Annotated in this window: 109 protein-coding genes, 6 tRNA genes and 3 rRNA genes (1 of these 118 only partly in view); 33 read left to right on the plus strand and 85 right to left on the minus strand. The window is 60.7% G+C overall.

Going from position 1 to position 114,363, the window contains the following annotated elements:
- Positions 1-16 precede the first annotated feature (16 nt).
- From BUS06_RS01390 to BUS06_RS01400, 3 genes are all read left to right on the plus strand, one after another.
- Positions 17-514: a hypothetical protein gene (locus BUS06_RS01390; RefSeq protein ID WP_074262658.1), complete on the plus strand. Its 498-nt coding sequence runs from the start codon at positions 17-19 to the stop codon at positions 512-514.
- 148 nt (positions 515-662) lie between these two features.
- Positions 663-1,193: a hypothetical protein gene (locus tag BUS06_RS01395; RefSeq protein WP_143787436.1), complete on the plus strand. Its 531-nt coding sequence runs from the start codon at positions 663-665 to the stop codon at positions 1,191-1,193.
- A gap of 160 nt (positions 1,194-1,353) precedes the next feature.
- Positions 1,354-2,100, plus strand: coding sequence for a response regulator (locus tag BUS06_RS01400; protein WP_074262659.1), 747 nt, complete (start codon positions 1,354-1,356; stop codon positions 2,098-2,100).
- A gap of 100 nt (positions 2,101-2,200) precedes the next feature.
- Here the strand turns inward: BUS06_RS01400 and BUS06_RS01405 are convergent, their stop codons facing one another.
- The 4 genes from BUS06_RS01405 to BUS06_RS37710 are packed head-to-tail and all read right to left on the minus strand — an operon-like array spanning position 2,201 to position 4,086.
- Entirely contained in the window at positions 2,201-2,869 is a 669-nt protein-coding gene (locus BUS06_RS01405; protein WP_074262660.1) for a flagellar basal body L-ring protein FlgH, read from the minus strand.
- Positions 2,870-2,927: 58 nt separating this feature from the next.
- Positions 2,928-3,701, minus strand: a complete 774-nt coding sequence (locus BUS06_RS01410) for a hypothetical protein (protein ID WP_074262661.1) — start codon at positions 3,699-3,701, stop codon at positions 2,928-2,930.
- Positions 3,702-3,704: 3 nt separating this feature from the next.
- Positions 3,705-3,902, minus strand: a complete 198-nt coding sequence (locus tag BUS06_RS01415; protein ID WP_074262662.1) for a DUF6726 family protein — start codon at positions 3,900-3,902, stop codon at positions 3,705-3,707.
- Between the two features lie 16 nt (positions 3,903-3,918).
- Positions 3,919-4,086 carry a hypothetical protein gene (locus BUS06_RS37710; RefSeq protein WP_167379359.1) on the minus strand — a complete coding sequence of 56 codons (168 nt, stop codon included), beginning with the start codon at positions 4,084-4,086 and terminating at the stop codon, positions 3,919-3,921.
- A 139-nt stretch (positions 4,087-4,225) separates the two neighbouring features.
- Here BUS06_RS37710 and BUS06_RS01420 point away from each other — a divergent pair, with 139 nt between their 5' ends.
- From BUS06_RS01420 to BUS06_RS01430, 3 genes are read left to right on the plus strand one after another with little or no spacing between them, the layout of a single operon-like run.
- Complete coding sequence (locus tag BUS06_RS01420; protein ID WP_074262663.1) at positions 4,226-4,498, plus strand: hypothetical protein; 273 nt, start codon at positions 4,226-4,228, stop codon at positions 4,496-4,498.
- A gap of 9 nt (positions 4,499-4,507) precedes the next feature.
- The gene (locus tag BUS06_RS01425) at positions 4,508-5,248 is read left to right on the plus strand and encodes a response regulator (RefSeq protein WP_074262664.1); all 741 of its coding nucleotides are present in this window, start codon (positions 4,508-4,510) and stop codon (positions 5,246-5,248) included.
- Complete coding sequence (locus BUS06_RS01430; protein WP_074262665.1) at positions 5,245-6,612, plus strand: ATP-binding protein; 1,368 nt, start codon at positions 5,245-5,247, stop codon at positions 6,610-6,612. The genes BUS06_RS01425 and BUS06_RS01430 overlap by 4 nt, the downstream gene beginning before the upstream one ends.
- A gap of 198 nt (positions 6,613-6,810) precedes the next feature.
- On the opposite strand, the gene BUS06_RS01435 is transcribed toward BUS06_RS01430, so the two are convergent.
- Positions 6,811-7,755: a tyrosine-protein phosphatase gene (locus BUS06_RS01435; protein WP_074262666.1), complete on the minus strand. Its 945-nt coding sequence runs from the start codon at positions 7,753-7,755 to the stop codon at positions 6,811-6,813.
- Positions 7,756-8,048: 293 nt separating this feature from the next.
- On the opposite strand from BUS06_RS01435, the gene BUS06_RS01440 reads away from it, so the two are divergent.
- On the plus strand, positions 8,049-9,320 hold the full coding sequence (locus BUS06_RS01440; protein ID WP_074262667.1) for an MFS transporter: 1,272 nt from the start codon (positions 8,049-8,051) through the stop codon (positions 9,318-9,320).
- 16 nt (positions 9,321-9,336) lie between these two features.
- Positions 9,337-10,602 (plus strand): D-amino acid dehydrogenase, encoded by a 1,266-nt coding sequence (locus BUS06_RS01445; RefSeq protein WP_074262668.1) that lies wholly within the window; start codon positions 9,337-9,339, stop codon positions 10,600-10,602.
- A 129-nt stretch (positions 10,603-10,731) separates the two neighbouring features.
- Here BUS06_RS01445 and BUS06_RS01450 read toward each other — a convergent pair whose 3' ends face one another.
- The 3 genes from BUS06_RS01450 to BUS06_RS01460 form a co-directional block, all read right to left on the minus strand.
- The gene (locus BUS06_RS01450; RefSeq protein ID WP_074262669.1) at positions 10,732-12,198 is read right to left on the minus strand and encodes a glutamate synthase subunit beta; all 1,467 of its coding nucleotides are present in this window, start codon (positions 12,196-12,198) and stop codon (positions 10,732-10,734) included.
- A 100-nt stretch (positions 12,199-12,298) separates the two neighbouring features.
- Entirely contained in the window at positions 12,299-17,002 is a 4,704-nt protein-coding gene (locus BUS06_RS01455; RefSeq protein WP_074262670.1) for a glutamate synthase-related protein, read from the minus strand.
- A gap of 287 nt (positions 17,003-17,289) precedes the next feature.
- Positions 17,290-17,997, minus strand: coding sequence for a transposase (locus BUS06_RS01460; protein ID WP_074262671.1), 708 nt, complete (start codon positions 17,995-17,997; stop codon positions 17,290-17,292).
- A gap of 190 nt (positions 17,998-18,187) precedes the next feature.
- Here BUS06_RS01460 and BUS06_RS01465 point away from each other — a divergent pair, with 190 nt between their 5' ends.
- Positions 18,188-18,910 (plus strand): OmpW/AlkL family protein, encoded by a 723-nt coding sequence (locus BUS06_RS01465; protein ID WP_074262672.1) that lies wholly within the window; start codon positions 18,188-18,190, stop codon positions 18,908-18,910.
- Positions 18,911-19,198: 288 nt separating this feature from the next.
- Positions 19,199-19,576, plus strand: a complete 378-nt coding sequence (locus BUS06_RS01470) for an ElaB/YgaM/YqjD family protein (RefSeq protein ID WP_074262673.1) — start codon at positions 19,199-19,201, stop codon at positions 19,574-19,576.
- 79 nt (positions 19,577-19,655) lie between these two features.
- Here BUS06_RS01470 and BUS06_RS01475 read toward each other — a convergent pair whose 3' ends face one another.
- The 7 genes from BUS06_RS01475 to pilM all read right to left on the minus strand — a co-directional run bounded on the left by BUS06_RS01475 (position 19,656) and on the right by pilM (position 26,894).
- Complete coding sequence (locus BUS06_RS01475) at positions 19,656-20,798, minus strand: deoxyguanosinetriphosphate triphosphohydrolase (protein WP_254368883.1); 1,143 nt, start codon at positions 20,796-20,798, stop codon at positions 19,656-19,658.
- A 126-nt stretch (positions 20,799-20,924) separates the two neighbouring features.
- Complete coding sequence (aroB, locus tag BUS06_RS01480) at positions 20,925-22,001, minus strand: 3-dehydroquinate synthase (RefSeq protein ID WP_074262675.1); 1,077 nt, start codon at positions 21,999-22,001, stop codon at positions 20,925-20,927.
- 7 nt (positions 22,002-22,008) lie between these two features.
- Positions 22,009-22,560, minus strand: coding sequence for a shikimate kinase (locus tag BUS06_RS01485; RefSeq protein ID WP_074262676.1), 552 nt, complete (start codon positions 22,558-22,560; stop codon positions 22,009-22,011).
- A 95-nt stretch (positions 22,561-22,655) separates the two neighbouring features.
- A complete protein-coding gene (locus BUS06_RS01490) occupies positions 22,656-24,317 on the minus strand; it encodes a type IV pilus secretin PilQ (protein WP_254368716.1) in 1,662 nt (553 codons plus the stop codon).
- A gap of 8 nt (positions 24,318-24,325) precedes the next feature.
- A complete protein-coding gene (locus tag BUS06_RS01495; RefSeq protein ID WP_074262678.1) occupies positions 24,326-25,234 on the minus strand; it encodes a hypothetical protein in 909 nt (302 codons plus the stop codon).
- The gene (locus BUS06_RS01500) at positions 25,231-25,908 is read right to left on the minus strand and encodes a fimbrial assembly protein (RefSeq protein ID WP_143787437.1); all 678 of its coding nucleotides are present in this window, start codon (positions 25,906-25,908) and stop codon (positions 25,231-25,233) included. Before BUS06_RS01500 ends, BUS06_RS01495 begins: the two co-directional genes overlap by 4 nt.
- Positions 25,909-25,913: 5 nt before the next feature.
- On the minus strand, positions 25,914-26,894 hold the full coding sequence (gene pilM / locus BUS06_RS01505; protein WP_074262680.1) for a type IV pilus biogenesis protein PilM: 981 nt from the start codon (positions 26,892-26,894) through the stop codon (positions 25,914-25,916).
- 256 nt (positions 26,895-27,150) lie between these two features.
- On the opposite strand from pilM, the gene BUS06_RS01510 reads away from it, so the two are divergent.
- Positions 27,151-29,574, plus strand: a complete 2,424-nt coding sequence (locus BUS06_RS01510) for a penicillin-binding protein 1A (RefSeq protein ID WP_074262681.1) — start codon at positions 27,151-27,153, stop codon at positions 29,572-29,574.
- A gap of 96 nt (positions 29,575-29,670) precedes the next feature.
- Here the strand turns inward: BUS06_RS01510 and cyaY are convergent, their stop codons facing one another.
- A complete protein-coding gene (gene cyaY, locus BUS06_RS01515) occupies positions 29,671-29,988 on the minus strand; it encodes an iron donor protein CyaY (protein WP_074262682.1) in 318 nt (105 codons plus the stop codon).
- A gap of 35 nt (positions 29,989-30,023) precedes the next feature.
- On the opposite strand from cyaY, the gene lptM reads away from it, so the two are divergent.
- Together lptM and lysA are read left to right on the plus strand one after the other, a co-directional pair.
- Positions 30,024-30,428, plus strand: a complete 405-nt coding sequence (lptM, locus tag BUS06_RS01520) for an LPS translocon maturation chaperone LptM (protein WP_429441041.1) — start codon at positions 30,024-30,026, stop codon at positions 30,426-30,428.
- 9 nt (positions 30,429-30,437) lie between these two features.
- Entirely contained in the window at positions 30,438-31,700 is a 1,263-nt protein-coding gene (gene lysA, locus BUS06_RS01525; protein ID WP_074262683.1) for a diaminopimelate decarboxylase, read from the plus strand.
- Positions 31,701-31,812: 112 nt separating this feature from the next.
- Here lysA and msrQ read toward each other — a convergent pair whose 3' ends face one another.
- The 5 genes from msrQ to BUS06_RS01550 form a co-directional block, all read right to left on the minus strand.
- Positions 31,813-32,508 carry a protein-methionine-sulfoxide reductase heme-binding subunit MsrQ gene (gene msrQ, locus BUS06_RS01530; protein WP_074262684.1) on the minus strand — a complete coding sequence of 232 codons (696 nt, stop codon included), beginning with the start codon at positions 32,506-32,508 and terminating at the stop codon, positions 31,813-31,815.
- Positions 32,509-32,520: 12 nt separating this feature from the next.
- Positions 32,521-33,528 (minus strand): protein-methionine-sulfoxide reductase catalytic subunit MsrP, encoded by a 1,008-nt coding sequence (gene msrP, locus BUS06_RS01535; RefSeq protein ID WP_074262685.1) that lies wholly within the window; start codon positions 33,526-33,528, stop codon positions 32,521-32,523.
- Positions 33,529-33,694: 166 nt separating this feature from the next.
- Positions 33,695-34,909 (minus strand): c-type cytochrome biogenesis protein CcsB, encoded by a 1,215-nt coding sequence (gene ccsB / locus BUS06_RS01540; protein ID WP_074262686.1) that lies wholly within the window; start codon positions 34,907-34,909, stop codon positions 33,695-33,697.
- A 4-nt stretch (positions 34,910-34,913) separates the two neighbouring features.
- The gene (locus BUS06_RS01545) at positions 34,914-37,118 is read right to left on the minus strand and encodes a cytochrome c biogenesis protein ResB (RefSeq protein WP_074262687.1); all 2,205 of its coding nucleotides are present in this window, start codon (positions 37,116-37,118) and stop codon (positions 34,914-34,916) included.
- A 128-nt stretch (positions 37,119-37,246) separates the two neighbouring features.
- Positions 37,247-37,900, minus strand: coding sequence for a c-type cytochrome (locus tag BUS06_RS01550; RefSeq protein ID WP_074262688.1), 654 nt, complete (start codon positions 37,898-37,900; stop codon positions 37,247-37,249).
- A gap of 214 nt (positions 37,901-38,114) precedes the next feature.
- Here BUS06_RS01550 and yihA point away from each other — a divergent pair, with 214 nt between their 5' ends.
- Positions 38,115-38,777 (plus strand): ribosome biogenesis GTP-binding protein YihA/YsxC, encoded by a 663-nt coding sequence (gene yihA / locus BUS06_RS01555; RefSeq protein WP_074262689.1) that lies wholly within the window; start codon positions 38,115-38,117, stop codon positions 38,775-38,777.
- Between the two features lie 257 nt (positions 38,778-39,034).
- The gene (gene hemB, locus BUS06_RS01560; RefSeq protein WP_074262690.1) at positions 39,035-40,033 is read left to right on the plus strand and encodes a porphobilinogen synthase; all 999 of its coding nucleotides are present in this window, start codon (positions 39,035-39,037) and stop codon (positions 40,031-40,033) included.
- 179 nt (positions 40,034-40,212) lie between these two features.
- Here the strand turns inward: hemB and dsbD are convergent, their stop codons facing one another.
- From dsbD to BUS06_RS01830, 54 genes are all read right to left on the minus strand, one after another.
- Entirely contained in the window at positions 40,213-42,114 is a 1,902-nt protein-coding gene (gene dsbD / locus BUS06_RS01565) for a protein-disulfide reductase DsbD (protein WP_074262691.1), read from the minus strand.
- Positions 42,107-42,439 carry a divalent-cation tolerance protein CutA gene (cutA, locus tag BUS06_RS01570; protein ID WP_074262692.1) on the minus strand — a complete coding sequence of 111 codons (333 nt, stop codon included), beginning with the start codon at positions 42,437-42,439 and terminating at the stop codon, positions 42,107-42,109. The genes dsbD and cutA overlap by 8 nt, the downstream gene beginning before the upstream one ends.
- 171 nt (positions 42,440-42,610) lie before the next feature.
- Positions 42,611-43,003, minus strand: coding sequence for a 50S ribosomal protein L17 (rplQ, locus tag BUS06_RS01575; protein WP_074262693.1), 393 nt, complete (start codon positions 43,001-43,003; stop codon positions 42,611-42,613).
- Positions 43,004-43,187: 184 nt separating this feature from the next.
- The gene (locus BUS06_RS01580; protein ID WP_027199071.1) at positions 43,188-44,165 is read right to left on the minus strand and encodes a DNA-directed RNA polymerase subunit alpha; all 978 of its coding nucleotides are present in this window, start codon (positions 44,163-44,165) and stop codon (positions 43,188-43,190) included.
- Positions 44,166-44,289: 124 nt separating this feature from the next.
- Positions 44,290-44,913: a 30S ribosomal protein S4 gene (rpsD, locus tag BUS06_RS01585; protein ID WP_074262694.1), complete on the minus strand. Its 624-nt coding sequence runs from the start codon at positions 44,911-44,913 to the stop codon at positions 44,290-44,292.
- A gap of 154 nt (positions 44,914-45,067) precedes the next feature.
- Positions 45,068-45,472, minus strand: coding sequence for a 30S ribosomal protein S11 (gene rpsK / locus BUS06_RS01590; RefSeq protein ID WP_006052224.1), 405 nt, complete (start codon positions 45,470-45,472; stop codon positions 45,068-45,070).
- Between the two features lie 28 nt (positions 45,473-45,500).
- Positions 45,501-45,866, minus strand: coding sequence for a 30S ribosomal protein S13 (gene rpsM / locus BUS06_RS01595; RefSeq protein ID WP_006052223.1), 366 nt, complete (start codon positions 45,864-45,866; stop codon positions 45,501-45,503).
- Between the two features lie 41 nt (positions 45,867-45,907).
- Positions 45,908-46,024, minus strand: coding sequence for a 50S ribosomal protein L36 (gene rpmJ, locus BUS06_RS01600; protein WP_004199844.1), 117 nt, complete (start codon positions 46,022-46,024; stop codon positions 45,908-45,910).
- A 20-nt stretch (positions 46,025-46,044) separates the two neighbouring features.
- A complete protein-coding gene (gene infA / locus BUS06_RS01605) occupies positions 46,045-46,263 on the minus strand; it encodes a translation initiation factor IF-1 (protein ID WP_004521905.1) in 219 nt (72 codons plus the stop codon).
- An 8-nt stretch (positions 46,264-46,271) separates the two neighbouring features.
- Entirely contained in the window at positions 46,272-47,618 is a 1,347-nt protein-coding gene (gene secY / locus BUS06_RS01610; RefSeq protein ID WP_074262695.1) for a preprotein translocase subunit SecY, read from the minus strand.
- A gap of 46 nt (positions 47,619-47,664) precedes the next feature.
- On the minus strand, positions 47,665-48,099 hold the full coding sequence (gene rplO, locus BUS06_RS01615; RefSeq protein ID WP_074262696.1) for a 50S ribosomal protein L15: 435 nt from the start codon (positions 48,097-48,099) through the stop codon (positions 47,665-47,667).
- Between the two features lie 29 nt (positions 48,100-48,128).
- Positions 48,129-48,311 (minus strand): 50S ribosomal protein L30, encoded by a 183-nt coding sequence (rpmD, locus tag BUS06_RS01620; RefSeq protein WP_007180126.1) that lies wholly within the window; start codon positions 48,309-48,311, stop codon positions 48,129-48,131.
- 11 nt (positions 48,312-48,322) lie between these two features.
- Positions 48,323-48,841, minus strand: a complete 519-nt coding sequence (gene rpsE / locus BUS06_RS01625; RefSeq protein WP_074262697.1) for a 30S ribosomal protein S5 — start codon at positions 48,839-48,841, stop codon at positions 48,323-48,325.
- A 14-nt stretch (positions 48,842-48,855) separates the two neighbouring features.
- On the minus strand, positions 48,856-49,221 hold the full coding sequence (gene rplR / locus BUS06_RS01630) for a 50S ribosomal protein L18 (RefSeq protein ID WP_006052218.1): 366 nt from the start codon (positions 49,219-49,221) through the stop codon (positions 48,856-48,858).
- A 12-nt stretch (positions 49,222-49,233) separates the two neighbouring features.
- The gene (gene rplF / locus BUS06_RS01635; RefSeq protein WP_074262698.1) at positions 49,234-49,764 is read right to left on the minus strand and encodes a 50S ribosomal protein L6; all 531 of its coding nucleotides are present in this window, start codon (positions 49,762-49,764) and stop codon (positions 49,234-49,236) included.
- An 18-nt stretch (positions 49,765-49,782) separates the two neighbouring features.
- Positions 49,783-50,178 carry a 30S ribosomal protein S8 gene (gene rpsH / locus BUS06_RS01640; RefSeq protein WP_074262699.1) on the minus strand — a complete coding sequence of 132 codons (396 nt, stop codon included), beginning with the start codon at positions 50,176-50,178 and terminating at the stop codon, positions 49,783-49,785.
- Positions 50,179-50,192: 14 nt separating this feature from the next.
- Positions 50,193-50,498, minus strand: coding sequence for a 30S ribosomal protein S14 (gene rpsN / locus BUS06_RS01645; protein ID WP_074262700.1), 306 nt, complete (start codon positions 50,496-50,498; stop codon positions 50,193-50,195).
- A 7-nt stretch (positions 50,499-50,505) separates the two neighbouring features.
- On the minus strand, positions 50,506-51,045 hold the full coding sequence (rplE, locus tag BUS06_RS01650; protein ID WP_006052214.1) for a 50S ribosomal protein L5: 540 nt from the start codon (positions 51,043-51,045) through the stop codon (positions 50,506-50,508).
- Positions 51,046-51,062: 17 nt separating this feature from the next.
- Complete coding sequence (rplX, locus tag BUS06_RS01655; protein ID WP_074262701.1) at positions 51,063-51,371, minus strand: 50S ribosomal protein L24; 309 nt, start codon at positions 51,369-51,371, stop codon at positions 51,063-51,065.
- Positions 51,372-51,380: 9 nt separating this feature from the next.
- The gene (gene rplN, locus BUS06_RS01660) at positions 51,381-51,749 is read right to left on the minus strand and encodes a 50S ribosomal protein L14 (RefSeq protein WP_006052212.1); all 369 of its coding nucleotides are present in this window, start codon (positions 51,747-51,749) and stop codon (positions 51,381-51,383) included.
- Positions 51,750-52,037: 288 nt separating this feature from the next.
- A complete protein-coding gene (gene rpsQ, locus BUS06_RS01665) occupies positions 52,038-52,310 on the minus strand; it encodes a 30S ribosomal protein S17 (protein ID WP_007180129.1) in 273 nt (90 codons plus the stop codon).
- A complete protein-coding gene (rpmC, locus tag BUS06_RS01670; protein ID WP_007180130.1) occupies positions 52,307-52,501 on the minus strand; it encodes a 50S ribosomal protein L29 in 195 nt (64 codons plus the stop codon). The genes rpsQ and rpmC overlap by 4 nt, the downstream gene beginning before the upstream one ends.
- A gap of 10 nt (positions 52,502-52,511) precedes the next feature.
- Positions 52,512-52,928 carry a 50S ribosomal protein L16 gene (rplP, locus tag BUS06_RS01675; RefSeq protein WP_074262702.1) on the minus strand — a complete coding sequence of 139 codons (417 nt, stop codon included), beginning with the start codon at positions 52,926-52,928 and terminating at the stop codon, positions 52,512-52,514.
- Positions 52,929-52,930: 2 nt separating this feature from the next.
- Positions 52,931-53,737, minus strand: a complete 807-nt coding sequence (gene rpsC / locus BUS06_RS01680; protein ID WP_074262703.1) for a 30S ribosomal protein S3 — start codon at positions 53,735-53,737, stop codon at positions 52,931-52,933.
- An 11-nt stretch (positions 53,738-53,748) separates the two neighbouring features.
- On the minus strand, positions 53,749-54,081 hold the full coding sequence (gene rplV, locus BUS06_RS01685) for a 50S ribosomal protein L22 (RefSeq protein ID WP_007180133.1): 333 nt from the start codon (positions 54,079-54,081) through the stop codon (positions 53,749-53,751).
- A gap of 7 nt (positions 54,082-54,088) precedes the next feature.
- Positions 54,089-54,364, minus strand: a complete 276-nt coding sequence (gene rpsS / locus BUS06_RS01690) for a 30S ribosomal protein S19 (RefSeq protein ID WP_004199273.1) — start codon at positions 54,362-54,364, stop codon at positions 54,089-54,091.
- A gap of 10 nt (positions 54,365-54,374) precedes the next feature.
- Positions 54,375-55,202 carry a 50S ribosomal protein L2 gene (gene rplB / locus BUS06_RS01695; protein WP_074262704.1) on the minus strand — a complete coding sequence of 276 codons (828 nt, stop codon included), beginning with the start codon at positions 55,200-55,202 and terminating at the stop codon, positions 54,375-54,377.
- A gap of 2 nt (positions 55,203-55,204) precedes the next feature.
- Entirely contained in the window at positions 55,205-55,519 is a 315-nt protein-coding gene (gene rplW / locus BUS06_RS01700; protein WP_074262705.1) for a 50S ribosomal protein L23, read from the minus strand.
- Positions 55,516-56,136 carry a 50S ribosomal protein L4 gene (gene rplD / locus BUS06_RS01705; protein WP_074262706.1) on the minus strand — a complete coding sequence of 207 codons (621 nt, stop codon included), beginning with the start codon at positions 56,134-56,136 and terminating at the stop codon, positions 55,516-55,518. The genes rplW and rplD overlap by 4 nt, the downstream gene beginning before the upstream one ends.
- Entirely contained in the window at positions 56,136-56,795 is a 660-nt protein-coding gene (rplC, locus tag BUS06_RS01710; RefSeq protein ID WP_074262707.1) for a 50S ribosomal protein L3, read from the minus strand. The genes rplD and rplC overlap by 1 nt, the downstream gene beginning before the upstream one ends.
- Positions 56,796-56,983: 188 nt before the next feature.
- Positions 56,984-57,295 (minus strand): 30S ribosomal protein S10, encoded by a 312-nt coding sequence (gene rpsJ, locus BUS06_RS01715; RefSeq protein WP_006998489.1) that lies wholly within the window; start codon positions 57,293-57,295, stop codon positions 56,984-56,986.
- A gap of 136 nt (positions 57,296-57,431) precedes the next feature.
- Complete coding sequence (gene tuf / locus BUS06_RS01720) at positions 57,432-58,622, minus strand: elongation factor Tu (RefSeq protein ID WP_074262708.1); 1,191 nt, start codon at positions 58,620-58,622, stop codon at positions 57,432-57,434.
- A 47-nt stretch (positions 58,623-58,669) separates the two neighbouring features.
- Positions 58,670-60,772, minus strand: coding sequence for an elongation factor G (fusA, locus tag BUS06_RS01725; RefSeq protein WP_074262709.1), 2,103 nt, complete (start codon positions 60,770-60,772; stop codon positions 58,670-58,672).
- Between the two features lie 133 nt (positions 60,773-60,905).
- Positions 60,906-61,376, minus strand: coding sequence for a 30S ribosomal protein S7 (rpsG, locus tag BUS06_RS01730; protein WP_006053291.1), 471 nt, complete (start codon positions 61,374-61,376; stop codon positions 60,906-60,908).
- A 180-nt stretch (positions 61,377-61,556) separates the two neighbouring features.
- The gene (gene rpsL / locus BUS06_RS01735; protein WP_035935550.1) at positions 61,557-61,937 is read right to left on the minus strand and encodes a 30S ribosomal protein S12; all 381 of its coding nucleotides are present in this window, start codon (positions 61,935-61,937) and stop codon (positions 61,557-61,559) included.
- 220 nt (positions 61,938-62,157) lie between these two features.
- Positions 62,158-64,005, minus strand: coding sequence for a DNA helicase RecQ (gene recQ, locus BUS06_RS01740; protein WP_074262710.1), 1,848 nt, complete (start codon positions 64,003-64,005; stop codon positions 62,158-62,160).
- Between the two features lie 248 nt (positions 64,006-64,253).
- On the minus strand, positions 64,254-68,492 hold the full coding sequence (gene rpoC / locus BUS06_RS01745; protein ID WP_074262711.1) for a DNA-directed RNA polymerase subunit beta': 4,239 nt from the start codon (positions 68,490-68,492) through the stop codon (positions 64,254-64,256).
- A 21-nt stretch (positions 68,493-68,513) separates the two neighbouring features.
- Complete coding sequence (rpoB, locus tag BUS06_RS01750) at positions 68,514-72,620, minus strand: DNA-directed RNA polymerase subunit beta (RefSeq protein ID WP_074262712.1); 4,107 nt, start codon at positions 72,618-72,620, stop codon at positions 68,514-68,516.
- Positions 72,621-72,989: 369 nt separating this feature from the next.
- On the minus strand, positions 72,990-73,364 hold the full coding sequence (rplL, locus tag BUS06_RS01755; RefSeq protein ID WP_062129471.1) for a 50S ribosomal protein L7/L12: 375 nt from the start codon (positions 73,362-73,364) through the stop codon (positions 72,990-72,992).
- A 63-nt stretch (positions 73,365-73,427) separates the two neighbouring features.
- Positions 73,428-73,931, minus strand: coding sequence for a 50S ribosomal protein L10 (rplJ, locus tag BUS06_RS01760; RefSeq protein WP_074262713.1), 504 nt, complete (start codon positions 73,929-73,931; stop codon positions 73,428-73,430).
- Positions 73,932-74,233: 302 nt separating this feature from the next.
- Entirely contained in the window at positions 74,234-74,932 is a 699-nt protein-coding gene (gene rplA, locus BUS06_RS01765) for a 50S ribosomal protein L1 (RefSeq protein WP_074262714.1), read from the minus strand.
- The gene (rplK, locus tag BUS06_RS01770; RefSeq protein ID WP_074262715.1) at positions 74,933-75,364 is read right to left on the minus strand and encodes a 50S ribosomal protein L11; all 432 of its coding nucleotides are present in this window, start codon (positions 75,362-75,364) and stop codon (positions 74,933-74,935) included.
- Between the two features lie 163 nt (positions 75,365-75,527).
- The gene (gene nusG / locus BUS06_RS01775; protein WP_007180147.1) at positions 75,528-76,085 is read right to left on the minus strand and encodes a transcription termination/antitermination protein NusG; all 558 of its coding nucleotides are present in this window, start codon (positions 76,083-76,085) and stop codon (positions 75,528-75,530) included.
- A gap of 1 nt (position 76,086) precedes the next feature.
- Entirely contained in the window at positions 76,087-76,467 is a 381-nt protein-coding gene (gene secE / locus BUS06_RS01780; RefSeq protein WP_074262716.1) for a preprotein translocase subunit SecE, read from the minus strand.
- A 35-nt stretch (positions 76,468-76,502) separates the two neighbouring features.
- A tRNA-Trp gene (locus BUS06_RS01785) sits at positions 76,503-76,578 on the minus strand.
- A 64-nt stretch (positions 76,579-76,642) separates the two neighbouring features.
- A complete protein-coding gene (tuf, locus tag BUS06_RS01790; protein ID WP_074262708.1) occupies positions 76,643-77,833 on the minus strand; it encodes an elongation factor Tu in 1,191 nt (396 codons plus the stop codon).
- A gap of 62 nt (positions 77,834-77,895) precedes the next feature.
- Positions 77,896-77,970: transfer RNA gene (locus tag BUS06_RS01795), tRNA-Thr, on the minus strand.
- A gap of 16 nt (positions 77,971-77,986) precedes the next feature.
- A tRNA-Gly gene (locus BUS06_RS01800) sits at positions 77,987-78,060 on the minus strand.
- A gap of 42 nt (positions 78,061-78,102) precedes the next feature.
- Positions 78,103-78,188: transfer RNA gene (locus BUS06_RS01805), tRNA-Tyr, on the minus strand.
- 147 nt (positions 78,189-78,335) lie between these two features.
- Positions 78,336-78,449, minus strand: a 5S ribosomal RNA gene (gene rrf / locus BUS06_RS01810).
- Between the two features lie 230 nt (positions 78,450-78,679).
- Positions 78,680-81,561: ribosomal RNA gene (locus BUS06_RS01815) — 23S ribosomal RNA — on the minus strand.
- Positions 81,562-81,880: 319 nt separating this feature from the next.
- Positions 81,881-81,956, minus strand: a tRNA-Ala gene (locus BUS06_RS01820).
- Positions 81,957-82,040: 84 nt separating this feature from the next.
- Positions 82,041-82,117: transfer RNA gene (locus BUS06_RS01825), tRNA-Ile, on the minus strand.
- Positions 82,118-82,197: 80 nt separating this feature from the next.
- Positions 82,198-83,728: ribosomal RNA gene (locus BUS06_RS01830) — 16S ribosomal RNA — on the minus strand.
- The 16S, 23S and 5S rRNA genes sit together here with 5 tRNA genes alongside, the layout of an rRNA operon.
- A 77-nt stretch (positions 83,729-83,805) precedes the next feature.
- Between BUS06_RS01830 and BUS06_RS37275 the strand changes: the two genes are divergently transcribed.
- Positions 83,806-84,153 (plus strand): hypothetical protein, encoded by a 348-nt coding sequence (locus BUS06_RS37275; RefSeq protein ID WP_143787438.1) that lies wholly within the window; start codon positions 83,806-83,808, stop codon positions 84,151-84,153.
- Positions 84,154-84,207: 54 nt separating this feature from the next.
- Here the strand turns inward: BUS06_RS37275 and BUS06_RS01835 are convergent, their stop codons facing one another.
- The 3 genes from BUS06_RS01835 to BUS06_RS01845 all read right to left on the minus strand — a co-directional run bounded on the left by BUS06_RS01835 (position 84,208) and on the right by BUS06_RS01845 (position 87,727).
- Positions 84,208-85,476, minus strand: a complete 1,269-nt coding sequence (locus tag BUS06_RS01835; RefSeq protein ID WP_074262717.1) for an SGNH/GDSL hydrolase family protein — start codon at positions 85,474-85,476, stop codon at positions 84,208-84,210.
- Positions 85,477-85,594: 118 nt separating this feature from the next.
- Entirely contained in the window at positions 85,595-87,217 is a 1,623-nt protein-coding gene (locus BUS06_RS01840) for an NAD(P)/FAD-dependent oxidoreductase (protein WP_074262718.1), read from the minus strand.
- A gap of 126 nt (positions 87,218-87,343) precedes the next feature.
- The gene (locus BUS06_RS01845; RefSeq protein WP_254368717.1) at positions 87,344-87,727 is read right to left on the minus strand and encodes a DUF2628 domain-containing protein; all 384 of its coding nucleotides are present in this window, start codon (positions 87,725-87,727) and stop codon (positions 87,344-87,346) included.
- Between the two features lie 116 nt (positions 87,728-87,843).
- Here BUS06_RS01845 and paaA point away from each other — a divergent pair, with 116 nt between their 5' ends.
- The 8 genes from paaA (at position 87,844) to BUS06_RS01885 (ending at position 94,246) form a co-directional block, all read left to right on the plus strand.
- A complete protein-coding gene (gene paaA, locus BUS06_RS01850; protein WP_074262719.1) occupies positions 87,844-88,842 on the plus strand; it encodes a 1,2-phenylacetyl-CoA epoxidase subunit PaaA in 999 nt (332 codons plus the stop codon).
- A gap of 136 nt (positions 88,843-88,978) precedes the next feature.
- A complete protein-coding gene (paaB, locus tag BUS06_RS01855; RefSeq protein ID WP_074262720.1) occupies positions 88,979-89,275 on the plus strand; it encodes a 1,2-phenylacetyl-CoA epoxidase subunit PaaB in 297 nt (98 codons plus the stop codon).
- A 7-nt stretch (positions 89,276-89,282) separates the two neighbouring features.
- Entirely contained in the window at positions 89,283-90,086 is an 804-nt protein-coding gene (paaC, locus tag BUS06_RS01860) for a 1,2-phenylacetyl-CoA epoxidase subunit PaaC (protein ID WP_074262721.1), read from the plus strand.
- Between the two features lie 22 nt (positions 90,087-90,108).
- Entirely contained in the window at positions 90,109-90,648 is a 540-nt protein-coding gene (paaD, locus tag BUS06_RS01865; protein ID WP_074262722.1) for a 1,2-phenylacetyl-CoA epoxidase subunit PaaD, read from the plus strand.
- 1 nt (position 90,649) lies between these two features.
- Entirely contained in the window at positions 90,650-91,738 is a 1,089-nt protein-coding gene (gene paaE / locus BUS06_RS01870) for a 1,2-phenylacetyl-CoA epoxidase subunit PaaE (RefSeq protein WP_074262723.1), read from the plus strand.
- A gap of 150 nt (positions 91,739-91,888) precedes the next feature.
- Entirely contained in the window at positions 91,889-92,716 is an 828-nt protein-coding gene (locus BUS06_RS01875; RefSeq protein WP_074262724.1) for a DUF1835 domain-containing protein, read from the plus strand.
- Between the two features lie 14 nt (positions 92,717-92,730).
- Positions 92,731-93,336, plus strand: a complete 606-nt coding sequence (locus tag BUS06_RS01880; RefSeq protein ID WP_074262725.1) for a TetR/AcrR family transcriptional regulator — start codon at positions 92,731-92,733, stop codon at positions 93,334-93,336.
- 241 nt (positions 93,337-93,577) lie between these two features.
- The gene (locus BUS06_RS01885) at positions 93,578-94,246 is read left to right on the plus strand and encodes a GNAT family N-acetyltransferase (protein WP_074262726.1); all 669 of its coding nucleotides are present in this window, start codon (positions 93,578-93,580) and stop codon (positions 94,244-94,246) included.
- 137 nt (positions 94,247-94,383) lie between these two features.
- On the opposite strand, the gene BUS06_RS01890 is transcribed toward BUS06_RS01885, so the two are convergent.
- Positions 94,384-94,902, minus strand: coding sequence for an Lrp/AsnC family transcriptional regulator (locus BUS06_RS01890; RefSeq protein WP_074262727.1), 519 nt, complete (start codon positions 94,900-94,902; stop codon positions 94,384-94,386).
- A 125-nt stretch (positions 94,903-95,027) separates the two neighbouring features.
- On the opposite strand from BUS06_RS01890, the gene hppD reads away from it, so the two are divergent.
- Positions 95,028-96,125 carry a 4-hydroxyphenylpyruvate dioxygenase gene (gene hppD, locus BUS06_RS01895; RefSeq protein ID WP_074262728.1) on the plus strand — a complete coding sequence of 366 codons (1,098 nt, stop codon included), beginning with the start codon at positions 95,028-95,030 and terminating at the stop codon, positions 96,123-96,125.
- Positions 96,126-96,255: 130 nt separating this feature from the next.
- Here the strand turns inward: hppD and BUS06_RS01900 are convergent, their stop codons facing one another.
- Positions 96,256-96,450: a hypothetical protein gene (locus tag BUS06_RS01900; protein ID WP_074262729.1), complete on the minus strand. Its 195-nt coding sequence runs from the start codon at positions 96,448-96,450 to the stop codon at positions 96,256-96,258.
- 366 nt (positions 96,451-96,816) lie between these two features.
- On the opposite strand from BUS06_RS01900, the gene BUS06_RS01905 reads away from it, so the two are divergent.
- Positions 96,817-100,416 carry an indolepyruvate ferredoxin oxidoreductase family protein gene (locus BUS06_RS01905; protein ID WP_074262730.1) on the plus strand — a complete coding sequence of 1,200 codons (3,600 nt, stop codon included), beginning with the start codon at positions 96,817-96,819 and terminating at the stop codon, positions 100,414-100,416.
- Positions 100,417-100,500: 84 nt separating this feature from the next.
- On the opposite strand, the gene BUS06_RS01910 is transcribed toward BUS06_RS01905, so the two are convergent.
- Positions 100,501-102,783, minus strand: a complete 2,283-nt coding sequence (locus BUS06_RS01910) for an NADP-dependent malic enzyme (protein ID WP_074262731.1) — start codon at positions 102,781-102,783, stop codon at positions 100,501-100,503.
- A gap of 312 nt (positions 102,784-103,095) precedes the next feature.
- A complete protein-coding gene (locus BUS06_RS01915) occupies positions 103,096-104,361 on the minus strand; it encodes an MFS transporter (RefSeq protein ID WP_074262732.1) in 1,266 nt (421 codons plus the stop codon).
- Between the two features lie 401 nt (positions 104,362-104,762).
- Here BUS06_RS01915 and BUS06_RS01920 point away from each other — a divergent pair, with 401 nt between their 5' ends.
- On the plus strand, positions 104,763-105,449 hold the full coding sequence (locus BUS06_RS01920; RefSeq protein WP_074262733.1) for an orotate phosphoribosyltransferase: 687 nt from the start codon (positions 104,763-104,765) through the stop codon (positions 105,447-105,449).
- A 152-nt stretch (positions 105,450-105,601) separates the two neighbouring features.
- Here the strand turns inward: BUS06_RS01920 and BUS06_RS01925 are convergent, their stop codons facing one another.
- A complete protein-coding gene (locus BUS06_RS01925) occupies positions 105,602-106,288 on the minus strand; it encodes a response regulator (protein ID WP_074262734.1) in 687 nt (228 codons plus the stop codon).
- A gap of 371 nt (positions 106,289-106,659) precedes the next feature.
- Here BUS06_RS01925 and BUS06_RS01930 point away from each other — a divergent pair, with 371 nt between their 5' ends.
- The 6 genes from BUS06_RS01930 (at position 106,660) to BUS06_RS01955 (ending at position 113,268) form a co-directional block, all read left to right on the plus strand.
- On the plus strand, positions 106,660-107,262 hold the full coding sequence (locus BUS06_RS01930; protein ID WP_074262735.1) for a YbhB/YbcL family Raf kinase inhibitor-like protein: 603 nt from the start codon (positions 106,660-106,662) through the stop codon (positions 107,260-107,262).
- Positions 107,263-107,398: 136 nt separating this feature from the next.
- Positions 107,399-107,968, plus strand: coding sequence for a flavodoxin family protein (locus tag BUS06_RS01935; RefSeq protein WP_074262736.1), 570 nt, complete (start codon positions 107,399-107,401; stop codon positions 107,966-107,968).
- Positions 107,969-108,179: 211 nt separating this feature from the next.
- Entirely contained in the window at positions 108,180-109,127 is a 948-nt protein-coding gene (gene argC, locus BUS06_RS01940) for an N-acetyl-gamma-glutamyl-phosphate reductase (RefSeq protein WP_074262737.1), read from the plus strand.
- A 488-nt stretch (positions 109,128-109,615) separates the two neighbouring features.
- Positions 109,616-111,004, plus strand: a complete 1,389-nt coding sequence (locus BUS06_RS01945; protein WP_074262738.1) for a DUF2957 domain-containing protein — start codon at positions 109,616-109,618, stop codon at positions 111,002-111,004.
- Positions 111,005-111,079: 75 nt separating this feature from the next.
- Positions 111,080-112,297 carry a DUF2957 domain-containing protein gene (locus tag BUS06_RS01950; RefSeq protein ID WP_074262739.1) on the plus strand — a complete coding sequence of 406 codons (1,218 nt, stop codon included), beginning with the start codon at positions 111,080-111,082 and terminating at the stop codon, positions 112,295-112,297.
- A gap of 146 nt (positions 112,298-112,443) precedes the next feature.
- Entirely contained in the window at positions 112,444-113,268 is an 825-nt protein-coding gene (locus BUS06_RS01955) for an OmpW/AlkL family protein (RefSeq protein WP_074262740.1), read from the plus strand.
- A gap of 245 nt (positions 113,269-113,513) precedes the next feature.
- Here the strand turns inward: BUS06_RS01955 and BUS06_RS01960 are convergent, their stop codons facing one another.
- The gene (locus BUS06_RS01960) at positions 113,514-114,149 is read right to left on the minus strand and encodes a LysE family translocator (RefSeq protein ID WP_074262741.1); all 636 of its coding nucleotides are present in this window, start codon (positions 114,147-114,149) and stop codon (positions 113,514-113,516) included.
- A 111-nt stretch (positions 114,150-114,260) separates the two neighbouring features.
- Positions 114,261-114,363 carry the 3' end of an NAD(P)-dependent oxidoreductase gene (locus tag BUS06_RS01965; protein WP_074262742.1) on the minus strand. 767 nt of this gene lie beyond the right edge of the window, so only the last 103 of its 870 coding nucleotides appear in the window; its start codon lies off the right edge, out of view; the stop codon is at positions 114,261-114,263.

The raw sequence follows: 114,363 nt of genomic DNA on the forward strand, positions 1-114,363 counted from the left end.
ATCGGACTTCCCGCTCATGTCATTCGATCGCCGTCTTCGTCACCTGACCCAACGATTCACGCGGATGAGCCGTTCGCCGCTCGCCCGTCCCGCCATCCCGGTCGGTGCGGCAGCCCTGTTGCTGTCGCTCGGCGCTCAGGCCGCGCAGTTGACCCAGGTCGCCGAGCCGGCCAACGTCTGTCCGGCGCTGACGCACATCGTCGCCGCCACCGACTTCCGGCAACTCCACGACCAACCCGCCGCACAACTGCCGGGTGTGGACAGCGCCGGCGACTGCCACGCCAGCGGCCACAGCTACGATTGCCACTGGCGCGCGCACTGGCAAGCCGACGGCGTGGTCACGGACCCGCTCGAAGAACTCGGCGCGGACATCGCCGCGTGCTTTCCCAACGTCGTGCACGACCTCAACACACCGACTCGCCAGCATTTCGTCGTGACAGCCGGCCTGCGCCGCATCGACGTGACGGCTAGCGTGCAGGGGTCCAACGAGTTGCGCCTGCGGGTCGCACGCTAAGCGTGCCGCCCCCGCGTTTCAACCCGACACGTCAAGGTATCGCATCGTGAACGGCTCGCGCCCACCGCTATTTCCGCTTCCTCGCCGGACCGCCAGACTGTCATGGTCCACTGGGCGGCGGTCATGCGTATGGGCGGCGACCGCCGCCGTGTTATGCGTCGGGCTGAACGGCTGCGCCTGGACGCTGATCACAGCGGCCGACGCCACCGGTTCCGTGATTCAGGCAGGCTATGCCATCGCTTCGAACTACTCGTCGCCGACCTTCGTCAACGGTCACCCCGCGGCCATCAGCACAGTCTGCATCGAAGTGAACCAGCTGGTGTCCGTTGGCGATTTCGTCCCGGCCTTGCAACTCGCGCTGAACCGGCGCGGCATCCGCTCGGCCGTCTACAACCCGGGCACCGCCCCGGCGAGCTGCGAGGCGCGGCTCGTCTATAACGCCTCGGTCGATTACGGCAAGCGCTCGTTTAACGACAATCCGGTGCAGTATCTTTCTGTGATCGATCTGACGCTGCTGCAGCAAGGCCAGATTCTGGTCACCGCGCGCTACCAGACCGGCGAACTCGGCATGGACCGCTTCTCGAACGCATCCGTCAAGCTCAACGGCATGATCGAAAAGATGGTGGTCGATCGCACCGAGTTGCGTCCGCGGACCATTCAGACGTCGCAAGTCAACTGAGTTCCCTCGCGCCCTGCAGAACGCACGCTGCATCTGCAAAACCCGCAAGACGCTCGCCGCGCCCGCAAAATCACGCAGACGATTGCTTCCAATTACCCGGGAAAGGTTTTGAAAGCATTGCGCGCTATCAGCCCTCCGGCGTATCTCTTAAGATTGCCGAATGAACCAATCCATTCTGGTCGTTGACGACGACCCCGTCGTGCGCGACATCGTGCGCGAATATCTGCAAGGGCGCGGCTTCTCGGTAACCGTGCTCGAGCATGGCATCGCCTTGCAACGCGCGCTCGAGAACGAGCGGCCCGCGCTGGTCGTGCTCGACATCATGATGCCGGAGATGGACGGTATTAGCGCGCTACGCGCGTTGCGCCTGGCCGGCGACGATATTCCTGTGATCCTGCTGACCGCGCGCGCCGACGTGATCGACCGGGTGATCGGACTCGAGCTCGGCGCGGACGATTATCTCGGCAAGCCGTTCGAGCCGAGCGAGCTGGTCGCGCGTATCCGTACCGTGTTACGCCGCCGCGGCACGATCGCGCCCGGCGCACCGGAAAACCGCGCGCCGTATCGCTTTGGCCGTTTCGAGGTGAATTTTCCGGCGCGCGAGTTACGCCGCGACGGCGAGCGCATTCCGCTGCGCTCGAGCGAATTTGCGATGCTCAAGGTGTTCGTCACCCATGCGATGACGGTGCTCACCCGTGCGCAATTGCTGGAAAAGCTGCATGGCAACACCGAGGCGCATCGTAACCGCAGCCTCGATGTCTCGATCTGGCGGCTGCGACGTCTGATCGAAGTCGATCCGTCCGAGCCGCGCTATGTGCAGACGGTGTGGGGTCGCGGCTACGTGTTCGTGCCGGATGGAGAAATCGGCGCGGCGGAGCGGGCCGCGCAGCCGTTCGTCGACGCGTAACACTGCGACAGGCAAGTCCCAAAGAAGCGCTGCATGGACTCACGCTTGCGGCTCTCCTGGACCGTTTGGCGCAAATCGCCAAACGGTCTCACGAAATTACTCAGAACGTCAGCACGCTCAGGAACATCCGCTGCAGCCAGCCCACGGTCGTCGAATCGCTCACAATGCCCTGGCCTGCCTGTTCGATCTTCGCATTCGCCACCTTGCCTGACGACACATAATTGCCGGCTTCGATGTCCTTCGGATTGACGATACCGGACAGCCTCAGGCGGTCGTGATTGCCGTTCATCGCAATCAGTTTCTCACCGGACACCATCAGATTGCCGGTCGGCATCGTTGCGATCACCGTCACAGCCAGCGTACCGGTCATCCCATTGGTGTCGGTCATGGCGCCTGCTCCCTTGAAGTCCGTCGACGCCGAGCCGATATTGAACAGGCGCGCGAGCCGTGCAGCCGCGCTGGTCGATTGATCGGCGGCAGTCGCAGTAATGTCGCTGGTTCGGCTTGCCGTTGTATTGGCGCTGCTGTTGCCGTTATAAGACTCGGACAGACGAATCGTCAGCACATCGCCCACGTGCTGCGCACGCGGCGTTTCGTAGAGCAAGAGCGACGAGCCAGCCTGATAAATCGCGCCTTGCGTGTTGATGTTAAGCGGCGCACTGACGAGCGGCGGTAACATCGGCGTGTCGACGATCGAATCCTGGTGGCTCGCACAGGCGGCCATACCCAGCGCTGCGGTCAGCGCGGCGATGAGGCGTAGGGTGGTCATAGAGGTTCCTCCACCGGAGAAAAATGAATCAACTCGGTCTCGACACGCATGCCGCGCCTCAACCCGCTTCGGGACTGCTCGCCTGCCATTGGCGTACGAGCGACTTCACCCACGCATCGGGATCTTTCAGCAGATAGGTGAGCGTGCCGTTGTGCGTGGACGGCAAAAAGCACAAGGTGATCGAGCTCACGGCGTTTTCCCATAGGTACACAGGAACCGCACCGCCGGCTGCCGACGTGTTCTTCGTGACGAGCTGCGGCGCTCCGTAGCGGCTCGCCAGCGCCTCACGCAGATCGCTGGCCGTGACCTCGTCGACGACGAACGAAATCTCGTACAGACGCAGCGCTGTCTGGCCGTTGACACGCGCGAACCGCAGCACATGATCCTGAGCCAGCGCGCCATCCACCACGGCCTGCGAGACCTGCCAGTGGTCGGCCGTCCGGTGCGCCCAGCGACACGCCACCGTGAGGCTCTCGCTCGTCTTCAGACTCATGCCGAGCGCTTCGGCCAGCATGTCTGTCTCGCAAACGGGCACGCTGCCGACGGGTGTCGCGCGCACGGTCGAACCCGCGCGGAATTCGTCGAGCGTGATGCCAAGCGGAATGCCGCGAAACGCGAACGGCGCATCCATGGACCGCTTGCGCTCGTCCCCGCCGCTGTGCCTCGACGCGGAGGCTGAAGTTGACGCTGTCGCTACCGCTGCCGTCGACGAAGCCACACCGCGCGCCGCGGGATCCGCATGCGCAGCAGGTGCCGCCTGGCCCAGCAGCATCGAAACCGCCAACGGCGCCAGCGTACCGAGCCATTGACGGGTAGACAGTCGGGCGCTCATGGCTCAGTCAATCGCCGCTGCGCATGCGTTGAACGGCTCGGCCGCGGCATGCCCCACCGCCGGCAGGATATCCAGCGTTGCGGCCGTCAGGCGGCACGGCAGCGCAGCGACACCACAACCGTCGAGCGGCAGCAGCATCGCACCCAGCGCCAGCCAGCTTGCGGCACGCACACACCGCTTGAAAACAGTGAGAGTCGGCACGGTGAGCCTCGTCAGGTCAGGCTGTCGTGTTGACGTTGTTGCCGATCAGGCCGCCCGGCAGAGCCGGCGACGTAGGTTCGGCCGGCAGCCCTTCGGGTTTGGCTGCGCCCTCCGAGGTCGGCGTCGGCCGCTCGCGCTGCACGGGCGGAAAGGTGGTGGGGCGGAGATTGTTCTGGACGGTCATGATGTACCTCGCGTATCACTTGGGTGCGGATTCGGTTACCGCACATCGGGGACACTGAGGGGAGAACTGACCTTCAGGCCAACGAAGCACGGCGGCGATGGACTACAGACCGAATCATCACGCTGCGAAGGAACTCACGATGCACGAAGGAACGCGCGCTTTTCCACGGTTCTTACGAGGGGTTCCGAATGCGCGCCAATTCTTTCCACTCAGGAAATACGGTAAGCAAAACCGGCTTGATGCGTCCCTCGATCCGCCATTAATATTGCCGGTGCCAGCGCTGTATTTCGACCGTCTTGCCTTGCTGGACAAGGCTTTCCAAGAGGGCCGGAAGGACTTCTCTAGCGCCGCGCGCCGGCAGGTAAGTGTTGGTAAGAAAACAGTGATCCGTTTGCCACACGCGTCGGTCTAAAATTTCGAAATGAATCCACAGGTCCTTATCGTCGACGACGACCCGGTCGTACGCGATCTGCTTTGCCGCTTTCTGCAATCGAACGGGTTCGACGCTTCCGTGCTCCACGACGGCACGCATTTGCAACGCCGCCTCGAAAGAGAGCGGCCATCGGTCGTTGTGCTCGACATCATGATGCCGAACACCGACGGTCTGCGCGCGCTCACTGCGTTGCGCGCAGCCGGCGACGACATTCCGGTGATCTTCGTCACAGCGCGCGGCACCGTGGCGGACCGCATCGTGGGTCTGTCGCTCGGTGCGGACGACTATCTGACGAAGCCGTTCGATCCGCGTGAACTGCTGGCCCGCATCCAGACGGTGTTGCGCCGGCGCGGACCTTCGACCACCAGCGCGCCCGAAGCCCGCAAGCCGTATCACTTCGGGCCGTTCGAACTCGACTTCGCGACCCGTACCCTGTCGCGCGAGGGCACACGGCTCGCGCTGCGCGACAGTGAATTCGCGCTGCTGAAGATCTTCGTCAACAATCCGTACAAGGTGCTCTCGCGCGTGCTGATCCACGATCTGGTCCATCGCGACAACCTCGCGTTTCGCGATCGCAGCCTCGACGTGCCGATCTGGCGCTTGCGCCGCGTGATCGAAGACGACCCGTCGAGCCCGTGCTATGTCCAGACGGTGCGCGGCAAGGGTTATGTGTTCGTGCCGGATGCGGACGGAACCCCCTTCTCGATCGAGGGTGCGGCGGCTTCATGAAAAACCCGTTGAACACGCTATTCGGCAGAATGGCGTTGCTCTCGACGGCGGTATTGTTGGCAATTCAGGCCAGCTGGTTCGTACTGATCGTAATGCAGCCGCCTCACCACGAGGTGGACGGATTCGCACGCGGCATTCTCTTGATGCTGCAGGCGGCCAACGGCGAGCCCGTGCAGGGCGCCGATCTCGCACCGGCGATGCGCGTGCATCTGGTGCCGACGTGGAACATGCCTTCCACGATCCATTTGCAGCCGCCGACCGCGCGGCAGTTCGTCGAACTCAGCCAGCATTTGCGAGCCCGCTTGCCGGTCGGCACGCAGATCGAGGTCGACGATGCGACGCCACAGCGTCTGTGGATTCGCTATCCTGGCAAGTCGATGTGGGTGGTCGTGCCAGTCGACATTCCGGCGCGCCCGCGCTTTATCGTCGAAACGGTGTCGATGCTGGTTGCCGCGCTGATCCTGTCGCTGCTCGCCGTGTGGCAGATGCAGCGGCCACTATCGCGGGTCGCGCTCGCCGCGCGTGCGTTCGGTGCAGGCGGGCGCCCCGAGCCGGTGAATGTGCAGGGGCCACGCGAACTGCGCGACCTGATCGGTTCATTCAACGACATGATGCGGCGCCTCAACGAGGCCGGCGACGATCAGGCGGTGATGCTGGCCGGTGTCGCGCACGACCTGAAGGCGCCGCTAACGCGGCTCAAGCTGCGGGCGAGCGTGCTCGTCGCGGAAAGCGAACGGGCTGGGTTGATCCGCGATGTCGACTCGCTGACCAATATCGTCCAGCAGTTTCTCGAATTCGCCGGCCAGTCTGCGGATGCCGGTCAGCCCGTCGAAGTCGAAGCCTTCCTGCGCGAGCAGTTTTCGAGCGTGGATATCGCGGAGACCGCCAGCGCCGCCGAGATGAGCGGCGTCACAGGCCACGGGGACCATGCGAGCCACGGAGATCCAACGGAAGACGCCGACGCCTATCCCGCCGAAGCCCCGCTGTTCAATCTCGACTTGCGCGCCGGCCCGCAGTTCACGCTGCCGCGCACCCTGCTCGACCGGCTCGTGACGAACCTCGTCGACAACGCACTCGAACACGGCGCGCCCCCTGTCGATATTTCGACGGCACGCGATAACGGGCACTGGGTGGTGAGTGTGCGCGATCACGGGGAGGGGATTCCCGACGATCGGATCGCCGCTGCAATGAAGCCGTTTGTGCGGCTCGATGCCGCGCGCGGAGGCGAAGGACACTGTGGCCTGGGGCTGGCGATCGTCGCGCGGCTCGCACACGATCGCGGTGGACGCTGCGACGTCTATAACCATCCGCAGGGCGGTTTGTGCGTGCGGATCGCGTTGCCGATTAGCCAAGGCGAAGTCTGAGGCCAATGTCACCGCTGTCATTAGTACGGTCGGGGCGATAAAAGCTGCATCTGCGGCGGCCGTACGTACTTACACGAACTTACCAGGTGGTCCCGACGGTAAGCCGCGCACGTATAGTCAGCGCGGGCTTCCTCGATAGCCCCCTGTTCGGTCCGCCCAGCTGTTGCCCGGGCGGGCCGCTTTTTTTGTGCCTTCGGTTTAGATGACCAGCCGGTCGTGCAACGTCTCGATGGTCGTCTGAGACAGTCCGAGTCCGACGGTCAGATAGCTCGACATCGTGCCGTAGCTCGCCTGCACCTGATTGAAGCCCGCCTGTAAAAAGCTCTCCTGCACGCTGAACAGTGGCGCGTCGAGCGCGGCCGTCGCCGCGCCGCTTTGCGCCTGAACCGCAGCGATTTGCGCGTTGATCGAGACGGCCGAGTAAGTATTCGTCAGAAGATAATCCTGCACGATCACGTCGAGCGGCACATTCGCAATGCTCAGCAGAAGCGCTGCAACCCAACCGGCGCGGTCCTTACCCGCTGTGGAATGGAACAGTTGTGCGCCCGGATTATTCGCCAGTTGCGTGAGCAGTGCGCCATACGCGGCCCGCTGAGCCGTGCCGGTGACATACGCACGCTCTGCGCTCTGCATCACGGCGATGGCGCCCCCCGACAGGTCTGCCGGTGGGACGACCGCATCGGCCTCGCCCGTCACATTGATGTTCTGATAAGCCGCGCCGGCAGGCATCACGTCCTGAGCCCGGGCAACCTCGCCGGGCGTGCGCAGATCGTAGACGTTCGCAATCCTGAGCGTGTCGATCACGGCCTTGTCCGCCGTGCTCAGGGTCAACGTGTTCGAGCGGTAAAACACACCAAGGCGCACCTGGCGACCGTCCACCGTTTGATAGCCGCCGGCTGCACCGCCGACATCGCGAAAGTTGTCCGCCGACGCCAGCCGCGGCGCATCCGCCGCATCCGACGACAGACCGCCGCCACCGCACGCCGACAGCAATGCGCTTCCGAATCCTGACATCAGCAGCACGCTCGCCGAGCCTTTCAGGAAGCCACGGCGCGTCGCGAACTCACCATCCGGTACACATTGGGGCGGACGAGGCTTGCTCGGGCCGGTCGCACGTAAGCGAACTTTCGCAGTGAAATCCATTGAGTGTATTGGTAAGGGGCGCTTTCGCCGTTGGACGGATGGACGGCGTAAAACCAACAGCGCCGGGGCGCAGTGTACCGGGGGGAAATACCCGGTGGGTTACAAAGTAGGAACCAGTAAGGATCTGAAATTCACTCCTGACCAGTTGAAACAACGTCAGCCCAGATGCCTGCGCCCGCCGTGCGGGTTTTTTGTCCGGACTGGTCCGCTCGCCTTTGTGCACCGTAAAATACGGGCGCACCAGCGTGCAACCGCGAACCGCAGGCAACAGAATCAGGGGCTCAGGAGACGGGATGGCGTCATTTCAGTGGTTCACGGAGTTGACGACGCGCGAGCGCCGCACGCTCTACGCAGGCTTCGGCGGTTATGCCGTCGATGCGTTTGACTTCATGATCTACTCGTTCCTGATCCCGACGCTGATCGTCACCTGGGGTATGACCAAGAGCGAAGCGGGGATGATCGCGACCAGCTCGCTCATCTCCTCGGCGATCGGCGGCTGGCTCGCCGGCATTCTCTCCGATCGCTACGGACGCGTACGTGTGCTGCAATGGACCATCGCCACATTCGCGCTCTTCACCTGCCTGTCGGGTTTCACCCATTCGTTCTGGCAACTGCTGACCACGCGCACGCTGCAGGGCATCGGCTTCGGCGGGGAATGGTCGGTGGTTACCGTCATGATGGCCGAGACGATCCGCTCGCCGCAGCATCGTGCGAAGGCGGTCGGCACCGTGCAGAGCAGCTGGTCGTTCGGCTGGGCCGCAGCGGCAATCGTCTACTGGGTATCGTTCGCCGTGTTACCCGAGCAAACGGCCTGGCGCGCCTGCTTCTGGGTTGGCATCCTGCCGGCGCTGTGGATCGTCTATGTACGCCGTAACGTGAGCGACCCGGAGATCTTTCTCGCTACCCGTCGTGCCCGCGACACCGGTGTCGACACGTCTCACTTCCTGCAGATCTTTTACTTTCCGCATCTGAAGACCACGTTGCTCGGCAGCGCGCTATGCAGCGGCATGCTGGGCGGCTACTACGCGATCACCACCTGGCTGCCGACCTATCTGAAGACCGTGCGGCATCTGTCCGTGTTCAATACCAGCGGCTATCTGATCGTGCTGATCGTCGGCTCGTTCACCGGGTATATCGTCGGGGCGATCCTGTGCGACAGGATCGGCCGGCGCGCGTCGTTCATCCTGTTTGCGATCGGCTCGTTCGTGCTCGGCATGGTCTACACCATGTTGCCCATCACCAATAGCACGATGCTGCTGCTCGGCTTTCCGCTCGGCGTGGTGGTGCAAGGGATTTTTGCCGGCGTGGGCGCGTATCTGTCCGAGCTGTATCCGAATGAGATTCGTGGCTCGGGTCAGGGCTTTTGCTACAACCTCGGACGCGGTGTAGGCTCGTTCTTTCCGATTCTCGTCGGCATGCTTTCGCAATCGATGACGCTCGTCAATGCGATGGGCCTTGTTGCCGGCTCAGGCTATCTGCTCGTGATTGCAGCGGCCCTGTGTCTGCCTGAGACGAAGGGTAAGGCGCTCGCCGCTGCAGCCGCAGATCCGGGCGCGGCATCCTGATGCGCATTCCACAAACATGAAAACGATTGTTCTTGGCGGAGGCGTGATCGGCGTCGCCACTGCTTTTTATCTCGCAGGCCGTGGGTGCAAGGTCACGGTGATCGAGCGCGAACCCGATGTGGCGCTCGAGACAAGTTTCGGCAATGCCGGCGTGATTGCGCCGGGTTATGTGACGCCGTGGGCGGCGCCGGGGATGCCGGCGAAGATGCTCAAATACCTGTTCAAGCCGACCTCGCCGCTGATCTTCAGGCCGACGTTCGACCCTGCGCAATGGCGTTGGATTGCGCGCTGGTTGCGTGAGTGCGACCTCGAGCGGTTTCGCGTGAACAAGCAGCGCATGCAGAGGATTGCTTATTACAGCCGCTCCTGTCTGCAGGAGTTTCGTGGGCGCTATCCGTTTGATTACGGGCGCAGTCAGGGGTATCTGCAGCTATTTCGCAGCGAGTATGACGTCGAGTTGGCGCAGCCCGCGCTGGCGGTGCTACGTGATGCTGGGATCGCGTATCGGGAGATTAGTGCGGCGCAGTACGTCGAGATCGAGCCAGGATTGCGGTGGGCGCGCGAGACGCCGTTGTCCGGGCTTTATCTGCCGGATGACGAGGCTGGCGATTGTGCCCGGTTTACGCGGGAGTTGCGGTCGATCTGCGAGAACCATGGCGTACGGTTCCGGCTCGATACTCGGGTGACTGGACTTGATGTTCAGGGTGGTGCGGTGCGGGGGGTGCGGGTCGATAGTGAAATTGGTGAAGAAGTGCTTCGGGCGGACGCCGTTGTGGTGGCGTTAGGCGCGGATAGTGTGCAGTTGCTTGCGCCACTGGGCGTCAAGGTGACGCTTTATCCTGTGAAAGGGTATTCGGCTACGTTGCCCGTTATCGACGATGAGAAGGCGCCGCGGGGCGCTTTGATGGACGAAGCTTTTAAAACTGCTATCACGCGGTTTGGCAGGAATTTGCGGGTAGCGGGGACGGCTGAGCTTGGGGATCGGCGGTCGACTCTTAGGGAGCAGGCGTTGCAGACCTTGCTCAAGGTTCTCGACGACTGGTTTCCTCACGCAAGCAAACCCAGCTCCGCGCATTTCTGGGTGGGGAGGAGACCCATGATGCCGGATGGGGCGCCTCTTCTTGGCCCCTCCGGGATTGATGGGCTCTGGATCAATCTCGGCCACGGGTCCACCGGCTGGGCTATGGCGATGGGATCCGGGAAGGTTGTTGCGGATCTGGTTACGCTGCGTGAGCCGGAGATTGACGTTGAAGGGCTCACTTTGGGCAGGTATCGGAGATAGCTCCCATCCCCCAATTGAAAAGCCGGGTCGTCCTTGCGGGCGCCCGGCTTTGGGCACAGCTTGTCGTCTCCACCTCTTCCTGCAAATCGTTGCCGGCTCCACGTCTGGTCGCGCGGAACCGGTGAAGATTTAGCGCGGCAGCTCCGAATGCCCCATCAGGAATGCGTCCACCGAACGCGCGCATTGACGGCCTTCGCGGATCGCCCACACCACCAGCGATTGACCACGCCGCATATCGCCGGCCGTGAACACCTTGTCCACCGACGTGTAATACGCCTTGTCACCTTCCGTCGACGACCGCACGTTGCCGCGCGCATCCTTGTCGACGCCGAATGCTTCCAGCACCGGCGAGACCGGCTGCGTAAAGCCCATCGCCAGCAGCACCAGGTCGGCCTTCATTTCGAATTCGGAACCCGGCACTTCCTGCATCTTGCCGTCCTTCCATTCGACTCGCACGGCAATCAGCTTTTCAACCTTGCCGTTCTTGCCTTCGAAACGCTTGGTCGCCACTGCCCAATCGCGCTCGCAACCTTCCTCGTGCGAGGACGATGTGCGCAGCTTGATCGGCCAGTACGGCCACACGAGCGGCTTGTTCTCTTCTTCCGGCGGCTGCGGCAGCAGTTCGAACTGCGTGACATCCTTCGCGCCGTGACGGTTCGAGGTGCCGACGCAGTCGGACCCTGTATCGCCGCCACCGATCACCACCACGTGCTTGCCCTTGGCGACCAGTTGGCTCGTGAGCTTGTCGCCCGCATTGACCTTGTTCTGCTGCGGCAGAAACTCCATGGCGTAATGGATGCCTTCCAGTTCGCGGCCCGGCACCGGCAGATCGCGCGGCGTTTCCGAACCACCCGACAGCACTACCGCGTCGAACTGCTCTTTCAGCTCGGCCGGCGTGATCGTTTCCTTCGCCGTATTGTTGATATGCGAAGCCAAAGGATCCTTGCCGATGAACACGTTGGCGCGGAACGTCACCCCTTCGGCCTCCATCTGACGCATGCGGCGGTCGATCAACCACTTTTCCAGCTTGAAATCGGGAATGCCGTAACGCAGCAGGCCACCGATGCGGTCGTTCTTTTCGAACACCGTCACATCGTGCCCCGCGCGCGCGAGTTGCTGCGCGACGGCGAGACCGGCGGGGCCAGAGCCAACCACGGCGACCTTCTTGCCTGTCTTGTGCTTTGACGGCAACGGCGCGACCCAGCCTTCGGCCCACGCCTTGTCGATGATCGCGTGTTCGATCGACTTGATGCCGACCGGATCGTCATTGATGCCGAGCGTGCACGCCGCTTCGCACGGCGCCGGGCAGATGCGGCCCGTGAACTCCGGGAAGTTGTTGGTAGAGTGCAGCACGTCGATCGCGTTCTTCCAGTCCTGATGAAACACCAGGTCGTTGAAGTCCGGGATGATGTTGTTCACTGGGCAGCCGTTATTGCAGAACGGAATGCCGCAGTCCATGCAACGTGCGCCTTGAATTTTTGCTTCGTCGTCGGACAGCGCCGCGACGAATTCCTTGTAGTGCTTCACACGCGTGAGCGGAGCTTCGTACGTCTCATGGCGACGTTCGAACTCGAGAAAACCGGTTGCCTTGCCCATGTGGTTCTCTTATCTATCTGTACAGGTGGGGGAATCGGCACCCGCCGCACACGAGGGCGGCGGGCACAACTATTGGGTATCTACCGTCTTGGGCTGCAAATTACGCGGCGAGGACTTCCTTGTTCGCTTTCTTCGCAGCCATCTCGCCCAGTGCGCGCTTGTATTCCGTCGGGAACACCTTCACGAACTGACGGCGTGACGCGTCCCAGTTTTCGAGCAATGCCTTCGCACGCGGCGAGCCGGTGAACTGGAAGTGACGCTCGATAAGCCCCTTGAGCAGCACTTCGTCGGTTTCGTTCGCGTGCCACAGGCCCTTGTCGACCGTGCGTTCCTGTTCGGCCTGTTGCAGCACCGGATCGAGCGCGACCATCGACTTGTTGCACTTGCCGGCAAACGTGCTGTCCGGGTCATACACATAAGCGAGGCCGCCCGACATGCCGGCCGCGAAGTTACGGCCGGTTTCGCCGAGCACGACCACCGTGCCACCGGTCATGTATTCGCAACCATGGTCGCCCGTGCCTTCGACAACCGCCGTCGCACCCGAGTTACGCACGCAGAAACGCTCGCCTGCCACACCGCGGAAGAACGCTTCGCCTTCGATCGCACCGTACATCACCGTGTTGCCGCAGATGATGTTTTCTTCCGACTTGCCGCGGAAATCGTTAGTCGGACGAATGATGATGCGTCCGCCCGACAGGCCCTTGCCGACGTAGTCGTTACCGTCGCCGACCAGATCGAGCGTGATGCCCCTGGCGAGGAACGCGCCGAAGCTCTGGCCAGCCGTGCCCTTGAGCTGAATGTGAATCGAGTCGTCGGGCAAACCGTCATGGCCATACTTCCTGGCGACCATGCCTGACAACATCGCACCGACGGTGCGATTCACGTTGCGCACCGGCTGGATGAACGAGACATGCTCGCCCTTCTCGATCGCTGCCTTCGCCTTCTCGATCAGCGTGTGATCGAGCGCCTTGTCGAGACCGTGGTCCTGCACGTCGACGTGCTTGCGCGCAACTTCCGCCGGGACTGACGGCTGATAAAACACGCGCGAGAAGTCCAGACCCTTCGCCTTCCAGTGCTCGATGCCCTTCTTCGTGTCGAGCAGTTCGGCATGGCCGATCAGGTCGTCGAACTTGCGGATGCCCAGTTGCGCCATGATTTCGCGCGCTTCTTCCGCAACGAAGAAGAAGAAGTTGACGACGTGTTCCGGCTGGCCCTTGAACTTCGCGCGCAGCACTGGATCCTGCGTCGCAACGCCAACCGGGCAGGTATTCAGGTGGCACTTGCGCATCATGATGCAGCCCTGGACTACGAGCGGCGCCGTCGCAAAGCCGAATTCATCCGCGCCGAGCAGTGCGCCGATCACGACGTCGCGGCCGGTCTTCATCTGACCGTCGGCCTGCACACGGATACGGCCACGCAACTGATTCAGCACCAGGGTCTGCTGCGTTTCAGCGAGACCGAGTTCCCACGGCGTGCCGGCGTGCTTGAGCGACGACAGGGGCGAGGCGCCCGTGCCGCCATCATGACCCGCGATCACGACGTGATCGGCCTTCGCCTTTGCCACACCTGCAGCAACCGTACCGACACCCGATTCGGACACAAGCTTCACCGAGATGCTGGCTGCCGAGTTCGCGTTCTTCAGATCGTGGATCAGCTGCGCCAGATCTTCGATCGAGTAAATGTCATGGTGCGGCGGCGGGGAGATCAGGCCAACGCCCGGCACCGAGTAACGCAGCTTGCCGATGTAGTCGGACACCTTGTGACCCGGCAGCTGGCCGCCTTCGCCCGGCTTCGCGCCCTGCGCCATCTTGATCTGGATCTGGTCGGCCGACGACAGATACTCCGCCGTCACGCCGAAACGGCCCGACGCCACCTGTTTGATCTTCGAGCGCAGCGAATCGCCGTCCTTCAACGGAATGTCGACGATGACTTCTTCGCCGATCACCGACTTCATCGTGTCGCCGTTCTTGATCGGAATGCCGCGCAGTTCGTTGCGATAGCGGTTCGCATCCTCGCCGCCCTCACCGGTGTTCGACTTGCCGCCGATGCGGTTCATCGCCACCGCCAACGTAGCGTGGGCTTCGGTCGAGATCGAGCCCAACGACATCGCACCCGTTGCGAAGCGCTTGACGATTTCCTTAGCCGGTTCGACTTCGTCGAGCGGAATCGCCTTGCTCGGATCGAACTTGAACTCGAACAGGCCGCGGAACGTCATGTGACGACGGGTCTGATCGTTGATCAGGTGCGCGTATTCCTTGTACGTCTGATATGAGTTGCTGCGCGCCGAGTGTTGCAGCTTGGCGATCGCATCCGGCGTCCACATATGTTCTTCGCCGCGCACGCGGTAGGCGTACTCGCCGCCTGCGTCGAGCATCGTGGCCAGCACGGGGTTGTCGCCGAATGCTTCGCGATGCAGACGAATGGCTTCTTCCGCTACGTCAAACAGGCCAATGCCGCCCACCTTTGACGAGGTGCCCTTGAAGTACTTCGACACTAGGTCTTCGGCAAGGCCGACCGCTTCGAAGATCTGCGCACCGGTGTACGACATGTACGTCGAAATGCCCATCTTCGACATGACCTTCTGCAGGCCCTTGCCGACTGCCTTGGTGAAGTTGTAGACCGCCTTGTCCGCCGACAGGTCGCCCTTCAGGCCGGCCGCCATCTGCGCGAGCGTTTCCATCGCGAGGTACGGGTGCACGGCTTCCGCGCCGTAGCCCGCGAGCAACGCGAAGTGATGCGTCTCACGCGCCGAGCCGGTTTCGACAACCAGCCCCGCGCTCGTGCGCAGACCGTGCTGCACGAGATGCGTGTGGATCGCGGCGGTGGCGAGCAACGCCGGGATCGCGACGTTGTCGCGATCGGTCTTGCGGTCCGACACGATCAGCATGTTGTAGCCGGACTTCACCGCATCGACGGCTTCCGCGCACAGCGACGCCAGGCGCGCTTCGATGCCTTCCTTGCCCCAGGACACCGGATAGCAGATGTTCAGCTCATACGAACTGAACTTGCCGCCCGTGTATTGATCGATCGCGCGGATCTTGGCGATGTCACGGAAGTCGAGCACCGGCTGCGACACTTCGAGACGCATCGGCGGGTTGATGTTGTTCGTATCCAACAGGTTCGGCTTCGGACCGACGAACGACACCAGCGACATCACCATGTTTTCACGGATCGGGTCGATCGGCGGGTTCGTGACTTGCGCGAACAGCTGCTTGAAGTAGTGATAGAGCGTCTTGTTCTTGTTGGACATGACCGCCAGCGGCGAGTCGTTGCCCATCGAACCGACGGCCTCTTCGCCGGCTTGCGCCATCGGCGCCATCAGGAACTTGAGGTCTTCCTGGGTGTAGCCGAAGGCCTGCTGACGATCCAGCAAGGCTGCGGGCTCGCGACGCTCCGTCACGACGTCTTCCGCGCTCGGCTCGATTTCGTCGAGCTTGATGCGCACCGCGTCGATCCAGCTCTTGTACGGCTTCGCGTTGGCGAGGTTGTCCTTGAGTTCCTTGTCGTCGATGATGCGGCCGTGTTCCATGTCGATCAGGAACATCTTGCCCGGCTGCAGACGCCACTTCTTGACGATCTTCGATTCGGGAATCGGCAGCGTGCCCGCTTCCGACGCCATGATGACGAGGTCGTCGTCCGTCACGATGTAGCGCGCCGGACGCAGGCCGTTACGGTCGAGCGTGGCGCCAATCTGACGGCCGTCGGTGAACGCGATCGCGGCGGGGCCGTCCCACGGCTCCATCATGGCGGCGTGGTATTCGTAGAACGCGCGGCGGTTGTCGTCCATCAGCGTGTGCTGTTCCCAGGCTTCCGGGATCATCATCATCATCGCGTGGACGAGCGGATAGCCGGCCATCACCAGCAGTTCGAGGCAGTTGTCGAACGAAGCGGTGTCCGATTGGCCCGGGTAGATCAGCGGCCACAGCTTCGGCAGGTCGTCACCAAGCACGTGCGAGGCGATTGCGCCCGTACGCGCATTCAGCCAGTTGACGTTGCCCTTCACCGTGTTGATTTCGCCGTTGTGGGCAATCATCCGGTACGGGTGAGCCAGTTCCCACGCCGGGAACGTGTTCGTGGAGAAGCGTTGGTGCACCAGCGCCAGCGCCGACACGGTGCGGTCGTCCTGCAGGTCGCGGTAGTACACGCCGACCTGGCCGGCCAGCAGCAGGCCCTTGTAGACCACCGTGCGCGCCGACATGGACGGCACGAAGTACTCCTTGCCGTGCTTGAGCTTGAGCGCCTGGATGCGGTGGCTCGCGGTCTTGCGGATGACGTACAGCTTCCGTTCGAGCGCGTCGGTCACCATGATGTCCTTGCCGCGGCCGATAAAGATCTGACGGATCAGCGGCTCGCTCGCCTTGACGGTGGGCGAAATCGGCATGGAATGGTCGACCGGCACATCACGCCAGCCCAGCACCACCTGGCCCTCGGCCTTTACCGTGCGCTCGAGCTCCTGTTCGCAGGCGAGACGCGAGGCGTGTTCCTTGGGCAGGAATATCATGCCGACGCCGTATTCGCCGTTCGGCGGCAACGTCACGCCCTGCTTGGCCATTTCCTCGCGATAGAAGCCGTCCGGGATCTGGATGAGGATACCGGCGCCGTCGCCCATCAGCGGATCTGCGCCGACGGCGCCCCGGTGATCGAGGTTCTCGAGAATCTTCAGACCCTGCTCGATGATCTCGTGGCTTTTCTTGCCTTTGATGTGCGCGACGAAGCCGACACCACAGGCGTCGTGCTCGTTTTGCGGGTCATAGAGACCTTGCGCGGCGGGAACCGAAGAGACCGGTTGCTGGTGATCGTTCATGGGGACACCGTCTGAAAGGGGGCCGGGGAAGGCCGTTGAACCGTTTTTTTATTGCCCACAGTCGCGCTGCAACTGCGCAGGCAGCTTCGACGCGGCGCGCATCGAAACAGCCGGAATTCGGAATATACGCGACGAATCAAGGGAATAGCAAATAAAATGTGATGATGTGGCACCTATTATCAGATTGGTGCATCGCACAGCATTTTTATTGGTTCCACATCAATTCGGTGCAAATAAAACGGCATCCGAAGATGCCGTCTCGGGTGTTGCCCCTTGAAGCGAAACGCTTATTGGGTCTGCGGCGTTTCCCGAACCTTGCGCGGTCGCCCGCGCGGCAGCGGCGACACCCGGCGGTTGGCTGCTCGCGCCGCCCATTCGCGATACGTGTCGCTTCCCAGGACCCAGCCTTTTAGCGTGGCCTGTTGCAACTGGCTGGCTTCGCGCTCATCCAGCGGCTGCTCGCAAAGTTCGCGGTAGGCGCGCTGGCGCTCGAACGGCGTATTGCCGAGCGACCAGTACAACGGGTGATCCGTAATCAGGCTGTCGAGTGTCAGCCCAATATGGTGCCGGTAGCTCGACCACCGGTAATCTTCTGGTGCACTAACGAGTTGCCCTCGCACCGGACACATTTCCACCACCCGGCTTGCCAGCAGGAAGTAACGCTCGCCTTCGATGACGGTTGCCCGGTAGCGTCCCTCCCACAAGGTGCCGCGCCGCGAATAGCGCCGGTTGAAGTGGGCGACGTAGCGGCGACCAACCGCTTGCATTGCCTTGGGCAAGCTCGACTCCTCTGTAGGAGTGACGAGCAGTTGCACCGCACCTGGCATCAACGCGTACGCGTGGATAGACAGATGATGGTCGCGGGAAGCCGCCTTCAGACAATCGATGAAGAGCTCGTAATCCTGTTCGTCGACAAATGCGGGCTGCTGATCAAGCCCGCGCAGGATGACGTGTTGCGGCTGGTCGGGGACATAGAGACGTGCGAGCCGTGCCATGCTGGAGTATCCAATAGTCGCGTTGGTATATACCCGAAGGTCCAAAGTAGCCGAACGCCCGTACGATTCGGTGCGGCGCGGCTAAGCCGAAAACCACGCGGGGCTTAGGGAGAAAGCTCTAACCGCCGCGTATGGTTTGTTTCAAACGTTCTGGTCATAATGAGCGGGCCTTTTCTGGAGGAGCACACATATGAAATTAAAACAGGCCATGACGGGGATCGCGGCGCTTGCCTGCATGACGGCAGCCCACGCTCAATCGGCCGGAACCTTTTACGTCACGACAGGCTGGTTGCATCTTGCACCTCAGTCTTCTAGCCAACCGTTGAAGGAGACAAGCGTTGGCGGCTCACCCGTCAATGTCACACTACCTAATACAGGAGCCAGCCTCGATAGCGCCGACACCCTCGGCTTTACCGCTGGCTACTTCGTCACCGACCACATCGCGACCGAATTCGTGATTGGCGTCCCGCCGAAATTCAATCTGGATGGCTCGGGTGCCTTCTCGTCATACGGCAAGCTCGGTGATGCCAAACAGTGGAGCCCGACTCTGCTGTTCAAGTACTACTTCAGAGACGCACAAGCGCGCTTCCGTCCGTATCTTGGCGTGGGCGTCACCCACGTTTCGTTCACCGACGCGGAAATCACCAACAGCGTCTTCGAACAGCAGGTGTTGCATGGTCCGACCACCGTATCCACGGATAGTTCGTGGGAGCCGGTGTTTAATGGGGGCTTCACCTTCGCAATCGACCAGCATTGGTTTGCCGGTTTCTCGCTCTCATATCTGCCGCTCAGCACCACTGCGAAGCTGAACACTGCGGCCGCCACGCCGGTCGGCACGCTCAATGTCCAGTCGCAGACAAAAATCAAGCTGAACCCGATCGTCAGTTACATCAGCATAGGTTATCGCTTCTGACACCAAGCCTAAGGTTAGACGAGTTTTCGGGGCTTGAACAATGCCGCCATGCATTCATGGCGGCATTTTCATTTGTATGGCGCACAACGGCCCCTTCGCATGACGTCGGTACACGTTATTTTGTAAGTTTGACCAGCGTGGGTACGTCTGCGCTGCAAATTGTGCAGTCGCAAAGCGCGGATCAGGTGGGTTGGACAGCGTCAGGCGTATGGCACCGAAGTTGCGTGGCATGGAGTTTCCCGCGCGGTTTATGCGGGACCTCTTTGACCAACCAACGACGGAGCGACCATGACTGCACTACCGAATACGCGAGACGCCCTTGGCGAATCCTGGACGACGACGAGCCGCCGCGCGCGCCGGATCGCGCGCCACAGCCGCCATGCGGCTGAAGACATCGCTACTGAACTGCGCTCACTGATGTCGGAACTCGAAGATACGCTGGCTGACGGCACTCAAGCCGATGCGGTGGCGTTGCGCGCCCAGTTGCGCAAGCGTCTGGACGTTGCGCGCGAGCGCCTGAACGAAACCCGCGATGCCGTGCGCCAACGCGCCGAAACTGCAATTTCGGATGCCGACGACTACGTCCACGAGAACCCGTGGCAAACCATTGCGATCGTGGGCGGCATTGCCCTGATTGCCGGCGCGCTGGTTGCGCGGTCGCGCTAAGGGACTCGCTCAACGCACGGTTGATCGCCCGCCGCGCCTCTCCTGATAGAGGCGCCGGCGAGTGCGACGCTCGAGCGCCCTAATTATCCGCGATGACGAACAGCCGCTGATATTCCTTGAGCGCGTACCGGTCGGTCATGCCCGCGATGTAGTGGGCAACCAGGCGAGGCTGGATCGCCGGATCCGGCGATTGATAGGACGGCGGCAGCAGGCGCGGATCGTCGGTGAACGCGTCGAACAGACCGATCACTACGCGGCGCGCCTTATTTGCCATGCGCATGACGCGATAGTGCCGATACAGGTTCTTGAACAGAAAGCGCTTGAGTACAGTCGCCTGCGCGGCCACCGTTTCACTATGCGCGACGAGCGGCGGAGCGGCACGCACGGCGTCAAGCGAAGCCGGAGCATGCCGGTTCAGGTTGCCGGTAGTGGTTTCGATGAGGTCGACGATCAGCGTATTGATGATCCGCCGCACGGTTTCGTGGATCAGCCTGCGTCCCTCGATCTGCGGATAGTCCCGCAGCGCCGCCTCATAGTGCGTCTGCCACAACTCGACCTCGGCCAGTTGCCCGACGGTGATCAGCCCTGAACGCAAGCCATCGTCGACATCGTGGTTGTTGTACGCGATCTCATCTGCGACGTTCGCAATCTGCGCCTCGATGGAAGGCTGCCGGCCTTCGAGGAAGCGCTCGCCTAAAGCGCCAAGACGCCGCGCATTTTCTCGTGAGCAGTGCTTGAGGATGCCCTCGCGCGTTTCAAAGCATAGATTGAGGCCGTTAAAGGCTCCGTAGTGCTCTTCGAGATCGTCGACCACGGCGAGGCTCTGCAGATTGTGCTCGAAGCCGCCATGCTCGCGCATGCACTCGTTGAGCGCGTCCTGGCCGGCGTGGCCGAACGGCGTGTGGCCGAGATCGTGAGCGAGGGAAATGGCTTCCACCAGATCTTCATTTACGCGCAGGTTGCGAGCCACCGAACGCGCGATCTGCGCCACTTCCAGACTATGCGTGAGACGGGTGCGAAACAGATCGCCCTCGTGGTTCACAAACACCTGCGTCTTGTATTCGAGGCGGCGGAACGCGGTTGAGTGCACGATACGATCGCGGTCGCGCTGGAATTCGGTTCGCGCGCTAGGCGGCGCTTCGGTGTAGCGGCGGCCGCGCGATTGCGACGCATGCGCCGCGTACGGCGCCAGATGCGCTTCCAGCGCAGCGAGGGGCGGCATAACAGCGGCGTGTGCCGGGGCTGCGCCTGCAGGCGCAGCCCCGGTTGATTCCGTCAAGGTTTCGCGATGCGTGTCACTCACCGGCTTCTCCGAATCGTGGACGATACCCGGGCCGCATCGCCACGTTCAGACGGCGGCCGCTAGCGTGGCATGCACGGCGGAATCGGGCGCGGGGCCGATCAGCGTCTCACCGAAACGCTTCAGCAGGATGAACTTGATCTCGCCTGCCTCGGCTTTCTTGTCGACCCGCATCAGGTCGACATAGCGCGATTCACCGAGTGCCGGCGCGCGGATGGGCAGATGCGCGGCGGTGATCACGTCGACCAGGCGCTTGCGCGCGGCTTCGTCGAGATGTCCAAGGCGCACCGACAGATCCGCTGCCATGACCATTCCACAGCCTACGGCCTCGCCATGTAGCCATTCGCCGTAGCCGAGTCCGGCTTCGATTGCATGGCCGAACGTGTGGCCGAAGTTGAGGATTGCGCGCAAACCGCCTTCGCGCTCATCTTTCGCCACCACCGATGCCTTGATCTCGCACGAACGCTTGACCGCTTCAGCCAGCGCCTGCGGCTCACAGCGGTTCAAGGCGTCGATATTCGCTTCGATCCATTCGAAGAACGCCGCGTCCGCGATGGCGCCCGTCTTGATGACTTCGGCGATGCCTGCAGCCAGTTCGCGCGCCGGCAGCGTACGCAACGCACCGATATCGGCGATCACCGCTTGCGGCTGATAGAACGCGCCGATCATGTTCTTGCCGAGCGGATGGTTGATCCCGGTCTTGCCACCCACCGAGGAATCGACCTGCGACAGCAAGGTGGTCGGCACCTGGATGAAGGGCACGCCGCGCATATAGCAGGCGGCTGCAAAACCCGTCATGTCACCGATCACCCCGCCGCCCAGCGCAATCAGCGTGGTCTTGCGGTCGGCCCGCGCGCCGAGCAGCGCGTCGAAGATCAGATTGAGCGTTTCCCAGTTCTTGTAGACCTCGCCGTCCGGCAGCACGACCGTGGACACCTGCTTGCCGAGCGGCGCCAGTGCCTGCCGCAGCGCGTCGCCGTAAAGCGGATCGACGGTGGTGTTGGTGACGATGGTGACGGACGAACCGGCGATATGCGGCGCAAACAGCGCGGTCTGGCCGATCAGGTCGGCGCCGATATGAATGGGATAGGCGCGGTCGCCCAGTTCGACATTGACGGTAATCATGCTTGCATTATGACGCAGGAGGTTTGGCGATGCCGGCCATCTCGAGCTGCATCAGGACCATGTTAACGAGGCCGTTGACCGACGGCCGGCCGGTTTCGATGACGAAATGTGCGCACTCGCGATAAAGCGGGTCGCGCACCGCGAACAGTTCTTCCAGACGCGCTTTGGGGTCTTCGGTCTGCAGCAGCGGCCGATTCTTGTCGCGCCGCGTGCGCAGCCAAAGATCGTGCGGATTGGCGCGCAAATAGACGACAAGGCCGTTATTTTGCAGCGCCTGACGGTTTTCCGGCCGCAAGATGGCTCCGCCGCCGGTGGCCAGCACGATATCCCGCTGACTGGTGAAGTCGCTGATGACCTGCGCTTCGCGGTCGCGAAAACCCGCTTCGCCTTCGAGTTCGAAGATGACGGGAATGCGCGCGCCGGTGCGCGCCACGATCTCGTGGTCGGAATCGAAGAACGGACGATCCAGCCGGCGCGCCACAGCGCGGCCCACGGTGGTCTTGCCTGCCCCCATGAGCCCTACAAAAAATACATTGGCGTGTGCGTCCCGCGCTTGCAACGGTGTCCTCTGGCTAATCCGGTATGGTTCGTGCCGCAGCTTACTGGCAAAGCGACTGCCTTGTCGAGCCTGCGGGCCGCGGTTGCGGCAGGCACTCAATTCGTCTGCACAACGCGCGGCGTGATGAAAACGACCAGCTCGCTGCGCTGGTCACGGTGTGCCCGATGACGAAATAAAGCGCCCAAAAGGGGTATTTTGCCCAGGAGTGGCACGCGCGTCACATCATCCCGGTCATCCGTGGCATAGATGCCGCCAATCGACACCGTGCCGCCGTCTTCCACCTCGACCCGCGTGCGCACGTGTTTGGTGTTGATGGCAGGCCCCGCGGCGGTCTGCTCGCCGACGCCGTCCTTGGCGATATCGAGGTCCAGCACGACTCGTCCGTCCGGCGTGATCTGCGGCTCGACCTCCAGTTTCAGGCTCGCGCGGCGAAACTGCACGCCGGAGACACCTTGACCAACCTTGGCCTGATAAGGCAGTTCGGTGCCCTGCTCGACGATCGCCTTCATGCGGTCGGCGGTCACGACCCGCGGGCTGGACACCGTTTCCCCCTGTCCTTCGGCTTCCAGCGCGCTCAACTGGACGTTGAGGAGCCGCGTGGCCTGTGCAGCAAATAACGTGAGGCCCACGGTGGCGGCGTCAAAACCGGACAGCGGACCTGCCGACAGATCGTAGACCGTACCGCCGCCGTCCGCGCCCCCGCTGAGCCCACGCGCCGCGCCACCGTCAGCAGCCGCTGCCGCCGCAAGTGAAAGTTTGACGCCAAGGTTGCGCGAAAAGCCCTGATCCCCTTCGACAATCCGCGCTTCGATCAACACCTGACGTGACGGCCGGTCGATCGACGCCAGCAGTTCGGCAATCTGCGCCAGACGTGCCTCCAGATCGGTCACGAACAGCAGGTTGGTGCGCGCATCCGCCATCGCCGCGCCACGCTTTGACAACACCCGCTGAGTGCCCGAACCGGTCAACAGGCGCCTCACGTCTTCGGCATGGGCGTAATGCAGTTCGAACGTCCGGCTGGCGAGCGGCTCCAGATCGGCCAGCCGCGCGTGCGCCTCGAAGCGTTGCCGCTCGCGCGCCGCCAGATCGGCAAGTGGCGCGACCCAGATCACGTTGCCGTGACGCTCCATTGCCAGACCATTGACATCGAGCAAGGTGTCGAACGCAGTGCGCCACGGCACCTTGTCGAGCCGCAACGACACCGTGCCTCGAACCCGGTCGCTGGCGACGATGTTCAGGCCGGTGAACTGCGCGAATGCATTCAGTACCGCGCCCAGTTCGGCACGCTGGAAGTTCAGCGAGATCGGCTTATCGGGCGACAAACCGTCGTACGCCGCCGCGGTCGACGAGTCGCCGAGGCGCTGCGTCGGGGCAAGCGGCACGGGCGGACCTTCGAGCGCGTGAGCCGATGTTTCCGCGCGCGGCGCCGCACTGCGTGAGGCTGGGAGTGGTTTGCCCTCGAGTTGCGCGTCGTCAAGCGGCACACCGTCGCCCGGTGGACCGTCGACCTCGTCCCCGGCAGCGCTTTCCCGATTAAGTACACCAACCGGTCGGTCAGCCATTGGCTCCTCGTCCGCCGCATCCTGGCGCAGGAACGGATTCGGCACGTCAACCGCCAGCTTGCGCGGCAACGGCGGCGCGTCGTACGGCTCAACCGTGTCGTCCGACGGCATCATTGGCGGCAACGGCGGCAACGATGCGTGCGCCGCACCGACAAACAGGAAGGCGCTGCCGAGCGCCAGCCTGATTCTCTTCATCCCCGTCCTCATGAAGCCTCCGCCAGTGCCAGCGTGCGCGTGCCGACGCGATTCGTCAGCGTGATGCTGAGCGCGTCCATGCCTGTGACCCGGTCGCCGCCGACGAACTGACCTTGCTCGACGGTCGCAGCGCCGTCCGTTGTTTCGAGCAGCGCGAGACCGCGCGTCCGGTCGCGTAGCAGACCGGCAAGGCGCAGCAGGCCCGCTTGCGCCAGGTCCCCATCCAGTTGCGGCGGGGACGAGAACGGATCGTCGAAGACCACGTCCTCGTCGTCCGCCTCCAGGTCGTCATCGACCAGAATCGCGGGACTAGCGGACGCCGGGCTCAACGCGTTGAACACATGCAGCGTGGCGCTGACGAGCAATGCCCCAGCACCGCGTTTCACGGAGAGATCCTCGGGTACCACTAGCACCGGCAGGTCCGACAGGCCGCGCAGGAACATCATCAAATGCAGGAAATCCGTCTGGGCGGTGAGTTGCATGGGTCGCACCGCGTCGAGGCCCGCGCCGCTTCCGGCGGCCGGCGCCAACGTAAGCAACGTGACGCCACAGCGGGCTGCGAGCAGCGAGATCAGGCGCACATCGTCAGCAGGCGTGGACGGCTCCGGAGATTTTCCGAGCGAGGCAAGCGCGGCGCTTCGGTGTTGCTCAGGCAACTGGGCAACCGACCGCCTTGCTTGAGCGACACGTTGCTGCGCTTCGGAAAGGGCCGAACGGCTTGCCTGAACGCCAGCCAGATCGGCCGCAATCCAGGCATTCGCGCCAACACCAAACACCGTCGCCGCGATGAGAGCCCCCGCCACATGGCGTCGACGCGCGCTCCACGCTTCAAGCGGCAAACGGATCTGATTCATCCAGTTCGTGGCTTGCGTAGTCTGATTCAAAACGCCGGTGCGATCTGCAAACAACGTACTCATCGCGCACCTCGCTTCTGATCGACCTCATGCGATCCCCCGTTCGCGGGTGCTGCCGGATGCCCCGCGCTTTTGGCGGGCTCATCCCATCGCAACCGCGCGGCAAACTCGACCGCGCTGCTGTTACCTGCCGGAGTATCGTGTCCGGTGCGCGGCAAAGGATGCAGGTCGGTGACCTCGGAACTCTTCACGCCACGCACGCTGCCCAACTCTTCGAGCCAGACAGTGGACGCCAAAGGGTCCTTCGATATCGCAAGCAACTCCGTCTCGTGCATACGTTGTCGAAGCTGCTGCAGTACGACGTCATCTGCAGACACATGGCTTAACGTATCGAGCAGATCAAGTAGACGTACTAATGGTCCGGATAGCGCTACCGCACGCGCAGCCCGTTTGCTCCGCTCATCGGCGTCGCGCTGGAGCCGTGCGTGCTCCGCAAGCGGCACGGCAAGGCCGATCAGCTCGTTCTCGCTGGAAGCACGTTGTGCCTCCAGCCGTGCGCGTTCGAACGTCTGCCAGCCACCCGCCGCCAGCACGGCCGCACAGCCGACGAGCGCCGCGCCCAACCATTCGAGCAGACAGCGTCGCCGCGCGCAGCGCGCCTCGCGTTGCCGGTAAGGCAGCAGATTGAAGCCGCCGATCCACACCGGATGTCCGGCTGGCCCTATGCGCGAGTTCATCCACATCATTCCATCACTCCGCGCAATGCGAGGCCGAATGCCACCGCATAGTTCGACTCGTGCAATAACTTCGCAGGCAACGGGCCCGTGCAGTCGCCCAACGCAATGCATTCGAACGGCACCACCGTGCAGCCCAGTACGTCGGCGAGATCTGCTTCGGAAAAACCCACGCCATCGAGTAGTTCCACGTCGCCGCCCAGGAACGCATAGCCGAGGGCAACGCCGCCCGCAAGATCGCGCAACGCGTCGGCCAGATCGGAGTGCTCGGGCGACGGATAGTGCATCTCGCCGACGACCGCGTCGTCGACAATGCGCCACCCGTACACACCCTCTGCGCCGATCCAGATCGCCGCGTAAGGTTCGTGTTGCTCCAGTTCCATAGCGGCTGCGTGCACCAGTGCGCGCAAAGCCGCGTGCGGTTCGCCGTCGATCGCCGTTAGCGTGACACCCGCCGCTGCGGCACACTCGATGCGCGTCTCCAGATGCTGGCGGGCGGCGGTCGCAATCGTCACCGCACTGGCGCCATGCGGCGAGCGTTCAATGAACCAGTCGACCGCGAGCGCGTGACGCTCGATTCCCGCAATACGCTCCGCTTCGCTCCACACGGCTAACTCCAGCGCCGCGAGCGAAGGTCCGTCCGCTGCTTCGACGTCGCCAGCATGGCTCAAGCGCGCGAGCGGCAAACTCGACATCAGCGTTGCCGAGGCCGGCAACGCCATCGCACAGCGCAGCGTGCGCGACGCACAGGCACGCGGCAACTCCGCGAACACGTCGCGCAGCGCACGCGTCACGGCGCCCCGGTCCACGATCTCGACACCCGCCATCGCACCCGTAGGAAGCGGCACGGCCGCTAGATATTCGACACGCAGCGGACCGTCCACAGGCAAACGCTGACTCAACACCACCAGCCTCACCGCCTGCGGACTCACATCGATGCCGGCAGCAAAACGCCGCACCTTCACCTGAAACGAACTCTTAAATGTCATCCCGCCTCCCTTTAGACACATGCCAGATACGTGGCACACGCGTCGAAACATTCGAGCGCGAGTACCGGAGGCAATTGTGCGCAGCGGCGGCGATGCGCGATATTCAGCCGAATGGCTAACGTGAGGTTCACGGCTCCCTGGGCGACCTCAAAGCGTCTACAGTAAGGTCATCCCCTGCGCGGCATGTCCAATGTAAGCATGTCGAAAGCTGACGAGCCAGGCGGCTATAATCGCGGGACTGTTTTTTGGTATTCATATGCAATCGTCTTCACCTACATCCCCGCCGCCCTCGCCACCCGCTCGACAGAAGCGCAAACGTCCGCTGTGGCTGAAGCTCGTCCTGGGGCTGGTAGGTCTGATATTCGCCGGCATCGCATGCGCCGGACTCGTGACCGGTTATGCGCTGGTGGTTGCTACGCCGAACCTGCCTTCAATCGACGCGCTTACCGACTATCGTCCGAAGGTTCCGCTGCGCATCTACACGGCAGACCATGTGCTGATCGGCGAATTCGGCGAAGAGCGGCGCGACATCGTGCACATTCAGGATGTCCCCGACAATCTCAAGAAGGCGGTGCTCGCCATTGAAGACGCACGCTTCTACGATCACGGCGGCGTCGATCTGACGGGTATCGCGCGGGCCGGCTACGTCGCGCTCACCAACGGCCACGCTACGCAAGGCGCCAGCACGATCACCATGCAGGTGGCCCGCAACTTCTTTCTTTCAAGCGAAAAGACCTACACGCGCAAGATCTACGAGATGTTGCTCGCGTACAAGATCGAGTCGAAGCTGACGAAAGATCAGATTCTCGAGGTGTACATGAATCAGATCTATCTCGGTCAGCACGCGTATGGCTTCGCCAGCGCAGCACGGGTGTATTTCGGCAAGGACATGAAGGACCTCACGCTCGCCGAAGCGGCGATGCTCGCGGGTCTGCCCAAGGCCCCTTCGGCCTATAACCCGGTCGTCAATCCGAAGCGCGCCAGGATTCGTCAGGAGTACATCCTGCAGCGCATGCTGGAGTTGCGCTACATCACGCAGGAGCAGTACGACGAGGCGAGCAGGCAACCGCTCGCCGTCAAGAGCGCGGTCAAGGAATTCAGCGTGCACGCGGAATACGTGGCGGAGATGGTGCGTCAGATGATGTATGCCCAATACCATGAAGAGGCCTACACCCGCGGGCTGAATGTCGTGACCACGATCGACTCCGCCGACCAGGATGTCGCCTACCACGCGTTGCGCAAAGGTCTGATGGACTACGAACGACGTCATGGCTATCGCGGTCCCGAAGCGTTCATCGATCTGCCGACTGACGAGGACGAGCGCCAACAGGCCATCGACGACGCGCTGCTCGAACATCTGGACGACGGCGAGTTCGTCGCGGCGGTGGTCACCTCCGCAAATCCGAAGCAGGTCGAGGCGACGCTCGCCGACGGCAATGTCGCGACGCTGCAGGGCGATGGCCTGCGCTTCGCGTCGCTCGCACTCGGGCCGCGCGCGCAAGCGAATCAGCGTATCCGTCCCGGCGCCATCATCCGGATCGTCAAGGGTGATGACGGTAGCTGGTCGATCACGCAGTTGCCGCAGGTGGAAGGGGCTTTCGTGTCCGTGGTGCCGCAGGACGGCGCGATCCGCGCGCTGGTGGGCGGCTTCGACTTCAACAAGAACAAGTTCAACCACGTCACCCAGGCGTGGCGGCAACCGGGCTCGAGTTTCAAGCCGTTTATCTATTCGGCTTCGCTCGAAAAAGGCTTGGGGCCGGCCACGGTGATCAACGACGCGCCGCTGTTCTTCACTGCCGCGGAAACCGGCGGCCAAGCGTGGGAACCCAAGAACTACGGCGGCGGCTTCGACGGTCCAATGACGATGCGCACCGCGCTGCAGAAATCGAAGAACCTCGTGTCGATCCGCATCCTCAACCAGATCGGCCCCAAATACGCGCAGCAGTACATCACGCGTTTCGGCTTCGATGCGGACCGTCATCCTGCCTATCTGCCTATGGCGCTCGGTGCCGGGCTCGTCACGCCGCTGCAGATGGCCGGAGGTTTTTCGGTGTTCGCCAATGGCGGCTATCGGATCAACCCGTATCTGATCGCGGAAGTGACTGACCAGCGTAGCTCCATCGTTGCGCAAGCCAGGCCGCTCGTCGCAGGGCAGAGCGCGCCGCACGCAATCAACGTGCGCAATGCTTATGTGATGAACGGCCTGCTGCAAAGCGTCGCTCAACGCGGCACCGGGGCAAAGAGCAATGTCCTCAAACGCACCGATCTCGCCGGCAAAACCGGGACGACCAACGACTCGCGCGATGCGTGGTTCGCCGGGTATCAGCACACGCTTACTGCGATCGCATGGATCGGCTACGACAATCCGCGCAGCCTCGGCGACAAGGAAACGGGCGGCGGCCTCGCGTTACCGGTCTGGATCGAGTACATGGCCAAGGCACTGAAGGGCGTGCCGGAATACAGGATGCCGGTGCCTGGCGGCATAGTCATGCTAGGCGACGAGCCGTATTTTGACAACTTCACGCCAGGCAATGGTTTCGTGGCGACCGTCGGCGTGAGCCAGGCCGATCTGGACGCGAACTCGAGCGATGCGGTATCCGGCGCGGCGGAGGCAGCGACCCCGCAACAGGTCGGTGATGAGGAAAAGCAGAACATCATGAACCTGTTCCGCGGGCACTAACCCGGACTTGCAGCCGGGTTCGCCGGCGTACGCTTGATGCCCAGTACTCCGCGCGGCGTCGACACTTAATGCAAGACGCCCGCCAAAGCACCTCGCTTACGCTTCGAACCGAACCGGCTCGCCGGCCTGTTGTGTCGCGTAGTCAGACAGCGCGGCGAAAAACTCAGTGCCGTTGCGGGTGTCGCGCCATGCGCCGTCGGCATAACGGAAATGAAAACCGCCCGACTTCGCGGCGATCCAGATTTCTTGCATCGGCGGCTGCAGGTTCACGATGATCTTCGTGCCATTCTCGAATTCGAGCGTCAAAACGTTGCCGCTGCGCTCGAATTCGATATCGGCTTCGGTATCGTCGAGTGTGCGTTCAATGGCTGCAAGCGCGGCCTCGGCACGGGTCAGGTATTCGCTATCGGACATGCTAAACTCCAACGATCATTTTTTCAGGGACAGTCATGCGAGTCGTTTCCCGGATGCGCTCAATGGTGCCCGGTGTAAGGCAGCCCCGCGCTGCGGCGCCCGGCGTAAGTCAGCCTGGCACAACGGCGCGCGGCGCGACGACGCCCGGCGCGATTGTAGCCGCTTTGGTCATTGTCGCAGGTTGCGCTCTTGGCGGCTGCGGACAACGCGGACCGCTTTACTTGCCGACCGTGCCGCCGCTACCCGCCAAACCCGTTGACGAAACCCAGGTGCCGTCCACTGACGCAGTGAAACCCGACTCGCAGGCAGCCTCCGGTACCGTACCCGACACAACGGGCACACCGCTCACGCTGTCACCGGAAACCGAACTGCGCACCGTACCCGATTCGGCTGCGTCGGCACCGCAACTGCCGGCCTCCGATAGCACTCCCGTTCAATAAGACTTTCGCATGACTCGATCCGCATTTGCCTACGTCGACGGTGTATTGCACACCGAAGGCGTTTCCGCCGTTTCCCTTGCCGAGCAGTTCGGCACGCCGCTGTACGTCTATTCGCGCGCGGCGTTGACCGACGCATGGCAGGCCTACGCCGGCGCATGTGCGGGCCGCCGCGCCACCGTGCACGTCGCCGTCAAGGCAAATAGCAATCTCGCCGTGTTGAACGTGTTTGCAAGACTTGGCGCGAGCTTCGATATCGTCTCGGGCGGCGAACTCGCACGCGTGCTTGCCGCCGGTGGCAAAGCGGAAAACGTGGTGTTTTCGGGCGTCGGCAAGAGCGCTGACGAAATGCGCGAAGCGCTGAAGGCGGGTGTCAAATGCTTCAACGTCGAGTCGATTCCGGAGCTCGACCGCCTGAATGCAGTTGCCGCCTCGGTGGGAAAGACAGCCCCCGTCTCGCTGCGCGTGAATCCCGACGTCGACGCAAAAACGCATCCGTATATTTCCACCGGACTGAAGTCGAACAAGTTCGGTGTGGCGTTCGACGAGGCGCGCGCCACCTATCGCGCGGCTGCAGCGATGACGCACCTCGAGGTGGTGGGGATCGACTGCCATATCGGCTCGCAGATTACCGAAATCGCGCCGTATCTGGACGCAGTGGACAAGTTGCTGGAGCTGGTCGGACAGATCGAGGCGGACGGTTTATCGATCCGTCACATCGACGTGGGCGGCGGTCTTGGCATCACCTACGACGACGAAACGCCGCCGGATATCGGCGAGTTCGTGCGTACGGTACTCGATCACATCGAAGCACGCGGTCACGGGCATCGTGAAGTGTATTTCGAGCCGGGGCGCTCGCTGGTCGGCAATGCCGGTGTGCTGCTCACGCGTGTCGAGTTTCTGAAGCCCGGTGCGGAAAAGAACTTTGCCATCGTCGACGCCGCGATGAACGATCTCGCGCGCCCGGCAATGTACGAGGCGTACCACGGCATCGAACCGGTGGTGAAGCGCGACTCCCCGGCGCATGTGTATGACGTGGTCGGCCCAGTTTGCGAAAGCGGCGACTGGCTGGGCCGCGAGCGCCTGCTCGCAATCGAGCCGGGCGATCTGCTCGCCTTGCGTTCGGCCGGTGCGTACGGTTTCGTGATGAGCTCGAACTACAACACGCGTCCGCGGGCGGCCGAAGTCATGGTCGACGGCGAGAAAGCGTATGTGGTCCGCACGCGCGAAGAGGTCAAGCAGCTGTTTTCCGGCGAAACCGTCCTGCCGGATTAAACGCGCAAAGGCAGACGCTCCATAAGCTGAAAACAAGAAGGCGATGCCGCTGCGGCATCGCCTTCTTTATTGAAAGCTGGCTGAGACTACGAGCATCGTCAGCGAAACATCGTCACCTCTTCCCAGCCGACGTCGCTCCACGCGCGCGCAACCACACAAGCAGCCGCCAGCCCAGCAACGCAACCATTACCGCGCCGTAAATCTTCGGCAGCAGCAAATCGTGCTTGCCGGATTTCATCCACCAGAAATGCAGGATCGCGAGTACCCCGATCGCATAGATCGCGCGGTGCAGCGTCTGCCAGCGGCGGCCAAGCTTTCTCACCATCGCGCGCGGCGAGGTCACAGCCAGCGCGAGGAGCAGAAGAAACGCCGCGAAGCCGACCATGATGAAGGGCCGCTTGCCGATATCCTTCAGGATCGCCGCCACATCGAACCATTTGTCGAACCACACATAGGTCGTGAAATGCAGCGTGGCGTAGAAGAACGTGTACAGACCCAGCATGCGCCGGAAACGCAGCACTGCAGCCACTCCCGTCAAGCGGCGCAGCGGCGTCACGGCGAGCGTGATGCACAGGAACACCAGCGTCCACAGACCGGTTGACCGGGTGATGAACTCGATCGGGTTGGCCCCGAGCCGGTCGGTCAAGCCGAAGAACACGATTCGCGCGAGCGGATACCACGCCGCCACGAATACAGCGATCTTCGCCGGCACCACCCAGCGGCCGCCCGCTGCGGCGGAGCGCTTTGCAGCGGGTGGCTGCCGACGCGAAGCGGGTTCAGACACGGTTGGTGTTTCAGAGGAGGCCATCGCAATTCCCGCCTAGAAGTTCTTCTTCAGGTCCATGCCCTGATACAGCGATGCGACCTGATCGCCGTAGCCGTTGAACATCAGCGTCTTTCTCTTCGGCGTGAAGAACCCATCTTCGCCAATCCGCCGCTCGGTGGCCTGGCTCCAGCGCGGATGATCGACATTCGGATTCACGTTCGAGTAGAAGCCGTATTCGTTCGGCGCGTAGGTATTCCAGCTCGTGGCCGGCTGCTTGTCGACGAAGCGGATCTTCACGAGCGACTTGCCGCTCTTGAAGCCGTATTTCCACGGCACGATGATCCGCAGCGGCGCACCGTTCTGATTGGGCAGCACTTCGCCGTACAGACCCACCGTCAGCAAGGTCAGCGGGTTCATCGCTTCGTCCATCCGCAAGCCTTCCGAGTACGGCCAGTCCAGAATTGGCGTGGACAGGCCGGGCATTTGCGACGGATCAGCAAGCGTGATGAACTGCACGTATTTGGCATTGCCGTTCGGCTGGGCTCGCTTGATGAGTTCCGCAAGCGGAAATCCGATCCACGGCATCACCATCGACCAGCCCTCCACGCAACGATGCCGGTATACCCGCTCCTCGAGCGGCGCCATCTTCAGGAGATCGTCAATGTCAAACACCTTGGCATTCTTCACTTCGCCTTCAACGCTCACCCGCCACGGATGCGGGCGCAATGTGCCGGCATTCTGCGCGGGGTCGCTCTTGTCGGTTCCGAACTCGTAGAAGTTGTTGTAGGTGGTAATGTCCTTGTAAGGCGTGACCTTATCCGTCGCGACAAATTTCGGATTGGTCTTCGCCGCCAGCTTAGGTCCTTTCGCATCCGGCGACGAGTACACGGCGAGCGCCTCGCCGCTCACGCCGAGCAAACTGCCCATCGCCGCCGCACCGGCCGCCCGCAGGACGCGTCGACGGTTCTCGCGCTGGCTCTCGTACACGCGTTTCGGCGTGATTTCACTCGGAGCAATATCGTCGCCCTGCAGTGCAATCCTGTCGCTTCGCTTTATCCACATGGTGCTGCTCCTGCTGGCCCGGCGGGCTGTGTTGATGATGGTTCGACTACTCATCCATAGGTACTGTTCTGGCGAACACTCTGGATGCACCAAAATTCCATGCACAAAGAAAAAACCGCCGGTGCGAAGCACTCGGCGGTTCTTTGTCGGTTCAGAAACGCAGATCTTACAGCTTGCCGTAGCTATGCAGCCCGGAGAGGAACATGTTGACGCCGAGGAACGCGAACGTCGTGACCAGCAGGCCCGTGAGCGCCCACCACGCCGCGACGGCGCCACGCAGGCCCTTCATGAGCCGCATGTGCAGCCACGCTGCGTAGTTCAGCCAGACGATCAGCGCCCAGGTCTCCTTCGGGTCCCAGCTCCAGTAACCGCCCCAAGCCTGCGCAGCCCAAAGCGCACCGAGGATCGTGGCAATGGTGAAGAACGCAAAACCGACCGCGATCGACTTGTACATCAGGTCGTCGAGCACGTCGAGCGGCGGCAGGCGGTCCGCCAGCATGCCGTTTTCCTTGACCAGGTACGCGACGCCGACCATCGCCGACAACGCAAAGCTGCCGTAGCCGATGAAGTTAGCCGGCACGTGAATCTTCATCCACCAGCTTTGCAGCGCCGGCACGAGCGGCTGGATCTGCTGCGCATCGCGGGAAATCGAGTACCACATCAGGAAGCCGACTGCGGCGCTGATCACCAGCAACACGAACGCGCCGAGCGCGCGGGTGTTGTAGTGCTGCTCGTAATACAGGTAGAAAAGCGCGGTAATCAGGCTGAACAGCACGAACACTTCATACAGATTCGAGATGGGGATATGCCCGACGTCGGAGCCGATCAGGTATGACTCGTACCAGCGCACCATCAGGCCGACGAAGCCCATCAGCACCGCAGCCCACGTCATTTTCGAGCCAATCGCGGCGCCCGTGGGCGAACGCGACACCAGGCCGATCCAGTAAAACAGCGTGGCCAGCACGAACAACGCGCTCATCCACAGAATCGCGGACTGGCTCGACAGGAAATATTTGAGGAAGAACGCGCTATCGGCGCGCGCCAGATCGCCCTGATAGGTCTGGATCGCGAACAGCGACAGCACCGCGATTCCGGCGATCAGGAGACGCGCCGGCTTCCAGCGCCAGCCGAGCGTTACGAACACCGGCACCGCGCACACCAGGATCAGCTTGTCGTAGTAATTCATGTACGGGTGATAGCGCCACAGCGCGAAACCCGCACCCGCGACCATCGCCAGAGCGAACAGCCAGTCGAAAGCGCCGAGGCGCTTCAGAAACGAGCGTTCGTCGAGCAGCGCCGGGTGCTGCGCCGGACTGGCTGCCGCGTTCTTGGCCGACGCGTTGCCGCGCGAAGGAGATGAGGAAACCTGAGTCAAGTCCATGATCTTACCGGGTCGTATCTTGTGAACCTGCGGACGGTGCGCCGGAGGTGCCGCCATTCTCGGCAGCGTCACTGGGTTTGGCACCCAGCACAGCGCCGACAGCGTCGCGCGTCTGGGCGAACTCCTTGTCGAAGTCGAGCGTCTTGCGCGCGCTCGACATCGCCATCACGACGTTCGTACCGTGATCGGTATCTTTGATCCAGAACCAGAGGCGCCGTTCGCGGACGTAGAACATCGAGAAGATGCCCAATACGAGGAGCAGGCTGCCAAGATACACGACTTTTTTGCCCGGCGCGCGCGTCAACTGAAATACCGAAGCTTGCACCTGCTTGAATGAGTCGAGCTGTAAATAGACCGGCGATCCATACAAAAAGCTGTCAGATATCGCATTGATCGAACTCTGGATAAAGAGGCTCGTGTCCGCGGAGGGCGTCGCGTCGGGCTCGCCGGCCTGTTCGCGGGCCAGTTGCCATACGTCCCAGGTCGAGCCTTCGAGCATGCGCAGCAGCAGCGAGGCCGCTTTTTCCTGCTCGCCCTTCGGCACTGAATGGTCGATAAAGGCAGCAATCGCCTGGAAACCACCGATGTTCTGGCCGCCCTGCATCATGCCGACGCTGCTGTCGCCACCCGCAAAGAGGGTCAGGACGCGCAACGCGCTTTCTTCGAGGTGCTGCTGCAGGTCCGCGTTCGATGCCGGCACCGAGCGCAGCGCGAAACGGTGCGCCGCCGCGGCGCGCGTGGCCGGATTCTCGAGCGCGGCGCGCAGGTTCATCCACTCGTTGACCGTGCCGCCCTGGTCGGCGGGGATCCGCAGATAGCGGAACGGATCGTCCGGGTTGATGCGCATGCCGGCGAGGAACATCTTCTCGCCACCCACGTCGACCGGCAGCATGTAGTTGTTGTACTCGCGCGCCTGACCGTCCTTGCCGCGCACCTTGTATTGCACCGATGGGCCGACGTTATGCAGATCCAGAGGCTTCGAGGTCTTGGCGCCTGAACCGAGCCGCTCGTCGAAGGCTTCCTTCAGCGTCTGGTGTGCGACGCCGCGCGCGTCATTGGCGCCGCTGCCGTTCGAGATGTTCTCCACGTTGATGGCGCGGAAATCGGCGAATTCGATCGTCTGGCCGTCCGCCCCAGGCACCGCATTACCCAACGGCACCGAATTGCCGATCGTGCCGCTGAACGGAGCCGTTTTGGCGCTGGTGCCCGACATCGGGAAGGCGGTCATCTGCATCTGCGAGCCGCCATCCTGGAAGCTCGACTGGTAGATCGATACACCGTCGTAGTCGAACGGCTTGTTCACTTCGACCCGTGCCGGAATCTTCTGGCCGGTCTTGTGATCGATCACGACGATATCGCTCGCAAACAGCTTCGGCATGCCGGTCGAGTAGTAATCGACGATGAACTTGTTCAACTGGATCGAAAACGGCAAGTCCTGGATCAACGAGCCATTCGGCTGGTTCAGGATCGCCGTCGAGACATGCTCGCCCTCCGGCACCCATGCGTAGCCGCGGAACGTCGGATTGGATTGGGACAGACGGTGTTCGGGCGGAATGTCGCTGATCACCGTGTTACTGTTGATGGGTGTCTTGTTGAACATCCACATCTGCAGCTTGATCGGCAGATTGCTGTCGAGCAGGCCGCCCAGGCAGATGACGACAATCGCAATGTGAGCCGAGATATAGCCGAGCTTGGTGAGCGCACCGCGCTTGGCCGCGATCAGCGTCGCGCCTTCCGATTCCCGCGTGACGAACTTGTAGCCGAGCCGGCCCGACAGTTTCGCCAGCGTGGCCGTGGCCTGCTCACGCGAGCTGCCGACGGCGAATTCGCCCTTGTGGTGGAACGCGCGCAGGCTCGATTCGCGGACCTTGTCCTTCCAGCTCTTCATATCCGCGACCATCTTCGGCGCATTGCGGATCACGCAGAGCGACACCGAGACCATCAGGAAGCAGAGGATCAGCATGAACCACCAGGAGCTGTACACGGTGTACAGGCTCAGCGAGCGGAAGATATCCGCCCAGAAGGGGCCGAACTGGTTGACGTAGTTGGGATACGGATCGTCCTGGGTGAGGACGGTGCCGATGATGCTCGCGATCGCCAGAATCACCAGCAGCGCGATGGCGAATCGCATCGAACTCATCAACTCGATAACGCGACGCATGGGCCGCTGGCCCGACGTTATTTCAATACCCGACGTGGTGACGCTCATTCACACTCCGACAGAACAGCAAAAAAGGGTGAACGGCCGCCGCTGACGCACGAAGCGAGCGACGCCATCACCCTTTTCTTGTTTTTTCACCGGCCTCGCTGGGCCGGTTGCACTTGCGTGCGGACTTCCTAATGCAAGCCCGCGATGTAATCGGCCACAGCCTTGATATCGCTATCCGACAGCCGTGACGCAATGGTATGCATCGGGTCGCTGTTGTTGCGCGCGCCCGGGCCCTGCGTGAACGCGTTCAACTGCGTCACCGTATATTCCGCCCACTGCCCCGACAGACGCGGATACTGCACCGGAATGCCCTGGCCTGTAGGACCATGGCAACTTGCACACGCCGGGACAGCGCGCTCGGCGATGCCCGCGCGATAAATCTTCTCGCCTAGCGGGACGGTGTTCTTGTCGTGTGCGTAACCGGGCTTCGGCGTCTGCGCCGCAAAATACGCGGCAACGTTAACCATATCCTGGCTGGACAGCGCTGCGGCCATGCCGGCCATAATCGCATTATTACGCGCAGGCTGCTTGGCACCGGGCTGGGTTTTGAAATCCATCAACTGCTTGACGAGATATTCGGGGTGCTGGCCGGCCAGCTTGGGATACGCCCCGCCGGTGCTATTACCGTCGGCGCCGTGACACGACGCGCAAACCTGCGTCGCAATTGCCTGTCCCCGATTGACGTCCGGTTTTGCCGGATCTGCTGCTCGCGCCTGAACTGCTAAACCTGAAAGACCTGCCGCTACTTGAAATACCATCAGTGCTTTGCACAGTCGATTCATTCGCACACCCTGTTTCGTCTTGTGGGAATTAGAGGTTCTGCAAAACGACGGCGACCGATTTACCGCAGAGGCACGCGCGCTGGCCCCTCCTCAGGTCTTCAGTAAATTCAGTAAACCATCATATTGTACAATAACTCGCTAATCGCTTAGACGCCAGTCGGGCTTGACCCGTCCCCACCCCGGGTTCCCCGGCGTCTCATATTCTGGTTCCCCCATGTCCTTCCTGCTCCACCAGTCCCGCTTCTTTACGACCGTCAATCACTTGCGTGATCTGCCGGCCACCCCGCAACCCGAAATCGCGTTTGCGGGACGCTCGAATGCGGGCAAGTCGACGGCGATTAATCTGCTGTGCAACCAGAAGCGTCTCGCCTTCGCCAGTAAGACACCGGGCCGTACCCAGCATATCAATTACTTCTCGGTAGGGCCTGCAGCCGAGCCAGTGGCCCACCTGGTGGATTTGCCCGGTTATGGGTACGCGGAAGTGCCCGGCGCCGCCAAGGCGCACTGGGAGGCGTTGCTGTCCAGCTATCTGCAGCAGCGATCGCAACTGCGCGGCATGATCCTGATGATGGACTCGCGCCGCCCGCTCACCGATCTGGACCGGGTGATGATCGAGTGGTTTGCGCCGACCGGCAAGCCGATCCACACCCTGCTGACAAAGTGCGACAAATTGACGCGGCAAGAGAGCATCAACGCCCTGCGGGCCACCCACAAGGGTCTGGCCGAATATACGGCCGCTGGCTATAGGGGAGAGTTGACCGCCCAGTTGTTCTCGGCCCTCAAGCGGGTCGGTCTGGACGAGGCTCACGAGCTGATTGAAAGCTGGCTCGTTCCTGAGGATGCGGGCAGCGCGGACGGCGTGGTCGCGTCCGAATAGCTTCCGCTGCCAGGCTGGGGATTAACCTGGTCTGGGCTCTTTTTCGTTCGCCCATAAAAAAACCCGCCGCAACTGACGGCGGGCCAAACAGCCTAATCGAAAAACGACAGGCACCCGCTCAGGGAGGAGAAGCGGGGAGGTCAGCGCATGGCGCCTTGCTCGATCGGTATGATATACCATTGTCTCGAAAAGAGTTTTCAGCAGGCTCAGGCACGCGCTGTTGCCTCACCATCTCCACGCAATCCAAGACATTCGATATGAGCTTCTATCCGCATCACCGTCCGCGCCGCATGCGCCGTGACGACTTCTCGCGCCGTCTCATGCGCGAAAACATCCTCACCACCAACGACCTGATCTACCCCGTGTTCGTCGTAGAAGGCACCAACGTGCGGCAAGCCGTGGCGTCGATGCCGGGCGTGGAACGCGTGTCGGTCGATCTGCTGATGGGCGTGGCCGAACAGTGCGTCGCGCTTGGCGTGCCAGTGCTGTCGCTGTTTCCGGCGATCGAACCGTCGCTGAAAACACCGGACGGCCGCGAGGCGACCAACGAAGCCGGTCTGATTCCGCGCGCCGTCCGCGAACTGAAAAAGCATTTCCCGGAGCTAGGCGTTCTTACCGACGTTGCACTCGATCCCTACACGAGCCACGGCCAGGACGGTGTGATCGATGAAGCGGGCTATGTGATCAACGACGTGACCGTCGAGATCCTCGTCGAGCAGGCCCGCGCACAGGCGGAAGCGGGCGTGGATATCGTGGCACCGTCGGACATGATGGACGGGCGTATCGGCGCGATCCGCGAAATGCTCGAGAGCGAGGATCACATTCATACACGGATCATGGCCTACTCGGCCAAGTTCGCGTCGGCGTTCTACGGGCCGTTCCGCGACGCCGTCGGTTCCGCGACGAACCTCGGCAAGAGCAACAAGATGACCTATCAGATGGACCCGTCGAATTCGGATGAAGCGCTGCGCGAAGTGCGTGCGGACATCGAAGAAGGCGCGGACATGGTGATGGTGAAGCCCGGCATGCCGTACCTCGATATCGTCCGTCGCGTGAAGGACGAGTTCCGCTTTCCGACTTATGTGTATCAGGTGAGCGGCGAGTACGCGATGCTCAAGGCGGCCGCGCAAAACGGCTGGCTCGATCACGACAAGGCGATGATGGAATCGCTGCTGGCGTTCAAGCGGGCGGGCGCAGATGGCGTGCTGACGTATTTTGCGCTGGACGCTGCGCGGATTTTGCGCGCGCAAAAGTGAGGCGGGCTGAGGCGCTGGGTTGGGCGCCTCGTGACGAGCGATGATGTCAGACGCAGACGCTGTGCAGCAGGTTTGAAGTTTGATGAAAGCGGAGGCACCGGGAGCGGGTCTCCGCTTTTTTAATGGCTGAAAGTCTCGCGTGCTGTTTGCGACGGCGTGCTTTGTCAGGGCCGCGGCGACTACGATTGCGGCGGCGTGGCCAGGCGGTCGAGGCTGTGCAGGAACGTGTCGGCCGACTCGTAGCCGACGACGCGCAGCACCTCCGCTCCGCTCGGGTCGAAGAAGATGATGCCCGGAGGCCCAAACAGCTTGAAGCGCTTCAGCAAAGTCTGGTCATCGGGGTTGTTGGCAGTCACGTCCGCGCGCAGCAGGTTGAGTTGCTGCAGCCGGGCATGTACGCGCGGGTCGCTGAAGGTGAATTTCTCCATTTCCTTGCAGCTCACGCACCAGTCCGCGTAGAAGTCGAGCATCGCCGGCTGGGCAGCGGCCTTTACGGCCTGGTCGAGCTGGGTCGACGAGCGTACCGGGGCAAACGTGAGACTGTCTGCAGCAGTAGCGGCATTCGCTGCCCCCGAAGGGACGCCGGCCACATCACCAGGGCCGCCGCGCGCGGCCAGTACTGCGAGCGGCTTGAGCGGATCCGACGATCCGGCCGCGAGACCAACTAGCACCACCACGGCCCAGACGGTCAGCGCGACGCCCAGACCCCGACCAAGTCGACGCCACACGGAACTGGCGCCAGCCGGTGGCGAGAACAGTCCGAGAGAGGCCGCGGCGACCAGCAGCCATAACGCGCTCAGCAACATTTGCGCAGTCGCACCCAGCACTGGCCAAACGATCCACAACGCGGCGGCGAGCAGCACTACCCCGAAGAAGATCTTCACGCCGTCCATCCACACACCCGCACGCGGCAGCAAGGTACCTGCGCCCAAGCCGATGATCAACAACGGAACGCCCAGGCCGATACCCATCGAGAACAGCGCGGCCGCACCGAGCACGGCGTTGCCTGTGTGGGCGATAAACGCCAGGATCGCGAACAGCGGCGCCGTCATGCAAGCGCCGACGACCAGCGCGGACAGCGCGCCCATCGCCGCCACCGCCGCGAACTTGCCACCGGAGCGCCCTTGCGATGCGCGCGACGCACCGTCCTGCCAGCGTTGCGGCAAGGCAATGTCGTAACCGGCGATCAGCGTCACTGCGAACGCCGTCAGCAGCACACCGAATGCACCCAATACCCACGGATTCTGCAACCATGCGCCGAGGCTCTGACCCACAAGCGCCGCGGCGATACCGAGCACGGTATAGACGAGCGCCATACCGATTACATAAGCAAGCGACAGCGCGAAGCCACGACCACGCGTCACACGTGCCCCTTCGCCGATGATAATGGCCGACAGGATCGGAATCATCGGATACGAGCACGGCAACAGGCTGAGCACAGCGCCGGCGACGAAGAACAGGCCGATGATCGTGAAGAAGCTGCCGCCCTGCAAAAGCGACTGCGCGTAGTCAGCGCTGGTTGTGCGTTCGTACCACGAGGAGGTGTTTGCTACGTCGGCGTTGTTTGCCGTTTGAGTGGTGACTGCGGGGGTGGGCGAGACGCTAGCGGCGTGCAGCGCGGCGCCTTCGACGTGATACACGCGCTCCATCGGCGGATAGCAAATACCCGCGTCGGCGCAACCTTGCGAAGTCACCGCGAGATCGAAGGGCCCCGCGGCCTGCTTTACCGGGACGCGAATGGTCAACTCGTTCCGGTAGGTTTCGACATTCTTCCCGAACGTTTGATCGAACTTGACGTGGCCGGCGGGCAATTGTGGATCGCCGATCGTCACGGCTCCGTTGCGGGTCGCGAAGGAGAACCGCTCCCGATACATGTAGTACCCGTCCGCGATCTTGTAGTGAACAAGCACTTCGCCAGGCTGTTCGGTTGCGCTGAATTTGAAGGCAACAGCCGGATCCAGGAAATCGTCGTCGGCGTACGCCGCGCCAGCAGCGGACATCAGGACTACCAGCAGGCAGGAGACGAACAGCACGGCCGCGCGCAGGGAATCGCGCCCCCGTCGGTGAAGAGCATTAAACATGAACAGGGCGTTGAGTCTCAGCAATGACCCACTGGCCGTAAGCTACAGAGGCCGTGGCTTGCCAGCAGAGGATTTCGGGGGTGTCGTACGGATGATGTTTCTCGATGAATAACTCGAGTTCCAGAGCCCGTGCCGCGCTCGTTTTGAAGAGTAGCTGGATCTCATCGGCGGACTCGAGCTTGTCCCGCCAGTGGTAGGTCGAATGGATCACTCCCTGCTGGCTGACGCAAGCGGCAAGGCGTGCATCCAGCGCCTGTGTGGCGAGCTTCTGCGCCGTGTCCGCATCGGGCACGGTCGTCAGGATCAGCGTCACATTCGAGGTCACGGATAACTCCGGCAGGGTGGAAAACGCGTGTTGCTATCGTATCACCGGACTCGGTCGGCCGCAGGCAGGCGCCCGGCATGCTGCCGCTTGATTAGCTACGGTCTGATTCTGTCTGCGTCCACAAACAAAAAGGCCAGACTTTCGTCTGGCCTTCTCAGCGATGCGGGAAGCTTATTCAGCTTCTTGCACTTCAACTTCTTCGACTTCCGGACGGTCCATCAATTCGACCAGTGCCATCGGTGCATTGTCGCCAACGCGGAAACCGAACTTCAGGATGCGCAGGTAGCCACCCGGACGGTTTGCGAAGCGCGGGCCGAGCACGTCGAACAGCTTCGAGACGGAGTCACGATCGCGCAGGCGGTTGAACGCCAGACGACGATTTGCCAGCGACGGCTTCTTGCCGAGCGTGATCAGCGGCTCGACGACTTTACGGAGTTCCTTCGCCTTCGGCAGCGTCGTCTTGATGACTTCGTGCTCGATCAGCGAGTTGGACATGTTACGGAGCATTGCCAGACGGTGGCTGCTCGTGCGGTTCAGTTTCCGCAGACCATGACGGTGACGCATTTCAATTCCTTCGATTCAAAGTTTTGGTCCAGCTCTTCTATCGCGCTCGGCAAACCCGGAGGTTTGCGAGTGCACGGGCCGGTAGTTAAAAAAGGCAAGACGCGGATTTTAAAGGAAAATCCGCGTCCGTGCCAGTCGTGCCGCGGTGACTTTCGTCGCGGATGAATACTCAATAAGCTCGCGCTTACTTGTCCAGCCCAGCCGGCGGCCAGTTTTCGAGCTTCATGCCGAGCGTCAGACCACGCGACGCCAGTACTTCCTTGATTTCGTTCAACGACTTGCGGCCCAGATTCGGCGTCTTCAGCAGTTCGTTTTCCGTGCGCTGGATCAGGTCGCCGATGTAGTAAATGTTCTCGGCCTTCAGGCAGTTCGCGGAACGAACCGTGAGTTCGAGATCATCCACCGGACGCAGCAGGATCGGATCGATCTGCGGCGCACGCGAAGGCGCTTCAGCCGCAGCTTCCGTGCCTTCCAGCGCAGCGAACACCGACAGCTGATCGACCAGAATACGTGCCGATTGACGAATCGCTTCTTCCGGTGAAATCACACCGTTGGTTTCGATGTTCATGACGAGCTTGTCGAGGTCGGTACGCTGTTCGACACGCGCGCTTTCCACGGCATAGCTCACACGGCGAACCGGCGAGAACGAAGCGTCCAGCACGATACGGCCGATGATCTTGGCCGACTCTTCGCCATAGCGACGCACGTTGCCCGGCACATAACCGCGGCCCTTTTCGACCTTGATCTGAACGTCGAGCTTGCCGCCCTTCGACAGATGCGCAATCACGTGATCCGGATTGATCACTTCACAATCGTGCGCGAGTTCGATGTCACCGGCGGTGACAACGCCTTCGCCTTCCTTGCGCAGCGTAACCGTCACTTCGTCACGATTATGCAACTTGAACACGACACCCTTCAGGTTCAGCAGCAGGTTGACTACGTCCTCTTGCACACCGTCGAGCGTCGAATACTCGTGAACCACGCCTGCAATCGTCACTTCGGTCGGCGCGTAGCCGATCATCGACGACAGCAGTACGCGCCGGAGCGCGTTACCCAAGGTGTGGCCGTAACCGCGTTCAAACGGTTCCATGACCACTTTCGCATGGCTCTCACCAAGCGATTCAACTGCGATAATCTTGGGCTTCAACAAACTGGTTTGCATAGGTTTTCCTTTTCAATACCCTCGGCTCGTTACACCGATAAGGCTGACCGGTAACAACCTGAAAATAAACAGCCGAGGCGCCCCCTTGCGCATCGCAATCAGGGTGCCCCGGCCGCCAATCCGATTACCGCGAATACAATTCGACGATCAGGCTTTCGTTGATATCGCCAGCGATATCGCTGCGTTCCGGCTTGCTCTTGAACGTGCCTTCGAACTTCTTCGAATCGACAGCGACCCAGCTCGGCAGACCGCCTTGCTCAGCCAGCGACAGCGCTTCGAGAATACGCGCTTGCTTCTTGGCCTGTTCACGCACCGCAACCACGTCACCTGCCTTAACTTGCAGCGACGGGATGTTGGTGACGACGCCGTTCACCGTGATCGCCTTGTGGCCGACGAGTTGACGCGCTTCAGCGCGCGTCGAACCGAAGCCCATGCGATACACGACGTTGTCGAGACGCGACTCGAGCAATTGCAGCAGGTTTTCACCCGTGTTGCCCTTGAGGCGGTCGGCTTCAGCGAAGTAACGGCGGAACTGGCGCTCGAGAACGCCGTAGATGCGCTTCACTTTTTGCTTTTCGCGCAGCTGCGTGCCGTAGTCGGACGTACGGGCACCCGAAGTGCGGCCATGTTGGCCAGGCTTGCTGTCAAGCTTGCACTTGTCAGCCAGCGAACGACGGGCGCTCTTCAGGAAGAGGTCAGTGCCTTCACGGCGGGACAGCTTGGCCTTAGGGCCGATATAACGTGCCACGTTGATTCCTTCAATGATTGATCACGTGAACTCGCGTTCACGCTAGTCCGAACCCTTTGGGTCGAACGGTGGGCTTAGTCAATTCAATAACGCAAGCAGCCCGTCGTCGCCGGCACACTACCCGGCGGCAACAGGCGCTAGCGAAACAAGCGTCTTAGATACGACGACGCTTCGGCGGACGGCAGCCGTTGTGCGGTACCGGCGTCACGTCGGAGATCGCGGTGATCTTGATGCCAAGACCATGCAACGCGCGCACCGCGGACTCACGGCCAGGGCCAGGGCCCTTGATCCGCACTTCGAGGTTCTTCACGCCGTATTCCATCGCCACACGGCCAGCCGATTCAGCTGCCACCTGGGCTGCAAACGGGGTCGATTTACGCGAACCCTTGAAGCCCTGACCACCCGACGTTGCCCAGGCGAGTGCGTTGCCCTGACGATCGGTGATCGTGATGATGGTGTTGTTGAACGACGCGTGAACGTGAACCACGCCCTCGGCGACGTTCTTCTTGACCTTCTTGCGAACGCGTTGCGCCGCGGAGTTGTTCGAAGCCTTAGCCATTACGTTTTCCTGTAACTGTCAGTTCCGCTTACTTCTTCAGCGATTGCGCTGCACGACGCGGACCCTTGCGCGTACGGGCATTCGTACGCGTGCGTTGGCCACGCAGGGGCAAGCCCTTGCGGTGACGCACGCCACGATAGCAGCCCAGATCCATCAGCCGCTTGATGTTCATCGTCGTTTCACGGCGAAGATCGCCTTCGACGATGAACTTGCCGACTTCTTCACGCAGCTTTTCGAGGTCTGCGTCGTTCAGGTCCTTGACCTTCTTCGAAAATGCCACACCAGCAGCGACGCAAATGTCGCGCGAGCGCGTGCGGCCAATACCGTAAATCGCCGTCAGGCCAATTTCGGTATGCTGGTGATTCGGGATGTTAACCCCTGCGATACGAGCCATTGTTTTTCCTCAAACAAAAAGCGCAAGCAAAAGCGCGGCGTTCAGCCTTGACGCTGTTTGTGGCGCGGATCAGAGCTGCAAATCACGCGCACAACGCCTTTGCGCTTGATGATCTTGCAATTGCGGCAAATGCGCTTAACCGATGCCATCACTTTCATGATATTACCCTTTTTTCAAATCACTTCGCCCGGAACACGATCCGCGCACGCGACAGATCGTAAGGCGTCAATTCAACCGTCACCTTGTCGCCCGGCAGGATTCGGATGTAGTGCATCCGCATCTTGCCGGATATGTGTCCCAATACGACATGGCCGTTTTCCAGCTTCACCCTGAAGGTAGCATTAGGCAGGTTTTCGATGACTTCACCCTGCATCTGGATCACATCGTCTTTGGCCATAAGTCCTTTCAACGCATCGGGACGCCGCCGCCTTTGAAATTGGCTTTCTTCAGCAGCGATTCATACTGTTGCGACATAACGTACGACTGCACCTGCGCCATGAAATCCATTGTGACGACGACAATGATCAGCAGCGACGTTCCACCAAAATAAAACGGCACGTTCCAGCGCAGCACCAGAAATTCGGGCAGCAGACACACGAACACGATGTAGATCGCACCAGCCAGCGTCAGACGCGTGAGGATGCGGTCGATATATCGAGCCGTCTGATCGCCCGGGCGAATACCCGGGACGAAAGCGCCGCTCTTCTTCAGGTTGTCGGCCGTTTCCCTGCTGTTGAACACCAGTGCGGTGTAGAAAAAGCAGAAGAAGACGATCGCCAACGCGTACAACAACACATACACGGGTTGACCGGGCTTAAGCGCTTCGGCCACGTTGTGCAGCGTGTCTGCGAACCAGCTGTTACGCGACCCCGAACTAAACCAGTTCAGGATAGTTGCCGGGAAGAGAATGATCGACGATGCAAAGATCGGCGGAATCACGCCCGACATGTTCAGCTTCAGCGGCAGATGTGACGACTGCCCACCGTAAATCTTGTTACCGACCTGCCGCTTCGCATAGTTCACGAGGATCTTGCGCTGGCCCCGTTCGATGAACACCACCAGGTAGGTCACAGCAGCGATCAGTGCAACCACGATAATCGCCGAGAACGGACCCATCGAGCCGGTTCGCACCAGTTCAAACAGACCGCCGATTGCATTCGGGAAACCCGCCGCAATCCCGCCGAAAATAATGATCGAGATACCGTTGCCAAGCCCGCGTTCCGTGATCTGCTCGCCCAGCCACATCAGGAACATCGTGCCGGTCACCAGCGTTACGACCGTTGTCAGCCGGAACACCATACCCGGATCAATCACCAGGCCCGGCTGGTTCTCAAGCGCCACGGCGATGCCGAAGGCCTGAAACGTTGCCAGCAGGACCGTAAAGATACGCGTGTACTGCGTGATCTTCCGTTGACCCGCCTGCCCTTCTTTCTTCAGCGCTTCCATTTGCGGCGAGACAATCGCCAGCAACTGCATGATGATCGACGCCGAAATGTACGGCATGATCCCAAGCGCGAAAATCGTGAACCGCGAAAGTGCGCCACCCGAGAACATGTTGAACATGCCAAGGATGCCACCCGACTGGCTCTGGAACAGCTTTGCCAGTTGGTCCGGATCAATACCCGGAACCGGAATATGCGCGCCGATACGGTAGACGACCAGCGCCAGCAGCAGGAACACTGCACGCCGACGCAGATCGCCGAACTTCGCCGCGCTTCGACCGGGTTTTGCGAGACTCGGGCTGTTAGCCAAGTAGCTTCTCCGATGCAAATGCTAGTGACGGCAAACGACTTGCACGTTACTCGGCAAAGGAGCCGCCAGCTGCTTCAATCGCAGCGCGCGCACCCTTCGTCGCACCCAGACCCTTCACAACGATCTTGCGCTTTAGCTCGCCCGTCTTGATGATCTTGGCGCTCGTGATCAGCTCGCCGACCAGGCCGGCTTGCTTCAGAGCCAGCAGATCGATTTCGTCGACCGGCAGCTTTTCAAGATCCGACAGACGCACTTCACCGACGAATTCCTTCGTCAGCGAGGTGAAGCCCCGCTTCGGCAGGCGACGTTGCAGCGGCATTTGACCGCCTTCGAAGCCAACCTTGTGGAAGCCGCCCGAACGCGACTTTTGACCCTTGTGACCACGGCCAGCCGTCTTGCCGAGGCCCGAACCGATACCACGACCCACGCGACGCTTTGCGTGCTTCGAGCCTTCGGCCGGCTTCAGGTTATTCAATTCCATTATCAACTCCTTGAGTCCGGGTCAGCCGCTTAGCTGATGACCTTAACGAGGTACGAAACCTTGTTGATCATGCCGCGCACAGCCGGCGTGTCTTGCAACTCGCTAACCGAGTTGAGTCGACGCAGGCCCAGGCCACGCACCGTAGCGCGGTGCGTTTCGCGGGTCCCGATCAGGCTCTTGACGAGCTGAACCTTGACAGTTTTATCAGACATGGTGTCCACCTTTAGCCCAGAATTTCTTCGACGGACTTGCCACGCTTCGCCGCGATGTCGCCCGGCGTGGACTGCTTGCGCAGGCCGTCGAGCGTTGCACGAACGAGGTTGTACGGGTTCGTCGAACCGTGGCTCTTGGCCACCACATTCTGCACACCCATCACGTCGAACACTGCGCGCATCGGGCCGCCAGCGATCACGCCGGTACCATCCTTCGCCGGAGCGAGGAGGACTGCGGATGCGCCGTGCTTACCGTGCACTTCGTGTTGCAACGTACCGTTCTTGAGCGGCACCTTGAACATGTTGCGGCGAGCTTGTTCCATTGCCTTCTGAACAGCAACCGGAACTTCCTTCGCTTTGCCCTTGCCCATGCCGATGCGGCCATCGCCGTCGCCAACCACGGTCAGTGCGGCAAAACCGAGAATCCGGCCGCCCTTCACAACCTTGGTCACGCGGTTGACCGAAATCATCTTTTCGCGCAGGCCATCGTCGCGTTCGTCAGCCTGAACTTTCGCTTGCATCTTTGCCATGACGAATTCTTCCCTTAGAACTTGAGTCCGGCTTCGCGCGCCGCATCAGCCAGCGCTTTCACGCGGCCGTGGTAACGGAAACCCGAACGGTCGAAGGCGACGGATTCGATGCCGGCAGCCTTAGCCTTTTCTGCAATGCGCTTGCCGATCAGCGTAGCAGCAGCAACGTTGCCACCCTTGCCGGTCTGATCAGCCAGTTGCGCACGCACTTCGGCTTCGAGCGTCGACGCGCTGGCGAGCACCTTGGTGCCGCACGGCGAGAACACTTGCGCATAGATGTGCGTGTTCGTGCGATGCACGGCGAGACGCGCGACCTGCAGCTCAGCGATCTTGATACGCGTCTGACGAGCGCGGCGCAGGCGAGATTGAGTCTTATCCATGATTGCGCACCCTTACTTCTTCTTCGTTTCTTTGAGGATCACAACCTCGTTGGCGTAACGCACACCCTTGCCCTTATAGGGCTCCGGCGGACGATAGCCGCGCACTTCTGCAGCGACCTGGCCAACTTGTTGCTTATTGATCCCCTTGATCACGATTTCGGTTTGCGTCGGGGTTTCAGCCTTGACGCCTTCCGGCATCTGGTGCACCACGGGGTGCGAGAAACCCAGCGACAGGTTCAGCTTGTCGCCTTGCGCCTGTGCGCGGTAACCGACGCCAACCAGCGTCAGCTTGCGCTCGAAACCCTTCGTCACGCCGTTCACCATGTTCGCAACGAGTGCGCGCATCGTGCCCGACATCGCGTTCGCTTCGCGGCTTTCGTCAACCGGCTCGAACTTCAGCGTGCCGTTGTCGTTCACCACTTTCACGAGGCGGTTTGCAGCTTGCGTAATCGTGCCCAACGGACCCTTGACGGTGATGCGATCGTCGCTCAGGGCCACTTCCGCGCCTTGCAGCACGATCGGGCTTTTACCTACTCGAGACATGTTTCTCTCCTTTCGGCCTTAAGCGACGTAGCAGATGACTTCGCCGCCAACGCCCGTAGCGCGCGCCTTGCGGTCCGTCATCACGCCCTTCGGCGTCGACACGATTGCCACGCCGAGGCCATTCATGACCACGGGGATGTCGTTACGGCCGCGGTACACACGCAGACCAGGCTTCGAAACGCGTTCAATGCGTTCGATGACCGGACGGCCAGCGTAGTACTTCAACACGATGTTCAATTCCGACTTCGCACCTTCGGACTTCACTGCGAAATCGTCGATATAGCCTTCGTCCTTCAGGACCTGCGCGATCGCAACCTTCACTTTCGACGAGGGCATTTGCACCGAAACCTTCTCAACCATCTGCGCATTGCGGATGCGAGTCAGCATATCGGCGATAGGATCACTCATGCTCATTTACGTTTCTCCTATTACCAGCTCGCCTTGGTCAGGCCAGGGATCTCGCCGCGGAACGCGATTTCGCGAATCTTGTTACGCGCCAGCCCGAATTTACGGAACGTGCCGCGCGGGCGACCGGTAATTGCGCAACGGTTGCGCTTACGGGTCGGATTAGAGTTGCGCGGCAGTTGTTGCAGTTCGAGACGGGCTGCGTAGTGCTCTTCGTCCGACTTGCTCATATCGCCAATGATCGCCTTCAACTCGTTACGCTTGGGAGCGTACTTAGCAGCGAGGCGAGCACGCTTCTTTTCACGTTCGATCAGTGCCAGTTTAGCCACGGTAACCTCAGTTTCTGAACGGGAACTTGAAGCTGGCGAGCAGGGCCTTTGCTTCGTCGTCGGTCTTCGCAGTCGTCGTGATGCTGATGTTCAGCCCACGCAGTGCGTCGATCTTGTCGTAGTCGATTTCGGGGAAAATGATCTGCTCTTTCACACCGATGTTGTAGTTGCCGCGACCATCGAACGCACGACCCGACACGCCACGGAAGTCGCGCACACGGGGGAGCGCAACCGTCACGAAACGGTCCAGAAATTCGTACATTGCCTGACCACGTAACGTGACCATTGCACCGATCGGATAGCCCTGACGGATCTTGAAGCCAGCGATTGCCTTACGTGCCTTCGTGATCACCGGCTTCTGCCCAGCAATCTTCGTCAGGTCGCCAACGGCGTTTTCGATGATCTTCTTGTCAGCAACCGCTTCGCCAAGGCCCATGTTCAGGGTGATCTTGGTGATGCGCGGCACTTCCATCACGGACTTGTAACCGAACTTCTCGATGAGGCCGGGTACAACCTTCTCTTTGTAAAACTCTTGCAAACGAGCCATTTTTTTACTCCGCAGCGTCAGGCGCTCAGCTCGGCACCGGTCGTCTTAAGGAAACGGACTTTCTTGTCTCCTTCGACCTTGATGCCTACACGCGATGCCTTGCCATTCGCGTCGACCAATGCGACGTTCGAAATTTGCAGCGGCATCGTCTTGGCTTCCACGCCGCCCGTCGTACCCTTCATCGGGTTCGGCTTGACATGCTTCTTGACGAGGTTGATACCCTCGACCGTCACATGATTCTCGCCAACGGACAGCACGATGCCGCGCTTGCCCTTGTCCTTGCCGGTGATGACGATAACTTCGTCACCTTTGCGAATCTTGTTCATCGCGACTCCTTACAGCACTTCCGGTGCCAGCGAAACGATCTTCATGAATCGTTCGCTACGCAACTCGCGCGTGACAGGCCCGAAAATACGGGTGCCAATAGGTTCGAGCTTGGCATTCAACAACACAGCGGCGTTGCCATCGAACTTGATCAGCGAGCCGTCCTGACGACGAACGCCCTTGGCGGTGCGAACCACCACGGCGTTATAAATTTCGCCTTTCTTCACGCGCCCGCGCGGCGTTGCTTCTTTGACGGTCACCTTGATGATGTCGCCAATGCTGGCATAACGACGCTTCGAGCCGCCGAGCACCTTGATGCACATGACTTCACGTGCACCCGTGTTGTCGGCCACTTCAAGCCGAGTTTCGGTCTGGATCATGGTTTATCATTCCCAACTTAATCCGGTCGCACCACCATGGCGCACCCGGTCAGTCTTGGTCCCGTCAGCCAATCGGCTGCTTGGGTTAGAACAGCAGCGACGGCAAACGAAACCCGCCATCGCAATCCGGTGAATCCTTCGGAACAGACTGGCGCCTGAACCGCTTCCCCCACCAACTTCGCCCGCGACGGGGCTCCCACAAAGAGGGAAGACCGAGATTATAACAAATAATCTCGGTCTTGCAAGCGAAACTTACTGCGATTTCAACTACTTCTACAACTTGCGGCGTCAGATGACGCGAGCAGCCTCGACCAGGCGAGCCACAACCCAAGCTTTCGTCTTAGAAATCGGACGCGTTTCCTGGATTTCAACGAGGTCGCCCTCGTTGTACGTGTTCGCATCGTCGTGCGCGTGGTACTTCTTCGAACGCACAACGTACTTGCCGTAGATCGGGTGCTTCACGCGGTGCTCGACCAGCACGGTGACCGTCTTGTCCATCTTGTTGCTGACGACCTTGCCGACCAGCGTCCGCTTGAGCGAGGTTTTTACGCTATCGTTCATTTCTGGTTCGCCTTCTCAGTCAGGACGGTCCGCACACGTGCGATGTCGCGACGGACCTTCTTCAGCTGGCTCGTGTTCGTGAGCTGCTGGGTCGCGAGTTGCATGCGCAGGCCGAATTGCGCCTTCAGCAGGTCCGACAGCTCCTTGTTGAGCGCGGCCTGATCTTTCTGGTGAAGTTCGGAAGCCTTCATCATTTGCTCCTTAGGCGCCGAGCTGACGAACGATAACGGTCGTCTTGAGCGGCAGCTTCGCTGCAGCCAGACGGAACGCTTCGCGTGCCAACTCTTCGGTTACGCCGTCCATTTCGTACAGCATCTTGCCCGGTTGAATCTCTGCGACGTAGTACTCAGGGTTACCTTTACCGTTACCCATACGTACTTCAGCCGGCTTATGCGAGATCGGCTTGTCCGGGAAAATGCGGATCCAGATACGGCCACCACGCTTGATGTGACGGGTCATTGCACGACGCGCCGCTTCAATCTGGCGCGCGGTCAAACGACCACGACCGATAGCCTTCAGACCGTATTCACCGAACGACACCGCGTTGCCGCGGGTGGCGATACCGGTGTTACGACCCTTCTGCTCTTTGCGATACTTTCTGCGTTTCGGTTGCAGCATCGTTATTCTCCAGTCTTCCCGTCACCGCCGGCACCGCCAGCACGACGGGGGGCGCCACGGCGTGCACCTGCCGGACCACCACCTTCACCATCGCGACGCGGACGGCGATCGCCACCCGGACGTGCATTGCGGCGCGGACGCTTTTCTTCGGCGACTTCTTCCACCACCGGTGCGTCGTTGCGGCCGAGCGTATCGCCCTTGTAGACCCACACCTTCACGCCGATGATGCCGTACGTCGTCTTCGCTTCCGAAGTTGCGTAGTCGATGTCAGCGCGCAGCGTATGAAGGGGTACGCGACCTTCGCGATACCATTCCGTACGGGCGATTTCGATACCGTTCAGGCGGCCAGCGCTCATGATCTTGATGCCTTGAGCACCCAGACGCATGGCGTTTTGCATTGCACGCTTCATCGCGCGGCGGAACATAATCCGGCGCTCGAGCTGTTGCGTGATCGAATCGGCGATCAGTTGCGCATCGGTTTCCGGCTTGCGGATTTCTTCAATGTTGACGTGAACCGGAACGCCCATACGCTTCTGGAGTTCCGACTTCAACAGTTCGATATCCTCGCCCTTCTTGCCGATGACCACACCCGGACGCGAGCTATAAATCGTGATGCGCGCGTTCTTCGCCGGACGCTCGATAACGACGCGACCAACCGAAGCGTTTTTCAGCTTCTTCTTCAGGTACTCACGTACACCGATGTCTTCCTGCAACATCGCCGCGAAATTGTTGTTGTTCGCGTACCAACGCGACGCCCAATTGCGGCTGACGGCCAAACGGAAGCCAGTCGGATGAATTTTCTGTCCCATCGTATGACCCCTTAGTTACCGACCGTCACAGTGATGTGACAGGATTGCTTCTCGATGCGGTTACCGCGGCCTTTAGCGCGCGCGGTAAAACGCTTGAGCGAGGCAGCCTTGTCGATATAGATGCTCGTGATCTTGAGCTCATCGATATCGGCGCCTTCGTTGTGCTCCGCATTCGCGATCGCCGACAGCACGACCTTTTTCACGATTCCCGCAGCCTTCTTCGGCGAGAACGTCAGAACGTTCAGCGCCTTGTCGACCGGCAAACCGCGGATCTGGTCAGCCACAAGGCGCGTCTTCTGCGCCGAGATGCGGGCACCGCGATGAATTGCTTTCACTTCCATCATGAGCCCCTTATTTCTTAGCCTTCTTGTCGGCCGCGTGACCCTTGAACGTCCGGGTCAATGCGAACTCGCCAAGCTTGTGGCCGACCATGTTTTCCGAGATATACACCGGAACGTGTTGACGGCCGTTGTGCACGGCAATCGTCAAACCGATGAAATCCGGCAGAATCGTCGAACGACGCGACCAGGTTTTGATCGGCTTCTTATCCCGCGAAGCTGCAGCCGCCTCAACTTTCTTCAGCAAATGGGCGTCGCAGAACGGACCTTTTTTTACAGAACGTGCCATTGCCTACTCCTTAACGCTTGTGACGGCGCTGGACGATCATGCTCGTCGTGCGCTTGTTGCTGCGGGTACGATAACCCTTCGTCGGCGTGCCCCACGGGCTCACCGGGTCGCGACCTGCAGCCGTCTTGCCTTCACCACCACCGTGCGGGTGATCGACCGGGTTCATTGCAACGCCACGCACCGTCGGGCGGATACCGCGCCAGCGGTTTGCGCCAGCCTTACCGATTTGACGGAGGCTGTGCTCTTCGTTGCCAACTTCACCGATCGTCGCGCGGCACTCAACGTGCACACGGCGAATTTCACCCGAACGCAGGCGGACCTGTGCGTAGGTACCTTCACGAGCCAGCAGCATCGCCGACGTACCAGCCGAACGCGCCATTTGCGCGCCCTTGCCCGGCAGCATTTCGATGCAGTGAATCGTCGTACCGACCGGAATGTTGCGGATCGGCAGCGTGTTACCTGCGCGGATCGGAGCTTCCGAACCCGACATCAGTTGCTGACCCACCGTCACACCCTTCGGAGCGATGATGTACTTGCGCTCGCCGTCCGCGTACAGAACCAGCGCGATGTTCGCGCTACGGTTCGGATCGTACTCAAGACGTTCGACCTTGGCCGGAATGCCATCCTTCGTGCGACGGAAATCGACGACACGATAGTGATGCTTATGACCACCGCCCTTATGACGCGTGGTGATGTGACCGTTGTTGTTACGGCCGGCGATCGAGGATTGCGCGTCGAGCAGCGGTGCGAACGGCTTGCCCTTATGCAGATCCTTGTTGACCACCTTGACCATCGCGCGGCGACCCGGCGAAGTCGGCTTAACTTTAACGATTGCCATGATTACTTGGCCTCCGCTTCAAAGTTGATTTCCTGACCAGGCTTCAGGCAGACGTAGGCCTTCTTCACGTCCTTGCGCTTGCCCATGAAGCGGCCAAAGCGCTTTGCCTTGCCCTTCGAGACCAGCACGTTGACAGAATCGACTTCCACCTTGAACATCAGTTCAACAGCGGCCTTCACTTCCTGCTTCGTGGCATCCGGCGCGACTTCGAACACGACTTGCTCGTTCTTGTCGGCCACCAGCGTCGCCTTTTCGGAGATCACCGGCGCGAGCAGGACCTGCATCAAACGATGATCGTTCTTGCGAATCTCGCTCATGACAGCAACTCCTCGATCTGGGCGACCGCAGCCTTCGTGATCAGGATCTTCTTGAAGTAGATCAGCGACAGCGGGTCGGCGTAACGCGGCTCGACAACTGCCACATGGGCGAGGTTGCGCGACGCGAGGTACAGGTTTTCGTCAACCGTGTCGGTAATCACCAGCACGGATTCGAGACCCATCGCCTTGAATTTTTCGGCCAGCAGCTTCGTCTTCGGCGCTTCGAGCGTCAGCTCGTCAACCACCGAGATGCGGCCTTCGCGAGCCAGCTGCGAGAAGATCGAGCAGAGACCTGCGCGATGCATCTTCTTGTTAACCTTGTGCGAAAAGTTTTCTTCCGGCGAATTCGGGAAGATACGGCCACCGCCGCGCCACAACGGGCTCGACGACATACCGGCACGGGCGCGACCCGTGCCCTTTTGACGCCACGGCTTCTTGGTCGTGTGCTTGACTTGCTCACGGTCCTTCTGCGCGCGGTTACCGCTACGGGCGTTAGCCTGGTAGGCCACCACAACCTGGTGAATCAGGGCTTCGTTGTAATCACGGCCGAACACGACGTCCGACGCGCTAACAGCTGCGCCTTCCTGACCATTGGCATTCAGGAGCTTAAGTTCCATTATTTCGCTCCTTTCACGGCGCGCGTCTTCACGGCCGGCGTCACGAAAACCTTGCCGCCCTTAGCACCCGGAACGGCACCCTTGACCAGCAACAGCTTGCGGTCGGCGTCGATACGAGCGATTTCGAGGTTTTGCACGGTTACCGTATCGTCACCCATGTGACCGGTCATGCGCTTACCCGGGAAAACACGACCCGGATCCTGCGCCATACCGATCGAACCCGGCACGTTGTGCGAGCGCGAGTTACCGTGCGAGGCACGGCCGGATGCGAAGTTGTAACGCTTGATGGTACCGGCGTAGCCCTTACCGATCGACACGCCTTGCACGTCGACCTTTTGGCCTACTTCGAAGAGGTCGGGACCCACCACGGCGCCGTTCGACAACTCGGCAGCCTTAGCGGCATCAACCTGGAATTCTTTGAGGATTTCACCGGCTTGAACACCGGCTTTGGCGAGATGACCTGCCAGCGGCTTCGTCACGCGCGATGCACGGCGCGTACCGAATGCAACCTGAACGGCCGTATAGCCATCGGTTTCCACAGTCTTGATCTGCGTCACGCGGTTGTCGGACACGTCCAGAACGGTGACGGGAATCGAATCCCCTTCAGCCGTAAAGATACGGGTCATGCCAACCTTGCGACCTACGAGTCCAAGGCTCATCGTTTTCTCCATTCCCGACTGCGATTGGTCGGGGCTAATTTACAAAATGCCGGCGTTTTTCAAGCTGAAGCACACCGACTTTTTTGCGCAAATGCGCGAAAAGCCCACTATTATAGCGAGGCTTTTCGTTTTCCGCAAGCAATCAATGACTTAGCGACGCCCAGCGGACCGGGCATCGCCGCAAAGCCTTATTGCAGCTTGATTTCCACGTCTACGCCAGCCGGCAGATCGAGCTTCATCAGTGCGTCGACGGTCTTGTCCGTCGGGTCAACGATGTCCATCAGGCGCTGGTGAGTGCGGATTTCGAGCTGGTCGCGCGACGTCTTGTTGACGTGCGGCGAACGCAGGATGTCGAAACGTTGAATACGGGTCGGCAGGGGCACCGGACCACGAACGATTGCGCCAGTCCGCTTTGCCGTGTCGACAATTTCAGCTGCCGATTGATCGATCAGGCGATAGTCGAAAGCCTTCAGGCGAATGCGGATTTTCTGGTTCTGCATGACAATTCCTTGGAAAGAGCGAGGCGATGTTGCATCGCCAAATATAAAAAGAACGTAGGGCCGGACACCCACTGAGGGCGGGCGCCCGACCCCGGGCACCTTTACTGCAAATTACTGCAACCGTGAACCCTCGATTTTACTCGAGAATCTTGGCCACGACACCTGCGCCGACGGTACGGCCACCTTCACGGATGGCGAAGCGCAGACCTTCTTCCATCGCGATCGGGTTGATCAGCTTCACCGTGATCGACACGTTGTCGCCCGGCATCACCATTTCCTTGTCCTTCGGCAGCTCGATCGAGCCCGTCACGTCCGTCGTACGGAAGTAGAACTGCGGACGGTAGTTGTTGAAGAACGGCGTGTGACGACCGCCTTCGTCCTTGCTCAGCACGTACACTTCGGCCGTGAAATGCGTGTGCGGGTTGATCGAACCCGGCTTGGCCAGCACCTGGCCACGCTCCACGTCTTCACGCTTCGTGCCGCGCAGCAGGATACCCACGTTGTCGCCCGCCTGACCCTGGTCGAGCAGCTTGCGGAACATTTCCACGCCCGTGCACGTCGTCTTCACCGTCGGCTTGATACCCACAATCTCGATTTCTTCGCCGACCTTCACCACACCGCGCTCAACCCGACCCGTCACCACCGTGCCACGACCCGAGATCGAGAACACGTCTTCCACCGGCATCAGGAATGCGCCGTCCACTGCGCGCTCCGGCGTCGGGATGTACGTATCCAGCGCGTCGGCCAGGTTCATGATCGCCACTTCGCCCAGCTCGCCCTTGTCGCCTTCCAGCGCCAGCTTGGCCGAACCCTTGATGATCGGCGTGTCGTCGCCCGGGAAGTCGTACTTCGACAGAAGTTCGCGAACTTCCATCTCGACGAGCTCCAGCAGCTCAGCGTCGTCCACCATGTCGCACTTGTTCAGGAACACGATGATGTACGGAACGCCAACCTGACGTGCCAGCAGGATGTGCTCACGCGTTTGCGGCATCGGGCCGTCAGCGGCCGAGCACACCAGGATTGCGCCGTCCATCTGCGCGGCGCCCGTGATCATGTTCTTCACATAGTCAGCGTGGCCCGGGCAGTCAACGTGCGCGTAGTGGCGGTTCGCCGTTTCGTACTCGACGTGTGCCGTGTTGATCGTGATGCCGCGCGCCTTTTCTTCCGGCGCCGCGTCGATCTGGTCATACGCCTTCGCTTCCCCGCCGAACTTCGCGGTCAGCACCGTCGTGATCGCTGCCGTCAGCGTGGTCTTGCCGTGGTCAACGTGACCGATCGTGCCGACGTTCACGTGCGGCTTGGTCCGTTCGAATTTACCTTTAGCCATGTTTCTCTTCTTTCAAAAAGTTAATCGTTGAATGACTTGCCGCGCGCTTACTTCGACTTCGCGTTGATGATTGCTTCCGACACGTTGCGCGGTGCTTCCGAATAATGCTTGAACTCCATCGTGTACGTTGCACGACCTTGGCTCAGCGAACGCAGCGACGTCGAGTAGCCAAACATTTCCGACAGCGGCACTTCGGCGCGAACAATCTTGCCGCCGCCAATCATGTCTTCCATGCCCTGAACAATACCGCGACGGCCCGAAAGATCGCCCATCACGTTGCCCATGTAGTCTTCCGGCGTTTCGACTTCCACAGCCATCATCGGTTCGAGGATGACCGGGCTTGCCTTGCGCATTGCTTCCTTGAACGCCATCGAACCGGCCATGCGGAACGCGTTTTCGTTCGAGTCAACATCGTGGTACGAACCGAACGTCAGGTGAACCTTCACGTCAACGACCGGGAAGCCTGCCAGCACGCCAGCCTTCAGCGTTTCCTGGATACCCTTGTCGACTGCCGGGATGTATTCACGCGGAATCACGCCGCCCTTGATCTCGTCCAGGAACTCGTAGCCCTTGCCTTGCTCGTTCGGCTCGAGCGTGATGACCGCGTGACCGTACTGGCCGCGACCACCCGACTGCTTGACGAACTTACCGTCAACGTCTTCCGCCTTGCCGCGAATCGTCTCGCGGTAAGCCACCTGCGGCTTGCCGACAGTCGCTTCGACGCCGAATTCGCGCTTCATCCGGTCAACCAGAATTTCGAGGTGGAGCTCGCCCATGCCCGAAATAATAGTTTGACCCGATTCTTCGTCCGTTTGCACGCGGAACGACGGATCTTCCTGAGCCAGGCGGTTCAGTGCCAGGCCCATCTTTTCCTGGTCGGGCTTCGTCTTCGGCTCAACAGCCTGCGAAATCACCGGCTCCGGGAAAATCATGCGTTCGAGCACGATCGGGCTCTGCGGATCGCACAGCGTGTCGCCAGTCGTTGCGTCTTTCAGGCCGACTGCAGCAGCGATGTCGCCTGCGCGGACTTCCTTGATTTCTTCACGCTGGTTTGCGTGCATCTGCAGAATACGACCCAGACGTTCCTTCTTGTCCTTCGTCGCGTTCAGCACCGTGTCTCCCGAATTCACAACGCCCGAGTACACACGGAAGAAGATCAGCTGGCCGACGAACGGGTCGGTCATGATCTTGAATGCCAGTGCCGAGAACTTTTCGTCGTCAGCAGCGCGGCGCTCACCCTGTTCACCGTTTTCCAGCTCGCCGGTAACCGGCGGGATGTCGATCGGCGACGGCAGGAAGTCGAGCACGGCGTCCAGCATCCGTTGCACACCCTTGTTCTTGAACGCGGTACCGCAAAGCATCGGCTGGATTTCGCAAGCGATCGTACGGTCGCGCAGACCCTTGACGATTTCCTCTTCGGTCAGCTCGCCCTCTTCGAGGTACTTGTTCATCAGCTCTTCGCTCGATTCAGCCGCGGCCTCGACCATCTTTTCACGCCACTCGTTGCACGTGTCAACGAGTTCAGCCGGGATTTCTTCGTACGAGAACTTCGTGCCCTGGGACGCGTCATCCCAAATGATCGCCTTCATCTTCAGCAGATCGACCACGCCCGTGAACGTTTCTTCGGCGCCGATAGGCACCACAACCGGAACCGGGTTCGCCTTCAGACGCAGCTTGAGCTGGTCGTAGACCTTGAAGAAGTTCGCACCGGTACGATCCATCTTGTTGATGAACGCGAGACGGGGAACCTTGTACTTGTTAGCCTGACGCCACACAGTTTCCGACTGCGGCTGCACGCCGCCCACTGCGCAGTAAACCATGCATGCACCGTCGAGCACGCGCATCGAACGCTCGACTTCAATCGTGAAGTCAACGTGGCCCGGGGTGTCGATGATGTTGATGCGGTGCTCGGCGCGGTCGCCAGCCATACCTTTCCAGAAGGCCGTGGTAGCAGCCGACGTGATGGTAATGCCGCGTTCCTGCTCCTGCTCCATCCAGTCCATGGTGGCAGCGCCGTCGTGAACTTCACCAATCTTATGGTTCACGCCGGTATAGAACAGAATGCGCTCGGTCGTCGTCGTTTTGCCGGCGTCGATGTGAGCGCTAATACCGATATTGCGGTAGCGCTCGATAGGTGTCTTGCGAGCCACTTTGATCCTCTATGGGGATAACGCGATGCGAGAAAGACCCATCGCGCTGTAACACAAACGGGCGAGGCGCTTTATAAGCGCACCCGCCCGGAATTTCTTGCCGATTTCTTCCGCTAACCCGGGATCGGGCAGCTTAGAAACGGAAGTGCGAGAACGCCTTGTTGGCTTCTGCCATCCGGTGAACTTCGTCGCGCTTCTTCATCGCGCCGCCACGGCCTTCGGCCGCTTCGGAGAGTTCACCTGCCAGACGCAGGGCCATCGACTTCTCACTGCGCTTCTTCGCAGCTTCGCGCAACCAACGCATCGCCAATGCCATACGACGCGACGGACGCACTTCGACCGGAACCTGATAGTTCGCACCACCAACGCGACGGCTCTTCACTTCGACCACCGGCTTCACGTTGTTGAGCGCTACCGTGAACACTTCCAGCGGGTCCTTGCCACCCTTGGTCTGGATCTGTTCAAAAGCGCCGTACACGATACGCTCGGCAACCGACTTCTTGCCGGAGAGCATCAGCACGTTCATGAACTTGGCTACATCTACGTTACCGAACTTCGGATCCGGCAACACTTCCCGCTTGGGGACTTCGCGACGACGCGGCATGTTTCTTCCTTTAACTTTTTCAGTTGGAGCTATTTTTAGCCCCGCGGCCACCAACTAACCCGATTCATCTCTTACGACTTACCAGCCCGGTCGGGTGACCACTTACTCGACAGCACCGGCGATTCCGGCACCACCGCTAATACCGCCTTTGCAGGCGACCTGAAACGACTGACCGGCTAATTACTTGCCAGCCTTGGCGCGCTTGGCACCGTACTTCGAACGAGCCTGCTTACGATCCTTGACGCCCTGGGTGTCCAGCGAGCCGCGAACCATGTGGTAACGCACACCCGGCAAGTCCTTCACACGACCGCCGCGAATCAGCACGACCGAGTGTTCCTGCAGGTTGTGGCCTTCACCACCAATGTACGAAATGACTTCGAAGCCGTTCGTCAGGCGCACCTTGGCGACCTTACGAAGTGCCGAGTTCGGCTTCTTCGGCGTCGTGGTGTACACGCGAGTGCACACGCCGCGACGCTGGGGGCAGTCCTGCAAAGCCGGGCTCTTGCTCTTCACTGTTTCGGAAGCGCGGCCTTTGCGAACCAGTTGATTGATGGTTGGCATTGTTTATTCCTGAAATTGAACAAAATCGACGCAAATCTTTCTGGGCAAAGCAGAAACGATTGCGCATCGAACTTCCGGATCCGATTGCCAGCGTGCGAGCTCATCTTGCTTTGACCCGCGCGGCGGCATTCCAAGAACCGGAACCTAGCATAATATTCCGAAAAGACTAAGTGAGTCAATAGCTTGCGAGGTCTCGAAGCCCCGACTGACTCTGTAATGCCTAGTCGGCACCGACCACTTCGAGCAATTCCCAACCGAAGCGGTCCAGTTTGCGCGCACCCATGCCCGGAATGCCGCGCAAGGTCTCGATGGAATCGGGGCCGTTGCGGGCAATTTCCGCCAAAGTCGCGTCGTGGAAGATGACGTAGGCCGGCACGCCGTCGGTCTTCGCCGTCTCGGTGCGCCAGGCACGCAGACGGTCCCAGCGGGCGCGCTCGCGCGGCCCCATGCCGATCGTCGGATCCGCGCGCTCACTGGTTCGGCCAGACGACTGGCGGGTACGCGTCGGCTTCACATAGCGGCGCATCGTGACGTTCTGCTCGCTCTTGAGTACCGCTTTGCTGGCCTCGGTGAGCACCAGCGAGCCGAAGCCCTCATGGTCGACCGTCAGGTACCCGAACGCGACGAGCTGGCGGAAGATGGCGCGCCATTCCGGCTCGCCCAGCGCAGCGCCTATTCCGAAGGTGGTCAACTTTTCATGACCGCGTTGCAAGATCTTTTCGCTGCGGTTGCCACGCAAGATGTCGATCAGATGGCCGGCGCCGAAGTGGAAACCACTCGCCCGTTGCGCGCGGAACACGCAGGACAGCGCCATTTGCGCCTCCCGCGTTGCATCCCAGGTGTCGGGCGGTTCAAGACAGGTATCGCAATTGCCGCAGGGTTTGCTCGATTCACCAAAATAGTTAAGCAGACGCACCCGGCGGCATGTCGCCGCTTCGCACAAGCCAAGCAGCGCGTCGAGTTTACCGGTCTGCACGCGCTTATGCGCATCGTCGGCGTCCGATTCGTCGATCATCTTGCGCTGCTGCACGACGTCGCCGAGGCCGTAGGCCATCCATGCGTTCGCCGGCATGCCGTCGCGGCCCGCGCGGCCCGTTTCCTGGTAGTAGCCTTCGACGCTTTTCGGTAAATCCAGGTGAGCGACAAAACGCACATCCGGCTTGTCGATGCCCATACCAAACGCGATCGTCGCGCACATGACGATGCCTTCCTCGCGCTGGAACATCTCCTGGTGCTTCTGGCGAATCTCGAACTCCATGCCAGCGTGATACGGCAGCGCACGCATGCCCTTCTCTTTCAGCCACTCGGCCGTTTCTTCCACCTTGCGACGTGACAGGCAATACACGACGCCGGCGTCGGTCGTGCCGTCGGGCCTGGAATGCTCGGCGCGGATGAAATCGAGCAATTGCGTCCGCGCATTGTCCTTTTCGACGATCCGGTAGCGGATATTCGGGCGGTCGAAACTGGAGACGAAAACCCGCGCATCGTCGAGCGCGAGGCGGTGGATGATTTCATCGCGCGTGATGGCGTCAGCGGTAGCCGTAAGCGCGATGCGAGGCACGTTCGGAAAACGTTCGTGCAACACCGACAGCTGAATGTACTCAGGGCGGAAGTCGTGCCCCCATTGCGAAACGCAGTGCGCTTCGTCGATCGCAAACAAGCCGATGCGCGTGCGCTCGAGCAGTTCCTGGAAGCGCGACGTCATCAGCCGCTCGGGAGCCACATACAGCAGATCGATCTCGCCTTCGCGCAATGCACGCTCAGTCGCGGCGGCCTCCGGGCCAGACAAGGTCGAATTCAGATACGCCGCGCGCACGCCGACTTCCTTGAGCGCAGCAACCTGATCCTGCATCAGCGCGATCAACGGCGACACCACGATCCCCGCGCCCAGCCCTGCCTCGCGCCGCACCAGCGACGGAATCTGGTAGCACAGCGATTTGCCGCCGCCCGTCGGCATCAACACGAGGCAATCGCCGCCGCCGGCGACATGTTCGACAATCTCCCCCTGTTGCCCTCTGAACGCGGGGTAACCGAAGACTTCGTTGAGGATTTCGAGCGAACGGGACATGAATTTGAAAGAGGACAGCGTATTGCCGGTGACACGAATTTTACCAACGCATTCGTGCTACGCCCGCGCTTTCCGACAACGTTAGCCAATTGGCCTACAAAACCGCTCAAAGGTGCGTCAAAAGCGACTGTGGTGCGCGGGACAGGAGTAACTGCTAAAGCACTGACTGCTGTCGATAAAAAAAAGCCGCTCAGTCGAAACTGAGCGGCTTCTGGCTTACGAGCCCAAGCGGCTTGCGCCGCCAGAACTTATTCGCCTGAGTGTTGCTGTTCGGCGGCCGGGGTTTCCGGCGTACCGAATTCGAACGACTCTTCCGCGGCGATCTGATCGAAACGCTCGCGGTCGGACAGTTCCTTGCTCTTGCGTGCCTTGTGGAACGCGAGACCCGTACCGGCCGGAATCAGACGGCCAACGATCACGTTTTCCTTCAGACCGCGCAGGTCGTCGCGCTTGCCCATAATCGCCGCTTCGGTCAGCACGCGGGTCGTTTCCTGGAACGATGCCGCAGAGATGAACGAGTCGGTCGACAGCGACGCCTTCGTAATACCGAGCAAGACGTTTTCGTACGTTGCCGGACGCTTGTCTTCCGCGATCATACGGTCGTTCTCGTCGAGCATATCCGACCGCTCGACCTGTTCGCCCGGGATGAAACGCGTATCGCCGTTGTCCGTAATCTGCACGCGGCGCAGCATCTGACGAACAATCACTTCAATGTGCTTGTCGTTGATCTTCACGCCCTGCAGACGGTACACGTCCTGCACTTCGTCCACGATGTAACGCGACAGCGCTTCGACGCCCTGCAGACGCAGGATGTCGTGCGGATCGGCCGGCCCGTCGACAATCATTTCGCCCTTGTTGACGACCTGACCATCGTGCACCAGAACCTGCTTTTCCTTCGCGATCAGGAACTCGTGCTGGTTGCCCTCGAGGTCCGTGATAACGAGACGCTGCTTGCCCTTCGTGTCCTTACCGAACGACGTGGTACCCGTGACTTCCGCCAGGATACCTGCGTCCTTCGGCGAACGTGCTTCGAACAGTTCCGCCACACGCGGCAGACCGCCGGTAATGTCACGCGTCTTCTGCGATTCGGTCGGGATACGTGCGAGCACTTCACCCACCTGCACCTGCTGACCATCCTTCACGGTGATCAGAGCGCCGACCTGGAAGCCGATCTGCACCGAGTGCTCGGTGTTCGGGATCTTGACTTCTTCACCGCTCGCATCCAGCAGCTTGACCTGCGGACGCACCGTCTTCGAAGCTTGCGAACCGCGGCGCTTCACGTCGATCACGACCAGCGTCGAGAGACCCGTCACATCGTCGATCTGCTTGGCAACCGTCACGCCTTCTTCGACGTTTTCGAACTTCACCGTACCACCGTACTCGGTGATGATCGGACGCGTCATCGGATCCCACGTTGCCAGTTGCGTGCCGGCCTTGATCTGCGCGCCGTCCAGTTGCAACAGCGTCGCGCCGTACGGCACCTTGTGACGCTCACGCTCACGGCCGTGGTCGTCGGTGATCATCGCTTCGCCCGAACGCGAGATGACGATCTGCTCGCCCTTCGCATTCGTGACGTAACGCATCGTCGACGTGAAACGAACCGTACCGTTCGACTTGGCTTCGATCGACGAGGCCACTGCCGCACGCGATGCCGCACCACCGATGTGGAACGTACGCATCGTCAACTGCGTGCCCGGTTCACCGATCGACTGAGCAGCGATCACACCCACTGCCTCGCCGACGTTGACCGAGGAGCCGCGGCCCAGGTCGCGACCGTAGCAGGCTGCGCACAGACCGTAACGCGTTTCGCAAGTCAGCGGCGTACGCACGCGTACTTCGTCGATGCCGAGGCGTTCGATTTCTTCGACCGCGTCTTCGTCGAGCAACGTGCCTGCTTCGTACAGCGTTTCCTGCGATTCCGGATTGACGACGTCAGCCACCGCCACACGACCGAGGATACGGTCACGCAGGGCTTCGACGACTTCACCGCCTTCAACCAACGCCTTCATGGCGACGCCGTTCGACGTACCGCAATCGTCTTCGACCACCACCAGATCCTGCGTCACGTCCACCAGACGGCGCGTCAGGTAACCCGAGTTTGCCGTCTTCAGTGCCGTATCAGCCAGACCCTTCCGTGCACCGTGGGTCGAGATGAAGTACTGCAACACGTTCAGGCCTTCGCGGAAGTTCGCCGTAATCGGCGTCTCGATGATCGAGCCGTCCGGCTTCGCCATTAGGCCACGCATACCGGCCAGCTGACGAATCTGAACTGCGGAACCGCGAGCACCCGAGTCAGCCATCATGTAGATGGAGTTGAACGACTCCTGACGCGTCTGGTTGCCGTCGCGATCGACCACCGGCTCCGTCGAGAGCTGTTCCATCATCGCCTTGCCTACCGCTTCCGACGTTGCCGACCAGATGTCGACCACGTTGTTGTAGCGTTCTTGTGACGTGACGAGACCCGACATGTACTGACGGTCGTATTCCTTCACCTTCTTCGCGGCGTCGCCGACGATGGTTTCCTTCTGCGGCGGCACGAGCATGTCGTCCACGCAGATCGAGATACCAGCGCGCGTTGCCAGACGGAAACCCGACTGCATCAACTGGTCGGCGAAAATCACCGTTTCACGCAGACCGCACTTGCGGAATGCGGTGTTGATCAGACGCGAGATTTCCTTCTTCTTCAGCGGCTTGTTCAGCACCGAGAACGGCAGTCCCGGCGGCAGAATTTCCGACAGGATCGAACGGCCGACGGTCGTCGCATACAGCGTGATCTTCGGCACGAACTTCGGCGCACCTTCCGACTTGTCTTCGTTGTGGACCATTTCGGTGATCCGAACGTTGACGCGCGAAGCGAGCTCGACTTCCTTGTTCTCGTATGCACGCAGCGCTTCCGAGACGCCGGTGAACGTCAGGCCTTCGCCCTTGGCGTTCACAGCTTCGCGGGTCGCGTAGTACAGGCCGAGCACGATATCCTGCGACGGCACGATCGACGGATCGCCGTTAGCCGGGAACAGGACGTTGTTCGACGCCAGCATCAGCGTGCGCGCTTCCATCTGCGCTTCGAGCGACAGCGGCACGTGCACAGCCATCTGGTCACCGTCGAAGTCGGCGTTAAACGCCGCGCAAACGAGCGGGTGCAGCTGGATTGCCTTACCTTCGATCAGCACCGGCTCGAAAGCCTGAATGCCAAGACGGTGAAGCGTCGGCGCACGGTTCAGCATGACCGGATGCTCGCGGATCACCTCTTCCAGGATGTCCCACACCACCGGCGTCTGGTTCTCGACTTCCTTCTTCGCAGCCTTGATGGTGGTAGCGACACCCATCACTTCGAGCTTGTTGAAGATGAACGGCTTGAACAGTTCGAGCGCCATCAGCTTCGGCAGGCCGCACTGATGCAGCTTGAGCGTCGGGCCGACCACGATCACCGAACGGCCCGAGTAGTCCACACGCTTACCGAGCAGGTTCTGACGGAAACGACCGCCCTTACCCTTGATCATGTCAGCGAGCGACTTCAACGGACGCTTGTTCGCGCCGGTCATCGCCTTACCACGACGGCCGTTATCGAGCAGCGAATCGACGGCTTCCTGCAGCATCCGCTTTTCGTTGCGGACGATGATTTCAGGCGCCTTCAGTTCGAGCAGACGCTTCAACCGGTTGTTACGGTTGATCACGCGGCGATACAGGTCGTTCAGGTCCGACGTCGCGAAACGGCCGCCGTCCAGCGGCACCAGCGGACGCAGTTCCGGCGGCAGCACCGGCAGCACTTCGAGCACCATCCAGTCAGGCTTGATGCCCGAACGCTGGAAGGCCTCGAGCACCTTCAGGCGCTTCGCGTACTTCTTGATCTTCGCTTCCGAACCCGTGTTCTTAAGTTCGGTGCGCAGCATCTCGACCTGTTCGTCGATGTTGATCGCGCGCAGCAGTTCGCGCACGCCTTCCGCGCCCATTTCGGCACGGAATTCGTCACCGTACTCTTCGACCTTGTTGTAGTAATCCTCTTCCGTCATGATCTGCCGCGCTTTCAGCGGCGTCATGCCCGGATCGATCACCACATAGGCTTCGAAGTACAGCACGCGTTCGATGTCGCGCAGCGTCATGTCGAGCACCATGCCCAGACGCGACGGCAGCGACTTCAGGAACCAGATGTGCGCAACCGGCGAGGCCAGTTCGATGTGGCCCATCCGTTCGCGGCGCACCTTCGCCAGCGTGACTTCAACGCCGCACTTCTCGCAGATCACGCCACGGTGCTTCAGGCGCTTGTACTTGCCGCACAGGCATTCGTAGTCCTTGATCGGCCCGAAAATCTTCGCGCAGAACAAGCCATCACGTTCCGGCTTGAATGTCCGGTAGTTGATGGTTTCCGGCTTCTTCACTTCACCGAACGACCACGAACGGATCTTGTCCGGCGACGCCAGACCGATCTTGATTGCATCAAAAACTTCTTCTTGTTGGACTTGCTTGAATAGATCGAGCAGAGCTTTCATTGCCTTCTCTCCGTAGTCCGATTAGTTGCGGTCGAGGTCGATATCGATACCGAGCGAGCGGATTTCCTTCACCAACACGTTGAAGGATTCCGGCATGCCTGCATCGATCACGTGATCGCCCTTGACCAGGTTCTCATAGACCTTGGTCCGGCCAGTCACGTCGTCCGACTTCACCGTCAGCATTTCCTGCAGCACGTACGATGCGCCGTACGCTTCGAGCGCCCACACTTCCATTTCACCGAAACGCTGGCCACCAAACTGCGCCTTACCGCCCAACGGCTGCTGCGTCACGAGCGAGTACGGGCCCGTGGAACGCGCGTGCATCTTGTCGTCGACCAAGTGGTGCAGTTTCAGGTAGTGCATGTAGCCGACCGTGACCGTACGCTCGAACATCTCGCCCGTGCGACCGTCGTACAGGCGGACCTGGTTCTTCGACGGCGTCATGCCGAGGTTCTTCGCGATGTCGTCCGGGAAGGCCAGATCCAGCGCGCGCGACATTTCTTCTTCCGTCGCACCGTCGAACACCGGCGTGGCAAACGGAACGCCTTCGCGCAAGTTCTTCGCCAGTTCGACGATTTCGTCGTCCGTGAAGCTGTCCAGCTCTTCAGCGCGGCCCGACTCGTTGTAGATCTTGGTCAGGAATGCGCGCAGTTCTTCGATCTTCGCCTGACGCTGCAGCATTTCGCCGATACGCCAGCCGAGACCCTTCGCGGCCCAACCCAGATGCACTTCGAGAACCTGGCCCACGTTCATCCGCGACGGCACGCCGAGAGGATTCAGCACGACGTCAGCCGGACGGCCATCGGCCATGTACGGCATGTCTTCGATCGGAACGATCTTCGACACCACACCCTTGTTACCGTGACGGCCGGCCATCTTGTCGCCAGGCTGCAGACGACGCTTCACAGCCAGATACACCTTGACCATCTTCAGCACGCCCGGCGGCAGTTCATCGCCCTGGGTGAGCTTCTTACGCTTTTCTTCGAACGCCAGGTCGAACTGGTGACGCTTCTGTTCGATCGAGTCCTTGATGGCTTCGAGCTGCGCCGCTGCTTCTTCGTCCGCGAGGCGGATGTCGAACCAGTGATAGTGATCCAGATCTTGCAGGTAAGCCTGGTCGATCTTCGTACCCTTCGCGAGCTTCTTCGGGCCACCGTTGGCAACCTTGCCGTCCAGCATACGTGCGAGACGCTGGAACGCGTCGCCTTCCACGATACGCAACTGGTCGTTCAGGTCGAGGCGATAGCGCTTCAGTTCATCGTCGATGATCTGCTGGGCACGCTTGTCGCGCTGGATGCCTTCACGGGTGAACACTTGCACGTCGATGACCGTGCCGCTCATGCCCGACGGCACGCGCAGCGACGTATCCTTCACGTCCGAAGCCTTTTCACCGAAGATCGCGCGCAGCAGCTTTTCTTCCGGCGTCAGCTGGGTTTCACCCTTCGGCGTTACCTTACCGACCAGCACGTCGCCTGCTTCGACTTCAGCGCCGATGTAGACGATGCCCGACTCATCGAGACGGCCGAGTTGTACTTCGGCCAGGTTCGAGATGTCGCGCGTGATTTCTTCCGGTCCAAGCTTCGTATCGCGAGCAACGACGTTCAGTTCTTCGATGTGGATCGAGGTGTAGCGGTCGTCAGCAACCACCTTCTCCGAGATCAAGATCGAGTCTTCGAAGTTGTAGCCGTTCCACGGCATGAACGCGACCAGCATGTTCTGGCCGAGAGCCAGTTCGCCGAGATCGGTCGATGCACCGTCAGCCAGCACGTCGCCACGCGACACGATGTCGCCGACCTTCACGATCGGACGCTGGTTGATGTTCGTGTTCTGGTTCGAACGCGTGTACTTGATCAGGTTGTAGATGTCCACGCCGACGTCGCCAGCAGCGGCTTCATCGTCGTTCACGCGGATCACCATACGGCCTGCGTCGACGTAATCCACCACGCCACCGCGGAATGCCTGAACCGTCGTACCCGAGTCAACTGCCACCGTACGCTCGATACCCGTACCGACCACGGCCTTTTCAGGACGCAGACACGGCACAGCCTGACGTTGCATGTTCGAACCCATCAATGCGCGGTTCGCGTCATCGTGCTCGAGGAACGGAATCAGCGAAGCAGCGACCGAAACGATCTGCGACGGCGCCACGTCCATGTACTGGATGCGGTCCGGCGTAACCATCAGCGTTTCGCCTGCTTCACGCGACGACACCAGCTCGTCGGTCAGCGAGCCGTCAGCAGCCACGGCCGCGTTCGCCTGAGCGATCACGTAACGGCCCTCTTCGATCGCCGACAGATAGTCGATCTGATCCGTCACCTTGCTGTCCACAACCTTGCGATACGGCGTTTCGAGGAAGCCGTATTCGTTCAGGTGCGCGTACAGAGCCAGCGAGTTGATCAGGCCGATGTTCGGACCTTCCGGCGTTTCAATCGGGCACACACGGCCATAGTGGGTCGGGTGCACGTCGCGGACTTCAAAGCCAGCGCGCTCACGAGTCAAACCGCCCGGGCCAAGAGCCGAAACACGGCGCTTGTGGGTGATTTCCGACAGCGGGTTGGTCTGGTCCATAAACTGCGACAGCTGCGACGAACCGAAGAACTCGCGGATCGCCGACGAAATCGGCTTCGAGTTGATCAGGTCGTGCGGCATCAGGTTTTCGCTTTCAGCCTGACCCAGACGTTCCTTCACCGCACGTTCCACACGCACGAGACCGGCGCGGAACTGGTTCTCCGCCAATTCGCCGACGCAACGCACACGACGATTGCCCAAGTGGTCGATGTCGTCCACTTCGCCCTTGCCGTTACGCAGCTCGACCAGGATCTTGATCGTGGCGAGGATGTCGTCGTCTTGCAGCGTCATCGGGCCGACGATTTCGTCGCGACCGACACGGCGGTTGAACTTCATACGACCCACCTTGGACAGGTCGTATGCGTCTTCACTGTAGAACAGACGGTTGAACAGCGCCTCGACCGCTTCTTCGGTCGGCGGTTCGCCCGGACGCATCATGCGGTAGATCGCGATGCGAGCGGCCATCTTGTCGGCGGTTTCGTCGATACGCAGCGTCGAGGAGATGTACGGACCTTGATCGAGATCGTTCGTGTAGAGCGTCTGGATGTCCTTGATCTTCGCTTCGCGCAGCTTTTCGAGGACGGTTTCCGTGATTTCGTCGTTCGCGTTGGCGATGACTTCACCGGTGTCGCCGTCAACGACGTTCTTCGCCAGCGTACGGCCGAGCAGATAGTCTTCCGGCACCGAGATGAACTTCGTCTTCGCGTTTTCGAGGTCACGAATGTGCTTGGCGTTGATCCGCTTGTCCTTCTGGACGATCACGTTGCCGTCACGGTCCGAAATGTCGAAGCGCGCGACTTCACCACGCAGACGCTCCGGCACGAATTCCATCTGCGCGCCTTCCGGCATCAGCGTGAAATTGTCGAACACGAAGAAGTTAGCGAGGATCTGTTCCGGCGTCAGGCCAATGGCCTTGAGCAGAATCGTGACCGGCATCTTACGGCGGCGGTCGACGCGGAAATACAGCACGTCCTTCGGGTCGAATTCGAAGTCGAGCCACGAACCACGGTAAGGAATGATACGTGCCGAGAACAGCAGCTTGCCCGAGCTATGCGTCTTGCCCTTGTCGTGTTCGAAGAACACGCCAGGCGAGCGGTGCAGCTGCGAAACGATCACGCGTTCCGTGCCGTTGATGACGAACGAACCAGTCGGCGTCATGAGCGGAATTTCGCCCATATACACTTCCTGTTCCTTCACTTCCTTGACGACCGGCTTGCTCGGCGATTCCTTATCGAGCAGCACCAGGCGCACTTTCGCGCGCAGCGCTGAGCAGTACGTCAAACCGCGCTGCTGACATTCCTTGATGTTGAATGCCGGCGGCGACAGCATGTAGCTGACGAACTCTAGACGGGCGAAGCCGTTGTGAGAAACAATGGGGAAAACGGACGTAAACGCCGCTTGCAGGCCTTCCGGCTTGCGTTGCGTCGAAGACGTGTCGGCTTGCAGAAACGTGCTGAATGATTCAAGCTGGGTAGCCAGCAGGAAAGGTACTTGGTGAACGATGGGGCGCTTCGCGAAACTCTTGCGAATGCGCTTCTTCTCGGTGAAGGAATATTGCATACGATCTCCGAATCACGGCGGGCATTGTTGTCGAGGCAGGATACCTTGATGAGACAACCCGAGTGTTCACCGACTGAGACCCGATGGCCGTCCGATGGCTTGAACGAGCCTAGAAGCTTGGTGGTTGGCCGCTACCAACCGCTGGCTGACGGCAGCGGATGCCTATGTTGCCCGCTACCCGACCAAACTTGCCTTCTGCAGTCGCTTCAGAAGACAAAGAAAAACGCCGGTCAATGCTGCCGAAAGGCGATTTTCTTTGGCTTCTAGGACTACGTTCTTACCGAAACAACCCGGCAAAAACGTAGCGCCCACAAAGCACAAAAAGGCCGGCGGTGGAAAACCGCCAGCCTTCGCACAGCGCGCCGAAAGTTACTTGATTTCAGCTTTCGCGCCGGCTTCTTCCAGCTTCTTCTTGGCTTCTTCAGCAGCAGCCTTGGGTACCGCTTCCTTAACAGGCTTCGGTGCGCCGTCGACCAGGTCCTTCGCTTCCTTCAGGCCGAGACCCGTCAGTTCACGAACAGCCTTAATGACCGAAACCTTGTTCGCGCCGACTTCCGTCAGGTTGACCGTGAATTCGGTTTGCTCTTCAGCAGCAGCTGCAGCGCCGCCGCCTGCCGGGCCTGCCACTGCAACAGCAGCTGCCGACACGCCAAACTTTTCTTCGAACGCCTTAACCAGCTCGTTCAGTTCCAGAACCGACATCGAGCTTACTGCTTCGAGGATGTCTTCTTTTGCGATTGCCATTTGAAATACTCCTAAATTGAATTCGGATACAGCCAGCGATCAATTACGCTCGACTGAAGTGCGTTAAGCAGCGGTTTCTTCGCCTTGTTTCTTTTCTGCCAGCGCGGCCAGAGCGCGCGCGAAGCCAGAAACAGGTGCCTGCATAACGTACAACAGCTTGGAGAGCAGTTCTTCGCGGCTCGGGATGTTTGCCAGCGCTTGCACGCCAGCCTTGTCCATCACCTTGCCTTCGTAGGAACCAGCCTTGATGATCAACTTGTCATTGCTCTTGCCGAAGTCGTTGACGACCTTGGCAGCAGCAATTGCATCTTCCGAGATGCCGTAGATCAGGGGGCCAGTCATCTGCTCTGCCAGCGAAGCAAACGGGGTACCTTCGACAGCGCGACGCGCCAGCGTGTTCTTCAACACGCGGAGGTACACCTGTTGCTCGCGCGCTTTCGCGCGCAGCTTGGTCAGATCGCCAACCGCGATTCCACGATACTCAGCAAGAACGACGGTCTGGGCTTTCGCGACTTGCGCGGCAACCTCAGCGACGACGGCCTGCTTGCTTTCTTTATTGAGTGGCACGGTTAACCTCCAGATTCGATACACGCAGCGTGCGCCTTGTGCATCGCGTTCAACAACGGCGTCCGACCAGTCAGGAGTATTTCGACCACGCGCTGTTCGCATTGCTGCGGACAACCCGCGGTTTCATCACCACAAAACCTTTTCGGGTTCGCCATCTGCGTTGGCTTTACATTAAGGGTCGGCCTACCTGCTGCTTTCCCGCCAACGGTCTTTGACAACCGGTCGTTCGATGCAGACTGCCATCTTGCGACCGCCCAAAGCCCTTAGAACCGCCTCGACTCACATCAAGGCGATGAATTTTCTTACTGTGCTGCGAGCGATGTCTGGTCGACGCGAACGCCAACACCCATCGTGCTCGACAACGCGACCTTACGCAGGTACACACCCTTGCTCGTTGCCGGCTTCGCCTTTTGCAGCGCTTCGACGAGAGCAGCCAGGTTGGTGCGCAGAGCCGTCGGCTCAAACGAAGCGCGACCAATGGTGGCGTGGATGATACCGGCCTTGTCGACGCGGAATTGCACCTGACCTGCCTTGGCGTTCTTCACAGCCGTCGCGACGTCCGGCGTCACGGTACCGACCTTCGGGTTCGGCATCAGGCCACGCGGGCCAAGGATCTGACCAAGCGTACCGACAACGCGCATCGTGTCCGGCGAAGCGATCACGATGTCGAAGTCCAGCTTGCCGGCCTTGACCTGTTCAGCCAGGTCTTCCATACCGACGATTTCCGCGCCTGCTGCACGAGCTTGCTCAGCCTTTTCGCCCTGAGCGAACACAGCGACGCGAACCGACTTGCCGGTACCGGCCGGCAGTACGACCGAGCCACGAACCACTTGATCCGACTTCTTCGCATCGATGCCGAGTTGCACAGCAACGTCGATCGATTCGTCGAATTTCGCGCTTGCGCACTCTTTCACGAGCGACAGCGCTTCGTCGATCGCGTACAGCTTCTGGCGATCAACCTTGTTTGCAAATGCTTGCAGACGCTTCGAAAGCTTAGCCATTTACACGCCCTCCACGGTGATGCCCATCGAGCGCGCGCTACCAGCGATCGTACGGACCGCTGCGTCCAGGTCAGCTGCCGTCAGATCGGGCATCTTGGCCTTGGCGATGTCTTCAGCTTGTGCGCGCGTGATCTTGCCGACCTTGTCGGTGTGCGGCTTTGCCGAACCCTTGTCGATCTTCGCTGCCTTCTTGATCAGAACCGTAGCCGGCGGCGTCTTCAGAACGAACGTGAAGCTCTTGTCCGCGAACGCAGTGATCACGACAGGAATCGGCAGACCCGGTTCCATTGCCTGAGTCTGCGCGTTGAACGCCTTGCAGAACTCCATAATGTTCAGGCCACGCTGACCCAGTGCCGGACCGACCGGCGGCGACGGATTGGCTTTACCTGCAGGAATCTGCAGTTTGATAAAGCCGATGATTTTCTTTGCCATGTTGAAAACCTCGTTGGAACGCCGCGCTGCTACATGCGGGCGTTCAGGTGAGTAGTAGCGCGCGTTCGCCGAAACCGGCTACTGACGCTCCTCAACGGCCATTACGCGGACCGTAAGCGCGAAATACGGAACGCGCCGTTAGGCGCGCTCCGCGGAATCTTCATTACAACTTTTCGACCTGACCAAATTCCAGCTCGACCGGCGTTGCGCGGCCGAAAATGGTGACAGACACGCGGACTCGCGACTTCTCGTAGTTCACTTCCTCGACGCTGCCGTTGAAATCCGTGAACGGGCCGTCCTTGACGCGAACCATCTCACCGACCTCGAACAGAGTCTTCGGACGCGGCTTCTCGACGCCTTCCTGCATCTGCGACATGATCTTCTCGACTTCCCGCGGGGAAATCGGGCTAGGACGATTGCGCGCACCGCCCACGAAACCGGTCACCTTTGCCGTGTTCTTCACGAGGTGCCACGTCTCGTCAGTCATTTCCATTTCCACAAGCACATAGCCCGGGAAGAAACGACGCTCGGTCACTGACTTGTGACCGCCTTTGACCTCTACGACTTCTTCAGTAGGCACGAGAATCTGGCCAAACTGGTCTTGCATGCCAGCACGTTCGATGCGCTCCTGAAGCGCACGTTGCACGCTCTTCTCCATACCGGAGTAGGCGTGCACGACGTACCAACGTTTTCCACTCGGGGATGCCGGAGTATCGCTCATATCATTTCCAACCCAGAATCGCCGAGAAAATCGCCCATTCTATGGACTTATCGCAAATCCACAGAAACACCGCCATGATGAACACAAAAGCGAACACCACGAGAGTTGTTTGCGTTGCCTCTTTACGAGTCGGCCAAACAACCTTGCGGACTTCTTTGTACGAGTCCTTGGCGAATGCGATGAAACCCTTACCGGGCGCGGAGAGAAGTCCGACTGCAACACCCGCGATGACGCCAACAGCCAAGGCAGCTCCGCGGACGTACCATTCCTGGCTACCGAGCCAGAAGAACCCCACGAACCCGGCCAAGACCAACAATACGCCCGCAGCGACCATCAGCTTGTCGCCGGAAGTATTTACAGTTTCGACGGAAGGATTCGCCATAACACCTTAACGAGCGCCACATACGGCGCGAGAGTTGGCAGGGGCAGAGGGAATCGAACCCCCAACCTTCGGTTTTGGAGACCGACGCTCTGCCAGTTGAGCTATACCCCTAAACCATTTTGGGGTTGACGACACCGCCAACCCCGAAACTTCTAATCCACGAGTACTGGCTGGCTTACTCGAGAATCTTGGCAACGACACCTGCGCCGACGGTACGGCCACCTTCACGGATGGCGAAGCGCAGACCTTCTTCCATCGCGATCGGGTTGATCAGCTTCACCGTGATCGACACGTTGTCGCCCGGCATCACCATTTCCTTGTCCTTCGGCAGCTCGATCGAGCCCGTCACGTCCGTCGTACGGAAGTAGAACTGCGGACGGTAGTTGTTGAAGAACGGCGTGTGACGACCGCCTTCGTCCTTGCTCAGCACGTACACTTCGGCCGTGAAGTGCGTGTGCGGGTTGATCGAACCCGGCTTGGCCAGCACCTGGCCACGCTCCACGTCTTCACGCTTCGTGCCGCGCAGCAGGATACCCACGTTGTCGCCCGCCTGACCCTGGTCGAGCAGCTTGCGGAACATTTCCACGCCCGTGCACGTCGTCTTCACCGTCGGCTTGATACCCACGATCTCGATTTCTTCGCCGACCTTCACCACACCGCGCTCAACCCGACCCGTCACCACCGTGCCACGACCCGAGATCGAGAACACGTCTTCCACCGGCATCAGGAATGCGCCGTCCACTGCACGCTCCGGCGTCGGGATGTACGTATCCAGCGCGTCGGCCAGGTTCATGATCGCCACTTCGCCCAGCTCGCCCTTGTCGCCTTCCAGCGCCAGCTTGGCCGAACCCTTGATGATCGGCGTGTCGTCGCCCGGGAAGTCGTACTTCGACAGAAGTTCGCGAACTTCCATCTCGACGAGCTCCAGCAGCTCAGCGTCGTCCACCATGTCGCACTTGTTCAGGAACACGATGATGTACGGAACGCCAACCTGACGTGCCAGCAGGATGTGCTCACGCGTTTGCGGCATCGGGCCGTCAGCGGCCGAGCACACCAGGATTGCGCCGTCCATCTGCGCGGCGCCCGTGATCATGTTCTTCACATAGTCAGCGTGGCCCGGGCAGTCAACGTGCGCGTAGTGGCGGTTCGCCGTTTCGTACTCGACGTGTGCCGTGTTGATCGTGATGCCGCGCGCCTTTTCTTCCGGCGCCGCGTCGATCTGGTCATACGCCTTCGCTTCCCCGCCGAACTTCGCGGTCAGCACCGTCGTGATCGCTGCCGTCAGCGTGGTCTTGCCGTGGTCAACGTGACCGATCGTGCCGACGTTCACGTGCGGCTTGGTCCGCTCAAACTTACCCTTGGCCATTTTCGACTCCTAAGAGGATTATCCGTACGTTGCGCCGCGCGCAAACAATCACTGAGTACTTCTGGTGCCCATGGGCAGGATCGAACTGCCGACCTCTCCCTTACCAAGGGAGTGCTCTACCACTGAGCCACATGGGCGCTACATCTTCGTTACTGGAGCGGGTGAAGGGAATCGAACCCTCATCGTAAGCTTGGAAGGCTTCTGCTCTACCATTGAGCTACACCCGCAAGGATCTCTTCGATTCCCAATCACTACTTCAGCGTGCATTCTGGTGGAGGAGGTTGGATTCGAACCAACGTAGGCGTAAGCCAACAGATTTACAGTCTGCCCCCTTTAGCCACTCGGGCACCCCTCCGCAGAGAACTGATGATTATGGGGGAAGAGCACTACAATGTCAAGTACCGCCTGACCGCCCAGAACCCCAAAGCCCTCACTTATAACCGTTTCCGTAAACGCAGAAACCCCACCGTTTGCGGGGTGGGGTTTCTGATGCTGCTAGGGAGCCTGACGATTACCTACTTTCACACGGGTAATCCGCACTATCATCGGCGTGGAGTCGTTTCACGGTCCTGTTCGGGATGGGAAGGGGTGGTACCGACACGCTATGGTCATCAGGCATGACTTGTTGCTGCACTGCTCATGGAGCAATACGGCCAATCGGGAAGAAGTAGTTTCTGGTGATGCTCACCAGCGGGAGCGTTCTGGGGTTGTGTTGTTTCTGGCACAACACTGATCACTCAACCGTGCGTTCTGCTACCCCCGTCTGGGGGTTCACACGCATCCCCTTCGGGGATCGGACCCGGGTAGGCGCTAAAGCGCCAACCCGGGTCGAGACACACCTGTTATAGGATCAAGCCTTACGGGCAATTAGTATCAGTTAGCTTAACGCATTACTGCGCTTCCACACCTGACCTATCAACGTCCTGGTCTTGAACGACCCTTCAAGGGGCTCGAAGCCCCGGGGATATCTCATCTTAAGGCGAGTTTCCCGCTTAGATGCTTTCAGCGGTTATCTCTTCCGAACATAGCTACCCGGCGATGCCACTGGCGTGACAACCGGTACACCAGAGGTTCGTCCACTCCGGTCCTCTCGTACTAGGAGCAGCCCCCTTCAAATATCCAGCGCCCACGGCAGATAGGGACCAAACTGTCTCACGACGTTTTAAACCCAGCTCACGTACCTCTTTAAATGGCGAACAGCCATACCCTTGGGACCGGCTACAGCCCCAGGATGAGATGAGCCGACATCGAGGTGCCAAACACCGCCGTCGATATGAACTCTTGGGCGGTATCAGCCTGTTATCCCCAGAGTACCTTTTATCCGTTGAGCGATGGCCCTTCCATACAGAACCACCGGATCACTATGACCTGCTTTCGCACCTGCTCGACTTGTCGGTCTCGCAGTTAAGCACGCTTATGCCATTGCACTATCAGCACGATTTCCGACCGTACCTAGCGTACCTTCGTACTCCTCCGTTACACTTTGGGAGGAGACCGCCCCAGTCAAACTGCCTACCATGCACTGTCCCCGACCCGGATAACGGGTCAAGGTTAGAACCTCAAACAGACCAGGGTGGTATTTCAAGGTTGGCTCCACGCAGACTGGCGTCCACGCTTCACAGCCTCCCACCTATCCTACACAGACCGGTTCAAAGTCCAATGCAAAGCTACAGTAAAGGTTCATGGGGTCTTTCCGTCTAGCCGCGGGGAGATTGCATCATCACAAACACTTCAACTTCGCTGAGTCTCGGGAGGAGACAGTGTGGCCATCGTTACGCCATTCGTGCAGGTCGGAACTTACCCGACAAGGAATTTCGCTACCTTAGGACCGTTATAGTTACGGCCGCCGTTTACCGGGACTTCAATCAAGAGCTTGCACCCCATCATTTAATCTTCCGGCACCGGGCAGGCGTCACACCCTATACGTCCACTTTCGTGTTTGCAGAGTGCTGTGTTTTTATTAAACAGTCGCAGCCACCAGTTTATTGCAACCCCTTCACCCTTTGCCCGCAGGGGCATCAAGCTACAGGGGCGTACCTTATCCCGAAGTTACGGTACCAATTTGCCGAGTTCCTTCTCCCGAGTTCTCTCAAGCGCCTTAGAATACTCATCTCGCCCACCTGTGTCGGTTTGCGGTACGGTCTTGTTAGACTGAAGCTTAGAGGCTTTTCCTGGAACCACTTCCGATTGCTTCTTCACCGAAGTGAATGGCCTCGCACCCTTGAATTCCGCGCCCGGATTTGCCAAAGCGCCTTCTCCAATGCAAGGACCGGGACTTCCAACACCCGGACAACCTTCCGCGATCCGTCCCCCCATCGCATCTAACAATGGTGCAGGAATATTAACCTGCTTCCCATCAGCTACGCATTTCTGCCTCGCCTTAGGGGCCGACTCACCCTACGCCGATGAACGTTGCGTAGGAAACCTTGGGCTTACGGCGAGGGGGCCTTTCACCCCCTTTATCGCTACTCATGTCAGCATTCGCACTTCCGATACCTCCAGCACACTTTTCAATGCACCTTCGCAGGCTTACGGAACGCTCTCCTACCATGCATATAAATATGCATCCGCAGCTTCGGTATATTGCTTAGCCCCGTTACATCTTCCGCGCAGGACGACTCGATCAGTGAGCTATTACGCTTTCTTTAAAGGATGGCTGCTTCTAAGCCAACCTCCTGACTGTTTTAGCCTTCCCACTTCGTTTCCCACTTAGCAATATTTGGGGACCTTAGCTGGCGGTCTGGGTTGTTTCCCTCTTGACACCGGACGTTAGCACCCGATGTCTGTCTCCCGTGATTGCACTCTTCGGTATTCGGAGTTTGCTATGGCGAAGTAATCCGCAATGGACCCTTCAACCATGACAGTGCTCTACCCCCGAAGGTGATACACGAGGCACTACCTAAATAGTTTTCGGAGAGAACCAGCTATTTCCAGGTTTGTTTAGCCTTTCACCCCTATCCACAGCTCATCCCCTAACTTTTCAACGTTAGTGGGTTCGGACCTCCAGTACGTGTTACCGCACCTTCATCCTGGCCATGGATAGATCACCTGGTTTCGGGTCTACACCCAGCGACTGAATCGCCCTGTTCGGACTCGCTTTCGCTACGCCTGCCCTAATCGGTTAAGCTTGCCACTGAATGTAAGTCGCTGACCCATTATACAAAAGGTACGCCGTCACCCTCTTTCAAAGGCTCCGACTGTTTGTATGCATGCGGTTTCAGGATCTGTTTCACTCCCCTCCCGGGGTTCTTTTCGCCTTTCCCTCACGGTACTGGTTCACTATCGGTCGATCACGAGTATTTAGCCTTGGAGGATGGTCCCCCCATCTTCAGACAGGATTTCACGTGTCCCGCCCTACTTGTCGTACACCTAGTTCTTCCTCGCTGTTTTCGTCTACAGGGCTATCACCTGCTATGGCGGCACTTTCCAGAGCCTTCGACTAACAATGAAGATAAAGAGTACAGGCTGGTCCCATTTCGCTCGCCACTACTCTGGGAATCTCGGTTGATTTCTTTTCCTGCGGCTACTTAGATGTTTCAGTTCGCCGCGTTCGCTTCGCACAGCCTATGTATTCAGCTGCGGATACTCCATACGGAGTGGGTTTCCCCATTCGGACATCTACGGATCAAAGCTCGTTTGCCAGCTCCCCGTAGCTTTTCGCAGGCTACCGCGTCCTTCATCGCCTGTGATCGCCAAGGCATCCACCACATGCACTTGTTCGCTTGACCCTATAACGGGTGTGTCTCATGTGTCACCCACTGGGAATGACACGCTTGCCACACACGCTACAGGTTGAGTATTCGTGTTGCGCCGTATTCCAAAGCAATCTTTCGATCACTTAAAAATACATTGATACAATCACAACCCTGATTCACCTACTCAATCACCCATCTCTAAGTGATCTTTCGTGAATCTCTTTACTACTTCTTCCTGATTGTTAAAGAACGACAGCCGATATCGCAATCTCTGATTGCGTATCACTCTGACTGGCTCAATCGCCAATGCATAACGCCCGGTTCACCGAACCAGACTTTCTGCATTGAAGATTGGTGGAGGATGACGGGATCGAACCGACGACCCCCTGCTTGCAAAGCAGGTGCTCTCCCAGCTGAGCTAATCCCCCAGTCATGCACAGACAACACAGATTACCTCTACCTGTATCTCATACCCCGGGGTCTACCGGTCAGCGCAGCCACCGCAGAAACAGTGGTGGGTCTGGATGGATTCGAACCATCGACCCCCGCCTTATCAAGACGGTGCTCTAACCGACTGAGCTACAGACCCCTGAGTCTGTCTGCGTATCTGTCTTCAGTTTCACAGCCGATAAGCGTGAGCGCTCAACGTTTGACACGTTTTAGCTCGAGAAAGGAGGTGATCCAGCCGCACCTTCCGATACGGCTACCTTGTTACGACTTCACCCCAGTCATGAATCCTACCGTGGTGACCGTCCTCCTTGCGGTTAGACTAGCCACTTCTGGTAAAACCCACTCCCATGGTGTGACGGGCGGTGTGTACAAGACCCGGGAACGTATTCACCGCGGCATGCTGATCCGCGATTACTAGCGATTCCAGCTTCACGCACTCGAGTTGCAGAGTGCGATCCGGACTACGATCGGTTTTCTGGGATTGGCTCCCCCTCGCGGGTTGGCGACCCTCTGTTCCGACCATTGTATGACGTGTGAAGCCCTACCCATAAGGGCCATGAGGACTTGACGTCATCCCCACCTTCCTCCGGTTTGTCACCGGCAGTCTCCCTAGAGTGCTCTTGCGTAGCAACTAGGGACAAGGGTTGCGCTCGTTGCGGGACTTAACCCAACATCTCACGACACGAGCTGACGACAGCCATGCAGCACCTGTGTATCGGTTCTCTTTCGAGCACCCCCACCTTTCAGCAGGGTTCCGACCATGTCAAGGGTAGGTAAGGTTTTTCGCGTTGCATCGAATTAATCCACATCATCCACCGCTTGTGCGGGTCCCCGTCAATTCCTTTGAGTTTTAATCTTGCGACCGTACTCCCCAGGCGGTCAACTTCACGCGTTAGCTACGTTACCAAGTCAATGAAGACCCGACAACTAGTTGACATCGTTTAGGGCGTGGACTACCAGGGTATCTAATCCTGTTTGCTCCCCACGCTTTCGTGCATGAGCGTCAGTATTGGCCCAGGGGGCTGCCTTCGCCATCGGTATTCCTCCACATCTCTACGCATTTCACTGCTACACGTGGAATTCTACCCCCCTCTGCCATACTCTAGCCCGCCAGTCACAAATGCAGTTCCCAGGTTAAGCCCGGGGATTTCACATCTGTCTTAGCGAACCGCCTGCGCACGCTTTACGCCCAGTAATTCCGATTAACGCTTGCACCCTACGTATTACCGCGGCTGCTGGCACGTAGTTAGCCGGTGCTTATTCTTCCGGTACCGTCATCCCCTCAGGGTATTAGCCCAAAGGATTTCTTTCCGGACAAAAGTGCTTTACAACCCGAAGGCCTTCTTCACACACGCGGCATTGCTGGATCAGGCTTGCGCCCATTGTCCAAAATTCCCCACTGCTGCCTCCCGTAGGAGTCTGGGCCGTGTCTCAGTCCCAGTGTGGCTGGTCGTCCTCTCAGACCAGCTACAGATCGTCGCCTTGGTAGGCCTTTACCCCACCAACTAGCTAATCTGCCATCGGCCGCCCCTGTAGCGAGAGGTCTTGCGATCCCCCCCTTTCCTCCGTAGAGCGTATGCGGTATTAATCCGGCTTTCGCCGGGCTATCCCCCACTACAGGACACGTTCCGATGTATTACTCACCCGTTCGCCACTCGCCACCAGGATTGCTCCCGTGCTGCCGTTCGACTTGCATGTGTAAGGCATGCCGCCAGCGTTCAATCTGAGCCAGGATCAAACTCTTCAGTTCAATTCCTGTTACTGTTTTCTATTCTTCCGAATAGGTCGCTCACTCAACGTACTGACGAATTGTTCAATCATCTTGCGATGAAAAAACCTTCCTTTCATTACTGTGTGAGACTTGATACTTTCGCTTTCGCGGCAAACCCCGAAAGGCCCACCGCCGCGTCGCCATCAAGCGCCCACACTTATCGGCTGTTAATTTTTAAAGATCGGTTACGCATTCACCACCAAACCGGCACCGCGTTGCATCACCCTCACAACCCTTCGGTACCGCTTCGTTCTGCGTCGCTGCATCAGCAGCAGAGAAACGAGATTATGAAGAATCTTTTTCGCTTCGTCAACAACATTTTTTCGCTTCCGCTTAAAACCTTGTTGACGCTACGGCCACTGGTTTCCGCAGCGGCGCTCGTCCGTGAACGAGGAGCCGAATAGTAGGTGAGCAATGGCCGTATGACAAGGGTTTGACGGAAATATTTTTTTGGCGAGTCACTTTCGAGTCGAATTTACTACCGCATCGAGCGGAATCGCCTGAGCCATTGCCGCGTAACCTGCATCGCTCGGATGGATGTGGTCGCCACTGTCATACCCCTCCTGCAAACGCGCAGGCTGGGTGGGATCGCGCAGCGCAGCATCGAAATCGACCACACCGTCGAACGCTCCCGCGGTCCTGATCCATTGATTCGCCGCCAGCCGTATGCTTTCGCGCTGTGGTGGCAGCGAGGCAGGCGTGAGCGTCGCACCGAACACGCGCACGCCACGACGATGCGCCTCGGCAATCACCCGCTTGTAGCCGTCGATCAGGTCCTCGGCATTCACAGACGTATGCGGATAATCGCAATCAAGCCCGGCGCGCGGCGGCATCGAAGAGAAATTGATGTCATTGATGCCGATCAGCAGGATCGCCACTTTCACGCCCGGTCGCTCCAGCACATCCCGGCTGAAACGTTTAACGAGCGCCTCGCCATAGCAGGGCGAATCGTTAAGCAGACGGTTGCCGCTGATCCCTAGATTGACGACCGAAGTCGACCGGTCCCCTGCCTGAGTCAACCGGCGCGCGAAAGCATCCGGCCAACGGTGGTTTTCATTCAAGCTAGACCGCATGCCATCGGTAATGGAATCGCCGATCGTAGCAACCGCGGCTGCCGACGGCGCCTCCACGGACAACCCCGTCACCCACACAAACTGGGTGAATCGCTGATGAAATGCTCCTGACATAGAGTCATCAGTGTGATTGCCAGGTAGCGAGACGTAATTCACCTGATTCGACACGCGATGCCACGCCACGAGATTTTGATCCGCCCCCATGTACGAGCTGATCGCATACGGCGCACCGGCGACAATATCGACCTCGGCCGCATCGCTATCCAGTTCACTGCCGGGTGGCACTGTTACAGAGGCTTTCCCGCCAAACGTCACCTTGGCGCCGCCGTTCGCTTGTGTGGCCGCGCCACCCGCCGAACTCGCGATCCGCAAATCCTGGATCACCAACGGCGTCTTTCCATATTCGTTGCTGAGGTGAACCCGGACGGCGCGACCCGAAAGAGTCGGATACACGATTTGCCGGACCGTCCGCCCAGCGACCTCCGGCGCCCTGTACAGCGGCGGCAGGTTAGCCTGCTGGGGAATCGACTGAAGGGCGGTCGCCCATGCGGACACCCAGTGCGTAGGAGCATCCGCGGCAATCGCTGCTGGTGCGACGGCGAATTGAACAAGCAGAACAGCGCCGCACACAGCGGCCAGAGTACGGAGGGTCATTCGGTTCGTGGGCAAAAAGCAAAGCGCCCATTGTGCCCGATCGATTGCGACGGGTGGCCGGCGCGAACAAACATCCCGATCACACCGCCCGCGCCTTCGCGAGCAAGGCAACGCAAGCTCAGTGAGCAGCGCCCGCCGTCATGTCCAACGCCAATGCTTGCGCCACTTCAATTCCGTCGATCGCCGCAGAATAAATCCCGCCGGCGTAACCCGCGCCCTCGCCGGCTGGATAGAGCCCTTCCACATTCATGCTCTGATAATCGTCTTTGCGGCGAATCCGGATCGGCGACGACGTGCGCGTCTCCACCCCGGTCAACACTGCATCGTCCATAGCGAAACCGGCGATCTTGCGGTCGAGTTGCGGCAGTGCTTCGCGGATGGCCTCGATGACATAGTCGGGCAGCGCCGTGCTGAGATCGGTCGGATGGACGCCTGGTTTATAGGAGGGGACAACCGAACCGAGCGACGTAGACGGCCGGCCGGCAATGAAGTCGCCCACCCGCTGGCCCGGCGCGCAGTAATTGCTGCCGCCCAGTTCGAACGCCCGCTCTTCCCATTTGCGCTGAAACGCGATGCCGGCAAGCGGCCCGCCCGGATAATCCTCCGGCGTAATGCCAACCACGATGCCGGCATTGGCGTTGCGCTCCGCCCGGGAATACTGGCTCATCCCGTTGGTAACCACGCGGCCCGGCTCCGAAGTCGCCGCGACCACCGTGCCACCAGGACACATGCAGAAGCTATACACCGCCCGGCCGTTGCTGCAGTGATGCACCACCTTGTAATCAGCGGCGCCCAGTTGCTTGTGCCCGGCAAACTTGCCAAAGCGGCTGCGGTCGATCATCCCTTGCGGATGTTCAATCCGGAACCCGAGCGAAAACGGCTTCGCTTCAATGTAAACGCCGCGCTTGTGCAGCATTTCGAAGGTGTCGCGCGCGCTGTGACCGACTGCGAGCACCACGTGGTCGCACGGTAGTGTTTCACCATTGGACAACTGCAGAGCACGCACCTTGCCCTGCTCGATCTCAATATCCTCGACGCGCGTCTCAAACCGCACTTCGCCGCCGAGTTCATGAATGGTGGCGCGCATCTTCTCCACCATGCTGACCAGACGAAAAGTGCCGATATGCGGCCTGCTCAGATAGAGAATGTCTTCCGGCGCACCCGCTTTCACGAACTCCTCGAGCACCTTGCGGCCGTAGTGATGCGGATCCTTGATCTGGCTGTAGAGCTTGCCGTCCGAGAATGTGCCGGCTCCACCTTCACCGAACTGCACATTGGATTCGGGATTGAGCACGGACTTGCGCCACAGCCCGAACGTATCTTTAGTACGCTCACGAACAGCCTTGCCGCGCTCGAGAATAATAGGGCGAAAACCCATCTGGGCGAGGATCAACCCAGCGAACAGCCCACACGGTCCCATGCCGATCACCACCGGCCGCGGCGCCGTCATACGCTCGGGCGCCTTCGCGACAAAGCGGTACGCCATGTCCGGTGTCACGGCGCAGTGAGGCACGCTCGCGAGGCGTTTCAAAGCGGCCGCTTCATCCTTCACCTCGACATCGACGATATACGTCAGCTTGATATCGGCGCGCTTGCGCGCGTCGTGTGCGCGACGGAACACGGTGTAACGGACGAGTCCGTCAGGCGGTACGCCCAGCTCGGCGAGGCGCGCGAGAACGGCGGCATCGAGAGCGCTATCGGGGTGATCGAGCGGGAGTTTGACTTCGCTTAGACGTAACATGGGAACCAGGAATGCAGGGGGCGCAAAATTGCAGCCAATCCGCGATTTTATAGGTTCTGCAGCGGGCTAGGCCAGCAACGGTTGAGCTAGAACCGTCCAAAGGCGTTATTTCGGACCGGAGCACCGCTATCGCAGCACCCCTGTTTCAGGCCCCGGACCTTTGATCACGTAACCTTTGCGTTCCAGGTCGCGGCGGTACCACTGGTTGGCATTCATACCGCAGTAAATCGCAAACACGATACTCAGCACCAGGCTGACCACATCGGCGGTGACGCCTGCGAACCCGATCAGGCCAATCGCCAGATCCACCGCCAGCAGCACCAGCGCGACCAGCCACATGCGCTTCATGAGTGCCCAGACAAAACCCAGCAGAAACGCCGACCAGCTAAAGCCAGTACTCACTTCGACCGTTTCAGTCCTCGTGGGATGTTGCAAATAGATCCGCTCCGCCATTTCTCTTTCGTCCTTGAGATTAATCTTCGCAAACTCACGCGCCGTGCCGGCCTCCACCGTACCCTATCTAAACCGTCCGAACCCACCCTCAATCAATCTCAAAAAAATCATTAACCGACCGGTCGGTTGGTTTATACTTCACCCACGGACAACTTTGGACGAGAGTGCTCGCCATGTACACGCAATCCCTCGACATATCAGGCAACGTTGCGCCGCTAGATGGTGCCGCCGGCTCGCCCGAACAGGCGCGTTTCGATGCGGTCATGGCCGCCGACGGCAAGATCGAACCGCAAGACTGGATGCCCGATGCCTATCGTAAAACGCTCGTGCGTCAGATTTCACAGCACGCGCATTCGGAAATCGTCGGCATGCTGCCCGAAGGCAACTGGATTACCCGCGCGCCGAGTCTGAAGCGCAAGGCAATTCTGCTCGCCAAGGTGCAGGACGAGGCGGGCCACGGTCTCTATCTATATAGCGCGGCAGAGACGCTCGCGGTTTCACGCGATCAGCTGATCGACGCCCTGCACGCCGGCAAAGCCAAATATTCGAGCATTTTCAATTATCCGACACCCACGTGGGCGGATGTCGGCGTGATCGGCTGGCTGGTCGACGGCGCGGCGATCATGAACCAGATCCCGCTGTGCCGCTGCACCTACGGCCCATACGCCCGGGCGATGATCCGCATCTGCAAGGAGGAGTCGTTCCACCAGCGCCAGGGATTCGACGCGCTGCTGTCGATGATGAGCGGCACCGAAGCCCAGCGCGAGATGGTCCAGCAGGCGGTGAACCGCTGGTGGTGGCCGGTGCTGATGATGTTCGGCCCGAGCGACAAGGATTCGATCCACAGCAATCAATCGTCGAAATGGGGCATCAAGCGCATTTCCAATGACGATCTGCGTCAAAAATTTGTCGACGCCACTGTCGACCAGGCCAAGGTCCTCGGCGTCACGCTGCCGGATCCAGACCTGAAGTGGAACGAAGCGCGCGGTCATCACGACTACGGCGACATCGACTGGGAAGAGTTCTGGCGCGTGGTCAACGGCGACGGCCCGTGCAACCGCGAGCGTCTCGCTACCCGCGTGAAAGCTCATAACGACGGCGCCTGGGTCCGCGAAGCGGCCCTCGCCCACGCGGAAAATCAGCGCCAACGCGCGCAGCAGCACGCAGCGTAAGCACAGCGACGCAGCGACGATTAGCTCGATACCAGGCACAGCGTCCGGCAGCAACAGGCACCAACAGGCACCAACAGGCATTTAATAGCTGCCGACCGGTACGAGCCAACAGCAAAAGATTCAGGAGATTTCGAGAATGGACAAGTCGACAAACAAAGAGTGGCCGATCTGGGAAGTGTTCGTGCGCAGCAAGCAGGGCCTCGACCACAAGCACTGCGGCAGTCTGCACGCTGCCGACGCGCCGATGGCGCTGCGCATGGCGCGCGACGTGTACACCCGCCGTCAGGAAGGCGTGAGCATCTGGGTGGTGCCGTCCTCGGCGATCACCGCATCCGACCCGCAGGACAAGGCGGAGCTGTTCGAACCGGCTGGCGACAAGATCTATCGCCATCCGACGTTCTACACGCTCCCCGACGAAGTCAACCACATGTAAGCGCGTCATGGACATCACGCCCCAACACCTTTCCTACGTGCTGCGTCTCGCGGACACCGCACTGATCCTCGGTCAGCGCAACGCCGAGTGGTGCGGCCACGGCCCGATTCTCGAAGAGGACATCGCGCTCGCCAACATGAGCCTCGACCTGATCGGCCAGGCGCGGCTGCTGTACACGCACGCCGCAACGCTCGAGCATGCGCTCACCGGCGCCAGCAAGAGCGAAGACGACTACGCGTATTTCCGCACCGAGCGCGAATTCGCCAACTACACGCTCGCCGAGTTGCCGCATTACGGGCCGCTCGCCGGCACCGCGCATGCGGACAAGGACTACGCGGTCACGATCGTGCGCAATTTCCTGTACTCGACGCTGATGGCGCATCTCTGGACGGCGCTTACCGCGTCGACCGACGCACAACTCGCGGCCATCGCCGCGAAGTCGATCAAGGAAACGCGCTACCACGTCCATCACGCCGGCGAATGGCTGATCCGGCTCGGCGACGGCACGGATGAGTCGCATCGCCGCGCGCAGGACGCGCTCGACTACCTGATGCCCTACACGCGCGAGTTCTTCAGCGTGGACGCGGTTGAGGAAGTCATCGCCGCAACGGGCATCGGTCCGCTGACCGCCGATCTGCAAGGCGCCTGGGAAGAAGACGTACGAGCCGCGCTCGACGAAGCCACGCTCACGTCACCTGAACCGGTGAAGCATGTCACGACGGGCAAGCTTGGCGAACACTCGGAACACATGGGCTACGTGCTGGCTGAGATGCAGAGCCTCGCGCGGCAGCACCCCGGCGCGAGCTGGTAGGCCCCGGACGGAGCATAAGACGATGGCCGCGAACCTCACCACGACCGTGGACCCGACGCTGGAGCGCGCGTGGACAGCGCTAGAAGCGGTACCCGACCCGGAGATTCCGGTGGTGTCGATTCGCGAGCTCGGCATCCTGCGCGACGTCCGGCGTGCTGCGGATGGCATGCTCGAAGTCGTCATCACCCCGACGTACTCCGGCTGCCCGGCCATGTCGCAGATTGCCGAGGACGTCGCACACGCGCTCGAGGCCGCGCAGCTCACGCCGTACCGCATCGCCACTGTCCTCGCCCCTGCCTGGACCACCGACTGGATAACCGCCGACGCGCGCGAAAAGCTGCGTGCCTACGGCATCGCCCCGCCCACCGGCAATTGCGCGAGCGACGCACCTCAGGAAAAAGTAATCCGCTTCGTCCGCACGGCAGCAGTCCCCGCCCCGGCGTGCCCGCGTTGCGGCTCGGTCCATACCGAACGTCTCGCGCAATTCGGCTCGACGGCCTGCAAGGCGCTGTACCGCTGTCTCGACTGCCGCGAACCCTTCGACTATTTCAAACCCTACTGATATGGCCACCCCGCAATTTCACCCCCTGCGTATCCGCGAAGTCCGGCCCGAAACCGCCGACGCGGTCTCGGTCGCCTTCGAAGTCCCCGCCGAACTGCGCGAGCAGTATCGCTTCACGCAGGGCCAGTTCGTCACGCTGAAGACGCACATCGACGGTGAGGAGACGCGCCGCTCGTATTCGATCTGCGTCGGCGTGACCGACTACGACCGCGACGGCGAACTGCGTATCGGCATCAAGCGCGTGCGGGGCGGCCGCTTTTCGAACTTCGCATTCGACACCCTGCAGCCAGGTCACACGATCGACGTGATGACGCCCGACGGTCGCTTCTTCACGCACCTGAACGCGGAACAGGGTCAGCAATACCTCGCCTTTTCCGGCGGCTCCGGCATCACGCCCGTGCTCGCGATCATCAAGACGACCCTCGAATTCGAGCCGCGCAGCACCTTCACGTTGGTCTACGGCAACCGCAGCGTCGACCAGATCATGTTTGCAGAAGATCTGGAAGACCTGAAGAACCGCTTCATGAACCGGTTCGTGCTGTATCACGTGCTGTCGGACGATCTGCAGGACGTCGAACTGTTCAACGGTGTGCTCGACCAGCAGAAGTGCGCAGCGTTTATCGAAAACCTGGTGCCAGCCGATGTGATCGACGAAGCCTTCATCTGCGGTCCCGCACCGATGATGGACGCCGCCGAGGCCGCGCTGAAAGCCGCGGGCCTGCCGCCCGCGAAGGTTCACGTCGAAAGGTTCGGCTCGCCGCTGCCCCAAGCGGGCGTGCCGCCCGTCGAAATCACCGAAGATACGCCGGCGGCGGACCTCGAGATCGTCCTCGACGGCAAGAAACGCAAGCTGCGCCTGCCTTACGAGGGCGTGAGCGTACTCGACGTCGGCCTGAAGGCCGGCCTCGCGCTGCCATATGCCTGCAAGGGCGGCGTGTGCTGCACCTGCCGCGCCAAAGTGCTCGAAGGCGAAGTACGGATGGAAAAGAACTACACGCTCGAAGACCACGAAATCCGCGACGGCTTCGTGCTGACCTGCCAGTGCCATCCGGTGAGCGACCGGGTGGTGGTCAGTTACGATGAGCGTTAGACAACATTGCGGGCGCACATCTTCCACGATGCACGCCTGAGCGCTTTCAGCTCACCCGCGATCCGCTTACACTAAGGGCCGCTCGCGATCGGGACCCGGTTCCGCTCGCCACGCGGCCCTTTCTGTGACTGATTTGCCAACGAGCTGTTGATGAGCACAATCCACCTGACTAACGGCGACGTCGCCGCCGACTCCCTGCGAAGCGCCCTGCGACAGGCGGGGCGCGACGATCCCGTGCAGTCGTTGCGCGACGATCTGGCGGTCGGTCCGCTGCGCGGGGTCGACGACACGCCCGAGGTGCGCGCCGAATTCTGGCAACGCGTGACGGACGGAGCCCCACACGACGGCGCACCACGCAATTTCCAGGGCGAATTCACCGAACAGGCAACATTGCTGGAGCAACTCGTGGCCGGTGACACGCAGGTGGCCGTCTGGCACGCCGAAAGCGCGGCCGACCAGTTGACCCTGCGAAGGGTCTGCTACCACCTGCGCAACAGTCCTCAGCGCCTGAACGAAGTCCGCCTCTCGATCCGCGACCTTACCGACCCCGGTGCCTTCGCCCATAGCCGGCCAGACCACGCGACGTCGGTCGGGATGTTTGCGCCGGACATCCTGCAGACGCGGCTTCCGGACGTTGCGCCGATCTCGGTGCTGCGCATCAGCCGGCTCGCCCTCGAATGGCAGGAGGTCAAGCAGGCGAACGGCGAAACCCGCCGCTGGCGCGACAACACCTTCACAAGCGGCACGTTCGCCGAGTTGGACGCGCTCATCCTGGAATACGCCAGCGACGCCTGGCGACCCGCCGCCCGTATCGCCGCGCAACTGATGGTCGCCGACCTGGGCTTTCTCGTCAGCGACAGCCTCGTGTTCTGGCGCTTCCGCGAACTGGCCGCAAGCGGGCGCGTGAGCCTGCGCGGCGATCCTTCCGCATGGCGCGCGCTGGAATTGCGCGCGGACCTTTCCACCTGTTCCAGCTAAGGACCCCAAGGACCATGGCCCGCACCCGCGCACCAGACCACGAAACCCAGCGCGACCAGATCCTCGAACTGGCCGCGGCCAAGTTCGCGCAGACGAGCTATCCAAGCACCTCGATGGCCGATCTGGCTGCCGCGAGCGGCACTTCGAAGGCGCGCCTCTACCACTATTACGAAAGCAAGGAAGCGATCCTGTTCGATCTGCTCGACCGCTACACCAGGCGGCTGATGCTGATCATCGCGGAAGTGGAAGGCTCGAGCCAACGACGTGGCCTGACCGAGCGGGAAACCTTCGCCGAACTGATCCGCGCGTTTCTGTCCGAATATGAGAACTCTCACAGCCGGCATGTTGCGCTGCTGAACGACGTCAAATATCTGGTCGACGCCCAACGCGAGATCATCCTGAATCGCCAGCGCGACGTGGTCGCGGCATTTGCGCGCCAGCTAACGCGCGCCTATCCGGAACGCGCCAACCGCGACAACCAGACAGCGCTGACGATGATGGTGTTCGGCATGATCAACTGGACTTTCACCTGGCTGAAGCCGGGCGGCCGGATGGGCTACGGGGAATTCGCGGAACAGGTCGTCGACATGGTCGACCATGGACTGCGGGCCAAGGATTAGCATCGAAATATTGCGATGCAACAGCTTCCAGGGACGAAGGTTGCCTGCAAGCCACAGTTGATGATATGACGTATGCAGAATTAATAACTGTTAATAATCATATATATAAAAATAGGTCCCCAACAGAATAGAGCGTGACATCGAATCGATATCCGGGTTTTCCCTAGTTATGGGATTGCGCTTCCGATAGAATTTGACCTTGCGGTGCACCATGCCGCTAGATCAAAAGGAGAACCCAACCATGACCACGCCTACTACTCGCGCCGCCGAGCCGATCGTCACACCCGATCGCCTGTCGCAGGCAGCCGGTCACGCGCATGCTCTGGTGCGGGAGCTGACCGCTATCGACCGCGAACGCCTGCTGACGCACTTTCTCGCACTGGGCGAAGACGACCGCCTGCTGCGCTTCGGTCAGCTCGTGCCGGACCACGTAATCGAAAACTACGTGCGCGCCATCGATTTCACCCGTGACACCGTGTTCGGTGTTTTCGACAACCAGTTGCAACTGGTTGGCGTGGGCCACCTCGCCTATCTGCCCGTTGAGGGCGACAAGCGCACCGCCGAGTTCGGCGTATCGGTGCTGGAAAGCACGCGTGGCCAGGGCATTGGCAGCAAGCTGTTCGAGCGCGCCGCCATCCGCAGCCGCAACACGCACGTAAGCATGCTCTATATGCACTGCCTGTCGCGCAACTCCACGATGATGCACATCGCGAAGAAGGCCGGCATGAAGATCGAATACGCGTACGGCGAAGCCGATGCGTATCTGACACTGCCGCCGGCCGACCAGTCGAGCATCATCGCTGAAATGCTGCAGGAACAGGCCGCCGTGTTCGACTACGCGTTGAAGCGCCAGGCGCGTCAGGCTTCGAAGATTTTCGAATCGTTCATGCCGGCTGCGGCGGCGGCCTGAATCGCCTAAGTACAAGCTCGCTGGATAAGCAAAAGGGCGGCTCAGCCGCCCTTTTGCTATTGACCGCCGGAGTTTGCTGCCGCCGCGATTTCCCCTAGAACAAGCCAATATGTCCTAAACGCGATCATCTGCTCCGCTCAAAGAATCGGCAACGCCGTCGTCTCCTTGAACGTCTCCAGCGAGAAACTCGATTTCACGTCGATCACTGACGGATGGTGCAGCAACCGGTCCTGCACGAAGCGCGAAAAGTGCGCCATGTCCTGAACCTGCACGCGCAGCAGGTAATCCATATCCCCCGTCATGGCATGGCAGGCGACCACCTCCGGCCAGGTCTGGACCGCGGCGCGAAACAGATCGGCATGCGTCGCGCCCGCTCGCACCGGTGCGCCGTCGCCGCGCGGGCTGATCGTCGGGACGCTGCGCTTTTCCAGCCGCACATTTACATACGCAAGCAAATCGAGGCCCAGCTTCTGGGCGTCGAGCAATGCGACATAGCCGCGAATCACGCCACTCTCCTCCAGCCTCCGGATGCGCCGCAGACACGGACTGGGTGAGAGGCTCACCCGTTCTGCAATCTCCTGATTCGACAGTCGACCGTTCTCCTGGAGGATGGTGAGAATTCGTCGATCGATGACATCCATCTCGATATTAGCCATCTTCTGCCACCAAACCCTATTTTTGAGCCATGAACTAGCGCCAGCCTACGCAATCACGATTAAGTTCGCAAGTTTCCATCGCGTACGCCCCTTTAAACTGGCGGCATTCGACACAGGAGACAGATATGCAGGTTCAAACGTGGGACAACCCCGTCGGCACCGACGGCTTCGAGTTCATCGAGTACACCGCGCCGGATCCCAAGGCACTGGGCAAGCTGTTTGAACAGATGGGCTTCACTGCGATCGCGCGGCATCGTCACAAGGACGTGACGCTGTACCGTCAGGGCGACATCAATTTCATCGTCAACGCGGAGCCCGATTCGTTCGCGCAGCGCTTCGCGCGCCTGCATGGCCCGTCGATCTGCGCCATCGCCTTTCGCGTACAGGACGCCGCCAAGGCGTACAGGCAGGCGCTCGAAAAAGGCGCATGGGGCTTCGATAACAAGACCGGCCCGATGGAACTGAACATTCCGGCGATCAAGGGCGTCGGCGATTCGCTGATCTATTTCGTGGACCGCTGGCGTGGCAAGAATGGCGCGGAGCCGAACAGCATCGGCGATATCGGCATCTACGATGTCGACTTCGTGCCGATTCCCGGCGCCAACCCGAACCCGGTCGGCCACGGCCTCACCTATATCGACCACCTGACGCACAACGTCCACCGCGGCCGCATGCAGGAATGGGCGGAGTTCTACGAGCGCCTCTTCAACTTCCGGGAAGTGCGTTACTTCGACATCGAAGGCAAGGTGACGGGCGTGAAGTCGAAGGCGATGACTTCACCGTGCGGCAAGATCCGCATTCCGATCAACGAAGAAGGCTCGGAAACTGCCGGTCAGATTCAGGAATACCTCGACGCGTATCACGGCGAAGGCATTCAGCACATTGCGCTCGGCAGCGACAACATCTACCGCACCGTCGACGGGCTGCGCGAGGCGAAGATTGCGTTGCTCGATACGATCGACACTTACTACGAACTGGTCGATCGGCGCGTGCCAAATCACGGCGAGCCGCTCGACGAGCTGCGCAGGCGCAAGATCCTGATCGACGGCGCGCCCGAAGATCTGCTGCTGCAGATCTTCACCGAAAACCAGATTGGCCCGATCTTCTTCGAGATCATTCAACGCAAGGGGAATCAGGGGTTCGGCGAAGGTAATTTCAAGGCGCTGTTCGAATCGATCGAGTTGGATCAGATCCGACGCGGCGTGGTGCAGGACAAGGCGTAGCCCCGGACCAACACCAACGCGCCATAAGAAAAGGGCGAGGATCGCAAGATCCCCGCCCTTTGTTGTTTCAGCAGCCGCCCAGCCTCAGGCGACCGCAAGAATTGGATCGACGAATCGCCTCAGCGATACATCACGAAAGCTGCTCGTCCTCGCTGGCCTCGCTCGAAGGCGTAGCACGATTGGAAGCAATGCGAGCGGGTGCGACGCGCGCCGTACAAGCCACCGCGTTTGCGAGGGTACTCGCGCTGTTGGAGCGCACCGGCGCGCTCATCGCAAAGAATGCGGCGGAGACCATCAGGAAGGTCTGGATATTTCTGGTGTTCATGCGTACTCCTTTTCTAACTGCCTGCTTGTCGTGAAGCTCCACCAACCGCGGAGCGTTGCGCGGACACGTGCACAGGTGGGTGGTTAGACTGGGTTTTCAAGATGGGTTCCGGGAAATTGAAGCTTTTACAGCTTGTTACACGATGCTCTGGAAATAATTCAACATCTCCCTTGACTGTCACAATCACGTCATTGGCACCGTAGCGATTCGCGCCGCAGTACAGCATTTTTAATGCCATGCGGCGGGTTTCTCCCAGTGCTACCATCACTTAAAACACGTCAATATGGCCACCCCGGCCGAAGCATTCACAAGATGCCGAGGCCAACAAGTTTTGGCGATCCCAAACAGGTTGGAGGAGTACAGACAATGAATGCCCCGCTAGACGCCGGTCAGCGAGCCTCGCTCGAAGCCGCGCTCAATTCCGTCACGCTCGACGACAAATACACGCTGGAACGCGGCCGCGCATACATGAGCGGCATCCAGGCCCTCGTGCGTCTGCCCATGTTGCAGCAGGAACGTGACAAAGCCGCAGGGCTCAATACTGCCGGGTTCATCTCCGGCTATCGCGGATCTCCGCTTGGCGGTCTCGACCAGTCGCTGTGGAAGGCGAAGCAGCATCTCGCCGCACACCAGGTCGTATTCCAGCCCGGCGTCAATGAAGACCTTGCCGCCACCGCCGTGTGGGGCTCGCAACAGGTCAACCTGTATCCGAACGCCAAATTCGACGGCGTCTTCTCGATGTGGTACGGCAAAGGCCCTGGCGTCGACCGTTCCGGCGACGTGCTCAAGCACGGCAATTCGGCCGGCTCGTCGCAACATGGCGGCGTCCTCGTGCTCGCCGGCGACGACCATGCCGCCAAGTCCTCGACGCTCGCGCATCAGTCCGAGCACATGTTCAAGGCTTGCGGCCTGCCGGTGCTGTTTCCGTCGAACGTGCAGGAATACCTCGACTTCGGCCTGCACGGCTGGGCCATGAGCCGCTACTCCGGTCTGTGGGTCGCGATGAAGTGCGTGACCGATGTGGTCGAATCGTCGGCTTCGGTGGATATCGACCCGCACCGCACGAAAATCGTGCTGCCTGAAGATTTCGCCATGCCGGACGGTGGCCTGAATATCCGTTGGCCCGATCCGCCGCTGGTCCAGGAAGCGCGTCTACTCGATTACAAGTGGTACGCCGCGCTCGCCTACGTGCGCGCCAACAAGCTGGACCGCGTGGAGATCGATTCGCCGCAGGCGCGCTTCGGCATCATGACGGCCGGCAAGGCTTATCTCGACGTGCGTCAGGCGCTGACCGACCTCGGACTCGACGACGACACCTGCTCGCGCATCGGCATTCGCCTTTACAAAGTAGGTTGCGTGTGGCCGCTCGAAGCGCAAGGCGCACATAGTTTCGCGCAAGGGCTCGAAGAAATTCTGGTGGTCGAGGAAAAGCGCCAGATCCTCGAATACGCGATCAAGGAAGAGCTGTACAACTGGCCCGACGCACAGCGTCCGCGCGTATTCGGCAAATTCGACGAGAAGGATGGCGCCGGCGGCGAATGGTCCGTGCCGATGGGCAACTGGCTGCTACCAGCGCACTACGAGTTATCGCCAGCGATCATCGCCAAGGCCATCGCCACGCGTCTGGAAAAGTTCGACCTGCCTTCCGATGTACGAGCACGCATCGCAACGCGTATTGCCGTGATTGAAGCGAAGGAAAAGGCGCTGGCCCGGCCGCGCGTCGAAGTCGAGCGCAAGCCGTGGTTCTGCTCCGGCTGCCCGCACAACACGTCGACCAATGTGCCGGAAGGTTCGCGGGCGATGGCGGGTATCGGCTGTCACTACATGACCGTGTGGATGGACCGCAGCACCAGCACGTTCAGCCAGATGGGCGGTGAAGGCGTGGCATGGGTTGGCCAGGCGCCGTTCACCAACGACAAGCATGTGTTCGCCAACCTCGGCGACGGCACCTACTTCCACTCGGGACTGCTGGCGATTCGCGCGGCGATAGCCTCGAAGGCGAATATTACCTACAAGATTCTGTACAACGACGCGGTTGCGATGACGGGCGGCCAACCGGTCGACGGCGTGCTGACCGTGCCGCAGATCACGCATCAGCTTGCCGCCGAGGGCGCAGCGAAAATCGTGATCGTCACCGACGAGCCGGAGAAGTACCACGCGAACGTCGGTCTCGCGCCGGGCATCACGATCCATCATCGCGACCAGCTCGACGACGTGCAGCGCGAGCTGCGCGAGATCGCCGGCACCTCGATCCTGATCTACGACCAGACCTGTGCAACCGAGAAGCGCCGCCGTCGCAAACGCGGCACGTATCCGGATCCGGCGCGCCGCGTGGTGATCAACGAAGCGGTCTGCGAAGGCTGCGGCGACTGCTCGGTGAAGTCCAACTGTCTGTCGGTCGAACCGCTGGATACCGAGTACGGCACCAAGCGTCAGATCAACCAGTCGACCTGCAACAAAGACTTCTCGTGCGTGAACGGCTTCTGCCCGAGCTTCGTCTCGGTTGAAGGCGGACAGTTGAAGAAGCCTAAGGCTTCATCTGGCGCGAGCGCAGAGGCGATGCCACCGGTGCCCATGCCTGAGCTGCCGTCGATCGAGCGTCCGTATGGCGTGCTCGTCACCGGCGTAGGCGGTACGGGCGTGGTGACGATCGGCGCGCTGCTCGGCATGGCCGCTCACCTCGAGAGCAAGGGCGTGACGGTACTGGACGTGACCGGCCTCGCGCAAAAGGGCGGCGCCGTGATGAGCCACGTGCAGATCGCGAAGCAGCCCGCCGACATCCACGCAACGCGCATCGCCATGGGCGAAGCCAGTCTTGTGATCGGCTGCGACGCGATCGTGACTGCCAGCGACGAATGCGTCTCGCGGATGCAGGTGGGCCGCACGCGCGTCGTGCTGAACAGCGCGCACACGCCAACCGCAGCATTCATCAAGAACCCGAACTGGCAATTCCCGGGCGCCGATGCGGAATCGGATGTACGCACGGGCGCTGGCGAGGCAGGGGTCGACGCAATCGACGCCAACCACTTCGCTGTTGCGCTGCTCGGCGATGCGATCTATACGAACCCGTTCGTGCTCGGCTACGCCTGGCAAAAGGGCTGGGTACCGCTGACGTATGAATCGCTGATGCGTGCGATCGAACTGAACGCGGTGCAGGTTGAAAAGAACCGTTCAGCATTCGAATGGGGGCGCCGTGCGGCACACGACCTCGCGGCTGTGCGCAAGATCGCGCAATCGCAAGGCCGCACCGCGACGACGGAAACCGCCAGCAGCAAGATCATCTCGCTGCATACGCCGAAGGCGCTCGACACGCTGATCGAAAAACGCGCCGACTATCTGACCGCGTGGCAAAACGAAGCCTACGCGGCGCGCTACCGCGAACTGGTGGCGCAGGTGCGAGTGGCGGAATCGGCGCTCGACTCGGGCGACGGTCAATTGCCGTTGACCGAGGCAGTGGCAAAGAACCTCCATAAGCTGATGGCCTACAAGGACGAGTACGAAGTCGCCCGTCTGTACGCCGATCCGGCCTTCATGGAAAAGCTGAAGGCAAGTTTCGAGGGGGACTGGAAGGTCAATATCCACCTCGCGCCGCCGGCTTTCTCGAAGAAGGACGCGCACGGTCATCTGATCAAGAAGAAGTACGGTCCTTGGATTCTCAGCGCCATGCGTGTGCTTGCGAAACTCAAGTTCCTGCGCGGCACCGCGTTCGATGTATTCGGCAAGACGGAAGAGCGTCGCACCGAGCGGGCGCTGATCGGCGAGTATGAGGCGCTGGTGCGTGAAGTGATCGGCGGCCTGAGCGCGCAGAAGCACACGTTGGCGGTCGAACTGGCGAACCTGCCGGACGGCATCCGTGGCTACGGACACGTGAAGGAAAACAACCTGAAGGGTGTGCGGGTCAAGTGGCAGGAATTGCTCGGTCGCTGGCGCACGCCGCAAGGCAGCCAGGCACAGCACGCCGCGTGATGGCGGTGAGATGCCCGTGCAGCACGCGGGCATCTCACAAGCGCGCCGCAAAAAGCGGCGCACCATCAGAAAGAACAGCGACCGTTATTGCGCGTTCGCTTTCACACGCGCATTTGCCGAAGCCACCGCCGTCATGTTGATAATCCGGCGCACGGTCGCGGCCGGCGTCAGGATATGCACCGGCTTTTCCGCGCCGAGCAGGAACGGTCCCACCGTCACGCCTTCGCCACCGATCATCTTCAGCAGGTTGTACGTGATGTTTGCCGCTTCGACGTTCGGCATGATCAGCAGGTTAGCTTCGCCTGTCAGCCTGGTGCCCGGAAACGCAGCCTTGCGGACCATCTCCGACAACGCAGCGTCACCATGCATCTCACCGTCGATCTCCAGCTCCGGCGCACGTTCCACGATCAGCTTGCGCGCTTCGGCCATGCGTTGCGACGAAGCCGACGGCACGCTGCCGAAGTTCGAATTCGACAACAGCGCGACCTTCGGCGTAATGCCGAACTTCTCGATCTCGCTAGCAGCCAGCACCGTCATATCGGCGAGTTGCTCGGCAGTCGGCACTTCGTTGATGTACGTATCGCAGATAAACAGGTTGCGGCCAGGCAGCATCAGCAGATTCATCGCCGCCAGGTTCTGCACGTTTTCCGCCTTGCCGAGCACCTGTTCGACGAATTTCAGATGGCTCTGGTACGTGTCGATCATCCCGCAGATCATGCCGTCGGCATCCCCCACACGCACGAGCAGCGCACCGATCAACGTGTTGAACTTGCGCAGCGCGGCCTTCGCGACTTCCGGCGTGACGCCTTCACGCGCACCGATCTCGTGGTACTCCTGCCAGCACTTCTGATAGCGCGGATCGTCTTCCGGATTGACGATCTCGAAATCTTCGCCGCACTTGAGCTTCGAGCCCATCTTCTTCAGACGCATGTCGATCACCGCCGGACGGCCGACGAGGATCGGCTTCGCGATCTTCTCCAGCAACACGAACTGCGCCGCACGCAGCACGCGTTCGTCTTCACCTTCGGCAAACACGATGCGCGCCGGCGCCGATTTCGCCGCAGCAAACACCGGACGCATCACCATGCCGGTACGATAGACCGTGGTGCCGAGCTCTTCGCGATACGCGTCCATGTCCTTGATCGGACGGGTCGCCACACCTGAATCCATCGCAGCCTGCGCGACGGCCGGCGCAATCTTGATGATCAGACGCGGGTCAAACGGTTTCGGGATCAGGTAGTCCGGGCCGAATTCGAGCGTGTGCCCCTCATAGGCCTTCGCCACTTCGTCGCCCTGGTCGGTTTCTTCGGCCAGTTCAGCGATCGCGCGCACGCAGGCGAGTTTCATCTCTTCCGTGATGGTCGTCGCGCCCACGTCGAGTGCGCCGCGGAAGATGAACGGGAAGCACAGCACGTTGTTGACCTGGTTCGGATAATCCGAACGGCCCGTGGCGATAATCGCGTCCGGGCGCACCTTCTTCGCTTCTTCCGGACGAATCTCCGGTTCCGGGTTGGCCAGCGCGAGAATCAGCGGCTGGGTGCCCATTTCCACGACCATTTCGGGCTTCAGCACGCCGGCGCTCGAGCAACCGAGGAACACATCGGCGCCGCGAATCGCATCGCCCAACGTACGCGCGCCGGTGTTCGCCGCATAACGTTCCTTCGACGGATCCAGATTGCCGCGGCCTTCGTAGATCACGCCCTTCGAATCGGTGACGAGCACGTTCTTCTTCGAAAGACCCAGATGCACCAGCAGGTCGAGACACGCAATCGCCGCGGCGCCCGCACCCGAGCAAACCAGCTTCACTTCTTCGAGCTTTTTGCCGACCACTTTCAGGCCGTTCAGAATCGCCGCCGATGCGATGATCGCCGTACCGTGCTGGTCGTCGTGGAAGACGGGAATCTTCATGCGCTCGCGCAGCTTCTTCTCGATGTAGAAGCACTCCGGCGCCTTGATGTCTTCGAGGTTGATGCCGCCGAGCGTCGGCTCGAGCATCGCGATCGCTTCGACCAGTTTGTCGGGATCGTTCTCGGCGAGTTCGATATCGAACACGTCGATGCCGGCAAACTTCTTGAACAGACAGCCCTTGCCTTCCATCACCGGCTTCGCGGCCAGCGGGCCGATGTTGCCGAGGCCGAGCACGGCGGTGCCGTTGGTAATCACGCCGACGAGGTTGCCGCGCGAGGTGTACTTCTGCGCGTCGAGCGGTTCATCGAAGATCGCCATGCAGGCCGCGGCGACGCCTGGCGAGTACGCCAGCGAGAGGTCGAGCTGATTGGAGAGTGGCTTGGTCGGCGTGACCGAGATCTTGCCGGGCTTCGGATTCTGGTGATACGCGAGAGCGCTTTGCTTCAGTTGTTCGTCCATTTTTTAGCCTGCGAGACGTAAGTGATCGGGCCCGGCTCAGTGCGCCGTGTGCCTCGCTCGCATGGATCGAATGGGTAATCGACTGCAGCGGTTCTCGCTTGCGCCGGTTAGGCGCAACGTCGAACCTGAGCGGTTAGCAAGACGGTGCAGAGCTTTTGCGGGGGAGTTAGTGTACACCCCGCATGAGTCGTGACGAGTAGCGTTTACCGCCGGTAACCACGGGCGAAACAAGGACCTGGAATGTTGCGGCGCGTCATCGATATGGAGGCGTCCCGCCGCCTCGGCAGGACTTTGCGAAGAGCGTGCCGCGAGTCATTCGAGCGCGGCGCCGCGACGTTCGGGAATCAGGAACAGCGTCGCGAGAATATCGAGCAGATAGATTGAAGCGAGCAACCCTAGAGCCGCGCCGAACGAGTAGCGCGCAGCCAGCGCTCCGACCACGACCGGCCCAAATCCACCGACGGCTCGCCCGATATTGAACAGCACGTTTTGCGCAGTGGCTCGCGCCTCGGTGGGATACAACTCGGAAATCAGCGCACCGTAGCCGCCGATCATGCCGTTGACGAACACCCCCATCACCGCACCGCCGATCAGCAGCGCGAACGGCGTGCTGAGGTGCGCATAGACGAATACCATCACGACTGCGCCGGCCTGGTAAAACAGGAAGGTCGGCTTGCGTCCGAAGCGGTCAGCCGCGATGCCGAAGAGCCAGATGCCGAGCGCCATGCCGAGCACCGTCGCGGAAGTCCACAAACCGGATTTGGTCAGCGAATAGCCGAAGGTCTTCGACAGGTAGCTCGGCAACCAGATCATCAGACCGTAGTAACCGAAATTCTGCACAGAGCAAAGGATCACAACGCCAACGCTCGCGCACGTGGTGCGAGCGTCGGCGATCAGGAGCCGCAATGGCAGCTTGCGCGACGTGGTCCGTTGCCCCGCGCGAGCTACTTGCCGCGCTTGCTCGGCACGTTCGACGAACAACGCCGGTTCCTCGACGCGCCGCCGCACCACGAACGACACCACGGCGGGCGCCAGTCCCAGCGCAAACATGCCGCGCCAGCCGATGACCGGCAACAGCAACGGCGTCAGCAGCGCCGCGGCCAGCACGCCGAGTTGCCAGCCCAACCCCACATACGACGACACTCGCGCTCGCTGCGCCGCGGGCCACGCCTCGGCGACCAGCGTCATGCCAATGCCGAACTCGCCGCCGAGTCCGAGCCCGGCGATGGTCCGGTAAGCCAGCAGATCCGCGTAGCCTTGCGCCAGCGCGCACAGGCCGGTGAAGACGGCGAAGATCAGGATGGTCCACGTGAGCATCCGCACCCGGCCGAAATAGTCGCTCAACACGCCGAAGAGAACGCCGCCCGCCACGGCACCGATCAGCGTCCACGTGACAAGCGAGCCGGCCTGAGTGGACGAGAGGTGAAGGTCGAGGGCGATCACCGGCAACATGAAGCCGAGGATCAACAGATCGAAACCGTCCATCGCGTAACCGAGCACTGCTGCGAGCAGCGCCCGGCCGGCATAGCCACGTTGCGCGGCCGCGCGGGTGGGGGTGGAAGAAGAGGCGACTGTCATCGAAAGCATCCCGTAGGGCACGGCCACGCAGAGGAGATCGGCGCCGCCCGTCCGTGAAAATTCGCGTGAGTGTAATCGGCGCTTGCCCGGGCCACAAGCAAGCCAAAAAGACCGCCGCGCGACACGCGGCGACGCGACCATCGGAGCACCCTTCCCCACCCAAAAGCGTCGTCTCGCCGCTTCCGCTTGCCGCTGCTATCGCTGTCTTTACGGGTTTTCACGCACGACCGGCTCCTCGGACGTGTCCGAATCGGGTAAAATGTCGGCCTACGCGCGTAGCAAAACCGGCCTGCACTCCACTGACCGGCTACGTATTCCGCCCATCAGGCGCGGAACACTCCGCTTGCTGCGCCACCGGGCCAATGCGCCCGCGCCCTCTCGCTCACACCAAGGATCCGCCCATGACAGGCTTCGATCGCCAGACGATCTCCGACACGACCGCCAAGATGCTGCTGGAAGTGCAAGCAGTTCACTTCAACGCGGAAAAACCGTACATCTTCACGTCCGGCTGGGCGAGCCCGGTGTATATCGACTGCCGCAAGCTGATCTCGTATCCGCGCGTGCGCCGCGGCCTGATGGAAATGGCCGAAGCCACCATCCTGCGCGACGTCGGCTACGAGCAGATCGACGCGGTCGCCGGTGGCGAAACCGCCGGCATCCCGTTCGCGGCCTGGCTCTCCGACCGCCTGATGGTGCCGATGCAATACGTGCGCAAGAAGCCGAAGGGTTTCGGCCGCAACGCACAGATCGAAGGTCTGCTGACCGAAGGCCAGCGCGTGCTGCTGGTGGAAGACCTGACCACCGACAGCCGCAGCAAGATCAACTTCATCAACGCGCTGCGCACTGCGGGCGCGACGGTGAACCACTGCTTCGTACTGTTCCACTACAACATCTTCAAGGAAAGCGTGTCGGTGCTGAAAGACATCGATGTCGATCTGCACGCGCTTGCCACCTGGTGGGACGTCCTGCGCATCGCCAAGGAAAAAGGCTACTTCGACACGAAGACGCTCGACGAAGTGGAAAAATTCCTGCACGCACCGGCTGAGTGGTCGGCCGCGCACGGCGGTGCGACAGCGTCGCCGCAGTAAGCACCGGGTTTCAAGTACGTAGGCCGGGAAGGGACCGCCGCAACGCGGTCTGGTTCTAACCCACGCCGCTGGTGGATGCAAAAAAAGCTGCCTGTCTTTCCGACAGTCAGCTTTTTTTTATGCCGCTGGCAGGGACACGTCAGGCAACGCGATCACTGATCGCTCAGTTCCCCCGCGGTCCCCGACGACAGATTTGCCAGACCGTTGCTCTGCGCGTACTGAAACAGTTCGGAATCGCGTTCGAGACCGAGTTTGCGCATCGCGGTGTTCTTCTGCGTGCTGATGGTCTTGATGCTGCGGTTCAACTGCTCCGAGATTTCCTTGATCGTCATCCCGGACACGAACAGCCGCACCACTTCCAGTTCGCGCTTCGACAGCATCACCTCGTCGGTCTTGCCGCCCGCGTTCATGCGCAATGTCTCGAGCGACGCCTTGACCGATGGACTCATGTATTCGAGATGGCGGCTGACGTGCTGGACCGCGAGCCCGATATGGCTCAGATCGTCCGCCTTGTTGACGACCGACGTCACGCCGAGTTCGCTGAGACGCTTGAGCAGCGCGGCGTTCTCGAGCATCGTCAGGACGACGATAGGCAGATTGGGAAAATTGCGGCGCAAGTAACCGATCAGCGGAAGACCGTCACCGTACTGCCCACCGGGCATGGCGAGATCGGTCACCAGCACGTCGCAGGGAACGGTCTGCAGAATCTTCATGAGTTCCGTTGACTGGCGCGCGCGTGCAACAACTTCGATGCCGGGGAATTTAAGCAGCGCTTGCTCTGCGCCGAACAAAATCACTGGGTGATCATCGGCTACAACGACTCTGACTGGTTCTGGCATGGCTCTCCTTCGCTTGATAGCACGCTCTCCGAAACTTCAGCCATGCATCATTCTAAATTCCAGGTACTAAATTCGTGACTTCCCTTGCGTTGCCGGCCCACGGGCGCAATTCCGCTGACTATAGCTGATTTCACCTGTCCGCGGCCTGTCAGAACGGGCGCTACAAGGCCCCCGCTCAACCAAATGTTAATCTTGATTCGACCGCGGAACACAAAATAGGGACAATAATGATCCTGAGGATGGACGCTCACACCCCTGGCTGCATGGGACCGGCGTAACTGCGCTGCATGGGACCGGAGTACCGCGCTAAAAGCGCGAACTCTGGTTGACAGCTAAAGCGCAGGCGCCGGTCGACAAAGGAGAATAGGCACATGCATTCGCGTTGCCTGGTCGTTTCGCTTGCTTCGCCCCGCTCCAGATCGTCGTCTTTTGCCATTGCGACGCTCAGTCTCGCGCTTGCCGTCGCGCATGGGCCGCGTGCGCTCGCGGACGGGCCCTTTACGTTGACCAGTACCAATTTCCGCGATGGCGGCACGGTCGACACCGCCCAGGTTTTCGATCAGGACGACTGCAAGGGTGCGAACCGCTCGCCGCAGTTATCGTGGCACGATGCGCCTGCAGGCACGCGCAGCTTTGCCGTCACTATCTTCGATCCCGATGCACCCGGTCCCGGCTGGTGGCACTGGGCCGTCGCGGAGATCCCTGCGAATATCGACCGCTTGCCTGAGAATGCGAGCGCGTCAGGCTACATAAAGAAGCTTGGCGCCGTCGAGGCACGCAACGACTTCGAGATCGACGGCTATGGCGGCCCGTGTCCGCCGGCCGGCAAGCCGCATCGCTATGTGATCACCGTGTATGCGCTCAACACGACCGATCTGCGGCTCGCCCAGGGCCGCCCGGCGTTCATGTTCGACCACGAGATCGGCACTGCAACGATCGGTAGTGCAAAAATGGTGGTGAACTACGGGCGCTAAAAGACGCGCCCGCAAAGGCCGCGGCGTTGCGGTTACCCAGGTCCGGCGGATGGCGCAGTATCGCCGCGGCCAAACCCGCCGCCGCGCGCCCGCACCGCTCGTCCTCGTCCTCCCTTCAACTTTCCTGGAGCATCTCATGCCGAAGATCGTCATCGTTTATCACAGCGGATATGGCCATACGAAGAAAGCCGCCGAGGCTGTGCTCGCCGGCGCGCTCGCGGCCGGCGCCGACGCCAGACTGCTCGCAGTGGGCGATGTCGACGATGCCGGCTGGGCCGAACTCGACGCCGCCGACGCCATCATTTTCGGCGCGCCGACCTACATGGGCGGCCCATCGGCCGACTTCAAGAAATTCGCCGACGCCAGCTCGAAGGTGTGGTTCGGCCAGAAGTGGAAAGACAAGATCGCCGCTGGCTTCACCAACTCTGCGACGATGAACGGCGACAAGTTCTCGACCATCCAGTACTTCGTCACGCTGGCGATGCAGCACAGCATGATCTGGGCGGGCACCGGCATGATGCCGGCCAACACCAAGGCGGCGACGCGCGACGACCTGAACTACGTCGGCGGCTCTACGGGTCTGCTCACGCAATCGCCGGCGGATGCCACGCCGGAGGAAGCCCCGCCGCCAGGCGACCTCGAAACGGCCAAGGCATTCGGCGCACGGGTCGCCGCCGTGACGGCGCGCTGGAGTGCCGCGAAGTAGACGTCTCCCGGTCCGCGGCGGGCGCGAATCCGCCGTCAACGGATTGTATCTGCCGCATAAAACCGTCATCTCAATGTCATTTGCACGGCGCAACGTCGTTTTTCGACGATGTTTGCGCACGCGTGCCGTCGTCAGGTCTTAAAATAGCGTTCCGGCGCAACTCAGCGCCACCGTTTTCCCCGCCGTTTTCCCGTAAGCCAGTGAGAGTGAGATGAGCACGAAAGTATTTGTCGACGGACAGGAAGGCACGACCGGCCTGAAGATTTTCGAATACCTGTCGCAACGCGCCGACGTAGAGATCCTGCGTATCGAAGAAGCGAAGCGCAAGGACATCGAGGAGCGCCGTCGTCTCATCAACGCGTCGGATGTCACGTTCCTGTGCCTGCCCGATGTGGCCTCGCGCGAATCGGCTTCGCTCGTCGCGAACGACCACACCGTCCTGATCGACGCGAGCACCGCGTTTCGCACTAGCGCGGACTGGGCTTACGGCCTGCCGGAGCTGGCGCGCTCGCAACGCGAACGGCTGCGCACGGCCAAACGCATTGCCGTGCCGGGCTGCCACGCATCGGCGTTCGTGCTGGCCATGCGCCCGCTCGTCGAAGCGGGCGTGGTCGCGCCGGAGTTCGCGGCGCACAGCTATTCGATCACCGGCTACAGCGGCGGCGGCAAAAAGATGATTGCCGACTACGAAGCCGGCGGCAACGACCGGCTGAAGAGCCCGCGCCCTTACGCGCTCGGTCTGACGCACAAGCATCTGCCGGAGATGGCAGCGCATACGGGTCTGAAGTCGGCACCGATATTCACGCCGATCGTCGGCGAGTTCTACAAGGGCCTGGCGGTCACTACCTTCTTCTCGCCCAGCCAGTTGGCGAAGAAAGCCACGCCGCAAGATGTGGTTGCGCTCTTCAGCGAATACTACGCAGGCGAAGCATTCGTGCGCGTCGCTCCGTTCGACTCCGAAGCCAACCTCGACGGTGGCTTCTTCGACGTGCAGGCCAACAACGACACCAATCGCGTCGACCTGTTCGTGTTTGGCAATGAAGAACGCTTCGTCACCGTCGCGCGTCTGGACAATCTGGGCAAGGGCGCATCGGGCGCAGCCATCCAGTGCATGAACCTCGCGATCGGCACCGCCGAAGACAGCGGATTAAAACACTAAGCGCTTCTTTCCCGACGGCGCTTCGACGCCATTCAAGCCCAAAGGCCGGTTTTATAAACCGGCCTTTTGCGTTTTAAATCCCCGCTTGAACATTTCAAATCGCTTGCGAGTAATCGGTACTACTCCCAATTACTTTCGAACAAAATCCGGCCGTTATACATGGATCGGTAAATCGTGCAGAACAGCGAATTAATCTGCATAGATTGCCGCCTAGGGAAACACCCGATTTTTCCACGAACGGTCGTTCGCAGATGATAGAGCCTTTTTGCCCAAAGCCCTGACAGGCAAGCGTGTGCTGCAAAGCAACGTTCAGCTGCTGCATCCGAAAATTCGTTTTTTGTTTAAAAGGCTCGCAAACCTCACGGTGGCAAGAGTCGCGCGTTTTAGAGGCTGTTTGAATCGACCTTTTTAGACGGTTCAGTCAATTGACAGCCCTTAAACGCGCAGCGAAATTACTTCGCACAATTACACGAAAGGGAGACAGCAGCATGTCGTACGCCATAATTAGAGGCCTTGTACTGGCTATTTTGACCGCCTGCCTGGTGGTCGGGTGTGGTGGCGGCAACGCCAGCAATCCCGCAGCGATCAACACGCCGCAATGTTCCGGATCGAGCTGTCCGACGCAAGGGCCGCCGCCGCAGGGCACGGTTGCTTCGCTCTGTCCTGCGACCGCCGATATCGGCAATACAACGTATCTGGGCGGCGCCGGCAGCGGCGAAGTGGTGAGCCTGAACATCAACGCGACGGCGATGACCTACACGCTGTCGTGGCTCGAATCCCCCATTCCGCTTGCGACGGGCAACGTGACCCCGACCCGCGTAGGTGTGAAGATCACAGGCTCGGTGGCGCATCCGCCTACCGGCGCCTTGCCGACTGCCGAGCAGATACGCTGCGCGTTCATCCTCGAGCCGGGCACAGGCTCTGGACCCAACGGTACCTACAACACCACCGCTGACTTCAACACCGCCAATCCGCCGACGATCTTCATCGGCCAGGGTGTGGCAGGCGGCGGTATTCCGGGCGCCACGATCCAGTTCGCCGGCATATTGGGCCTCGGCGCGGTGGATAACCGTCATTTCGACTTTTATCCGTTCCTCGGCTTCGCCAGCACGACCACGGATATCACGAAGCTGCCGGGCACCTACAACGGCCTCCTCTATCACCTGACGCCTTCTGGTAATTCGGGCAACTATGCAACCGTGGGCACGAACACCATCGAAACCTTCGATGCGACCGGCACCTGCACGTCCACCCAAAGCACCACCGGCTTCTCGCCCAATACGGGTGGCTGCCTGACGACGGGTAACCCGTACACGGTCAACGCCAACGGCTATCTCGATAGCACCGAGGCTCCGCAGATCATTGCGCAGACGATACCGACCGGCAAATCGGGCGTCGCGCACATGATCCTCGGCCAGTTGAACGGGGCAACCATCCCGCTCGTGGTGCGCACCGGCAACGTCAATACCAACCTCCTGTCGTTGGCGGTCGACGACGAGTCCGGCATCGCCATGCTCGCTCCGGCCACGGCCCTCGCCTCGGGCGGCTTCGACGGCGGTTATGTCGGCGCGGATTCGAACTTCAACTACACCGCGACGCTCATCAACGGCGCCACGGGCACCTTCGTCAATCCGGCAACCTCGAGCGCCGAAGATGGATTCGCCCTGACCTACGGTGTCGCGGCAAGTCCGGGGCTGGTCAATGTCACCGCCACGACGACCAGCGGCGGCAGCGCTACTGGCTACGCGATCGCTGCGGGCGGCCTGTACGCCATCCTCATCCAGGGTGAGGAAAACAACGGCGTGGCATCGACTTCGGCCATATCGGGTACAGCGGAAACGCCGTACTTCGGCGTCGGCGCCAACGTCAACAAGTAACGAGACGATCAGATCGAGGGGATGGCCGGACAGGGAGCCGGCCATCGAAAACGAGAACATTCAGGAGGGGGCAGTATGAAATGGAAAATCCTTGCGGCACTGGCTTTGACAGCGCCGTTGGTGACGGCGTGCGGCGGTGGCGGCGGCAGTTCGCCGGCGCCGGTGGTCACAGCGCTGTGTCCCACCACGCTCGACTACAACACGGTCTACACCGGAGGCGGCGGCGACGGCGAACTGGTCAAGCTGCAGCTCGATACGACCAAGATGACCTGGCAGATCAGCTACATCGAGTCGCCAATTCCGCAAACCACGGGCACCGTCACCCCGACGCGGGCAGGCACGACCGCCAGCGGCACGTTGACTCCGGTCACGCAATTGCCGACCGCCAAGCTCAACCAGTGCGCCTATCAGCTGAACGGCGCGAGCCTCGACCCGACCCGACCGGCCCGTATCTTCGTCGGCGAAGGCGTGGCAGGCGGCACGATCCCCGGCGCGCAGATCCAGTTTGCCGGTGTGCTCGGCGTAGGCGCCGTGCCCGATACGACGTTCCCGTACTACCCGTTCATCGGCTTTTCGTCGATTGAAACGAACATCGCGAGCCTCGCCGGCACGTATAACCAGCTGGGCTACCACCAGGTTCCGTCGCAGGACTTCCTGCCGGTCTCGGTGGACGCAAAGATCACGATCAACGCCGACGGCACCTGGACCGAGTGCGACAACTCCGGCGTCAATGCCGGCAAGTGCGAGCAACCCGGGACCAACCTCGTACAGTCGGCCGACGGTAGCGGAGCGTTCGAAACCGACAACTTCCAGGGCCAGGCGAAAGCCACGCTCGCCACCACGCCGCAGGCCAAGGGCTTCATGATCGTCGGCCAGCTGCGCGGCCAGCTCGTGCCGATCCTCGTGCGCACCGGCGTCGCCAATCCGGCGGCCTTGCTGGCGGACGACGAATCCGGCATTTCGATTCTCGCGCCGCAAACCGCGGTCGCGGTGAACTCGCAGAACGGTGAGTACATCGGCGTGGACAGCCAGTTCGACTACCGCACCACGGCACTCGAAGGCACTCAGGCCACGTTGCTCGATCCGTTCAATGCGTCGCAGGCGTCGCTCGCAACCGCGCTCAATCTCGACTTCACCGAGGCGATTCCTGGCGAGGTGACGACGACCCAGGTCGGCGCATCGACGGGCACTACGCCGACCGGAAAGATGATCTTCACGGGTGGCGTGTTCGGCTACCTCGACCTGACGACGCCAGCGTCGCCTTACTTCACGATCGGCGCATTCGTCCAGTGATGGACGCAGTGAGCACTGTCACCACGTAACGAGGCGACCGCTCCCCGGCTGCAGCCGCAGCCGGGGTCCGTCCGGAACGCGACGACCACGCGGGAAACCCACCCCGCCGCCGCGCGTAGCAGGAGCGCCCGCTCAGGAGGAACGTCATGAAAAGAATGCTCATCGCGGCGCTGACCGCGTGCCTCTCGCTTAGTGCCCACGCCCAGCAGGCAGGCGACAACGTCGCCGTGCTCGGCTGGTTCCACGTGGCGCCGAAGGACTCCAGTTCGGCGCTCACGACCAATGTCGCACCGACGCCGATCAACACGCCGCTGCGTCTGCCGAACTCGTTCACTTCGGGCGGCACCGGCCTGTCGACCAACAACGCGAACACAGCCGGTCTTGTGATTACCCACTTCTTCACGGACCATATTGCGCTGTCGTCGGTCGCGGGCGTGCCGCCGGTGTTCAAGGTTTACGGTCAGGGCACGATCAAGCCGCCGGGGCCGGCCGGCGCACTTGGCAGTCAGAATCTGGGAGACCCGTCGAGCAATCCGATCATCAAGAGTGTGCGCCAATGGAGTCCGGCGGCGATCCTGCAGTACTACTTCGGCCAGCCCACCTCGAAGTTCCGGCCGTTCCTCGGTCTCGGGGTGTCGTACAACTGGTTCTCGGACATTCAGTTGAATCCGAACTTCGTCACCTCGACGCAGAACAACCTTGGCTCGGTGCTCGCCGCGGGCGCTGGCAAGCCGGGGACTACGCAGGTGTCGGCCAAGGCGTCGTCGTCATGGCAACCGGTGTTCAATGCGGGGGCGGAGTACAACATCACGGATCACTGGGGTCTGCTGGCTTCGATCACGTACATCCCGCTGAAGACGACCTCGTCGGTGATCGTCAAGGCAGCCGACGGCACCGAACTCGCGGTAAGCCGGGCCACGCTGAAGGCGGATCCGATCATCTCGTTCCTCGCCGTTTCGTATAAGTTCTAGTTGGCACGGAGGAAACGCCGCTGCACGAAAACGCAGGACGAAAAAAAGCCCGCCTACTTGGGCGGGCTGAATCCATATCAGAGGAGACATGGAGGAGACAAGGCAAATCATAGCAAAGCGTTTGGTGCGACGCAACATCGGAATTAGGGTTGACCCTCGATGTTGCGTTTATGCAACATCGCACGAAATCCCGGTAACTACGGCGACGCCCCTGCCACACCCTGCCAGTCCGTACGAAGTCCCTCCTAGCGGCGCACCAGCGCCATCATCGCGCCGAAGCCCACGAACACGCCGCCCGTCAGACGGTTGAACGCCCGCGCCACGTTGCGGCTCTTCAGCCGCGCGCCGATGTGAGTGCCAAAGCCTGCGTAGACCAGATACCAGCTCACCTCGATCACCGCGAAAGTGGCGACCAGAACGCCGAATTGCGGAAGCGTCGGGCGGCTGGCGTCGACGAACTGCGGCAGCAAAGCAGCGGCGAACAGAATCGCCTTCGGATTGCTGCCCGCCACCAGAAAGCCGTTGCGGAACAACGCAAAGCGCGAACGCGCCGGTTTCTTGGCGAGTTCATCTGTGCGGTGAGCCACGCCTTCGTCTGCAGGGGCCCGCCAGGCCTTGATGCCGAGATAGACCAGGTAGGCCGCGCCAATCATCCGCAGCGCGTTGAACATGGCTGGCCACGCTTCGAGGAACACGCCCAGTCCCGCTGCCGAGACCGACAGCATCAAAACGAGCGCCGACAGGCAACCGGCCATCGTCGCACCCGAGCGGCGCAGCCCGTGCTGTGCGCCATGTGTCATGACGAGCAGCATGTTCGGACCGGGAATGGCGGAAACGACGAAGACGGTGGCAACGTACAGACACCAGGTATGCAGGTTCATGAATGAATGGCACGGTAAAAAATCAGCGGGACAGGCATTATGCCTGCCCCTGCGGCCGCAAGGTGCAGGGGACTTCCGTTGCGACCGCGTTACTACGCCCGCTTCGCGCGCTCAGCGCCCGGCGCGGCGCGCCGACACCTCTCCTAGCACCGCGAAGTCCTTCTCACCGTCACCATGCGCGATGGCATCGATCAGGTTATCGCGCACCAGACTC

The organism is Paraburkholderia phenazinium (assembly GCF_900141745.1).
GTDB classification, from domain to species: Bacteria; Pseudomonadota; Gammaproteobacteria; order Burkholderiales; family Burkholderiaceae; genus Paraburkholderia; species Paraburkholderia phenazinium_B.

What these genes read in the sequence shown, in the direction of transcription:
- tuf (WP_074262708.1), bottom strand. Translation starts at nt 77,833, where the DNA reads ATGGCCAAGGGTAAGTTTGAGCGGACCAAGCCGCACGTGAACGTCGGC.
- secE (WP_074262716.1), bottom strand. Translation starts at nt 76,467, where the DNA reads ATGGCGAATCCTTCCGTCGAAACTGTAAATACTTCCGGCGACAAGCTG.
- aroB (WP_074262675.1), bottom strand. Translation starts at nt 22,001, where the DNA reads ATGATTACCGTCAATGTCGAACTGGGCGACCGCGCCTATCCCATTCAT.
- BUS06_RS01455 (WP_074262670.1), bottom strand. Translation starts at nt 17,002, where the DNA reads ATGAACGATCACCAGCAACCGGTCTCTTCGGTTCCCGCCGCGCAAGGT.
- hppD (WP_074262728.1), top strand. Translation starts at nt 95,028, where the DNA reads ATGCAGGTTCAAACGTGGGACAACCCCGTCGGCACCGACGGCTTCGAG.
- BUS06_RS01890 (WP_074262727.1), bottom strand. Translation starts at nt 94,902, where the DNA reads ATGGCTAATATCGAGATGGATGTCATCGATCGACGAATTCTCACCATC.
- BUS06_RS37710 (WP_167379359.1), bottom strand. Translation starts at nt 4,086, where the DNA reads ATGACCGTCCAGAACAATCTCCGCCCCACCACCTTTCCGCCCGTGCAG.
- rpsS (WP_004199273.1), bottom strand. Translation starts at nt 54,364, where the DNA reads ATGGCACGTTCTGTAAAAAAAGGTCCGTTCTGCGACGCCCATTTGCTG.
- BUS06_RS01420 (WP_074262663.1), top strand. Translation starts at nt 4,226, where the DNA reads ATGCACGAAGGAACGCGCGCTTTTCCACGGTTCTTACGAGGGGTTCCG.
- paaB (WP_074262720.1), top strand. Translation starts at nt 88,979, where the DNA reads ATGGACAAGTCGACAAACAAAGAGTGGCCGATCTGGGAAGTGTTCGTG.
- nusG (WP_007180147.1), bottom strand. Translation starts at nt 76,085, where the DNA reads ATGAGCGATACTCCGGCATCCCCGAGTGGAAAACGTTGGTACGTCGTG.
- rpoB (WP_074262712.1), bottom strand. Translation starts at nt 72,620, where the DNA reads ATGCAATATTCCTTCACCGAGAAGAAGCGCATTCGCAAGAGTTTCGCG.
- BUS06_RS01390 (WP_074262658.1), top strand. Translation starts at nt 17, where the DNA reads ATGTCATTCGATCGCCGTCTTCGTCACCTGACCCAACGATTCACGCGG.
- rplE (WP_006052214.1), bottom strand. Translation starts at nt 51,045, where the DNA reads ATGGCTCGTTTGCAAGAGTTTTACAAAGAGAAGGTTGTACCCGGCCTC.
- msrQ (WP_074262684.1), bottom strand. Translation starts at nt 32,508, where the DNA reads ATGGCCTCCTCTGAAACACCAACCGTGTCTGAACCCGCTTCGCGTCGG.
- rplD (WP_074262706.1), bottom strand. Translation starts at nt 56,136, where the DNA reads ATGGAACTTAAGCTCCTGAATGCCAATGGTCAGGAAGGCGCAGCTGTT.
- rpsK (WP_006052224.1), bottom strand. Translation starts at nt 45,472, where the DNA reads ATGGCTAAGGCTTCGAACAACTCCGCGGCGCAACGCGTTCGCAAGAAG.
- rplP (WP_074262702.1), bottom strand. Translation starts at nt 52,928, where the DNA reads ATGCTGCAACCGAAACGCAGAAAGTATCGCAAAGAGCAGAAGGGTCGT.
- BUS06_RS01495 (WP_074262678.1), bottom strand. Translation starts at nt 25,234, where the DNA reads ATGAGTACGTTGTTTGCAGATCGCACCGGCGTTTTGAATCAGACTACG.
- rplA (WP_074262714.1), bottom strand. Translation starts at nt 74,932, where the DNA reads ATGGCTAAGCTTTCGAAGCGTCTGCAAGCATTTGCAAACAAGGTTGAT.
- paaE (WP_074262723.1), top strand. Translation starts at nt 90,650, where the DNA reads ATGGCCACCCCGCAATTTCACCCCCTGCGTATCCGCGAAGTCCGGCCC.
- BUS06_RS01545 (WP_074262687.1), bottom strand. Translation starts at nt 37,118, where the DNA reads ATGAGCGTCACCACGTCGGGTATTGAAATAACGTCGGGCCAGCGGCCC.
- BUS06_RS37275 (WP_143787438.1), top strand. Translation starts at nt 83,806, where the DNA reads ATGAAAAAACCTTCCTTTCATTACTGTGTGAGACTTGATACTTTCGCT.
- BUS06_RS01885 (WP_074262726.1), top strand. Translation starts at nt 93,578, where the DNA reads ATGACCACGCCTACTACTCGCGCCGCCGAGCCGATCGTCACACCCGAT.
- BUS06_RS01475 (WP_254368883.1), bottom strand. Translation starts at nt 20,798, where the DNA reads ATGCCGCCCCTCGCTGCGCTGGAAGCGCATCTGGCGCCGTACGCGGCG.
- rplR (WP_006052218.1), bottom strand. Translation starts at nt 49,221, where the DNA reads ATGGATAAGACTCAATCTCGCCTGCGCCGCGCTCGTCAGACGCGTATC.
- rplL (WP_062129471.1), bottom strand. Translation starts at nt 73,364, where the DNA reads ATGGCAATCGCAAAAGAAGACATCCTCGAAGCAGTAAGCTCGATGTCG.
- BUS06_RS01430 (WP_074262665.1), top strand. Translation starts at nt 5,245, where the DNA reads ATGAAAAACCCGTTGAACACGCTATTCGGCAGAATGGCGTTGCTCTCG.
- rplN (WP_006052212.1), bottom strand. Translation starts at nt 51,749, where the DNA reads ATGATCCAGACCGAAACTCGGCTTGAAGTGGCCGACAACACGGGTGCA.
- rplW (WP_074262705.1), bottom strand. Translation starts at nt 55,519, where the DNA reads ATGAGCGAGATTCGCAAGAACGATCATCGTTTGATGCAGGTCCTGCTC.
- rpmD (WP_007180126.1), bottom strand. Translation starts at nt 48,311, where the DNA reads ATGTCTGATAAAACTGTCAAGGTTCAGCTCGTCAAGAGCCTGATCGGG.
- BUS06_RS01905 (WP_074262730.1), top strand. Translation starts at nt 96,817, where the DNA reads ATGAATGCCCCGCTAGACGCCGGTCAGCGAGCCTCGCTCGAAGCCGCG.
- BUS06_RS01935 (WP_074262736.1), top strand. Translation starts at nt 107,399, where the DNA reads ATGCCGAAGATCGTCATCGTTTATCACAGCGGATATGGCCATACGAAG.
- BUS06_RS01910 (WP_074262731.1), bottom strand. Translation starts at nt 102,783, where the DNA reads ATGGACGAACAACTGAAGCAAAGCGCTCTCGCGTATCACCAGAATCCG.
- rpsL (WP_035935550.1), bottom strand. Translation starts at nt 61,937, where the DNA reads ATGCCAACCATCAATCAACTGGTTCGCAAAGGCCGCGCTTCCGAAACA.
- BUS06_RS01440 (WP_074262667.1), top strand. Translation starts at nt 8,049, where the DNA reads ATGGCGTCATTTCAGTGGTTCACGGAGTTGACGACGCGCGAGCGCCGC.
- rplF (WP_074262698.1), bottom strand. Translation starts at nt 49,764, where the DNA reads ATGTCTCGAGTAGGTAAAAGCCCGATCGTGCTGCAAGGCGCGGAAGTG.
- BUS06_RS01960 (WP_074262741.1), bottom strand. Translation starts at nt 114,149, where the DNA reads ATGAACCTGCATACCTGGTGTCTGTACGTTGCCACCGTCTTCGTCGTT.
- BUS06_RS01435 (WP_074262666.1), bottom strand. Translation starts at nt 7,755, where the DNA reads ATGGATTTCACTGCGAAAGTTCGCTTACGTGCGACCGGCCCGAGCAAG.
- BUS06_RS01400 (WP_074262659.1), top strand. Translation starts at nt 1,354, where the DNA reads ATGAACCAATCCATTCTGGTCGTTGACGACGACCCCGTCGTGCGCGAC.
- infA (WP_004521905.1), bottom strand. Translation starts at nt 46,263, where the DNA reads ATGGCCAAAGACGATGTGATCCAGATGCAGGGTGAAGTCATCGAAAAC.
- paaD (WP_074262722.1), top strand. Translation starts at nt 90,109, where the DNA reads ATGGCCGCGAACCTCACCACGACCGTGGACCCGACGCTGGAGCGCGCG.
- rplQ (WP_074262693.1), bottom strand. Translation starts at nt 43,003, where the DNA reads ATGCGTCACCGTCATGGTCTGCGGAAACTGAACCGCACGAGCAGCCAC.
- BUS06_RS01425 (WP_074262664.1), top strand. Translation starts at nt 4,508, where the DNA reads ATGAATCCACAGGTCCTTATCGTCGACGACGACCCGGTCGTACGCGAT.
- rpsG (WP_006053291.1), bottom strand. Translation starts at nt 61,376, where the DNA reads ATGCCGCGTCGTCGCGAAGTCCCCAAGCGGGAAGTGTTGCCGGATCCG.
- rplC (WP_074262707.1), bottom strand. Translation starts at nt 56,795, where the DNA reads ATGAGCCTTGGACTCGTAGGTCGCAAGGTTGGCATGACCCGTATCTTT.
- argC (WP_074262737.1), top strand. Translation starts at nt 108,180, where the DNA reads ATGAGCACGAAAGTATTTGTCGACGGACAGGAAGGCACGACCGGCCTG.
- BUS06_RS01450 (WP_074262669.1), bottom strand. Translation starts at nt 12,198, where the DNA reads ATGGGCAAGGCAACCGGTTTTCTCGAGTTCGAACGTCGCCATGAGACG.
- hemB (WP_074262690.1), top strand. Translation starts at nt 39,035, where the DNA reads ATGAGCTTCTATCCGCATCACCGTCCGCGCCGCATGCGCCGTGACGAC.
- BUS06_RS01930 (WP_074262735.1), top strand. Translation starts at nt 106,660, where the DNA reads ATGCATTCGCGTTGCCTGGTCGTTTCGCTTGCTTCGCCCCGCTCCAGA.
- tuf (WP_074262708.1), bottom strand. Translation starts at nt 58,622, where the DNA reads ATGGCTAAAGGTAAATTCGAACGGACCAAGCCGCACGTGAACGTCGGC.
- BUS06_RS01950 (WP_074262739.1), top strand. Translation starts at nt 111,080, where the DNA reads ATGAAATGGAAAATCCTTGCGGCACTGGCTTTGACAGCGCCGTTGGTG.
- rpmJ (WP_004199844.1), bottom strand. Translation starts at nt 46,024, where the DNA reads ATGAAAGTGATGGCATCGGTTAAGCGCATTTGCCGCAATTGCAAGATC.
- lysA (WP_074262683.1), top strand. Translation starts at nt 30,438, where the DNA reads ATGACTCGATCCGCATTTGCCTACGTCGACGGTGTATTGCACACCGAA.
- BUS06_RS01460 (WP_074262671.1), bottom strand. Translation starts at nt 17,997, where the DNA reads ATGGCACGGCTCGCACGTCTCTATGTCCCCGACCAGCCGCAACACGTC.
- rpsM (WP_006052223.1), bottom strand. Translation starts at nt 45,866, where the DNA reads ATGGCTCGTATCGCAGGGGTTAACATCCCGAATCACCAGCATACCGAA.
- BUS06_RS01500 (WP_143787437.1), bottom strand. Translation starts at nt 25,908, where the DNA reads ATGAACTCGCGCATAGGGCCAGCCGGACATCCGGTGTGGATCGGCGGC.
- BUS06_RS01840 (WP_074262718.1), bottom strand. Translation starts at nt 87,217, where the DNA reads ATGTTACGTCTAAGCGAAGTCAAACTCCCGCTCGATCACCCCGATAGC.
- BUS06_RS01510 (WP_074262681.1), top strand. Translation starts at nt 27,151, where the DNA reads ATGCAATCGTCTTCACCTACATCCCCGCCGCCCTCGCCACCCGCTCGA.
- rplB (WP_074262704.1), bottom strand. Translation starts at nt 55,202, where the DNA reads ATGGCAATCGTTAAAGTTAAGCCGACTTCGCCGGGTCGCCGCGCGATG.
- BUS06_RS01445 (WP_074262668.1), top strand. Translation starts at nt 9,337, where the DNA reads ATGAAAACGATTGTTCTTGGCGGAGGCGTGATCGGCGTCGCCACTGCT.
- lptM (WP_429441041.1), top strand. Translation starts at nt 30,024, where the DNA reads ATGCGAGTCGTTTCCCGGATGCGCTCAATGGTGCCCGGTGTAAGGCAG.
- recQ (WP_074262710.1), bottom strand. Translation starts at nt 64,005, where the DNA reads ATGTCCCGTTCGCTCGAAATCCTCAACGAAGTCTTCGGTTACCCCGCG.
- rpsJ (WP_006998489.1), bottom strand. Translation starts at nt 57,295, where the DNA reads ATGCAGAACCAGAAAATCCGCATTCGCCTGAAGGCTTTCGACTATCGC.
- yihA (WP_074262689.1), top strand. Translation starts at nt 38,115, where the DNA reads ATGTCCTTCCTGCTCCACCAGTCCCGCTTCTTTACGACCGTCAATCAC.
- rplK (WP_074262715.1), bottom strand. Translation starts at nt 75,364, where the DNA reads ATGGCAAAGAAAATCATCGGCTTTATCAAACTGCAGATTCCTGCAGGT.
- rpoC (WP_074262711.1), bottom strand. Translation starts at nt 68,492, where the DNA reads ATGAAAGCTCTGCTCGATCTATTCAAGCAAGTCCAACAAGAAGAAGTT.
- rpsE (WP_074262697.1), bottom strand. Translation starts at nt 48,841, where the DNA reads ATGGCAAAGATGCAAGCGAAAGTTCAGGCTGACGAACGCGACGATGGC.
- BUS06_RS01880 (WP_074262725.1), top strand. Translation starts at nt 92,731, where the DNA reads ATGGCCCGCACCCGCGCACCAGACCACGAAACCCAGCGCGACCAGATC.
- BUS06_RS01955 (WP_074262740.1), top strand. Translation starts at nt 112,444, where the DNA reads ATGAAAAGAATGCTCATCGCGGCGCTGACCGCGTGCCTCTCGCTTAGT.
- rplX (WP_074262701.1), bottom strand. Translation starts at nt 51,371, where the DNA reads ATGAACAAGATTCGCAAAGGTGACGAAGTTATCGTCATCACCGGCAAG.
- rpmC (WP_007180130.1), bottom strand. Translation starts at nt 52,501, where the DNA reads ATGAAGGCTTCCGAACTTCACCAGAAAGATCAGGCCGCGCTCAACAAG.
- BUS06_RS01465 (WP_074262672.1), top strand. Translation starts at nt 18,188, where the DNA reads ATGAAATTAAAACAGGCCATGACGGGGATCGCGGCGCTTGCCTGCATG.
- paaC (WP_074262721.1), top strand. Translation starts at nt 89,283, where the DNA reads ATGGACATCACGCCCCAACACCTTTCCTACGTGCTGCGTCTCGCGGAC.
- BUS06_RS01835 (WP_074262717.1), bottom strand. Translation starts at nt 85,476, where the DNA reads ATGACCCTCCGTACTCTGGCCGCTGTGTGCGGCGCTGTTCTGCTTGTT.
- BUS06_RS01490 (WP_254368716.1), bottom strand. Translation starts at nt 24,317, where the DNA reads ATGAAGAGAATCAGGCTGGCGCTCGGCAGCGCCTTCCTGTTTGTCGGT.
- pilM (WP_074262680.1), bottom strand. Translation starts at nt 26,894, where the DNA reads ATGACATTTAAGAGTTCGTTTCAGGTGAAGGTGCGGCGTTTTGCTGCC.
- paaA (WP_074262719.1), top strand. Translation starts at nt 87,844, where the DNA reads ATGTACACGCAATCCCTCGACATATCAGGCAACGTTGCGCCGCTAGAT.
- ccsB (WP_074262686.1), bottom strand. Translation starts at nt 34,909, where the DNA reads ATGGACTTGACTCAGGTTTCCTCATCTCCTTCGCGCGGCAACGCGTCG.
- BUS06_RS01470 (WP_074262673.1), top strand. Translation starts at nt 19,199, where the DNA reads ATGACTGCACTACCGAATACGCGAGACGCCCTTGGCGAATCCTGGACG.
- BUS06_RS01900 (WP_074262729.1), bottom strand. Translation starts at nt 96,450, where the DNA reads ATGAACACCAGAAATATCCAGACCTTCCTGATGGTCTCCGCCGCATTC.
- BUS06_RS01915 (WP_074262732.1), bottom strand. Translation starts at nt 104,361, where the DNA reads ATGACAGTCGCCTCTTCTTCCACCCCCACCCGCGCGGCCGCGCAACGT.
- BUS06_RS01945 (WP_074262738.1), top strand. Translation starts at nt 109,616, where the DNA reads ATGTCGTACGCCATAATTAGAGGCCTTGTACTGGCTATTTTGACCGCC.
- BUS06_RS01580 (WP_027199071.1), bottom strand. Translation starts at nt 44,165, where the DNA reads ATGCAAACCAGTTTGTTGAAGCCCAAGATTATCGCAGTTGAATCGCTT.
- rplV (WP_007180133.1), bottom strand. Translation starts at nt 54,081, where the DNA reads ATGATGGAAGTGAAAGCAATTCATCGCGGTGCCCGCATCTCGGCGCAG.
- rpsH (WP_074262699.1), bottom strand. Translation starts at nt 50,178, where the DNA reads ATGAGCATGAGTGATCCTATCGCCGATATGCTGACTCGCATCCGCAAT.
- BUS06_RS01550 (WP_074262688.1), bottom strand. Translation starts at nt 37,900, where the DNA reads ATGAATCGACTGTGCAAAGCACTGATGGTATTTCAAGTAGCGGCAGGT.
- rpsQ (WP_007180129.1), bottom strand. Translation starts at nt 52,310, where the DNA reads ATGAACGATAGCGTAAAAACCTCGCTCAAGCGGACGCTGGTCGGCAAG.
- dsbD (WP_074262691.1), bottom strand. Translation starts at nt 42,114, where the DNA reads ATGTTTAATGCTCTTCACCGACGGGGGCGCGATTCCCTGCGCGCGGCC.
- cyaY (WP_074262682.1), bottom strand. Translation starts at nt 29,988, where the DNA reads ATGTCCGATAGCGAATACCTGACCCGTGCCGAGGCCGCGCTTGCAGCC.
- BUS06_RS01410 (WP_074262661.1), bottom strand. Translation starts at nt 3,701, where the DNA reads ATGAGCGCCCGACTGTCTACCCGTCAATGGCTCGGTACGCTGGCGCCG.
- rplO (WP_074262696.1), bottom strand. Translation starts at nt 48,099, where the DNA reads ATGGAATTGAATAACCTGAAGCCGGCCGAAGGCTCGAAGCACGCAAAG.
- rpsC (WP_074262703.1), bottom strand. Translation starts at nt 53,737, where the DNA reads ATGGGACAGAAAATTCATCCGACTGGCTTCCGTTTGGCCGTCAGCCGC.
- BUS06_RS01920 (WP_074262733.1), top strand. Translation starts at nt 104,763, where the DNA reads ATGACAGGCTTCGATCGCCAGACGATCTCCGACACGACCGCCAAGATG.
- BUS06_RS01875 (WP_074262724.1), top strand. Translation starts at nt 91,889, where the DNA reads ATGAGCACAATCCACCTGACTAACGGCGACGTCGCCGCCGACTCCCTG.
- BUS06_RS01925 (WP_074262734.1), bottom strand. Translation starts at nt 106,288, where the DNA reads ATGCCAGAACCAGTCAGAGTCGTTGTAGCCGATGATCACCCAGTGATT.
- msrP (WP_074262685.1), bottom strand. Translation starts at nt 33,528, where the DNA reads ATGTGGATAAAGCGAAGCGACAGGATTGCACTGCAGGGCGACGATATT.
- BUS06_RS01405 (WP_074262660.1), bottom strand. Translation starts at nt 2,869, where the DNA reads ATGACCACCCTACGCCTCATCGCCGCGCTGACCGCAGCGCTGGGTATG.